This window comes from Ruegeria sp. BG11 (assembly GCF_056538565.1).
In genome coordinates this window covers 446,478-561,820 of record NZ_JBQFTH010000001.1, presented here as the reverse complement: position 1 = coordinate 561,820, position 115,343 = coordinate 446,478, and the positions used below count along the sequence as shown (strand labels likewise).

Genomic DNA, 115,343 nt, shown 5'->3' with positions numbered 1-115,343 from the left:
ATCGCCCGCAAGCGCTGGATGTTCCGGTGATGGTCGCACGGGATGCTCCGATTTCCACGCTAGACCCGCGGACCGTCGGCACATTCCGTCCGCCGGAACTGCCCGAGGTTCAGGTGGCCGAACTGCACACGGTTGAACGCCCGGCCTTGCCGCAGGTGGTCGAGCAACTGGATACGACGTTGAAGATTGTCGCCGTGAACCCTGCGTGGATGCGCGTCACGGCCGCCGATGGCAGCGTGATCTTCGAAGGAACACTCGGCACGGTAGAACAGGGAAGCGTGTTCGAAGTGCCGCTGACCGAAGAACCTCCGCTGTTGCGGGCAGGGGCGTCGGGTTCGGTGTTCTTTTCGATGAATGGTGAACATTTCGGACCGGTTGGTGCGCCGGGTACCGTGGCGAAAGGCGTTGTCCTGTCCAAGGACGCGGTGGCTGAGACCTATGCCGTCGCCGATCTTGAGGCTGAACAGAACAGCGCCCTCAAGCAATTGGTGGCCGAGCTTCAGACGCAAGCAGCGGACGAGCCTACCGACTAGTCTTGCCATTGCTCAACTGCGGTTGCCGAACTATCTATGAGGCAACCTAGGCAGATGCGGACCTCTCTTCATGTCGCTCAACCACGTACGTCCTTGGCGCGATATCTACCGCCGCAAATCCCGCCAGATCATGGTCGGCAACGTGCCGGTCGGAGGCGACGCTCCGATCGCTGTTCAGACCATGACCAACACCCTGACCACCGACGTGGCAGCAACGGTCGCGCAGGTTCAGGCGGCGGCTGAGGCCGGGGCCGATATCGTGCGAGTCTCTGTCCCGGATGAGGACTCGGCCAAGGCGCTGAAAGAGATCGTGCGCGAAAGCCCGGTTCCGATCGTGGCCGACATTCACTTTCACTTTCGCCGTGGCATCGAAGCGGCCGAGGCCGGCGCGGCCTGTCTGCGGATCAATCCGGGCAATATCGGCAACGAACAACGTGTGAAAGAGGTCATCAAGGCCGCAAGGGACCATAACTGCTCGATTCGGATCGGAGTGAATGCAGGCTCACTAGAGCGGCACCTGCTTGAGAAATACGGCGAGCCCTGTCCCGACGCGATGGTCGAAAGCGGGTTGGAACATATCCGCATTCTGCAGGACAATGATTTCCACGAATTCAAGATCAGCGTGAAAGCCAGCGACGTCTTCCTATCGGCGGCGGCCTACCAAGGCATTGCCGAGGCCACCGATGCCCCCATTCACCTTGGCATCACCGAGGCCGGAGGGTTGGTAAGTGGCACCATCAAATCCGCCATAGGGCTGGGCAACCTGTTGTGGATGGGGATTGGAGATACGATCCGTGTCAGCCTGTCCGCCGACCCGGTCGAAGAGGTTAAGGTTGGTTTTGAAATCCTGAAATCCCTGGGCCTGCGCCACCGCGGGGTGAATATCATCTCATGCCCCTCCTGCGCGCGTCAGGGCTTTGACGTGATTAAGACCGTCGAGGCGCTGGAGCACCGCCTGGAACACATCAAAACGCCGATGTCCCTGTCGATCATCGGTTGCGTCGTCAACGGCCCGGGCGAGGCTCTGATGACCGATGTCGGCTTCACTGGCGGCGGAGCAGGGTCGGGCATGGTCTATCTGGCGGGCAAGGCTAGCCATAAGATGTCGAACGATCAGATGATCGATCATATCGTGGAAGAGGTCGAGAAAAAGGCCTCTGAACTGGATGCGGCGGAGTAGCGTCAGCAGAATACAAACGTGACGCGCTGAGTTCGATTGGGCCACTTTGTGGACAAAGCAAATGATTTAAAGGGTTACCCCGGAAAATCCGAAAATGCGGGCAAATGCGCTGGGCTAAGCGATTTACATTCTTGCAATTTCGCCTCTTGCCTGCTCCTCACCAACGATTGCCACGCTTGCGCGTCCAGCGGGCCAGCCCCAAAGGGTTTCACCCTTAATGAACACGGTTTGCCCTGCAGCCACGTTTGTGTTGATTTGAGAAGTGCCTGATACCGATGGTGCCGTGGCAACGATTGTGTATTGCCCTGGGGAAACGTTCTGCGTGATCACCGATCCATTCGCTAGGTTTCCAACAGAATTCCCGTTCAATGTGAGTGGCAGCCTGAGCGCACTACCTGCCGCACTACTCGGTCGGAAAAAGACGATCAGACCTTGACCCGCTTGCGGTTGCGGAATTGTTCGTCCGGGCGCGCCTGCAGCAGTATTCGTGGACGGCGGTGTAGTTCCGCAAGCCGATACCAGCAACACCGAGGCAAGCGTCGTTAGTACGTTTCTGCGTTGCATTGTGTTACCTTTTACACGCCCAATTTGAAAGACTGCTAAGCATTGCGAACCTGCTGAGACTATTAATTCACGAGTCTGTTCGAAACGTCCAGCGAAATGTATCTTTAATATTGAATGTATGAAGGCCTCGGGAACAATGCGCTCACTACCGAAACAGATGTACTGTCGGACACGAACAGGGCGCACCGTTCTGACGCAACATGACGTTTTGTGTGCTTTGGCCTCAAAGCAGACTATTGCGGCACTAATACTCTGAGATCTTATATGCTTCCTGAGACGGCGCGCCCGTGCGTATGGGGCGGCAGGGCCGCCCCAAAGACTTACCCTTGTTCAGCTCGCACGCCGTCTGCGATCTGCTGCATCTGATCCGCTGGTAGGAAGCCGCGCAGCATTTCGGTGCCTAGAACGAAAGAGGGCGTGCCGGTGATCTGCATGCGTTGTGCCAGCTCTCGGGTGCGGGTGATCTCTTCTGTGACCTGATTGCTGTCCATCGCAGCGATGATGGCGTCGCTGTCCAGGCCAAGCCCGTCCGAGATGCGGCGCAGGGTCACTTCGCTTGGTTCTCCGCTGAATTCCATCAGGGCGTCGTGGACCTGTTTATAGGCGTCATCCCCGGCGACATGTTTGGTTGCCACGGCGAAGCGTGAGGACAGAACCGAGGCATCGCCCAGGATCGGGAACTCTTTGATCACAAGACGGATATTGCCGTCCTCGGCCAAAAGGCTGGCCACCTCGGGCACGGCACGGCGGCAATAGCCGCAGCGGTAGTCCATGAACTCGACCAGGGTGATGTCGCCATCCGGGTTGCCGCCCACCCAGCTATAGCCGTCATTGAACAGCTCATCCGCGTTCGAGGCGACCAGATCGCGGTCGGCCTGCTCCTGGGTCGCTGCGTTGCGCTCCTCCAGAATGGTGATCGCTTCGATGATCACTTCGGGATTCTCCAGTAGATACTCGCGCACTTGCGCTCCGAACTCAGCCTTTTCGGCATCGCTGAGCGCGTTCAGGTCCAGCGCCAGCGCCGAAGTCGATATCAGGGAAAGCCCCAAAAGGGCGGGGGCTGCATGTTTCAGGATCATTTGCGTTTCCTTTTCGCTTTCTCTGCGCGTTTTGAGGCAATCAACACATCTTGTGCCCTTTGCCAACCCGGTGAGCCTTCGGGAAGTTGCCTGATGGCCCGTCTTGCGTGAATGCCTGCATCGGCCAGTCGGCCCTGCAAGGCGTATCGTTCTGCGGTGACGGTCGAGGCCATACCGTTATTGCCAACCTTGGAATAGGCCACACCCAGATCCCGCATCAGCCGCGCGTTGCGGTAGTCGCGGGCGCGGGCTTTCTCAAGCGCTTCCAACGCCGTGTCGGTCTGGCCCTGTAGCAGCAGCGCCCGTCCGTATCCGGCAAGGATCAACGCATCGTGAGGTGCCATTTCAACCGCTTGGGAATATGCATTAACAGCCTCGGATAATTGCCTGTTTTCCAGAAGGATTTGCCCTTTCAGTTCATAGTAGAAGGGATCTTCGGGTCGAATTTTCAAGGCTTCATCTATCGCTGCGCGCGCACGGGCCAGATCGCGATTCTGGTGATGGGCCGACGCCTCGCGCATCATTCTGATGTCGTAAGCCGTTTCCTCTTTCGCGCGGCGCATTGTCCAACTCGGAGAGCGCAGAAAGGCCGAGAGCTTGCCCTTCACCCGTGCAAACCAATAGTCGGCGGTTTCATTGGGTTGGGTCTGATCGCCAAACTCGTCCAGAAACGCCTCAGCCGCGCGCAAGCGGTCCCGGCTGGTGGGGTGCGAGCGCATATAGGGGTCTTGATTGGCCGTGCTCAGCAACTCCTGACCTGCGAATTTGCGGTGGATCGCGACCATCCCCTTGGGTGAGATTCCGGCCCACCGCAGATAGCTGGCCGCGCTGCGATCGGCCGAGGCTTCCTCGGCCCGCGTGTGCCCCAGAAAGCCGCGAATGGCCGCGCCTTGCGTGCCAGCTGCAATCCCGGCAGCGGCTTCCCCTCCGCCCGCGGCGGCTGCGATCAGAGCAAGCGCCGTGCCTAGGCTCGCTTTGCGCTGCGCGTCTTGCAGGTTTTGGTGACGGCGGGCCAGATGACCGTTGGCGATATGGGCGGCCTCGTGGGCGATGACGGCTTGCAGCATTTCGGGGCTGTCGACCGACAGGATCAGGCCGTAGTTCAGGTAGATCGCGTTGTAGTCGATCACGAAGGCGTTGAAGGTGTTGTCGTTGACCACCAGAATACGCACCTGATTGGTGCTTAGCCCGGCGGCGCGCAGCACCGGAAAGGCCAGTTCGCGCAGTCCGAACTCGATATCAGGGTCGCGGATCAGGCTTTGGGCGTGGCTCTGCGCTGCCGCCGTCAGCCAGAGGACAGCCGCAAGTATCAGGGCCGGGATTGACGCCAGCCGGGATACGCGTTCAAAAGCCATGGCTGCAACATGGGAGATGGGCATGAGAAACTCAACCCGGTCCGGGGTCGATCCGTTTATTGTGATGGACGTGATGGAGGCCGCGCGCAAAGCCGAAGAGGCCGGACGCCAGATCATTCATATGGAGGTCGGCCAGCCCGGAACCGGCGCCCCGAAGGGCGCGACTGCGGCATTGGCCAAAGCAATGGAAAAAGGCCCCTTGGGCTATACCGTTGCGCTTGGCCTGCCCGCCTTGCGCCAGCGGATCGCGCAGATGTATGGCGAGTGGTACAATGTCGATCTGAACCCCGAACGGGTGGTGGTAACGCCGGGGTCTTCCGGCGGGTTCTTGCTGGCCTTTACCGCGCTGTTCGACAGCGGGGATCGCGTGGGGATCGGCGCGCCGGGCTATCCGTCCTACCGTCAGATCCTCAAGGCGCTTGGATTGGTGCCCGTCGACCTGCCGACCTTGCCCGAGAATCGGCTGCAACCGGTGCCTTCGGATTTTGCCGGGCTTGATCTTCAGGGCCTGATGGTCGCGTCCCCCGCCAATCCGACCGGCACTATGTTGGATCACGCGTCGATGGGCGCGTTGATCGACGCCGCGCAGCGGCAGGGTGCCTCGTTCATCAGTGATGAGATCTACCACGGGCTGGAATATGAGGCCAAAGCCGTCACTGCGCTGGAGCTGACGGATGAGTGCTATGTGATCAACTCGTTCTCGAAGTATTTCTCGATGACCGGTTGGCGGGTCGGTTGGATGGTCGTGCCCGAGGATCAGGTTCGCGTGGTTGAACGGATTGCCCAGAACATGTTTATCTGCGCGCCCCATGCCAGCCAGGTGGCCGCCTTGGCCGCGATGGATTGCGACGAGGAGCTGCAGGCCAATCTCGATGTTTACCGCCGCAACCGCGAGCTGATGCTCGAAGGGCTGCCCAAGGCCGGTTTCACGAATATTGCGCCACCTGATGGGGCGTTCTACGTCTATGCCGATGTCTCTGACCTTACAGATGACAGCCGCGTCTTTGCCGCCGAGATTCTGGAGAAGGCCGGCGTCGCCGTCACGCCCGGTTTGGATTTCGATCCCGAGCGCGGACATACGACCCTGCGATTCTCCTACGCAAGGGCCACTGCCGATATTCAGGACGGGTTAGAGCGTCTGCGCAGCTTCATGGCCGAACGCGGCGCGTTGCAGCCGGTGTAAAGCGTTCACAAGAGGGGGCGGATGCGCTAGGGTCACGCTCAAACGATCTCGGGAAAACTTGAGGCCATGAGCAGGATTTTCTTTTGCATCGCGCTGATCTGGGCGCTGTCCGGTGCCGCATTGGCGCAGGACTTCACTGCGTTGGCGCGCGTGCAGCCGGACCAAAGCCGCATCATCGATTCTGGTCGCACGGCGGTTCAGGTCGATCTTGGCGTCAGTCAGGGTGTGCCTTACCGCATCTTCACGCTGCGCGATCCCTACCGCATGGTCCTCGACTTTCAAGAGGTCGACTGGACCGGCCTCAACGCCGACGACTTCCTACAAACCGACCGGATCAGTGGCGTGCAGTTCGGGGCCTATGTCCCCGGCTGGTCCCGTATGGTGCTGGAACTGGGCGCCCCTATGGCGGTGGACGCGGCCGAGTTGCGTTTGGATGAGGCCTCGGGCGCGGCGCTGTTGACCCTTCAATTGGTCGGTACCGATTTTGACACGTTCAACGCGTCCGCTGGCGTGCCGCAGAACCACGGCTGGGATCTTCCAGAACCCGCCGTCACCACGTCCGAGGTCCCGCGCAATGTGGCGCAGGTCATGCGGGTGATGCTGGACCCCGGCCATGGCGGTATCGACCCGGGCGCCGAATTCGGTGGCATTGACGAGAAAACCATGATGCTGACCTTCGCGCGTGAACTACGTGAATTACTATTAAGGTCAGGTGGTTACGAAGTGGTGCTGACGCGGGTAGAGGATCAGTTCGTCTCGCTAGAGCGTCGTATCGCTTTGGCACACAGGGCGGGTGCAGATGTGTTCATCTCGCTGCATGCCGATTCCCTCTCTGACGGGCAGGCCCGCGGCGCGGCGGTCTATACCTTGTCCGAGAATGCCTCGGACGTGGCCAGCGTCAAACTGGCCGAGCGCCACGATCGGGGCGATCTTTTGTCTGGGGTCGATCTGAACGGGGCAGATGATCAGGTCACCGATGTGCTTCTGGATATGGCGCGGCAGGAGACCAAACCCCGCACAACATCGCTTGCAGGCGCGATTGCCAATGGGATGGCGCAACAGGGCGGGCCGATGAATCGCAAACCGCTGCGCACGGCCTCATTTTCGGTGCTGAAGGCGGCGGATATTCCGTCTGTTCTCGTCGAGCTTGGGTTTCTTTCCAGCCCCAGAGACCTGAAAAACATCAAAAATCCCGAATGGCGCGCCAAAATGGCGCTGGGGATTTATCAGGGGCTCGAGGACTGGCGGCAGCAAGATGTGATCAGACGGTCCTTGATTGGACAGTGACCTGACGACGCAAAACGGCTAGAATGCGCTTGTGGTTTTGACCCTCGGGCTTGGCATCCCTATATAGGCGGCAGCGCGAAAAAAAGGCAGTGACGTGATCCGGTTCATTCTATCGATTTTCGGGGCAGTTTTCAGCCTCGTGACTTTGGGTATCTTCATGGTTGCGCTGGTGATCGGCGCGGTCTTCTGGATGTATGGCCGCGACCTGCCCAGCCATGAGTCGCTTGCCCAATATAAGCCGCCCACGATTAGCCGGATTTATTCTGGTGAGGGTCAGTTGATCGACGAATTCGCTCAGGAACGTCGACTGTTCACCCCGTCCGAGGAAATCCCCGACCTGGTGAAACAGGCCTTCATTTCTGCGGAAGACAAGAATTTCTACACCCATCAAGGCTATGACCCGCGCGGCATCATCGCTGCCGGTGTTGAAGCTGTGCGCACCAAGGGAGAGACCGTGCGAGGGGCCTCAACCATCACACAGCAGGTGATGAAGAACTTCCTGTTGTCAGGCGACCGCCGGGCCGAGCGTAAGATCAAGGAAATCATCCTCGCCACTCGGCTTGAGGATACGCTCGACAAGGAACAGATCCTCGAGCTTTACATGAACGAGATCTTTCTGGGTCAGAACTCCTATGGTGTGACCGCCGCGGCGCAGACCTATTTCAACAAGACCCTGCAGGAACTGGCCCCGCATGAGGCCGCGATGCTGGCCGCGATGCCCAAGGCACCGTCGGACTATCACCCGGTCCGTCAAAAGGAACGCCTGCTGGCCCGCCGCAACTATGTTCTGCGCGAGATGAAGCAGAACGGTTACATTGATCAGGCGACCTATGAAACCGAGGTAGAGATGCCTTTGCGTTCGGTCCAAAACGGGGATTTCGAAAGCTTCCGCACTGCCTTGCCGCCGCGCGATTACTTCACCGATGAAATCCGCCGTCAGCTGAGCGAAGACTTTGGTGAGGGTGAGTTCTTTACGGGCGGCTTCACCGTACGCGCTTCGGTCGACGAGGAAATGCAGGTCGAAGCGGCCCGCGCGCTACGTGAGGCGTTGCAGAAATACGACCTGTCCCGCGGCAGATGGCGTGGCACGGGAGAGGTGATCGCCGAAGAACAGCTGGCGGATGAAGCCCAGTGGCGCGATGCGCTGGCGCAGATGGAGATTCCCCGTGACGTTGTACTGCCGACCCAATGGTATCCCGCCGTTGTGCTGGACGTGGCCGAGCAACAATTGACGGTGGGCATCGAGGATGGCCCCTCCGACGGCACTATTCCTCGCTCTGACATCAAGTGGATGCAGGGCAACTTCTTCGATAATTTCAAACGCGGCGATGTGATCCTAGTCATGGCCGGGGAAGAGGGCCAATGGTCCGCCCGTCAGGTGCCCGAAGTGCAGGGTGGCTTTGTCGCGATGGACGTGAACTCGGGCCGCGTTCTGGCGATGCAGGGTGGGTTCTCGTATCAAGATACCGTGTTCAACCGCGCCACGCAGGCGCAGCGTCAGCCAGGGTCCTCGTTCAAGCCGTTCGTTTACGCGGCTGCGCTGGACAGTGGCTATAGCCCCGCAACAATCGTTGTGGACGCTCCGATTGAGGTGAATACTCCTCAGGGCCTGTGGCGCCCTAAAAACTCGTCGAACAAATTCTACGGCCCGACGCCACTGCGCACCGGGATCGAACAGTCTCGGAACCTGATGACCATCCGTCTGGCCCAAGAGGTCACAATGCCGGTGGTCGCAGGCTATGCGGAACGGTTCGGCGTCTATGACCGGATGGGTGCGTTTCTAGCCAACTCGCTCGGGTCCGAAGAAACCACGCTGTATAAAATGGTTGCGGCTTACGCGATGTTCGCAAATGGGGGTGAGCGGGTCGAGCCTACTCTGGTCGACCGGATTCAGGACCGCTTTGGTAAGACGATCTATCGCCATGACGATCGCCAGTGCCTCGATTGCAACTCGACCTGGCTGGAGCCAAACGAGTCGCCGACCATTGAGACCAACCGCTCTCAGGTCATGGATGCGATAACCGCGTATCAGCTGACTTCGATGATGAAGGGTGTTGTGGATCGCGGGACGGCGTCGCGCTATGTCAACCTGCCGGTGCCGACGGCAGGCAAGACCGGAACCACCAACGAATCCAAGGATGCGTGGTTCATTGGCTTCACCTCGAACATCGTTGCCGGTTGCTATATCGGCTATGACCGTCCGCGTCCGATGGGCCGGGGGGCTTATGGCGGCACCATGTGCGGGCCGGTCTTCCAGAGCTTCATGGAAAAAGCCGTTGAGAAATACGGCGGTGGTCCGTTCGAAGTGCCCGAGGGCGGTCACTTCATCAAGATCGACCGTTTCAGTGGCGCGCGCCTGCCTGATGACGCATCCGGCGAATATGTCGTGGCCGAGTTCTTCCGGGATGGTGTGGATGGGTTTATCGACCGCGTTTATGACGGCGGCTTTGCCATCGGATCGGACCTTCCGCTGTTCGAAGAGGCGCAACGCGCAGGCGTTCAGGTCCAGACCTCGACAGGTAGCACCGTCACTGTTGGCCCCAAAGCCTCGCAAGGGGATTTGAGTACCGGCGGCCTTTACTGATCGCTTTGCAAAATCTCTAACGGCCAGACGTGTAATCCCGTCTGGCCCGTCTTGTGGTGGCCTTCTGCTCTTGCTATCACGCAGTCCTGTTTGACCAAGTTGGGGCAAGACCATGCGCGCCGAAACCCAGAATATCGTGGCGGAAATCGAAAAGTCGCTGGAGCTGCTGGCACAGCGCATGGACTATGAAACCGCGCCCCATCGGCTTGAGGAATTCAATGCGCGGGTCGAGGATCCGAACCTGTGGGACAGCCCCGAGAACGCGCAGAAACTGATGCGCGAAAGGCAGATGCTGGTCGATGCGATCGAGACCTACGAGTCCATCAAAACCGATCTCAGTGACAATATCGAGCTGATCGAGCTGGGCGAGATGGAAGAGGATGAAGAGGTTGTTCAGGACGCCGAAGCCTCGATCAAGTCTCTGAAGGACAAAGCCGCCAAGAAAGAGCTGGAGGCTCTGCTCGATGGCGAGGCTGACAGCAACGATACCTTCCTCGAGATCAACTCGGGCGCGGGCGGGACCGAGAGCTGCGACTGGGCCTCGATGCTGGCGCGGATGTATGTGCGTTGGGCGGAGAAGAAGGGCTATACGGTCGAGCTGCAATCCGAGACCGCGGGCGAGGAAGCCGGGATCAAGTCGGCGGCCTACAAGATTTCCGGTCACAATGCCTATGGTTGGCTGAAATCGGAAAGCGGCGTGCATCGTCTGGTACGAATCTCGCCTTATGACTCGGCGGCCAAGCGGCATACATCGTTCAGTTCGGTCTGGGTCTACCCCGTAGTCGATGACAATATCGAGATTGAGGTGAACCCGGCCGATATTCGGATTGATACCTACCGGTCCTCGGGTGCGGGCGGTCAGCACGTGAACACCACGGACTCGGCGGTGCGGATCACGCACATCCCGACCGGAATTGTTGTGACCTCTTCCGAGAAGTCGCAGCACCAGAACCGTGATATCGCCATGAAGGCGCTGAAATCGCGACTCTACCAGCAAGAGCTGGACCGTCGGAACGCCGATATCAACGCGGCGCATGAAGCCAAAGGGGATGCGGGTTGGGGCAATCAGATCCGGTCTTACGTCTTGCAGCCTTATCAGATGGTGAAGGACCTGCGGACCAATCATGAGACTTCGGACACTAAAGGTGTGTTGGATGGGGATCTGGATGGGTTCATGGCGGCGACACTGGCGTTGAACGTGGCGGGTAAAAGCCGGTCCGAGGCGCAGGGCGACTAAGTCTGGGCAGGGGGCGCTGCCCCCGCCGCGGCAAGCCGCGACTCCCCCGGGATATTTTTAGCCAGATGAAGGGGATCCGGGTGGTGCTTGGCCATTCGGGAAAAGATGTATTTAAACAATGGGTTTTATTGGTCGGGGTGCGCGGCTAGGCTGGATCTGAATTCAATGGATCGAGGCGATTGAAACCCGGATGGATGTCACTCAGCTTTCCGCAAAGGCGCTGGTCGATCAGCTGTCATCTGGTGCTGATTCATCGGTCGAGGTGATGGCTGCGACGCTGGAGCGGATCGAGGCCGTGAATGGAACGGTAAATGCGATTGTGGCGCTGCGCGATGCGGATGACCTCATGGCCGAGGCGGCGGCATTGGATGCGGGTCCCAAGCGGGGGCCACTGCACGGATTGCCGATCGCAGTGAAGGATCTGGTCAATGTTGCCGGGATAGTGTCGTCGCAGGGATCACCGCTGTTTCGCGATTTTGTGCCCGAACAGGACGATCTGATTGCAGCGCGGATGCGCGCGGCGGGGGCGATTTTGATTGGTAAGACCAACACGCCCGAGTTTGGGCTTGGCTCGCACACGTTCAACCCGGTCTATGGCGCGACTCGGAACCCCTATGACGGCGCGCGTACCTGTGGCGGGTCGTCTGGCGGCGCGGCGGTTGCGTTGGCGACTGGGATGGTCGCGTTGGCCGATGGCTCGGATATGATGGGAAGCCTTCGAAATCCGGCCGCGTGGAACAACGTTTACGGATTTCGCCCAAGTTGGGGGCGGGTACCTTCGGAGCCCGTTGGAGATGGGTTTCTGCATCAGTTGTCGACTTTGGGGCCGATGGCGCGTAGGCCTGAGGATTTGGGGCTATTGCTCGACGTGATCTCGGGCGCTGATCCCCGGTCCCCTTTGGTCTCGGATGCCGGGCACGTGGGTCCCGTTCAAGCCGCTGATCTGCGCGGGGCGCGGATCGGCTGGTTGGGAGATTGGGGCGGCGCATTTCCGTTTGAGGACGGCATTCTGGACCTTTGCCGCGATGCTCTAAGGGTTTTCGAAGACCAAGGCGCAGTGGTCGAAGATGTGTCTCCGCCCTTCGATGCGGAAAAGATGTGGGACAGTTGGGTTACTCTGCGGTCCTGGGCGGTGGCAGCGGGACTGCAGCCGTTGCAGGGCAAATCAGAGGCCTTGAAGGACAGCGCGCAGTGGGAGTTGCAGCGTGGCCTGATGCTATCCGCGATGGAGGTGTATGAGGCCAGCGTTACTCGGTCGGAGTGGTTCCGGCGGGCGGCTGAGCTGTTTCAGGACTACGATGCTCTGGTTTTGCCGGCCGCACAGCTCTGGCCGTTCGAAATCGAGACGCAGTATCCGCGCGAGATCAAAGGACGGGTGATGGATACCTATCATCGCTGGATGCAGGTAACGGTGCCGGTCAGCTTGATTGGCTTGCCCTGTCTTGCTGCGCCTGCCGGGTTCGGAGCGGAAGGCCTGCCAATGGGCTTTCAGCTATTTGGGCTCAAAGGGTCGGATGCGCGGCTGCTGTCCATAGGGGCGGCGTATCACGAGGCAACGAGATGGCCGCAGCAAAGGCCCGCGATGAGATAGGGCGAGATGGAGAGGAGAAACAGATGGAAAGACCTTTCGGAGCGCCTCAGATGCGCCCTGTTGACAGTGGGATGCTGAAACAGGCGATGCGGCGGGCGTGGGTTGACCTCCGCAGGGCGCCGCTGTTCGGCTTGATATTCGCGGGGTTTTATGTGCTGGCGGGCTGGGCGATCGCCTGGGTGACACTCCAGTCGGGAACAAGCTATTGGCTGGTCCTCGCCGCGATCGGGTTCCCTCTGATCGGACCGTTTGCCGCGGTCGGACTCTATGAGGTGTCGCGTCGTCTGGAGGCCAGGGAGAAACTTGATTTTAAAGCAATATTCGGGGTCGTGCTGCAACAGAGCCGTCGCCAGTTACCCTCAATCTGCGCGATCATCGTGGTGATGTTTCTGTTCTGGTTCTTTCTGGGCCACATGATCTTTGCCCTGTTCATGGGGTTGTCGACGCTGACGAACGTATCTTCGTCACTTGAGGTATATCTGACGTCGAACGGGTTGATGATGCTCGCCGTTGGGTCTGCTGTCGGAGCGATCTTTGCCACGATCCTCTACATGATCACCGTGCTGTCCATCCCGATGCTGTTGGACCGCGAGCTGGATTTTGTGACGGCAATGATCGAAAGTTTCTCCTACGTAAGGGACAACTTTCCGGTCATGATCGGGTGGGGCATTTTCATCGCCGTGCTGACGTTTGTCGCGATGGTGCCGTGGTTCTTGGGACTGCTTTTGGTGCTGCCGCTTTTAGGTCATGCAAGCTGGCACCTGTATCGCCTGATCTGCGAGGATGACCCGAGCTAGCGTCGTTCGTCGGGCCTGTGGGCCCTTATCAGCTTGCGTGCGGCGCCAAGCGCATCTGTTGCATCCTGCCCCAGCCAGGTCAGGGTTACAGGGCGCGCGTCGTCTTTGTCCGGGCGCGTGTAGCTTGTGCCTTGCCAGAGGGTATCTTTCTTGCTGACCACATAGACCCGGCTATTCTGGCCATCACGACCGGAAATCAGCATGTAGACAAAATCGCCGGAACAGCTCGCTATACCGCGCACCTCTCGTGCCATGGATGGGCTGCCGGGCATGACGCTGCGCGGTGTAAAGCCGCGGATCAACGTGCACTGCGGCAGCCGTTTGGCGTGCAAAACGATGGACGTTCGGGTGTCCGTCGCCGCATAAAACCCCGGGGGAAAGGTGCAGTCGTGGGTGGCTTGAGCGCCCGAGCCGAGGAATTGCGTCAGAGTGGCGTTCACATGATGCGTATTGGCATCCGGAATGTCGTCAAGCGGGGTCAGAACGATGCGGGCATCCACATCAAAGAAGCGACACATCCGGTCCAGAACATCCGCGCGCGGAAAGCTCTCGCCCGCAAGGTATCTGTTGAATTGAGTACGGTTGATGCCCAGTTCGCGGCACAATGCAGAAATCGAAGGGTAGTTTCGCGCCAAGCGCCTGAGGTTTGCGCCGAACATGGCGCGAAGTTCGTCCGGGCTGCGCGTATCCTCTGGCATCGGTTCCCCCTGCATCGGCGGTTTCAGTCGTGAAAACAGCGGTGCAGATCGGCAGACCGGATGTGTGACCGAAATCGTAAAGATGACCCCAAAGCAACGTTTCCCCACGCCGCGTTGCACCTGAGATGCTAATCCGACGTTGGGTAAAGGCAATAGGTATTTGTCTGCTGGGGGTGATCTTTACAGTTTATTTGCAGGCTTTTTTGCACGAAGTATCAAATAGATACTTGCCGTAAAAGCGAAAGGTCCCGGCGATGCCCTGCCGGGACCTTGCAATTGTTAGTCGCCGCGCAACAGGGCAGCAACGCCAGTTCTGGCGATTTCGACCAGCCCCAGAGGGCGCATCAGGTCAGCAAATGCGTCGATTTTGTCGGGGGCACCCGTGATCTCGAAAATGAACGAGTTCAACGTGCTGTCGACCACATTGGCGCGGAAGATATCGGCCAGACGCAGCGCCTCGACCCGTTTGTCACCTTCGCCAACGACCTTAATGATCGCCAGTTCCCGCTCAACCGAGGGGCCTTCGACCGTCAGGTCATGGACCTCGTGAACCGGTACGATGCGGCCCAGCTGTGTCTTGATCTGTTCGATCACCTGCGGGGTCCCGGTGGTCACGATGGTGATGCGGCTGAGGTGTCCAGTATGGTCGACCTCGGCCACAGTCAGGCTTTCGATATTGTAGCCACGGCCCGAAAACAGGCCGATAACGCGGGCTAGAACGCCCGGTTCGTTCTCGACCAGAACAGCAATCGTATGGCGCTCCTGCACGTCCGAAAAGGTCGGGCGTAGGTTATAAGCCGAATGGCGGGTAGAACCTTTTTTGATATGTAGGGCAGACATTTACGTCCCTTTCATCATCTTGCGAAAACCGGGCGTCGGGCGCCCGGTCAATTCCGACGAATGTTGTTAAACCAGAACCGAACCTTTGGAATCGATCACGCCCTGCGTTTCGGCCTCGCCCAGCAGCATCTCGTTATGGGCTTTGCCCGACGGGATCATGGGGAAGCAGTTCTCGTGCTTTTCAACAAGGCAGTCAAAGATCACCGGACCGTCGTAGTTGATCATCTCCATGATCGCGTCGTCCAGATCGGCGGGGTCGGAGCACAGGATGCCCTTGGCCCCGAAGGCTTCAGCGAGTTTGACGAAATCGGGCAGGGCCTCGGACCAGGAATGCGAGTAGCGCTCACCATGCAGCAGCTCCTGCCACTGGCGGACCATGCCGAGGCGTTCGTTGTTCAGGATGAACTGTTTGACCGGCAGGCGGTACTGCACGGCGGTACCCATTTCCTGCATGTTCATCAGCCACGAGGCCTCACCCGCGACGTTGATCACCAGCGCGTCGGGATGCGCCATCTGCACACCGATCGAAGCCGGAGTGCCATAGCCCATCGTGCCCAGACCGCCTGATGTCATCCAGCGGTTGGGGTCCTCGAACCCAAGGTATTGCGCGGCCCACATCTGGTGCTGACCAACTTCGGTCGTGATGTAGCGATCGTGGTTTTTCGTCAGCTCTTCAAGGCGTTGCAGCGCGTATTGCGGTTTGATGGTCTTCTCGCTGTTGGTGTAGGCGAGGCAGTTGACCTTGCGCCAGTCGGCAATCTGCTCCTGCCACTTGGCGACCGAGGCCGCATCGGTCTTGCGACCGCGCGATTTCCAGACCTTCAGGATATCTTCCAGCACATGCGCAACGTCGCCGACGATCGGGATGTCGACGCGGATCACCTTGTTGATCGACGAAGGATCGATGTCGATATGCGCCTTTTTCGAGTTCGGCGAGAACGCGTCGATACGGCCGGTAATCCGGTCGTCGAACCGCGCGCCGATGTTGATCATCAGGTCGCAATCATGCATCGCCAGGTTGGCCTCATAGAGACCATGCATCCCCAGCATGCCCAACCAGTTCTCACCCGAGGCCGGGTAAGCGCCAAGGCCCATCAGGGTCGAAGTGATCGGGAAACCAGTCGCATCCACCAGCTCACGCAGCAATTGACTGGCTGCGGGGCCCGAGTTGATGACGCCGCCGCCGGTGTAGAAAACGGGTTTCTTGGCGGTCTCTATCGCAGCGACCAGTTCGGTGATCTCTTCCAGATCGCCCTTCAGAACAGGCTGATAGCGAGAGGTCGAGGTTTTAGGGCCGGTATAGTCACCCGATGCAAACTGCACGTCCTTGGGGATGTCGATCAGCACCGGACCCGGACGGCCCGAGGTGGCGACATGGAACGCCTCGTGCATGGTTTCGGCCAGAGAATCCGTGTCCTTCACCAGCCAGTTATGCTTGGTGCAAGGGCGGGTAATGCCAACGGTGTCGGCCTCTTGGAACGCGTCCGAGCCGATCATGAAGGTCGGGACCTGACCGGTCAGAACAATGATCGGGATCGAGTCCATCAGCGCATCCGTCAAACCGGTGACCGCGTTGGTCGCGCCGGGGCCGGATGTCACCAGCGCAACGCCGGGTTTGCCCGTCGAGCGGGCATAGCCTTCGGCCGCGTGGACCGCGCCTTGCTCATGCCGCACCAGGACGTGGCGAATGTCGTTTTGCAGAAAGATCTCGTCATAGATCGGTAGGACGGCGCCACCGGGATATCCGAATACTGTGTCCACGCCCTGATCCTTGAGGGCCTGAACCACCATCTTTGCGCCGGTCATCTCACGTGTCATCTGCTTTGCTCCGTTCGCGACATGTGTCTTGCGTTTGCCAAAAAAAAGCCCCCGAGTTTTTCGGAGGCGCATGGGTTCGATTGTGGTTTTCCGTTACCGGCCCATACGCGTGTTTCCTACGATTACGACTAGCGTGTTCATCGCCAGAGGCTCCTTATCAGCTTGCAGGGGACATTATGTTCGGCACGACGGAGCGTCAACAGTCAATCGTATGAATTTCATGACCGGATTGATGAATTTTGCGACATTTTGTTGCGCAAAATGCCGCATGTCGGGAATTTCCGGTAAAACAGAAGGGGTCGCGTGGTGTTTTGACGGATTTCTGAGTTGTCTAAATCCGCCAACGCGATGTCTGAAATGAACCAGAAGCGCGTCATGTGCTGCGGCAGGCTACCCTGTATGAGGGGCAAATAGGGAGGTCGGCCTTGCTGCAGGAACTCGTGGATTTGGGGCGCTATCCGATTGATCGTCCGGACTCGACCGCGTACCGCCAGTTGATCGGTGATCTGCGCCGGGAACTTGAGCATGACGGCTGCGCGGTTTTGCCGGGCTTTGTGCACGAGGCCGGTTTGGGGCAGTTGCTGGTAGAGGCAGATGCCGTCGCGCCCAAGGCTCATCGGTCTTTCAACCGTACGAATGTTTATTTCACCAAGGATGACCCAAGTTATGGGATCGGGCATCCGGTGCGTCGGTTCTATGATAGGTCGAATGCGTTTGTGCCCGCGGACAATTTCCCTAGGTCAGGTCCTCTGCGGCGCATCTACGAGTTCAACGGCTTTCTGCCCTTCATTCGCGATGCGCTGGATGAGCCTGAGGATCGGTTCTTTCGCTATGATGATCCGCTGGCGGATGTCATCATCAACGTCGTGGAAGAGGGGCAGGGGTTTCCCTGGCATTTCGACACCAACAACTACACGGTGACTCTGGCCATTCAGAATGCCGAGACAGGCGGCGCGTTTGAATATGCCCCGGATCTGCGCAGTTCTGATGACGAGAATTTTTCGGCGGTAAGGGCTGTTCTGGACGGCAATATGCAGGCCGTTCACCGGATCGACTTGCAGCCTGGTGATCTGCAAATTTTTAAGGGTCGCTATGCCCTGCACCGAGTTGCGCCGGTTGAAGGCGCGCGCAAGCGCTACGTTGGCATCTTCTCGTTTGTGGACACCGAAGGCATGTGTGGCGGGGTTGAGAGGACACAACAACTCTATGGTAGGGTTCTGCCGCATCACTACGCGCGAGAGGGCCGCCGGGCCGATGAATTGTTGGACTGAATTGCCGACACAGGTAGGCTAGGGCCCATTCAGAGAGGGCTTTGGCATGGCACGAGTATTGCAACTCACTCCGTTTGTTTTGTGCTCGTCGTTGCAGAACCAGATTGATTTCTATTGTGAGCGCTTGGGATTCAGCTGCGGGTTTCGACAGGACAATTATGCTTTTCTTTCGCGCGGACCGGTGGCTATTCGGCTGCTGGAATGCCCGCCGCGAGACGATGGAAAGCTGCTGGGGGAAGAGCAGTCTTTCTATATCGACGTCGAGGGGATTGATGCGCTTTATCACAGCCTCAAACCGGGGTTGAATGATCTGCCCGACGGGCGCGTGCGCCCTCCGTTTGATCAGCCGTATCAGCAACGCGAGTTTCACGTCATTGACGAGGATGGGACGTTGATCTTTTTCGGTGAGGATATCAGGCCGCGCGGGTAACCCTCCCGCCCACCGTCAACGCGCCTGCGGCGCGCCTCCTCTGGTTGGGCCGGGCAGCGCGTGCCGCGCTGCGGGTGGCTCAGAAGCCGACGCCGGTGCCCTGCAAAACACCGTGTTCCAGCGCATAGCGGGTCAGGCCGGCTGTAGAGGAGATGCCCAGTTTGCGTTTGATATTCTTGCGGTGGGTTTCGACCGTCCGGACAGAGATATCGAGTGCCAGGGCGACTTCTTTGTTGGATTTGCCCTGCGCAAGTTCCAGAAGGATGGTCTGTTCGCGCCCGGTAAGGGCTTCGCGGGCGCTGTCGCCTTTGGGTTTCAAAGACCCGCTGGCGCCGGTGCATAGATATTGCTTGCCCTTCATCACGGCATCAATTGCCTGTTTGATCTCATCCGTGGGGACGTCTTTCAGCACATAGCCTTTGGCCCCGTGGCTGAGAGCGGTCGAGATGTATTCGGGGCTGTCATGCATCGACAGGACCAAAATGCGGGTCTCGGGCAGGCGTTCGAGGATCAGTTCGGTCGCGCTCAAGCCGCCGAGGCCGGGCATGTTGAGGTCCATTAGGATCACGTCAGGGGTCAACTCGGCCGCATGATCAACCGCGGCCTGACCGCTGCCCAGAGTGCCGACGACCTCGATCTCATCATAGCTTTCGAGGATTGACTGGATGCCCTCGGCCACCATGGGGTGATCGTCGACGATGAGGACTCGGATGGTCATGTTCCGGCCTTTCGGTTCGGTGTTGCGTCTTCCTGCGGCGGCAGCAGGTGGCTGAGGGGCAGGCTGACTTCGATCACCGTACCCCCGTGCGGGCCGCGTGATGACAGAATACGCAGCGTGCCGTCAAGCTGTTCGATCCGTTCCTGCATGTTGCGCAACCCGATGCCGGTGCCGCTCTGATCTGGTTCAGAGCGCAGCCCGCGCCCGTCATCAGTGATCCGCATGGTCGCGCCTTTCTTGTGCCCGCGCAGATCGATTGTAACATGCGAGGCGTCTGCGTGGCGCTCAATATTGGTCAAAGCTTCTTGAGCGATGCGGTAGAGGGCGATCTTGCTGTCCTGATCCAGCCGGTTGCGGAAGACAACGGTCGAAAACTCGGTTTCGATCCCGGTGCGTTCGCGGAAGTCATCTGTCAGCGCCTTGAGGGCAGGGCCGAGGCCCAGATCATCCAACACACCAGGGCGCAGGTCGCGGCTGATGCGGCGCACTTCGGTGATTGCCGTGCCAAGGTGATCAATGCCCTTGTCCAATGGGGCCTGCGCGCCGGCGTCGTCGCCTCGGGACAAGCGCCTTCGCGCATTGTCTAGCGCATAGCGGACACCGACAAGAATCTGGCTGATCCCGTCATGCAGCTCGCGCGCGACGCGGCCGCGTTCTTCTTCTTGGGCGTCGAAGACCCGCTGGGTTAGCTCTTTCAGCTTGGCATCTGCAAGCCGACGCTCGCGTATGTTCAGCAACATGCCCGAGGCGAAGACAATCAGAACCGAGGCCACAACGATGGCGCCAATATACATGAAGGTGCGCTGGACCCGGTCTTCGACCTCGGCGCGGGCATTGGCAACGGTGGCCAATATGTCGTCGATGAAGACACCGGTGCCCACGGCCCAACGCCAATCCTGCAGGCCCACGACATAGGCGATCATCTGCGCCTCTTCCCCGGTCGAAGGCTTTTCCCACATGAAACTGTGCCAGCCTGCACCTTGGCGTGCGAGACGGATGAACTCATCCACAACCGGAGTACCGTCACTGTCGGTAAGTCCGTCCCAATTGCGGTTGATGAACTGGGTCTGGCGGGGGCTGACCAGGTTCGTACCGTCATAGTCATAGACAAAGAAGAACCCGTCCTGCCCGTAGATCATCGCTGAAAGGATCTGGGTGACCAGCGTTTTGGCGACATCATCGTCTGGTTCAGCGCGCCCGTAGATATAGGCAAACCCGTTGCGCGCCTGTGTGACATAGTTCTTCAGTTCTTCCTTCTTGGCCTCGATCAGGCGTAGCTCCAGCGCCTGTATCTCGCGCTCGGATGTCGCACGGGCCTGATAGGCAACCAGAAAGGCAATGGCCGCGACGGCAACGACCAGAGGGATGGCCGCAACCAAAGACAGTTTCTGCGCATAGGTCAGCGAAACCAGATGTCGGAGTCTTTGCATGGTCGAATCGATACGCAAGCGGCGGCGAAAATGCAAAAAGATTGAGCGTTTCTGGGGGTAAATGCCCACGGGAACGTGGGATGGCTGGCTTTTTTGCCGATTTTATCTGCGAAAAACGGGCAGAATTTCGGGTTTCTACGCAGTAGTAGGTATTCCCTTTCATATCGCTGCCTCTAGGCTCCGATCCATTGAAAGCGACAGGCCCGGACACCTCCGGGTGATGACTTATGAAGGGGAGGAACACTCATATGGATCGTCGTTCATTTCTGAAGAAATCTGCTCTGGGCGGCTCGGCTGCTGCGGCAACCGCTCTGGCGGCACCGGCTTATGCTCAGGGTCAGCGGACCCTGACCATGGTGACCTCGTGGGGTCGTGGTCTGGCTGGCGTGTTCGACAGCGCGCAGCGCTGCGCCGATAGCATCAACGCGATGTCCGATGGCAGCCTGAACGTAGAAATCAAAGCTGCAGGCGAGCTGGTTGGCGCGTTCGAAGTGTTCGACGCCGTTTCGTCCGGTCAGGCCGACATGTACCACGCGGCAGACTACTACTTTGTGGGTCAGCACCCAGGCTACGCCTTCTTCACCGCTGTTCCGTTCGGCATGACCGCGCAGGAACTGGTGAACTGGTACTACCACGACGGTGGTATGGAGCTGCATGACGAGCTGGGCTCGATCTTCGGTCTGAAATCCTTCCTGGCGGGTAACACCGGTGCGCAGGCAGGCGGCTGGTACTCGAAAGAGATCAACGGCCCCGAGGATTTCCAGGGTCTGAAGTTCCGCATGCCGGGTCTGGGTGGCCAGGCGCTGGGTAAACTGGGTGCATCGGTTCAGAACATTCCGGGTTCCGAAGTGTATCAGGCGCTGTCTTCGGGTGCGATTGACGGCACCGAGTGGATCGGCCCCTGGGCGGACGAAAAAGCGGGCTTCCAGGAAATCACCAAGACCTACTACACTGCGGGCTTCCACGAGCCGGGCGCAGGTCTGTCGCTGGCGACCAACCGCGACGTGTTCGACGAACTGACACCGGCCCAGCAGAAGATCATCGAGATCGCAGCTGCCGAAGCGCACCAGTGGAACCTGGCGCAATTCCTGGCGAACAACGGTGCAGCCCTGCAGCGTCTGCAGTCGGGTGGCGTGAAGGTCATGGAATTCCCAGACAGCGTTTGGGATGCGTTCGGTCAGGCTTCGCAAGAGGTTCTGGACGAGAACATGGGCGACGAGCTGTTCAAAAAGATCCACGACAGCGCAATGGCGTCGATGGCATCGTCCTCGGGCTGGCTGAACCTGTCGTCGGGTGCTTACACCGCTCAGCGCGACCGCGTTCGCGGCTAATCCCAAGCGAACTGACCAAACGGTTTCCCCGCAATCGCGGGGGAGCCTTTCTTGTTGCATATGCGCGGACCCATCATGCCGCTATAATTTGAAGTGCAACTGATGTGACCCGGGGACAACATGCAGGACGATAACGGTATCTCGTTTTTCGGCGCCCTGTGGAATGGACTGATCTGGTTCATTCAGAACATTGCCGAAGCCTTCTATAATTTTGGATATGCGATCACGCATCCGCAGCTGTGGCTGGATTGGTCCGACAAAGAATCCATCATGCGCTTTGTCTACTACGGAGGCTCGGTCGAGTTCTTCTTCGTGGTTTTCACGCTGTTTCTGGTGCTGACGGCCATCGGCCTCTACTACCGAAACGTGATGTGGGGCATGGTGCGCGGGCTCGAGGCCTTCGCCAACACGACCGGGCGGTTCTTTGCCTGGGCGGGTTTGCTGATGGTGATCCAGCAGATCGTTATCGTGTTTATGCAGCGTGTCTTTGCCCGGCCTGATATGTCTTTTGGTCTGGGTATCCCCTTCAATCAGGACATCAGCTGGTTTGCCGAAGAGCTGAAGCTCTATAACGCGATGGTCGTTTGCCTGTGCTGCACCTACACCTTCGTGCAGGGTGGGCATGTGCGGGTCGACCTGATCTATGCCGGTATCAGCCACCGCGCCAAGCGGGTGGTCGATATGTGCGGAGCGGTGTTGTTCATGATGCCGATGGCCGTGCTGACCTGGATGTATGGCTGGTACTTCATGTGGCGGCACCTGATTGTACCGAAACCCTCTGCCAGTGACACACTGGACAGGCTGGTGGCCAAGTCGCGCGCCCTGCGCTGGAACGTGGAAACCATCGGCTTCAGCCCGAACGGTTTCAACGCGTATTTCCTGTTCAAAATCCTGCTCGTGATCTTTGCGGGCATGGTGTTCCTGCACGCGGTTGCCTTCCTATGGCGGTCGTATCTGGAATACGTGGAAGGGCCAGAAAGCGCCGGAAAATACCTCGACAAGGATAGCCTTGGTGAGGGTGAAGAAGCCTACGAAGGCGCACATTAAGGACGGAGACCAAGAAAATGCTATTCGGACTTGATGGCGTCGAGATAGGCCTCATTATCGTATTCTTTTGCCTTTTCGGAGGCATTCTTTCAGGCTTCCCGGTGGCCTTCGCCATCGGTGGGGCAGGTGTGATCTCCTTCGGGATCATCGCCGCGCTGGACAGCGCTGGATTGCTGATACACCAGGCGATTGACACTGGCTCACAAGCTTACCGAGACCTAGTGAATTCGGGGGTCAAACCCGATACGGTCTCGGTTTTCCGATACCCGGACTTACCAAGGATAGGCGAGCCGGTTTTCCCCTCGGGTTGGGAAACCGCGTTGGACCGGAACGTATCCTTCATCGTCAACCGCATGAACGAACGGGTTCTGGCTGGTCAGTCGATTGAGACCCTTCTGGCCGTGTTGATGTTCGTCCTGATGGGCATCACGCTGGAGCGTTCCAAGATCGCCAATGACCTGCTGACAACGATGGCACGTGTCTTTGGCCCGCTGCCCGGTGGTCTGGCCGTGTCGATTGTTGTTGTGGGTGCGTTTCTGGCGGCCTCGACCGGGATCGTTGGTGCGACCGTGGTTACCATGGGCCTTCTGGCGCTGCCGACCATGTTGCGAAACAACTACTCGCCCGAGTTGGCGACAGGTGTGATCGCGGCCTCGGGGACACTTGGGCAAATTATCCCTCCCTCAATCGTGATTGTTCTTCTGGGTACGCTGGCGGGTGACCTGTATTCGACGGCACAGGAAGAGCGTGCGGTTGAGGCGGGCTGTACCGATGCGCTGACCTTTTTGGGGGAGCCTGCGGTGGTCTCGGTTGGAACATTGTTCCAAGCGGCTTTGTTGCCGGGGATCATGCTGGCGCTGCTCTATGCGCTCTATGCCTTTGGTTATGCGCTGCTGAACCCGGACAAGGCTCCGGCGGTTGAGCTGTCGGGTGGATCTGGTGAGACGATCACCCGCTCTGAGGGTCTGACCTGGCTGCTGGGTGCGCCGGTTGCGATCATCGTCGGTGCGGTGCTTCTGGGCAGCGCAGGTGTGATCGGCAGCCAGAACATCTCGGTCTCGGCCTTCTCGGATGTGGGGCAGGGTGCGTCTTTGCGCACGAATGTTTCGGCTGAGTGTCAGGCCTCGATGATCGAGCTGCATGGCCAATCCGCCTGGGATCAGGCCGTGGCCGAGCAAGAGGCAATCGACGCCGCCGGTGGCGTTGCCAGCGCTGAACGTCTGAGCGAGGAGGAACTCGCCGCCGCCCGTGACGCCAAGATCGCCAATGCGGCTCCTATCGGAACCGGTGTTTCGATTGTGGTGGTGCTGTTGGCGCTGACCTTGGTTCTGGGTCGTGGCATCGCGCCGTCGCGCTCGCCGCAACCTCTGATCGTTGGGGCGATTGGCCTGTTGTTGATGCTGTTGGTGGATATTCTCTTCATCCAGCCGACAACCTCATCCGGGGCGACATTCGTTTTGCTGGCAATCCCCTTCGCCATCGCGATCTACGGTTGTAAAGAGGCCGCCGCACGCTGTGCCACCAACGATCTGATCCGAGTGGTGTTCCCACCGCTGGTCCTGATCATCGCGGTGCTGGGGTCGATCCTTGGCGGTGTCACCAACCCGACGCCTGCTGCGGCACTGGGTGCCGGTGGTGCGATCATGTTGGCTGCTTACCGAAAGCTGCAGGATCAGGGCCGGTCCGGTAGTGTGATCATCTGGTCGACCTTTGCAGTCATCATCTGTCTGCTGATGGGCGTGAATTTCGATCTGCGTATCAATCAGGGCAATGTCCCGGTTGAGACCTGGATCGCGTTTATCATGGCCTATGCGACATACCTGTACGCGCTGTTCGGTCTGTTGTTCGGCTGCTGGGTCCTGTTCTCAAGCGGCGTTCTGACGCCGGTGGTGCGCGAGACGGCGAAGGTGACCTCGATGGTGTTTACCATCCTGATCGGGTCGCAGCTGCTGAACCTTGTAGTGATCTCCTTCGGCGGTGAGCACTATATCCAGCAGTTCCTACGCAGCTTTGACAACGAGTTCACGGTCTTCCTGATCGTGATGCTGGTCCTGTTCATTCTGGGCTTTGTGCTGGACTTCCTCGAGATTATCTACATCGTGATCCCCATTGTTGGGCCGGTGATCTATGGCGGGTCGTTCGATCCGAAATGGGTGACTATCATGGTGGCGGTGAATCTGCAGACCTCGTTCCTGACACCACCCTTCGGGTTCGCCTTGTTCTACCTGCGAGGGGTCGCCCCGAAAGAGGTGACGACAGGCCATATTTATCGTGGCGTCGTACCGTTCGTGATCATTCAGGTCGTTGGTATTGCGATTCTATGGTTCTTCCCGACCATTGTGACCATCGTGCCGGATCTGATCCCGAACTGATCACTGAGTTTAGTCCAAATGAAAAAGGGGGCCTGCAGGGCCCCCTTTTGCTTTCTTGCTTGAGGTTTAAGGCGAAGAGCTTGCGCGGACTTTGCGAGTGTTATTTTCGACCGGATGAACGGGATCAGGCGAACTGGATGAGGTCCCAACGATTTCCGAAAGGGTCCTGCCATACCGCGACTGTGCCATAGGGTTCAACACGGGGCTCTTCTTCGAAATGGACACCGTTTGCCCCCATTGCTGCGTGATCGCGTTGGAAGTCATCGGTTTCCAGAAAGAACCCAACACGACCTCCGGTTTGGTTGCCGATAGCGGCCTCTTGTTCGGCCCCGTCGGCTTTGGCCAGCAGTAGGGAGGCCTCGCCCAAACCCGGCGGCGTGACGAGGACCCAGCGTTTTCCGCCTCCCAGATCAATATCTTTGGAAAGAGTGAAGTCCAGCGTTGCAGTGTAGAAATTGATCCCAGCGTCGTAATCAGGCACCACAAGGGTGACAGCGTGCAGGCTCTGTTTCATGAAAGGATCAGCCTTTGGTGGGGTGGCGGTCGGGCAGTTGGATGTTTGCCACCTGCTCGGCTATTGGAGCCGAGGCGAGAGGATGGTGCGAGGCATCTGCGAAAGCTTCGGGGTTGGAGATTTTCTCCCAGTGCCCCTGAACATAGGCCTCTAGCCCCGAAAACTTGGCTTTATAGCCCATTTTGGGACTGCCCGGGACCCAGTAGCCTAAGTAGATATAGGGCAAGCCGGCCTCACGCGCGATCTCGATATGGTCGAGGATCATGTAGGTGCCCAAGGAGTTCTGCGGCTGGTTTGGATCGTAGAAGGAATAAACCATGCTAAGGCCGTCATCCAGAACATCGGTCAGGCTGACGGCGATCAGGTTTCCGGTCTCGGGGTCGGAATATTCCACTACGCGGCTGCGGATCGGGGTTTCCTCGATCATTGCGGCGAACTCGAAAACGTCCATATCGGCCATGCCGCCATCGGCGTGGCGGGTATCGAGGTAGCGCCGGAACAGCTCGTACTGATCGTCGGTGGCCCAGGGCGAGGTCGCGCGGCGCTCTAGGTATCCGTTGCGTTTGGCCGCGCGTTTCTGGCTTTTGGTCCGGCGGAAGGCCGACACGTCGATCCGGGCGGAAAGGCACGCAGCGCAATCAGTGCAGGATGGGCGATAGAGGACGTTCTGCGACCGGCGAAACCCTTGTTGGGACAGCGAATTGTTCAACTGATCCGCGCCTGCGCCTTGCAGAGCGGTAAAGAGTTTGCGCTCCATCCTGCCCTCAAGGTAAGGGCAGGGCTGGGGGGCCGTCACATAGAATTGTGGCGCAATTGGCAGCGTGTGTCGCATGAAGGTCCCATGTAGCCTCGGACCGGATGATAGCAACGGATTTTCAAGCCGCCAAGTGATTCAAGTGTGTTGCGTTCAGGCCCGCTGGTTGATCATCTACCTCGCGGAACCAGTCTGCATCATACCCCTTGTCCCCTACAACTTGGCCTGTGGCAAGCTGCCCAGAAAAGCCAACGCACCTTTGGCGTCACTCATCTGCCCGGCTGACAGGAAGAACGTCAGCGGTCTTCCCCGGCCGTCACAAACCGTGTGCAACTTGCTGTTCAGGCCGCCTTTGGTTCGACCGATGGCCCTCGGGCGAGTCCCCCTTTTGAGAGGCTTGCCGCCGTTCGGTGCGCTTTCAGGTGGGTGCTGTCGATCATGATGGTTTCACCGTCCGGTGCCGGTTGTGCCAGTTCCCGGAAGATACGAGCGAAGACACCAAGTCGGGACCACCTGACAAACCGATTGTAAGTGTCTTGTGCGGCCCATACTCAGCCGGAGCATCTCGCCAGCGCAGGCCATTGCGAATGACGTGGATAATGCCACTGAGAACCTTACGGTCGTCGGAACGCGCCATCCCGCGCGGTTTGGGGAACAGGTGCTGGATGCGTTTCAGGTGCTGCAGGTCGAGCCAGAACAAGTGCGACATAGACAATCCTCCTGCCGCCCTTGAATCACGACGGTGTTGCCGATGGAATCGGCCAATGCAATGGCCGCTCAGAACGGCGAACCGGTCATCCGACGAAAAGCCTCAGATGACCGAGTCGAGCCCATAGCGGAAGTGTTCTGCTAACAGCCTAACAGGTTTGCGCTCTGCGGATATGCTGAGGGAGACAATGCAGATCATGCAAGCTAGTATCAAACGAAACAGGAGTTATCACTTGAAACGTCGCCTGGCTGCTGTGCTTGTTCTTGATATCGTCGGTTCAGCCGAGCTTACCGCCGCCGACGAAGAAGGCATGCATGCACGAATTATGTCTTTGCAGGACAGTATCATCGCTCCCCAAGTGTCGGCACGGGAGGGGCGTGTAGTCAAGTATCTTGGCGACGGTGCGTTGGCTGAGTTTCCGTCGGTAGTGAATGCGGTTCAGGCTGCGACCGACATATTGCTGCTGAACAGGGCGCACGAAGAGACGTTGCCTGAAGGGCAGCGAATTCACCTACGAGCAGGAGTGAATCTTGGTGATGTTATCGTGCAAGATGGTGACGTTCACGGAGAGGGCGTCAATATCGCCGCGCGACTGGAAGGGCTGGCGGACCCAAATGGCTTATGCATTTCGGCGCTGGCTTATGAAGGACTGGGGCCGAAGCGAGCACATGAGTTTGCCGATAGTGGTCCATACAAGGTTAAGAATATCGACAAGCCTATTCGGGTGTATCGGTGGCGGATGGGACACGATAGCAGTGTTGATTTGCGTATAGTGGAAGTTAAGCCAACCATAGCGATCGCTCCATTCAGACATGGCTCCATCCGTAGTGAAATTGAAGAGCTGTCCAGCGGTTTGGGCGAAGATATAGCAATAGCGATCGGCACCGTTGCGCAGCTTACGGTGGTTGACGAGAGCCGCAGTCTCGAGCCTCCAAGATATAGGTTGAGTGGCAGTATCCGCTCCGCAGGAGAACGTGTGCGGGTGCAATGTATGCTCGTCGATCAGTTTTCAGGCGTGCAGGTCTGGGCGCAGCGCTACAATCGGTCTGGCAGAGATTTGTTTGAACTGCAAGATGACCTTGCGCAGAAGATTGTCATCGATGTGCATACGACACTAGGCGCTGGCAGCTATACGAACCGTTGGCAACAGGGCACTCACAACTTTGAAGCTTGGCGCCTGAGCGCAAGAGCCTTTACGGAGTTCCAAAAATACTCTCCGGATGCGATGGAAAAATGTATTGGCATCTGGACGGAAGCACTGAAACGCGATCCCGATTTCCCGACACCTCGCATCGCGAGATCCTATTGCAGAGCGCGCATTGCACTCTGGTCGCCTGAACGCGCTGAGCACCTCCTATCCGCGGCCGAAGAGGATTTCACTATCGCGCTTGCAACCTCGGAAGAGGATGATAGCAGACCATATTCGTTGCTTCGGGCGATCCGTATAGCTAGGAACGATCACGACGGAGCCGTCGCGGCAGCTACCGAAGGACTGGCGCGTGAGCCGTCAAATCCGGCAACGCGAGCGACGGTGGCCTATGCACTTTTTATGGCGGATCGCAGTGAGGAAGCCCTGACCGAGATCCGAAAGGCAACATCTGAGATCGCGAATTACCCAGGTTGGTTTTCAATGATTAAGATACTCAGCTTGCTGTTTACTGGCGAAGTCACTAGCGCTCGCGAAGAAGCAGAAGCCATCGTGGCGCGCCAACCGGACTTCTATGCGGGCCGTCCCCTTCTGGCTGTTTGTCATGTGGAAAGCGGCGCTATTGAAGCGGCAAAATCCGTAGCTAGCATCGCTAAGGCACGGGACAGCAAGTTCTCGGTTGACACACTAGTGTCATCTTTCGGTTTGAAGAGTGCGCAAAACAGGGAGCGACTGCGCTCGGCACTTGTTAAGGCTGGGTTTTAGACGCTCAATCAAAATTTCCGATTAGCTGCCTCGAGCACAATGTCGTTTCATTGTGGCCCACGACCTCCGCTCAAAGAGATAGCCCCGCCTTATGCAAACCGGTAGCCAGCAGCTCGAAATCTTCCGGTCGACGCCACATGCCTTCAAAGCCTCGAGCAAGCATGGAAATGTTTTCTTCGACCAATTCAATTCCTCGGCTTCCAAACTCATCTCTACGTTCCGAAACAAAGTCCTTCAAGGCTGCCCCAGCCTCAGCTTGTCGTCCAAGGTGTGCATAAGAAGCCGCCACGAAAGCTGCGGCTAAGGAGTTGAGGCGAGCCTCGCCAATTAGCAAGCCAAGCGCAGCCTCGAAGTTTCCAAAAAAGAATTCCACTTGTCCCATTATCCAATCTATGGCCGGCGGATGTAGCGGGTCCAATCGCATCGCTTCTGATACGACCTCAAGCGCCTTTTCGTGCCTACCCAACATAAGAAATGCATAGCCACACCATGCCATGGACTCCGCTTCGTTTTCGATCAGCGCTAGCGTTCTCTCAAACTGTGCGTCAGCTTCATCCCAGAGCTTGGCGCAAAGATAGGCAAACCCAAGCTGGTCCTGGATGTAGGGGTCCCGGTTATCCAGCGCCGCGCCCTTCCGTGCAATGTTTAATGCGTGGTCAGGAGCATCTGAGTCAGCCAATCCCAACCAAAGGTCGATTACATAGGTGTCCGAGAGGTACATATAGGATCGCGCAATAGACGGATCGAGTGCGACTGCCCGTTCCAGCAAAGCGCGAGCTTTTGCCGTATCTCTCGCATTTAAACCGTCGCGAAGAGCCTTGCTTCTCAGCATCAAGTCATAGGCCTTCATCTCGTTCGCTGGTTTCTGCGCCGAGCGTTCGACAAAATCGTGTTGCACTCGCCCGGGAAGTACCGCCACGATGCTGCGGGTGACTTCGTCCTGAACGGATAAGATGTCTTCCAATTCGCGGTCGTAGCGTTCCGACCACAACTGCGCACCAGTGTCGGCATCGGCGAGCTGTACGGATATCCTTACCCGGCTTCCAGCTTTTCGGACACTGCCTTCAACGAGATAGTCAGCACCTAGAGCTGTGGCTATATCAGCCGGATCCATGTCTTGTGCTCTGAACCGGAACGACGCGTTCCTCGAAACAACCTGAAGGGTACGAAAGCGCGACAAGCCAGTGATAATGTCTTCCGCGATGCCGTCGCTGAAAAAAGTTTGCTCCGGGTCGTTGCTCATGTTGTGTAGCGGCAGAACTGCGATGGCGGCTTTATTGACGGCTGCCGGTTTCGGCAGTTCAGCGTTTTCTTGTTTTTCTCCCGCGATGCGCCAAGCGCGCAACGGCTCAGAAACGTTTTTTACGGAATGCGTGCCTGTGTCCTCCCAGGCAACCGGAATTCGGTTACCGACAACGCGATAAACAGCGTCGGACACGAGCACACCTCCCGGGTCCGCAAGCTGCTCCAATCGCGACGCCAGGTTAACGCCAGAACCGAAGACATCGCCATCCTGCATGATGATGTCACCGAGATTTATGCCGATGCGGAATTGTATCGAGTCGGGTTCTTCCGGGGAGGTCTGTTGCCATTCAACCGCACAGGAAACTGCATCTGCGGCAACGCTGAAATAGGCCAGAAGGCCATCACCCATTAATTTGACGACACGCCCGCGGTGACGTTTTATGAGAGGTGCAATTGTCTCATCTATTCTAGCAGACAAGGCGGAAAGTGTGCCTGACTCGTCTTGCTCCATCCGCCTCGTGTAGCCGACCATGTCAGCCGCTAGAATTGCTGCAAGTTGGCGCTCCACATTATTCCTCCTGTCTTCTGCATATCGGTCGTAGAGCAACAAAACCATGCGAAACTGACAAACCGGCATCGCAAAAGTGCAATAGCGACCGAAGTGTCCGCGCAGCGGTCGCTCGCGACATTTCGGCGAATGACCGCACCGAACCCACATTGACCGATGCTGCTCGATGCCCCGACAACAGCAACGCGCAGAAAGCGGCCCTTTCTGTCATTTGCATACCTAAGTCTTATTGATCATAGACCTCGCTAAACAAACGTCAGACAATCTTGACACGGCCACACGACACGCCGCAACTTATGTGATCTGGAGATACAATTGGAACGTAAGCTCGCGGCAATAGTGGCAGCCGATATTGTGGGTTTTTCACTCATGATGGGCGAAGACGAAGCGGAAACTGTCAACACGGTCAGAAAGCTGCGTGCGGAGACTCTTGACCCTATTCTTGTGGAATATGGCGGTGCTATCCTTAAATCCATGGGCGACGGATGGCTGATGGAATTTCCCAGCGTTGCGAGTGCAGTAAATGCAGCGATGCAGATCCAGGATCGTGTTTCAAAGCATCTGTCAATCGCACTGCGTATTGGGGTGAATATCGGCGACGTCACTAAAACAAACGAGGACTTTTACGGCGACGGGGTCAATATCGCTGCGAGGCTGGAAGGACTTGCACCTAAAGGGTCTATCCTGATTTCTGATGCGGTCTACGCAAGTCTGGACGGAACGCTATCTCCCTCGTTTGAGGATTTCGGTCTGTGCGATCTCAAGAATATATCACGAGAGGTTCGGGTCTGGATCCGCAATATGACCGAGGACGCGAACTTAAGGGCCGTCGGAAACGTACGGCGTACGTCTTCAGCATCTCCGTTCCTCGCCGTTGCACCTATAAAGACGAACCAATCCGACACTCAAATCAATGAGATTGCGAATTCACTGACGGCAGACCTTGCCACTTTCTTCGGTGGCCTTGCATGGCTGTCCACTAGCATCAACGAAGACCCTCCAATCGGCGCGTACATACTTCAAACCAACCTTCGCGCTCAGGGTCAGCGGATCAGACTAGAGATTCGACTGACGGACCGACAAGGCATGACGATTTGGAGCGACAAATCCGATGGCAACCTCGAGGACTCCTTCGACTGGCAGGACCGGATGTTGGAGCACATTTCTGGTACAGCTGCCGACCTGATACTCGAAGCGGAAACACTAGCACTCGCGTCATTGCCTGACGACGAATTGCTTCCTGAACAGTGCCTTTTAATGGGCATGATGGCCTGGAAGACATTCTCGAACGAGTCATTTGAAAAGGCCGCCGGATTTCAAGCGCGCGCTATTGCAGCGAAACCTGAGATGGGCGATGCTTACGCAGAGGCGATAATTGTGACTTGCGCGTCTTATTCGATGGGCCCTAGCGCTGTCATGAAGGAATACATGCGCAAGATACCTGACTGGGTCGAAGCCGCAAGACCGCTTGCTTCCGGTCATGCTATGTTGACCTTGGCAATTGGGATCGCTGATTACCTGTCAGATCGCCGTATTGCGCCGTTGAACCAGACGGTTTCCTTGGTCCTTCGTTTGGCACCTTTCGATGCGAGGCTTCTAAGCTTTTGCGGATGGGCACATCTATGGTCGGGAGACGCGCAAACAGCTTTGGATTGCTTCGAAAAGAGTATTCGCTATGGAAAGCTGGGACCGTTTATTGTCGCGTCACACGGAGGCGCTGCAACAGCTTTGGTGCAGTTGGAACGACCCAAGTCAGCAATCGAGCACTGCGATACAGCCCTGAACTTGGCGGACAGTTACCCGACGCTCTATTCAACAAAAGCCGCTTCGCTTGCAATGCTGGGTAAGACTGAAGAGGCAGAAGAGATTATGTCAGCTTATTTGAGGCTCATTCCGGATCGTACATTGAAGGGTTGGAGGGCAACCAACGATTATGGAAAATCCGAAGGTGGCGAAAAGTGTTTTGAGGCTTTGCTCAAAGCGGGCCTGCCCGAGGAATGACACTGTGGACCCTGTCTCCCAAACGGTAGCAAAGTCCGATCCGTCCGCATCTCTGAATTTGCAAAGTTCAGTTTCAAAAGTCTGCTTAGGGCTGAGACCAGTCCCCACCTGCCATTGAGCCTATGGCAACTTTGTCCGCAGAATGGTCATTCGTCGCAACTCTGTTCAATGTCTGCTTCGCGGACTTTTCTGTCGTTCGCTTACCAGAAGCCAAAGCCCGCTTTACGCACCTTGCAACAGCAGCAAAAAATACCTCGCCCGGAAAAAGGTCCGCTTAGTCCGCACAGTGGTTATTCGTTGAAAATTACTCAATGTCTCGTGTCCAGACTAAAACGCCTTTCGCTTTGGCACTGAATTCTTCAAAAATTAAAAAAACGAATGCCTAGAGATGAACTGAATAGATCGACCACTTCTCGGAAAATCCCTTGAGTTCATGCTCTCCTTCATCCGTCAATGTGTGCCCTGAGCCAGCAACCAAATCACGCACAGTTCTGGAGACGAGTAACTGATCTGCTTCAGCCAGTGCTGATACGCGGGCGGCCAGATGGACAGCCACACCTGCAATTTCGTTGCCGCGAAGTTCACATTCTCCTGTATGCAAGCCACAGCGGACTGAAAGCCCTAAACCACGAGCTATGGTAACGATTTTCTTGCCGCACGATATGCCCCTTCCAGGACCGTCAAAGGTTGCCAGCAGTCCGTCGCCGGTTCCTTTTACCAGTCGCCCTTGATGCTCAGTGATGGCTTGTGAGCACAGTTGATCATGTTGGTTGAGCAGGTCTTTCCAAGCGGCATCACCAAATTGATGGGCCAGATCCGTAGATCCAACAATGTCGGTAAACAAAATAGTCGCCAAAACTCGTTCACTCGGAGGCCGGGGCTTCTCACCGGTGACAAAAGCCTGAATTTCTTCAATCGTCGCTTCGGAGTCTCCAACCCAAGGAAAATGATCGTCACCGGGCAACTCCTTGAACTGGGCACCTGAAATCCGATCAGCAATCCAACGCCCTTCTTCTACATTCGCGTCTCGATCACCCGTGCGGTGTAACACGAGAGTTGGCACGTGGACGGCGGGGAGAACGTTGGTCAAATCTATCTCGGTATTCATCTTGAGCAGAGTCACAGCCGCACCGGGACTGGCGCTTCTCCTGAGGTAAGCGCATGTCCGTCGCATAAAAGCCTCATCATTGGCCTTGCTGGGCGCATAGTGTGCCAAGTCCATCAAGTTTCCCCACTCTCGTTTAACGAACTCACAGTCCTTTTGGCGGTCTTCCGGAGTGGGTGCCCAAGGATAGTCCGCGCTCCATATGCGCTTGCCGAATGCGCCAAACATAACAAGCGAAGATGTTCGATGAGGGTGTGATGCGGCAAAGAAAGCTGCCAAGTTGCCACCTTCGGAAAACCCAATCAGCGCCGCGCGCGAAGAATTGGCTGCATCCATTACCGCTAGAAGATCATCTGCGCGCTCTTCAAGAGTAGGCAGTTGATCGTTTGAAACCCTGTCTGAAAGACCAGTTCCTCGCTTGTCAAAAATGATCAATCTCGCAAAGGAAGCAATTCGGGATAGGAAACGGCTGAGTTCCGGGTATTCCCAACACAGTTCCACATGTGAAACCCAACCCGGCACATAGACCACATCGAAGTCACCTTCACCGACCACTTGGTAAGCGATGTGAGTGTCCCCGCTCTTTGCATATTTGGTTTCTACTGGGTTCATCTCAGACAAGCGCCCTGCAGTTCGAAAAGGTTGATCCAACATATATACAGAAATTTCGTCCGAGAAATTGTGTTTCTTGGCAGTAAATCTGGGGAATAAACTAGCTCGCCAAAACTTCCGCATTGGGCTCGAAGCGGACGTGCTCGCGCCGTGCCCATCTCAACTCAAGTACGAATACTTTCGCTCCAAGTTCTGGCTCCGCCAAAAGGAATAGCCTGAAGTCCAGAGACTGCTCGACGTCGCGAACGGCTGTGGTTCCTTTCGTGGCGAAGTGTCGTGCCGAGAGGAAAACATGTTTAGAACGAAAGCCTTTTCGTGCAAGCATTGCAATCAAATGATCGCTTGAAATCAGGCTAAGGAAAAATGAACGGCGCTCAATCACTCGTAAAAACCCTGTTGAACAATGGGGTGGATACTGTCTTCGCAAATCCCGGCACCTCGGAAATGCACTTTGTCGCTGCCTTGGATGAACACCAGGAGATGAATTGCATTCTTTGCCTGTTCGAAGGAGGAACGACGGGTGCGGCGGATGGGTATTTTCGAATGAAACGTGATGTTGCGGGCACGCTGCTGCATCTTGCGCCTGGCTTTGGCAACGCATTTGCCAATCTGCACAACGCCAGGAAAGCAGGGTCCGGGATCGTGAACATCGTGGGTGATCACGCAACGCATCACCTCCGGCACGAAAGCCCTTTGAAGGGAGACATCCTCGGTATCAGCCAAGCGGTCAGCCATTGGACGCGAGTATCATTCAATGCCTCCGATGTAGCTACGGATGGAGCGGCAGGGGTTCAAGCAGCCCGCGCGCAAAACGGCCAGATCGCGACCCTTGTCCTGCCTGCCAACACAGCTTGGAACGAAGCGAACGCAGCGGCAAACCGTTTGGACAACCGAGAAAGCCTCCATCGACCGTCAATAGGCGAGATAGAGGCCGCGGCAGCCCGTCTTGTGACGCCGAACGCCGCGCTGATGATTGGCAGATCAGCCCTGTTTGGACCGCAGCGTGAACTAGCTGGACAAATTGCCGCCGCGACGGGCTGCCGGTTATTGGCCGATACTCTGATACCGCGCATTTCCAAAGGCGCAGGAACAGCGAAGCTAGACCAACTGGCCTATCCGATATCGCCCAAGATCGCTCAGCTTGAAGCAACGTCTTCGATCACTCTGCTTGGCACAGACAGGCCAGTCGCCTTTTTTGCCTATCCCGGGAAACCAAGCGTACCCGAACCTCCGTATTGCCCCATTACCGAATTGTGTACGCCCACAGATGATATCGAGTGGACGCTGCAAGCGCTCGCAGACGCGGTCGGGGTCACAAGCAAAACGGTGGCAAAAACCCATCCGCTCGATCTGCCGGACATTCCCAGCGGGCAGTTGACCCTCAAAAAAGTTGGTTTGGCGTTGGCAGCACTGATCCCGGAAAACGCGATCATCTGTAATGAGTCCGTCACGTCCGGGTTTCATGTCATACCACCGACAGCTACCGCCCACCCGCATGACCTACTCGCAGGCACCGGCGGCGCGATTGGGCTGTGTTTGCCTTGCGCAACGGGTGCGGCCATCGCGTGCCCGGACCGACAAGTTATTGCCCTGACTGGGGATGGTTCGGCCATGTACACGCTACAATCTCTGTGGAGTATGGCGCGGGAAAATCTCGACGTGACCGTTATTGTGTTTGCAAACCGCGGCTATCAAATTCTGCGCGATGAACTCACAAATGTCGGTGTGGCGAGCTATGGTCAGAATGCTCAAGCTATGTTTGACGTGGAGAACCCGATACTGGACTGGGTATCTCTGGCGCAAGGCCACGGTGTTCCTGGGACACGCGCAGATGACATGGACAGCTTTGCGAAGGCGCTCTCTGCCGGTCTCTCCAGCGACGGGCCATCTCTGATCGAAGTTGTGTGTCCCACGCCAGCATGAGTATTGTAACACGGAACCTGAAGAGCAGATGAGACTAGGGGTTCAAACTGCGGATCGGTATAAGTTGATGCTGTGAAAAGACTTTGCGGTGGTTCAAACGACGGTGCAATTGCCGCTTTGTTCGCATGGCAGCCGTTCTTCAGATCGGCTCGAATGACCGCTCCTAGCCCAAAATGACATCACCGCAATCGGGCTTGCTGAGCACAAAACGATTGCGTTTAATTGTAGGGCCACAGAGCGTGCGGGTCCCGGGGAGAGCTTCAGAATGCCGACCACATTGCGAATTTTCATTCCTACGGCGATCCGGGCTGTCATGGAGCACCTCACGCCGCGCGTGGAAGCAGCGACAGGCGTGCGGCTAATACAGGAGGTTGAACTTAACCCACTGATACCGGAGCGACTCAGAGCGGGCGAGCGCTATGACATCGGTCTGACCAATCCACCTTACGCGAAGGCCTTGATCGATGATGGCTTTGCAGACGGAGGCAGCCACCGTGCATTCGGGCGAGTCTCACTCGCGGTTGCGCGCAAAGGCAGGACACATGCCCAAATGATAGCGGACTCACATGGTATCGAAGTGCTTCTCCGCAGCGCGAAAAGCATAGCCTATGCAGGCGCTGGCACGAGCGGACGCACCTATCTGGATGTGATGGAGCGCATGGGACTAACTGACTCCGTCTTGCCGCAAAGCCATGCGATGTCTGGGGGCGTGCCTGCGGCATCGGTTGCGACCGGCGAATACGAACTCGCGATTGCCCCTCTCACAACAGTGATTGCCACATCTGGAGTCGTTCCGGTAGCGGTGTTCCCGGAGCATCTTGGGACACAAATCGACATGTCAATATTTCGGAACGCCGTATCCCCAAACATAGCTTCAGAAGTGATCGAATTCCTAACCGATCACGATATCGACGATAAACTCGCCGTTGCGGGAATTGCGCGTTTTGAATTGATCTGATCGCAATTTGAACTTTCGGCAAAATCGCGTACAGATAGGAAAGGCCCGTTAGTCCGGTTTGTCCGCAGAGTGGTCATTTAGAAGACTTGCCATGAGAATGTCGGCTCTGAGCCCAAAGCAGACGTCCGACTTTGGACTGAAGTAATTTAGTTGTACCATAGATTGCGTCAGCAAGTGGGAGGAAGCTGTGCGTCTAAGACTATTACCCGCATTAAGTTTTGTATTTGCATCGATTTGCTGCGTCGCAGCTTCAGCTGGTTCATCCGCAGAGAGAAAGTTCTATTATCCAAACACAGAGCCGCTCGGCGAAGCGGAGATGCGAGTTATCTCGCTAGGAACTGGAACACCCAATTTTCGACACTCCCAAGCGTCAGCGTCGTGGTTGGTTGAGCTTGGCAATGGCGACAAGTTCCTATTCGACGTCGGAACCGGTTCGTTAGCTAATTTGGCCGCATTGGAAATCCCATACACTTATCTCGACAAGGTGTTCATTAGCCACCTGCACGTAGATCATATTGGAGACCTCGATGCACTTTTTGTGGGTGGCTGGGTGTCAAACCGAACCGTTCCACTGCAGGTTTGGGGACCAAGTGGCTTAAAGCCAGAATACGGGACCGCAGCGGCCATGGATGGCCTCCTGAAAATGTTGGCCTGGGACGTGGCTGGCCGGCGCGGGAATATGCCCTCGGCAGGTGGACACCTTTCGGTGACAGAGTTCGACTATTCTCAGACACAAGTAGTGTATGAAAGCGACGGTGTCGTCATTCGATCTTGGCCCGCGATTCACGGCATAGATGGTTCAGTGTCCTACAGCTTGGAGTGGAAAGGACTAAAATTCGTCTACTCGGGTGACACCAACCCGAACAAGTGGTTCGTGGAGAACGCTAAAGAAGCGGATCTTGTCATTCACGAATGCTACTTAACGATCCAACAATTTATCGATATCAAAAACTACGACCCTGAACGCGCCAGGCTAGTGGCAACGGTGGTTCACACGCCACCAGACGCGTGCGGAAAACTATTCGCGATGATCGAGCCGCGCCACGCGATTGCATACCATACATTTGCCGATTTCGACATTGCTCCCGACACAATTGCAGCAATCCGAAATACTTATGACGGCCCGCTCACTTTGGCTCAGGACATGCTTGTTTGGAATGTTTCGGAAGATACCGTAAGTGTTCGGGAGATCGTCGGATCAGACAGCCCATTGCCTGTTGACCCCCCAACACCTGCTGGCCCACCTGACCCGAGCGAAAGAACAGAGTTGTCAGATTGGCTTAATGCAGGTCGCCTAGATCTTAGCGGAGACTAGCCTGCAATTTGCTATAGTGAATTTAGCGGCTGCTTTGTCCGCAACGCGGTCATAGCCGTGTTTTCTACCAGTGTCTGCTCTTGGATCAAAGCAGCCGTTTACGCTCCGACCTGTTAATAGGTCCAGAGCCTAGACATGCGCACATGAGCTCGGCCAAATAAGGCTTTGCATTTAAGAAATTGCGTTAGCAACCTATAGCACGAGGATTTGGTTTTCTTCCCCGCCATGCGCCTCTGGTCATCAAAAATCCAACTGCTTTTTGCCTCAATGTGTTTTAACCTCGGGACACGATGTTTTTCGCACCCAATGGGATGGAAACCGGACAAAAAGGACAACCCATGCGCTTGCTACCTGCACTTATTGCAACGGCTCTTTTCGCAACTGGAGCGGTTGCTCAAACAATTGACAGAATCTCAAAAAACAACGAAATCCGATTTGGTTTTCGAACAGATGCTGCTCCATTATCTTACGTTAACGACCAAGGTCGGCCGTTTGGCTTGTCACCGTTGATTTGCGACCAAGTGGCGCAAAATCTTGCGAAGAAACTGGAATTGCAGGATCTAAACGTCCAGTTCATTCCCGTGGACGCCAAGGATCGTTTCGAGAAAGTCGCCTCCGGCGAGGTGGATATGCTTTGTGGGGCCGCGACCATAACACTTTCCCGTCGCGAAGTCGTAGATTTCTCAATTCCAATTTATGTCGATGGCACGTCCATATTATTACCAATTGAGGCCGAGGGCACAATGAGCGCGCTGGTGGGGAAGAAGGTTGGCATGAGAGGCAGCACAACGACAGAGGCATCCGTTCTCAATTCCTTTGAAGCGGCAGGTATAGAAGCAAATATGGTGCGGTTCGCTTCACACCCTGATGGTATCAAGGCGTTACGAGACGGCGAAATCGATGCCTATTTTGCAGATCAGTCGATTTTGTTGGTCAACTACATTGCTGCCGGACTAAAGGGTAAATTTAAGTTGTCCCAAGAAATACTGACGATAGAAAAGCAAGGGTTAGCAATACCGAAAGGAGACTATGACTTTCGATTGCTTGTGGACCGCATTTTGTCAGAAATGTATGCTCAAGGCAAAATGGAGGAGATCTTTCGCATTGCTTTGCCAGGGATCGAGCCCAGCGAAGCATTGAAAGCTCTCTACGTTATCGCCCCTACCAATCCTTGAGACGTATTGCATCAAACAGTTTTGTTGCGTGTCTATTGCCCTGAGCGATTGAGACCTGTTGGCTCGGATAGCGGTCGTTCAGGAGACTTCCACCAAGCGTCGCATCGACGCCGGAGCGCAAAGTCGTTCTTTTGCATAGAGGGCGTAAGACTTCCCCTTTCGAAACTGTCATTTGGTTCGCTGACTTCCCGGTTGAATCAATGTTTTCATGCCAACATTGACCAGAAGCAAATGGAACATACACCGACCAAGTTTACATTTGTGGAAGCTTCTTATTCAGACGAGTTGCATCGGCGGTCGCTGTTAACCTTTTACGTCGTGTAGTGGGCTTCTTCGCAAGTTTGATCCATCTCAAAACGTTCCGCCTATACGATGGGGCGAGTTCTTTCCACTTCTCGTGGTCTAAAATGGCCGATAAATCCTCGGGCACGGAGAGCGCGTCAACATCGTCAAAAAAGTTCCAAAGTCCCGACTTGCGGCTTGCAGAAACCGCCGCTTCGCCGGCTGGATGCATGCGGCCCGCATTTCGTAGACGCTCAACGCGATCTTTGTAAGTCTTTGACCAAGCTTGTTGTTTGCGTGGCGCAATCAGTTGCGCTGTTCGGGCGTCGTCCACAACAAATCTACGACCGTCTATCCATCCGTGAGCAATGAGCGCGTCTAGAACCTCTTCTTGGCTTACGTACCTGTCGGTATACGCCGCCTTCCAAGTGACAAGTCGGACGCTTTTGCTCGCCGCATGGTTCTCCGCAAACCAAGACCACAATTGGTCTGAAGATGTGATTTCAAGCAGCTCCATAACTCTAAGGTAGGCACCACACTCCAAAAGTCACTGACCGGCATTTGGCTATTAGTGGTGCTTGAGAACCAATTGAAACTGCGGGGAGCGCACTACAACACCCACAATCCCGACGACCGTATAGTCCGCATAGCGGTCACTGATGCACTGCGCAGCGAACGTCTGCATCGAGCCCAAAGCAGAAATTGCTATTCGGAAACAAAGTCTGCCTTTCTGAACCCTAGATTTGACTTCAACTGATTGCCTCCCCAACTACTGCAGTTGCAATATATCCGGAACGCATAGCTTTCTTTGTTCCGGCATTTTGTCTGCACCATCCGATCGTTTCAGTCGTTTCGGACCGTCTTTAACCTTGATCTTCGGCTTTGCTAGTGGGCCCTTCAAGGTCACGGGCCAGGGACTCTTCGATAGAGGTTCGCCAATCTTACGGGGCTGCAGATTTAGGTCCAAAACCTTGCCCGCCACATCAACACCGCCAAAGACGACAACTTGGACATGGTCTGTCTCCAATGTGGTTTGTTTCGTCGAAATACTTCCATTTGAGATACTAATCGGCGCACGCAAACATACGATTGGAGCAACCTTTTGCTTCTCTTTGGTAAACACCCAAGGTAGCACCCCTAGCCCTGCCAGATCCAATAGTTGCGTCTCGATCGAGCCATCACGCATTGAAACAGTAGCATTACCGTTCATGCTGTTTGCAAAATGCTTCGGTGAATCGGTTCCGCCGGTCACCGAAAAATCTGCATAGATCGTACCGCTCGCACCCTTTTTGAAGTTCAGGTTGTGAAGAATATCATCCAGCTGCCAACCGCCCGCTTTGCCGGTCAACGTGAGTAGATGCGCGTCGTTCGAAAGATCCATCTGCCCGCTAACGTCGAAATGAGCACCTCCATATTCAAACTTCAAAGGTCCGGCCTTTAGCTCATTTTCGTTGAGCGTCAGTTCGCTCTGCAAACTGCTGATGCCCTGGGCTCCTTCGATGTGCCGAAGGTCAACGTCGACATCCATATCCATACCGGACAAGAGAATTGAGCGCCCGATAGGTTTAAGCGTTACATCTCTTAACGCACCTTGGCCGCCCTCGTCTTCTTGTTTAGTTTCTTTCTCTTCCGGCTCTGGGCCGCCTATTTTCCGCAATTGTACGGCAGCCTGAACGATAGTTCGGATCTGATCTATCTTAATCAGGTCACTCTCAATGGAACCCTGAAGCACCGGGTCGTTTGTTGCATCATCAAGATCGGCCATAATCTGCAAGATAGAGTCGGCGACCTCAACATTGGCACTCGCGTTCCAATCAGTGCCTTCGCTAACAAGGTTGATTTCAAGACGAGCCTGCCCGGTTTCCACACGTGCAAGCGATAGTGCCTCCAAAAGGTCCTCCCCGGATGGGACTGTGACATCAATTGCCAAATCCAGGTCCTCGAATTTGAGTACATTCTTAACAGTGCCATGCACCTCAAGGTTCCAGACCTCCGTATCGCTTGTCTTTCCATCCAAATTTGTCAGCGAAAGCTGATTGATGTCGCCGTTCAAATGGAAGTCACCGGAAAACCTGCCAAGCTGGTCGTCTGGTCCCAACAATTCTGGCGAGATCAAACTGCTTGCCGGTATATCCATCAGGCCTTCTGCTGATATGCCTTGCAACTGAAGCGCGTCATCGACCGAACCGTTCAAAATGATAAACGGATCGGCTGGGTTCCCAATTCTAAGGTTGATGTTTCCGACTTTTAAGGCGCCTTCTGGCGTTCTGGAAAGCTCGGAGAACTTAATCGGGGGCGGGCCTTCGCCGGACGTGTCCAACGTGAAACCGTTGGTCTTTATGACCATTTGTCGCTGCGGCACCTGCCCAGGCACGCTGTCGATAACCATGTCGACCGCGATAAGTTTAAGATCATAACGCGATGCAGCAGGGGCTGGTTCGGCATCTTCAGGGTACAACCGAATGCGGGTTGTCAACGATACGTCTTCCGGATTTCCCAGTTCCCCGATCTGCCCCGTCAACGAAAGGCTTTGCCCGCCATCTATTTCCGCCAATACAGATAGGTCATCAATCCGTGCTACGCCGTCGACTGATGTAAACGTTGCGCCAATACTCCCTGTGCCTTCCAAAACGCGGCTCAGCTTCAGGATATCGAGAAGCTGGCCAAGTTCGGCAATCTCTAAGGTCGTTGCCACTTGCAGACCGTTCTCTTGAGGGACTTCCTCGGCGACAATCGAAGTCTGTTCGAAGTTCACCGCCAACCGAAACGGGTCTTTCGTGGGGAATGTCGCGTTCAGATCAAACCTCTCTCCGTTCAGCGAACCGGCCCCGACTGCCGTCGCAACATCAGTTTCCGTATCACGCTTTAAGAGCAGCTCAGGAAGCTGCAGGTCCAACTCAAGTCCGTTTAAATTGTTCTTATAAAGAATGGCGATATCAGTCAGATCAATTTTGCGGTCCGTTAGAATTCCCGCCAACAGCGGTGTCGGGGATTTTGTAGGTTTCCCGACTTCAGTTTCCGTTTGGGAAATAGACTGCCAGTTTCCGATGCCATCTTTGTCCGTGATCAGGTTCAGGTGAACACCCGAGAGCGAAAGACCACTCAGTGACATTTTACTGTTCCAGAGGTCGCGTGCGGAAACTTCAAACTCAATCTCATCGATTGCCGCAAGGTTCACACCAGCATTCCGAGAACCGGGTAGTTCCAGCCCTGCCGCTGACACCTGCAATTGCCGACCAATACCCAGACGCACTTCATCTTCAATTCTAACCTCTTGGCCAAGTTTCTTAGAGATCAGATTTTCGACGAAAGTAGTTCTGACCGAGGAAAACAACGCAGAAGACAGGAAAAGCCAAGCTGCAAACACTGCGACAAACGCGACTGCGCAACAAATCAAAATACCTTTTGCAACGTATCGCACGTTCTTCTCCTAAAATTTCGATTCATCCAATGGGCAGCCTAGACCATTTAATCATTTAGTTAAGGGAATATATGTGGTCGGTAGATGATCCAAATTCCGAATGAACTTGACTATATTGCTGATATTCTAGCGTGTTTTGTCGAACCGCCAGGGTTAGGCCTCATAGCCAATAGATAACGAGTGCTGCGAGGGCGATTGCTGACAGGAAGACCTTTGGGCACCTGTCGTAGCGGGTTGCCACACGCCGCCAATCCTTCAACCTGCCGAACATGATCTCGATCCGGTTGCGCCGTTTGTAACGACGCTTGTCGTACTTAACCGGTTTCTTCCGCTACTTCCGGCCAGGGGTGCAGGCGAGCACCCCTTTGTCTTTCAACGCTTCCCGGAACCAATCGGCGTCATAGCCACGATCCCCGAGCGGCCAATCGACATCCGGCAGGCCGCTCAGCAGTGCCCGCGCACCAATGTAATTGCTGACCTGACCGGCGGTGATGAACAGGTTGAGCGGACGTCCCCGGCTGTCGCAGATGGCATGCAACTTGGTGTTCATGCCGCCCTTGGTGCGACCCCTCTCGGCAGCATCCTCCGGATGCACCTGCCGGGCAATGAATCAGGCGTCCACGCCCCCTTTTTTGACGCCCAAACTGCTTGCGGTACGGTGGGCCTTCAGGTTGGTGGCATCGACCATCACAGTATTCTCTTCACCGTGTTCGGCAGCCAGACCGGCCATCATCCGGGCGAAGATGCCTTGTTCGTGGCGGCATTCGAACCAGTGGCGTTTGCCACTCACCTCCACCGCTTCCAACGGTTATAGGGCGTTTCCGGGGCTTACGCGGCCCCACTGGGACCACGATTCCCTTCAACTGTGTGGGCCATACGCCGAAGGGGCATCGCGCCATCTCAACCCATTGCGATTAATGAAGATAATGCCGCTCAACACACGTCGATCATCAACGCGTGGTTTGCCCTGGGACTTGGGCAAGAAAGGCTCAAGACGCGCCACCTGCGCATCCGTCAGCCAGAAAAGATCAGACATGGTCACCGCTCGATTTTCGAACCGTGAATCACGCAGCAAAGCGGAAATCAATGGGTCCTGACCCTAACCGTACTGATGGCGCGCCGCCGTCCATCGGTATCCGTCACCGGCTGTTTCCAGATATCCCAGACCGGGAAGAGAGATGTGCGACCCGCCCATCATTATGCGATCCGCAGCAACCATATCCATAGTCTTGACGCGGGTTTCACGTGCCAAATCCTGATCAGTGTCAAAGCCAATGGTCACGGCGGGCATAGCGAGTTGCACCGCTGGAACATGAACAATGTCGGCCGCAATAAGCAGGACATCGCCGTCACTTTCGAGCATCAGGCCCGTATGGCCGACGGTGTGGCCGGGCAGCGCTATAGTCGAGAGCCCAGGAGCGATTGCGGTTTCTTCAGCGCCAAAAGGCTCAATCCGTTCGCCAAAACCATCGAGGGCGGAGCGTGCAAGGTCAAACGCAGCTTTGAAGGCATCAGGAGCCTGCGCCTGAATCTCCTCGCTGGTCCAGAAATCGATGTCAGCGCTCGCTACCCGGAGTGTCGCGTTCAAATAAGGATTACCAACTGGCGAAACCGTGCCGCCGATGTGATCGCCGTGCAGATGGGTGAAGACCACCGTGTCAATAGCGGCCGGATCAAAGCCGAGGGCGTTCATCACGGAGGGCAACTTGCCAAGGGTCGGTCCGAAGATTTCGCCGGTCCCCGCGTCGACCAATATTTTTCTATCACCAATTTCGACCAAAAACGCATTGACCGCGCTCGGATGCGCGTCGGTGGCTATGTGCGCATTGTCAAGCAAGGTCGCGAACTCTTCCGGTGTTACACCGGAGAGCATTTCAGGTCCGATCGAAATGAACCCATCGGACAGCACGTGCACCGTCGCCGAGCCCACCTGGTAGCGCCGCGCCGCTACGAGGCCCTCCGCTCCGAGGGGCGCGACGTTCCACCCCAATGCAGCGAGGCCCGAAGTGATGCCTGTTCCGGCCAAGAATACGCGTCTGTCCATGATCATTCTCCCAAATTTCTCGAGACTACCCCTCACTGTTGCTACCCTAGCAGTAATGGGGACGGCGTGACACTAAGGTTGAATGCGGCGCCCGTTGAAAATTCAGTGATCAGCCAATCGCCGCTCGGTCTAGGCGAGCTCTGCAAAGGAAATCCATTGATTGCCGCGCAATCGACAAAGGTCCGGTATCACTGGCTGCGCTGCAACGCCCAAATGTTCTGGCGAACGACCGCTTTGGGCCGTCCTGAAGATAGCGCTCTAGTCCTCAAACGAAGATGCTGCGCTTGCCTAAAGGTCTGCCTTAAATCCAGGCCGGACGTGTCGAATGCGCTTCAACCGACTTTCTTGGAGTACACGTGCGAATTCGTTGTTGAAAGGTCAGGTGATAATTCGAAACCTGCCTTTTCAAGCACCCGAGCGCTTGCCGGGTTTTCAATGCTGACACCTCCCAGCAGCCTCACCGGGCCGTCCTTTTCTGCCGCTGACACCAAACCTTGGACGAGTTCTGTTGCGACCCCCTGACCCCAAGTTGCTTCACCGAGCAAATAGCCAATATGAAGTTCTGGCGCTTGCGAGTCACTGGGATCGGACGCCAAAATCAACAGTCCGACTAATTCGGAGTTGCGCCTCCAGTTGACAAGAAAAACGTCGCTTTCCTCAGCGCGTTCGTCCACCCAAGAAGCAATGTCGTCATCTCCGCTCAGGTGCAGAGGTGATGGAAGATGCTCAAGCACACGGCGTGACAATATCGCGGACAAAGCAATCTCCAGCCCTCGGCGCGCCTCCCGGTCTTCCAATGTCGATTGCCAACTGTGAGCCGAAAGCCTTTCAGTGAGGAACGGATCCATGTGTCAGGTACCAGCATTTGAACTGAAGATGTCGTGAAGATACCGGATCACGGTGAAAAGTCGAATGTCCGTTTCGTCCGCAATTCGGACATAAAGCCTATTTTGCTGAATGCCCGGTCTCGGTGAAAGCAGACATCGCACAATATCACCTCGTTTTTCGACTTAAATGTCTGCTGCTGCCGGGTGCGGGTACTGTTGTGCGCTGAGTGGATGGCGGCAAAGTCCGCACCACGAACCGGTCTAATCGCTAATGCCGTCGGATGACGACTTTGAGCCCAAATTGGATCGGTTTATTTTCTTCCTACTTGGAAGTTAGCCATTTTCGTTTTGGGATGTCGTGACCGGCAGGCGATTTCGGACCAATTCCACGAACCACTCGACGCCCGGCACGATTGCATCGTCGTTAAAGTCGTATTCGGGGCTATGCAATGGGGCGCTATTTCCGTTTCCAATATTGACAAATGCACCCGGAGCTAACCTTAGCGCCTGTGCGAAATCCTCAGAAGCTCCCATGCGATGCGCTCTAGAGTTGGTTTTGCCAGGTCAAAATACTGCTTCTGCGGCTACTATTGCGTGCTGAGTTGCACGATCGTCATTAACTAGGGGGATAAACACCCGATCGTAGCGTATCTCGACAGAGCAACCATGAGCTTTGGCTGTACCTTCAGCGATACGGCGCATGGTTTCTTCGATCTGCAAACTAACGTCGTCACTGAAATGACGGCAATCGCCCTCTATTGTGGCCTCGCTGGCGATCGCATTCTTCACGTTGTCACCCTCTATCGACGTAACGGAGACTACAGCAAGTTCAGCTGGGTCAATCACCCGAGCCACGATAGTTTGCAGTTCGCTCACAATCGAACAAGCGCATAAGATTGCATCTTTACAATCGTGTGGACGAGAAGCATGTCCACCACTACCACGCACGACGATCCGCAATCCATCTTCCGCCCGCATGAAAGGCCCGGATCGCACTTCAAACGATCCCACCGGCAATCCGGGTTTGTTATGTAAACCGTAGATCTCGTCGAACGGGAAACGCGACCCGAGGCCGTAACGGATCATCGCGTTCATTCCCTGACCCCATTCTTCAGCGGGGTGAAACACAAATTTTACGGTACCGTCAAAACCGCCTTCACTGGCCAAGACCGCCGCCGCACCCAGCAGAATGGTAGTGTGCCCATCATGGCCGCATGCGTGCATGAGCCCTGGTTTAGCCGAGGAGTAGGACAGATTAGTGGTTTCCTGGATCTTCAAGCAGTCCATATCAGCGCGAAGCGCGATTGTGCGGCCGCCGGTTCCAAGGCGCAACGTTGCAACAACGCCCGTGTTGCCTACAGCCGTTTCAATCTCCTCGATGCCAATCTCACGTAGTCTTTGGGTAACAAAGCATACGCTGTCCTCTTCTTCGAAACCAAATTCAGGGTTTCGATGCAGGTGTTGTCGCCATTGACGCATTGTCTCGTCGAGTTCAGCGGAAACTGAGTAGTCGTTCATGTGATCTATCTTTCGTCACGTTCAGCGAAACAGCAATAGCTTTAAACCAAAGCCGTCTTTGTTCGCATTGTGGTCGTTCGCATGACTTTGGTGATTGTTCGCACCGAGCCTTGGGAAGGCATCATTATCCAAACAGCGCCTAGACCGTTTGCCCGGTGTAAAACACCTAGACATCATGTAGTTTGATCACTGTTGATGGAAGGAGGCACAAATGAAAGTTATTAAGCCAAATCAAAGAAAAGTCGCCAATGTTTACGACGACGCCGCCTTTTCACCTTACGATCCTACAGGATTGAATGAAACTGGCACCCATTTCATTCAATTGAATCCCGACTCAGAACGAGATGTTGGCTTTTACATCTACCGAATGGCACCCGGTTCCCGGTCGACACCCCATCGACACGGGGGAGCGGAAGAATTTCTTATCGTTGATGGCGAATTGATAGACAACGACGGAACCATCTACAGGCAAGGCGATGTCGTCTGGCTCGCAGCCGGGACGGAGCACTCGTCTTACACGGAAACCGGATGTTTGGTGGCCGTCTATGCAGAAGCTGCGGAAGAAGCGCCGGGCAATGACAATTAGGCCAAGTCAATTTTTGGCGAAAGCAGTTATCGCCGCCAAAAGAACGGGTTTTACTCAACAAAGATCGGCAGCTTGGTCTACTGTGCGGCCATGATATTCCTTTGGGATAGTGTATTGAGACCAAAACATCTACCGATGTCTACTCCTGCAGAGGCTTTTTGATATCGGGTCACAATTGCCACCGGATTTCCTGTTTCTGGCCGTTGCCCGACGCAATTTACGAATACTCTTCTTGTGTATGCGTCGTTTGTTGAATTCTATTTTACCAGTTTTCCAAGCATCTCGCATGAAAAATCCATAGTAGCCAGTCCATTCAAACGTAAGGTCTAGCGAGGCGGGTATCCGCTGTGGCCGAAAACTGGTAGGGTGGTTTCCCTTATTAGTTTTCTTTTCATCGCTTGAGCATAGTCTTCGTAACCATTCGCAATCATTGCAAATGCTGCACTCCCATGGATAACCTCACGCTCAAAATATCTTTGAAGCTCATTTTGAGTTAACCATTCACCCACGTCGCCTTTTTTTTCTGGCTTCGGATGCCCCACTACCAAAGCATTGACTGTTACGTTCGTAAAAATATTGAGCTCGTAAACGCGCTTAGGAGGTGGGCCTATGTTGTTTTTGCCATCTCCCGACACGTCCACGGTCTTTTGCCAGCAATCCTTTTTTCCTTCGAGAAGTTCGCCTGCAAACATTAGTGCAGTGCTAAGCGCCGTCTTTAGGCCTGCACGCTTCTTTCGATACGACCGAATTCGATCAATAGCGGCGTCGATCGCATTCTGACTGTCTAGTATCGTCCAAGGTTGAATCAAAAACTGATGATTTTGGGAACTCCATTCAAAGACAGCAAGGTGAACTGGGGTTTCAGGGTCCTTCAAAATAGTTGCCCGTACTTCGGTGTTGTTCAGTGCGTAGGAAAGACCATTCAATTGTTGCGCATATTCAACTTCGTCTACGGAGCCAGATACATCCAACGCAAGTACAAGCGCCAGTCGGCACGGTTCTGCTCGTACAAGCGCTGGCATCAGCAACGATGAATACAGTAGCAGGATGGTTAGTCTACGCATGCCCGATCTTCGCAGGTTTTTGTTCAATAGCTAGTGGTTTGCGTGGACCGGTTTTTTTGGTCTTTTTGAAGCCTCTGGGTTTTGACGAAAGTAACCTCGTTTTGACGTCGAACCGCAGGTTGTGTTTGTTGCTGTCTGTTTGTGGCCGGGAGACACTTGTTGAGTTGGTGGATAACACCCACGACCTTTCGCAACAGGAAAAAATCGTTCTACAATTAAGTTGATCTGAAAAAGGAAGGGCTATGAAGCTTCTAGTATTGCAGCACGCGACCGTCGAACATCCAGGTGTTTTTCGCAATTTCCTTAGAGAGGACGGTCACAGTTATGATGCGGTCGAACTGGATCAGAAGCAACAATTGCCTTCACTGGACGGATACGAAGGTCTGTGGGTGATGGGCGGTCCCATGGACGTTTGGCAGGAAGACGCTCATCCATGGCTGAAAGACGAAAAGGCTTTCATTCGCGAGGCCGTAGAAGTCAGAGGTCTGCCTTTTCTAGGCTTGTGTCTGGGGCATCAGTTATTGGCCGAAGCCTTGGGGGGAAGCGTGGGGCCATCTGAGACACCTGAGATCGGTGTTATGGACGTTCAGCTTACCGAGGAAGGAGCTTCTGGCGTCATACTGGATGGTTTGCCGGATCGCTTTCCATGTCTTCAATGGCATTCGGCAGAGGTTACGCAGATGCCTCCGGGGGCAACTTGCCTTGCAACTTCGCCAGGCTGCGCCGTTCAAGCTATGAAATGGGGGACGCGTGCCTATTCTGCGCAATTCCACATCGAAGTAGAAAAAGACACGGTTTCCAATTGGGCCGAAATCCCCGAGTACCGGTCAGCATTGGATGACGCTATGGGCGAGAACGCTACCGGACGTCTTGCTGCCGATGTTTCTAAGCATATGCCGGAGTTCAATGCTATGGCAGAACGACTCTACATCAATTGGATGCAAACGTCTGCGCAGGCTCAGTAATCAGTCAAAGTGTTGTGCTCGACCTGGCTCGAAACGAAGGAAGACGAGCGTTCTGTTTTGGCCAGCCTTGTCTTTGATAGATATAGCATACACACCTTTTTCATGCGCCCATTCCCTTAGGTCGTAGCTGTCGGGGTGGTTCACCTGCTCATCTGGCTTCAAAAGACTGCCATTTCTGCATTTCGTCAGCGTGGTCCACATTGCCGAAGCCTGATCTTCTGCGGAAGGGCTCCTATAGGCGTGGCTCCAGTAACAGGAAACTCCGGTTGTCGAAAAAGACGATAAATAGGTTGCGCAAACTGCGCCTTCGGGTGCCGTACCCGAAGCGGTAAAGCGGTTCAACGCGTCGACTGTCTCGCATTCACTTGCCAGCGCAAGAACGGGTAGTACGCCAAATACTCCGGCGCAGATTGCGCCGAGAGACCTTAGGTTTGGACTGGGCAAGCGCACTACGCTTCCGCTGCACGCATAAGCGACAAACGTGCAGTTTCTAGATGCTCTTTCATTTTGACAGCGGCGCGCTCGGGTTCACGTGAGCGCAATGCGTTGAGAACTTCACGGTGCTGCGCATTGTATTGTTGGATAATCTCTTCTTCGAGTGTGAGATGACGCATGCGGGTCCACTCGTCCAAGGATCGCACTGTATTAATCTGACTAATCAACCAAATTAGAAGGTTGTTTCTCGTCGACGCGGCCAACCTGCGGTGAAAAGCCGTGTCTGCCTCGGCAAATAAAACAGGGTCGGTCTGAGCCGCCTCCATTTGTGTGCAAAGCGCTTCCAGTGCCTCAAAGTCTTCTCGCCTACCGTGCAGAACGCTTAGGCGGCAGATATGTGGTTCCAAAGCAAAGCGGGCGTCGATCAGTTCCAATGGAGTAGCTTCTTCAACGGCCGGTGGAACAACATCCTGTTTTGCGGCCGTAACATAAGTGCCGCTCCCGGCGCGGGTTTCCAACAACCCTTCCTTCTCGAGTTGGTAGAGCGCGTCGCGCAGCGTGTTTCGCGCGACCCCTAGCTTTTCCGCCAATACTCTCGACGGCGGCAACCGCTCGAATCGCTGAAATTCTCCTTCTTCGATCGCACGTCTCAGCTCTGTTGCAACGTCGGAGAAACTTCGTCTTCCCATTTGTGATCCATTTTATAGTCCAATAATAAACCAATTTTGCAGTTTTTGGCCCAAAAGGCAATTATTGGTTCAAAAGTTGTTGATTTTGGCTTGCGGTGCGGCTCTTCTTCTTAGCGTGACCCAATGACGAGGAAACTCATGGCATTCCCTCAACATGCAGACTACGTGATCATCGGTGCAGGTATCCATGGCATATCTACGGCTTGGAAGCTGGCTGAAAGGTTGAAAGAACGTGGCGAAGAAATTGAGGGCCGCATTGTCGTTTTGGATAAAAGCGGTATCGCTGCAGGAGCTTCTGGGATTGCCTGCGGAGTAGTTCGCAACAACTATTTCCAGCCTGCAATGCGCAAGCTCATGGCCCATTCGGTTGATGTCTGGGAAAGTGATCCAGAAGGGCTATCGTACCACCCCGTCGGTTACATGCAAATTTCTTCCGAAAGCATGCGCGAAGACGTGGGGTCGATTTATGCACAGCAGCAGGCGATCGGTTATGAAAGCGTCTTCATTGAAGGTGAAAACGCCTGCACGTCGTACATGCGTGGCTATTTTGGGGACTGGCAAGCCCAAAAAATAACATCCGTATTGCACGAAAAGCGTGGTGGTTTTTCTAATCAAACCAAGACAATGTACGCGCTTGCGGAAAAGGTCGAAGCGCTTGGTGTCCGCATCATTACCGGGGTCGAGGTCGTCGGTTTCGAAGCCATGAACGGGTCTGGTGCGATTCAGGCCGTTGAAACGGACAAGGGCAAAATTTCATGTGAACGCGTCATCATCGGCGCTGGCCCCTGGGTCCGCAACTTCTGGTCAATGCTCGACTTGCCCGGCCAGATTACTGTTAAGGATCTGCAAGGTGAGGTGCACGAAGGCGTAGATATGTGGCGCTTTTGGCAACTTGAAGAAGGCGTGCTGAATATTGATCCGAACATCGGGCGGGCTGATGACGGTAGCCTTGCGCCAGTCATACATGTGGATACCGATGCGCCCCTGAAATCGACCGTCGATGGTTCCATCATCACAGAAGAGATGTGGGGCATCTATTACAAGCCCGATTGGCATTTTGGAGGTATCCAGGGAGGGGCGAGCCCCTACAAAGTGGAAACACCCGTAGACGAAGTGCAAATCGATCCTTACGGACCGTCTTCTCCGGAATTTGTTTCAAGCCATGAATTTGCTCATATGTGGGTGAGTGCACTCGCCCATTGTCAGGCGCGCTATGAAGGTATGATGCCAAAGTACCACAAGGAAGCATCGGGAGGGATCGGCTGTTTCACGGCGGACAGTTTCCCGGTTTTCGATCATTTCCGAGAAAACGTCACGGTGATTGCAGACAGTAACCACGGTTGGAAAATGCTGGGTGTTGGTCACCTGATTGCGGACGAAGTGCTTGGGGAACGACAGGAACTTCTGGAGCCGTTCCGATTTGATCGGTTCGCCAAGGGTGAACTGCACCCTGTGTCCAACAGCCCTTATCCGTGGAGTTAACAGAAATACCAAGTTCGCATTGAAGAGCGCCGTAAGAGTGCTCCGTCAAGCCAGCAAGGAGATAGAAAGTGGCCACCGATCTTGAAAGATTTGTAGACGCGCCGGGACGCGATGAGAAAATCAAGCAGGTACGGGAAATGATCAATGCCAAAGGCATTGAGTATCTCTACCTTCAATTCGTGTCGGTCACTGGAAAGATCATGGGTAAAGGTATCCCAGCTGATCACTGGGAAACCGTTGCCAACAAAGGATTCCAGCTTGTCTACGGGGCGACGGTAAACCTCTTCACGGATCGTGCTGGCAACTATCTTGGATATGGTCCGGAAGCAGCTGAACTTGTAGGCATTCCTGAACCGGAAACGTTTATGCAACTGCCCTGGGCTCCTACGATCGGGCGTTTCTATTGCACATTGTTCCGGAACCGAGAGGAAAAAGAAAATCCGGGTGGTTATCTTACTTCAGATTGCCGCGGAAACCTGCGTCGGTTGCATGAAGAATTCACCAAAAAACACGGAACAAAGTTGCGGATCGGCACTGAGCCCGAAATGATGTGGCTGAAGTTTGACGAAGACGGCAAACCACGCGACGGGTTTTCAAAACCATACTGCTATCACATCGACCAGTTCGAGAGTCTAAGACCTGTTTCCATGCAGGTGATCCGATATGCTCGCCAGATGGGCTTGGATATGATCCAAGGCGACCATGAGGATGCGCCGGGCCAGCTTGAACTGAACTGGATGTTCGACGACGTGTTGCGCAACGCCGACAGGTTGACGACATACCGCCAAATCTGCGCGCAGGTGGCGCGCGAGAACGGAATCTTTGCCTGCTTTATGACTAAACCTTTCATGGGTGTTTCAGCCAGTGGCTGTCATCACAACATGAGTCTTTGGAGAGGCGGCGAAGATGAGTTCGTTCGCACCGGCAACGATCCGGACGATTTGCCAGGGATGAAAGAAAACTACATGTACGTGAAGGGTGGTGAGAACACGTTCATGCCCGACACCGATGATCCTCAGATGCCCGGAAAGGAAGGGTTGAAGGCCATCGGTGGGGTTGTCACCCATCTCCAGGCTTTGACGGCCATTGGGTGTTCCACTGTGAACTCCTATCGGCGCTTGTGGGATACAGGTTTTTGGGCTCCTGTATTTGCAGACTGGGGTTTTCAGAACCGAACGACTGGCCTTCGCGTTTCGGCGCCGGGACGTTTTGAGTATCGCTCAGTCGACTCGATGGTGAACCCATACATTATGGGTTCAACTCTATTGGCGGCCATGGATGACGGGCTGGATAACAATCTCGATCCTGGTGAGCCTGAAGAACGCAATATCTATGAGGCGATGGCCGAAGGTAAAGAAGTGAAGAAGCTTCCGATGTCCCTTGGCGAGGCTTTGGATCATCTGGATGCAAACGAGGTGGTCAAGCGTGGCATGCCGGGCGAGATGTACCGCCTTTACGAAGAGTACAAACGCGATGAGTTTGCACGCTTCATGTCTACCGTCACCGAATGGGATAACGAAATGTATATGGAGTGCCTGCCTTAACCGGAGGCTTTTGGGCGAGTCTCGCACGACGCCAGCCCAACCATCAAACCAGCTAGTTGAAGAATTTGCAGGAGGAGCGCAGGTCAAATGTGCGGAATTGTTGGACTAATTCATCTCAAAGGAGCGTCGAATGTCGGCGGTGAGATGACGGCAATGCTTCAGTCGCTTAAGCATCGTGGACCGGATTCAACCGGCTATGCAGTCTATCGCGAAGACGCAGAAGACTATGTGATGCGGGTCAAGATTGCGGAAGCAGAGGACATGGATCGCGGTCGCGGCATCCATGACGTTCTGGAAGAGCGTCTGGCTCAGGTCGACGCGATCCTTGAAGAGCATGGCGCGAACGTAAAGCACAAGGAACGCGTACGTCCTTATGCGCTGCGCTATGTTTTGACCCACAACGGAAATACAGGGGAGATGGCGGAACACATCGAGGAGATCGATGATGTTGAGATCCTCTCGCTTGGAAACGGTTTGGAGCTGATCAAGGATCTCGGCGATGCATCCGTTGTCGCCGAGGCCTATGGCCTGAGTGATTTTCGGGGCACGCATGGTATCGGCCACACTCGGATGGCAACAGAGTCCGACGTCGATATCAAATCCGCGCATCCCTATTGGGCGTTCCCGTACAACGACGTCTCGGTCGTTCATAACGGGCAAATTACAAACTACTGGATTATGCGTCGCGAGATGGAACGGAAAGGGCACCGTTTTATGTCGAACTGCGACAGCGAGTTGCTGGCAGTCTACACGGCGCACAACCTTGCCAACGGCGTAACGCTGGAGGAAAGCCTGAGGCGTTCGATTGATGAGATCGATGGTGTTTTCACTTATCTTGTTTGCACCAAGGATCAATTGGGCATGGCCAAGGACACAATGGCTGCCAAACCGCTGGTCCTTTACGAGAGCGACGACCTAATCGCAATGGCCTCTGAAGAGGTCGCGATCCGCGCGATCCTGCCTCATGAAATCGACACTACCGATCCCTACGACGAGGAGGTTCGCGTATGGCAAGCGTAAGCGATGCAGACCTGAAGGGAATGACCCAAGAGGAACGGGTCAAAGCTTTGGGCATGACAACGGATCAGCTAACCGGGCGGTCCATGTATATCGAATTCGACCCGGATGCGACCGAACGGTTTGCCTATCCCTGGGCACCTGACGTTGATTTCAACAAACGGACTGAGCTTGATTGCGACGAGATGACCGCGACGGAGGTCAATGCAAATATCCGGTTGCTGATGGAAGAAGGTTACGGTTCCATTGTCATCAAGAACCCGCGCGGCATGCACAGCCTTGGTGTTGGGATCCTGAATAAACTCAACCTGATCGTCGAAGGTTCGACAGGGTATTTTGCGGTCGGCCTGATCGATGGGCCCAACGTGCGGATCAATGGACGCGTAGGCTGGTCCTGCGGCGAGAATATGATGTCCGGCACAGTGATTGTGGAAAAAAACGCTGGGTCCACATTTGGAGCAGCTATTCGTGGCGGTGATCTTGTGTGCCGAGGTTCTGTTGGATCACGTACTGGCATCGACATGAAGGGCGGGACGATCATCGTAGGCGGTGATACTGGTGCGCTTTCTGGTTTCATGATGCAGCGCGGCCGGATGGTTGTTTGCGGCAATGCCGGAAAGAACCTCGGTGACTCGATGTACGACGGCACGATCTACATCGGGGGCGATATTCAGTCCTTAGGCGTCGATGCGGTTGAGGCTGAACTGACCGACCTCGACAAGGCTTGGTTGACGAGAAAACTCACCCAGTACGGAATGATGCCAGACAACGGTGTCGATCACTTTACCAAAGTAGTCGCGGGCAAACAGCTCTGGAACTACGACAACCTCGAACCGAACGAGAAAAAGCTCATCCTCTAAGGGACGGCCTTGCTCGCCAAGGATGCCCGATAACCCTTTGAAAGGTATAAAACATGGCAGATGGAAACCCGCCAACCAAGAAAGTTCTCGATCGTGATGTGAACCGTATCGGAGACAGCTTCATTTTCCCGCCGCGGGTCATGGACGACATTCACATCAAGTCCGAACTTGGCCGTTACAGAATGCGAGGTTTCTCGCTGTTCAAAAAAATTCCGCACTGGGACGATCTGACTTTTCTTCCCGGCACACTGACGCGCTTTGTTATCGAAGGTTATCGCGAGAAATGCGAAACAAAAACGGTCATCGGACCGCGTGCGAAAAGGCCGTTGGAACTGGATATTCCGGTCTACATAACAGGCATGAGTTTTGGTGCCTTGTCGTATGAGGCGAAAACTGCTTTGGCGCGTGGGGCGACGATGGCGGGTACCGCCACCTGCTCGGGCGAGGGTGGTATGATCCCTGACGAACGTCGGTATTCGTCGAAATGGTTCTATCAATGTATTCAGTCGCGCTATGGGTTTAATCCTCATCATCTGGTGCTTGCAGACGGTTGCGAGTTCTTCATCGGACAGGGATGTAAGGTTGGTCTAGGTGGCCACCTTATGGGGCAGAAGGTGACTGACCAAGTTGCCGAAATGCGCTCGTTGCCCGCCGGTATCGACCAACGTTCGCCAGCTCGCCATCCAGATTGGTTAGGGCCGGACGACCTCGCGCTGAAAATCCAGGAAATACGCGAAGCGACAGACTGGCAAATTCCGATCCAACTGAAACTTGGCGCTGCCCGAGTCTATGACGACGTGCGAATGGCCGTAAAATGCGATCCGGACTCGATATACATTGACGGTATGGAAGGTGGCACCGGCGCGGGTCCACACCTTGCGACCGAAGATACCGGGGTTCCCGGTATGGCCGCAATCCGTCAGGCGCGCAAAGCGATTGACGATCTTGGAAAGCGGGGCGACATCACTTTGATTTACGCTGGCGGCATCCGCAACGGTGCGGATATCGCTAAGGCGATTGCTCTCGGCGCGGACGCAATCGCGATCGGGCATTCGGCGATGATGGCGCTCAATTGTAACAAGGACATCCCTGAGGCCAACTACCCCGAGGAAATCGGGGCGGAGCCAGGTTATTGCTATCACTGCCACACAGGCCGTTGCCCGGTTGGCGTAGCAACGCAAGATCCCCTTCTGCGCCAACGCCTTGACCCTGATGAAGCGGCAGAGCGTGTCTACAACTTCCTGCATACTCTGACGATTGAGGCGCAGCTGTTTGCCCGCGCTTGCGGAAAAACGCATCTGCATTCGCTTGAGCCTGAAGATTTGGCGGCACTGACCATGGAAGCTTCAGCTATGGCCGGAGTCCCATTGGCTGGCACAAGCCACACCGTCGGCGTCGAAGACTATCATCACCTTTAAGGAGACCTGAGCTATGGCCGGAACACAGTATCGAGGGTCTGAAATCAAGGACGTCAACCAGTTCATCAATGATGCGGATGGATTGGAATCAGAGCGTGAGAAAGAAATTGGGCAGCATATTGGCTACCGATATGATGTGAATCTTGTGCCGGATTACAGCCGGCTTACGCCTTTCCTCAAGGACTACATAGAATTCATGGGCTGGGACGACTTGAATTGGCTCGAAGACATTCACATGGGTTACGAGGAAGGTAAACCAGCGGTCTTTGACCGAAACATCAACGGATGGGTTCGAATACCAGACAGCATCGAGCTTCCCGACAATCAGCAGGACCGTGACATGATTGCGCGAGAGCTATTGTTGAAGTTTCAAATGTCCGACCGTCACCCGTTGGTCATGCTTAGAAAGGCTTACAAAAAGTTCTAATCCATGCCGCGCCAGCTAAATATCGCCTGCCTCCAAACCCGGCCCATGCCGACCATGGAGAGTGCTTTGGCCGAGGCTTTGCCGATGGCTGAAGCAGCAGTTCGAGCCGGTGCTCAAATGCTATTTTTGCCCGAGTATTGCGGCGGGTTAGCATCAGATGGCAAACGTTTGTGCCCACCATCTCAGCCGGAATCGAAACACCTTGTACTGAGCAAACTGCGAGAATTTGCGGCCGAGCGGAAAGTTTGGGTGAACATTGGATCCATCGCTGTAGACGGACCGGACGGGAAGATCATCAATCGTGGCTATATGCTCGATCCTTCGGGCGAAATTCTGGGGTACTATGACAAGATTCACCTGTTTGATGTGGATCTTGCTGAAGGCGCTACCTATCGAGAGAGCGACACCGTAGCGCCGGGGGATCGTGCCTGCATTTACGAGACCTCTTTGTGCAAAGTGGGTCACACGATTTGCTATGATCTCCGGTTTCCCGGGCTTTTCAGGGATCTTGCGCAGGGAGGCGCGGAAATACTGTGCTGCCCAGCGGCTTTCACCAAAATTACAGGAAAAGCGCACTGGCATGTTCTTAATCGAGCGCGCGCCATTGAAAACACGTCATTTGTTGTTGCCCCATGTGCTGTTGGTCCTGTTCCTGGTGGCGGGGCGAGCTATGGGCATTCCCTTGTAATCAGTCCGTGGGGAGAGGTTTTAGCTGACGGCGGCGACATTCCTGGCGTCATCCACGCCCAACTGGATCTCGACCTTGTTCAAGCCACGGCAGTGCGCGTTCCCAGCTTACTTCATGACAGGCCATATCGAATAGAAGACACAAACAAAAAGGACGTCGCATGAGTTCACTGGGTACCGTCCTAGGAGAAAGCTATTCCGCTTCGCCGCTGCGCCTTGCTTTTCTCAAGTGGCAGTGCCGAGTAAGGCAGATAGCGATGCGCGACAATCAAGGTCGCCCAGATGATGCGATTACACCGGCTCTTTTTTTGCCAAACCACGACGAACCGCTTGGGCACATCATCACCCTGCTGAACAAGGCTCCGGGCTATTCGGTCACGCCAGAAATGCTGCACATGGCGAAGAAGACGAATGATCCGGCTCAGCGTCGTGATCAGGCGGTACGGTTCTTTTCCGCGACTTATTACCAAAAAGCGGCGGAGTTTTCAGATATCCTAACAGCCACCTTTCCACCGGGGTCACAAGGGGCAGCCTCCATACGTGACGCGAACATGGTTCGCCTTCGTTTCGAGGCGTACATGCAGGTGTTTGATCTGTCTTGCAAAGTCTGGCGACTGGCATCAAACAACCCACTTTATCAGGCGACTATGGCGCACAACCGGTTGTTCAATCCGGCCTTGTCAGAAGACACAGAGGTTCTGGGCTTTGAGCCGGACTGGAACGCCAGTTCATCAGAACCAGAGGTGCGCTGATATGGTTCCGGGATACGTCATTGCACAGATACGCGTGACGGACGCTGAGACGTATCCCACCTATGTCGCAATGGTTCAGGCGATCGTAGAGAAGTTCGGCGGTGAATTTCTTGTGCGTGGAGGTCGCAACGAAAGTCATGAGGGTAGCCCACATGGCGATCGGCACGTCGTAATTCGGTTTCCAAGCTATCAGGCTGCAAAGGACTGGTACCATTCCGCGGACTACGCTGAGGCCAAAGCACTTCGAATGTCCGCTTCCAGCAGTGTTCAAACCATAGTCGAGGGGGTAGAATGACCAAACGTATCTGTATTATCGGAGCAGGTCCGTCTGGGCTTGCACAACTACGTGCATTTCAGTCAGCCGCCGAAAAAGGCGCGGAAATCCCAGAGATTGTCTGTTACGAAAAACAGGCAGATTGGGGTGGGCTCTGGCGATACACTTGGCGCACCGGACTGGATGAGCACAGCAACCCCTGCCATGGGTCAATGTACCGTTATCTTTGGTCGAATGGACCCAAGGAAGGGTTGGAGTTTGCGGATTACACCTTCGAAGAACACTTTGGAAAACCCATTGCGTCCTACCCACCGCGTGCTGTCCTGTTCGACTATATCGAAGGCCGGGTAAAAAAGGCGGATGTCCGAAAGTACATTAAATTCAACACCGTTGTGCGAGATGTGCGAACGGTTGAAGACGGGTTTGAAGTAACAGTTCGTGATGCCCTAAGTGATACTGAAGAGCGAAGGATCTTTGATCAGGTCGTGGTAGCATCAGGGCACTTTAGTTTCCCGAATGTACCGCATTATCCCGGTTTTGAGTCCTATAAAGGTCGCATCCTGCACGCACATGACTTTAGGGACGCTGTGGAGTTCGAGGACAAGGACATCCTAATCCTAGGAACATCCTATTCTGCTGAAGATATCGGCTCTCAGTGTTGGAAGTACGGATGCAAATCAGTAACGGTTGCACATCGGACAGCGCCCATGGGTTTCAATTGGCCGGAAAATTGGGCGGAAGTCCCGGCGCTGGAGCGAGTGGACGGAAAAACCGCGTACTTCATTGACGGAACCTCTCGTGAAGTAGATGCGATTATTCTATGCACTGGATACAAGCACCATTTCCCATTCCTTCCGGATGATTTGCGATTGAAGACGGCTAACCGACTGGCTGCAAACGACCTTTATAAAGGTGTCGTGTACACAGGAAATCCCGATCTCTTTTATTTGGGCATGCAAGACCAGTGGTACACATTCAACATGTTTGACGCGCAGGCTTGGTGGGTGCGGGACGTGATAATGGACCGTATAGCATTGCCTGATGCCGCAACAATGGAGGCGGATTGGCAGAAACGACAGGCCGATGAAGACGCTCTCAAAGATGACTATGCCTGCATCGCTTATCAGGGCGCTTACACTGGCGAGCTCATAAATGAGACCGACTACCCCTCATTCGACATCGAAGCAGCAAACCAGGCTTTCTACGAATGGAAAAAGCACAAGAAGCAAGGAATTATGGAATTCCGGGATCATGGCTACACCAGCCCAATGACCGGCACAAAGGCGCCCCCACACCATACGGTCTGGAAGGATGCGCTGGACGACAGTCTTGAGGACTACCTGAAGACTTGAAAAGGGCGAGTAAACCCTCGCCCTGACCGGGCGTAGCGGCATCGCCGAAACAACTGGGAGAATGAAAATGAAAAGACTGACTTTATTGGCCTCTGCAAGTGCGTTTGCAATATCGGGTGCTGCAGCGCATGCAGCCGACAGCGAAGATCCGATCGTAATCCCGATCCACAATTGGTCCAGCCAAATTGTGATGTCGAATGTCGTTGGTCAGATGTTCGAAGAAATGGGCCTGAACGTTGAGTACGTCACTACCGACAGTCAGGCTGTGTACGAGTCGGTCCGCCTGGGCGACGTCGCGTTAGAGCTTGAAGTCTGGGAAGGTGCATTCGGCGCTTCTTTCCGCGAGGCGCTTTCCAAAGGAGGGCTGCATGACGCCGGTGACCATGACGCCGTAACGCGCGAAGACTGGTGGTATCCAATGTGGACCAAGGACGCTTGCCCCGGATTACCGGATTGGGAAGCTTTGAACGACTGCGCTGCAGTGTTTGCGACTGCTGAGACAGGCGACAAAGGACGTTACCTTGATGGCCCGGTCGATTGGTTGAAACACGGGCAGGAGCGGGTCGAGGCGCTGGGTATGGACTTTGTCGTTGTGAACGCGGGTTCTGCTGCGGCACTCTGGGCCGAAATCGGTGCTGCAGAGGCTGAAAAGAAACCCGTTGTTGTGTTCAATTGGACACCAAACTTTGCCGAGGCTGTCTGGCCAGGTGAATTCGTTGAGTTTCCTGCTTGGGAAGACGGCTGTGACACCGATCCTGCAGTAGGCCCAAACCCGGACGCCCTCTATGACTGCGGTAATCCGGCCACCGGCTATCTTAAAAAGGCGGCTTGGGATGGTATGAAAGACAAGTGGCCAACAGCGTATTGCGTGCTGACAAAGATATCTTTCACCAACCCTCAGATCGCTGAAATGGCGAAGTTGGTGGATACTGATGAGCTGGAACCGGATGAGGCCGCGGTCGAATGGCTTGAAGCAAACCGCGACGTTGTTGATCCGTGGGTTCAGGAATGTTCGGGCTGATATTTAGCTAATTTGACAAACACACCTGTCCCGCGAGACCATGTGGGGTAGGTGACCGGACGACAGGGGAATGGCATGGCACCGGTAATTTCGGCCAGAAATGTTTGGAAGCTATTCGGGGCTCACCCAGAAAAGTACCTGCGATCTATGCCGGAGAGTCATGGTTTCGACGATATTCGTGCCGACGGGTATATTGCCGGTGTCAAAGATGTATCTGTAGATGTCGGCCAAGGTGAAATGCTTGTTATCATGGGGCTTTCCGGGTCTGGGAAGTCAACTCTGGTTCGTTGTTTCTCCAGGTTGCACGATATAACTGGCGGCACCATCGAGGTCGAGGGTCAGGACATTATGTCATTGGCGGAAAAAGACCTGATTGAATTGCGCCGGTCCAAAATGGGAATGGTGTTTCAGTCTTTTGGCCTGTTGCCGCATCGAACGGTTCTTGAGAACGTTGCGTTTCCATTGGAGATGCGAGGGCAAGACAAACACACGCGGCGCGAACGTGCGTTGGAAGTCGTGCGCTTGGTCGGCCTTGAAGGGCGCGAAGATTATTTTCCGCGCGAACTGTCGGGTGGGCAGCAACAGCGGGTTGGTATTGCTCGATCTCTGGCAATTGAGCCGGATATCTGGTTTTTGGATGAACCTTTTTCGGCACTCGATCCTCTGATCCGCCGGGAAATGCAGGACGAGTTTCTGCGTTTGCAGGAGATTCTGGGTAAGACGATCGTTTTCATAACCCACGATTTCGACGAAGCTCTTCGGTTGGCGGACCGGATCGCAATTATGAAAGACGGCGCGATCGAACAATGTGATACGCCGGACGCGATCGTTATGAACCCCGCAACCGAATATGTTCGGAAATTCACTGAGGATATCGACAAAGCGCGTGTTGTTCATGCCCGCGGCTTGTCGCGACCGATAAATGGTCATTCACTGGAAGGCGAACCAGTGGATTCGAAGGCCACAATTCAGGATCTGGCGCGACAATTGGTTAACGAAACCCGCGAAGAGATTCCGGTGGCGGACAATTCTGGAAAAGTTGTTGGCGTAATGCAGCGCTCAGAAGCACTCGATCTTTTGTTGGGGGCTGGTTGATGGCCGTCACGAACGCCTCCGAGGTCGGCGCAAGTGCCTACGATGGTGGTCGTCGAGATCCGGTTTTGTTGGCATTGATTGGTACTGCACTGGTTTTTATCATGGCGCATGCATTCGGCGTGCTGCCACCTTGGTTACAGCGGATTCCAGAGGCGATGATCCCGCCAACTGCAGAGGCACTGGACGCTGTTTTCGCCTTTGTTCAGAATGATTTGGGCCTTATCTATGTGACCAGATTCATAGCAGAGGGACCACTTGAGTTCCTTTTGGATGCAGCCGCAAACCTGCTTTATGGAAAACGCCGCTGGCCCATGCTGGGGCCGATCCCATGGACGGCAATTGCAGGTGCGGTGACGGTACTTGGCTACTACCTCGGCGGCTGGAGGCTTGCCGCTTTGGCGGGGGGAACGTTTGTCTGGACTGCGCTAATTGGCCAATGGGACATTGCAATGCAGACCATGTCTGTGTTGGTCGTCGCGGCTCCGATCGCATTTTTGCTTGGGCTTTTGTTGGGTATTGCTGCTTGGAAATACGGTTGGGTGGACACCGCGATCAAGCCGATCCTGAGCGTGCTTCAGACGCTTCCGTTTTTTACCTATCTGTTGCCAGCGGTGATCTTCTTTAAAGTTGGCCCAACCGCTGGGGCTGTTGCTACCATTATCTATGCTATCCCACCCATGATATTGATGACTACGCTTGGTCTAAAAAAGGTTAGTCCGGAAGTTGTTGAGGCGGGTAAGATGTCTGGCTGCACTCGATGGCAGATGTTGACGCGTGTTTATTTGCCTGCAGCACGCACCGAGATATTGGTCGGTGTGAATCAAGTTATCATGCTGTGTCTCGCAATGGTTGTACTGACGGCCTTTATTGGAATGCCGGGCCTCGGAGCAAAGTTGCTGGCCATGATGGGTAGCTTTAAACTCGGCCGTTCTTTTGAGATCGGTGTGACCATCGTTTTGTTCGCAATAATGCTCGATCGATTGTCAAAGGCGTGGGTTGTCAAACAACCGGAGCACTTTGAGAAAGGTACGCCCTGGTGGAAGCAACATGCTTATCTCTTGGTCGGCCTAGCCGTCTTTTCCGTGTTCTGTATCGTCGCGCAATTCGTTGATGTTTTTGCCGAAATCGGCCGACGTCAATCATTCTCTAAAGGAAAAGAGATTGACGCTTTAATTAAAGGTTTTTTGGCAATAGATGCCGTGAATGCCGTGACTGAATGGTTGCGCTGGTTCTTAAATGTCAAAGTTCTGATACCATTCCGAAACTCGCTTCTTTGGATTCCAACACCCGCGTTCATTTTGCTGATTACGGCGCTGGCGTATTGGCTTGGTGGCAAGCGGCCCGCTATTTATGGGTTCGTTTTCTTTACACTTGTCGCGCTTTCGGGCTGGTGGGACCGTTCCGTTATCACGCTCTATACGGTGATCTCTGCCGTCATAATTTCAATGTTGATCGGTATTCCCTTGGGTATATTTGCTGCGCGTTCCTCAAAGTGGTCAAACCGTATTTTGCTGGCTTGTGATACGGCGCAGACATTCCCCAGTTTCATATACCTTATCCCAGCTATTATGCTGTTCGGCGTTAATGACGTTGCGGTTGTGTTTGCGATAGTAATCTTCACTACTGTTCCGCTAACGCGATACACGATTGGAGGGTTGCGCACAGTTCCGCCAGAAATAACCGAAGCGGCTGATATGTCCGGCGCGACACGTCGGCAGAAGCTATGGACGGTTCAGTTGCCAATGGCCCTGCCGACTATGGCAGTAGGATTTAATCAGGCAATAATGTTCGCCTTCTTCATGGTGATCATTGCCGCCTTCATTGGGACCCAGGACCTAGGTCAGGAATTGCAGCGGACGCTGGCAGGCACTGAGCTTGGTAAGAACATCGTACTGGGGATGAACGTTGCGTTTATGGCACTGACATTTGATCTGGCTGTCATGGCGTGGGCCGAGAGGCGCAAAAAAGTACTGGGGCTCGGGTGATGATATGAACAAGCCAGAGTTTATCGAGCATCCTTGGGAAAGACGTGGGATTGTCTCACCGGGTCTCCCGATATTGCCACATGGTGTTGAGCGACATCCTGTTCCAGGAGGCGGATCACGAGCGGTTCCGGTCTTTCGCGGCGACGAGATTAGCATCGTCGACAAAGAAGGTCTCCAGCAAGGAGAACTGGTGTTTTTTGCACCCGACCGAACTTCGGATGCGGCGATGCTTGGGGCCATCGGCAAGGGACGGCCCATCTCAACGATTGAAACGCTGGCAAATGGTTCACGCTCCGGTGCAAATGTGCTCAAAGCGCTCGCAGCATCAGGGTTCAACATTGAAACTGGGGATGCGGTAAGTGTTTTTTCCGAAGGATCAAAGCCCGGGGATACGACAAGCTTTACCGCGGAATGCGATGGTTTATTGATCTGCGCAGCTCCGGGCAAGCCGATGAGCCCAGAGGCCCAGAACGCAACGACCGAACTTGTCTTGTACATCCGCCGAGCCGACCCAAAACAGGCCAAAGAAACGGTCGGACCACCCGATCCGCTGGCCGATCCCTTGCAGGACCTTAACATCCAACCAGGGCACGCGTCGGCCTACGAAGTCAAAAAAGGTGAGTACATCCAAATTTTGGACGTGAAGGGCAGGGAATGTTCTGACTTTCAGGCCTTTTCGTTGCGGGCGCTCGACAACGGCCTTGAGCGCGAGATAGACCCGACTACAACCCGTAGCTTAATGGGAAGCCTCTACCCCAACCCGGGAATTTTCTCGAAATACTGGTCCGTTGATCAGGAGCCGCTGGTTGAGATCGTACAGGACACCTGCGGACGTCACGACACGTTTGGTCTCGCTTGTACCGCTCGCTACTATGAGGATCTCGGCTACCCAGGGCATATCAATTGCTCGGAAAACATGAACGCGGATCTGGCCAGATTCAACATTCGGCCGCGCGGAGGCTGGCCAGCGATCAATTTCTTCTTCAACACGATGCTCGACGATACAAACGCGATAGGGATGGACGATCCCTGGTCGCGGCCCGGCGATTTTGTGTTGCTCAGAGCATTGTCTGATCTGGTTTGCGTAAGCACCGCGTGCCCATGCGATGTCGATCCGGCAAATGGATGGAACCCGACGGATATCCAGGTCCGCACATACAGAGCCACCGAGGATTTCAAGAGATCCGTTGGCTATAGAAAATCTGCGGAGGCGGATGTGGAAGAGACAAAGAAAACCGCGTTCCATGAGTGCTTTGCACGCCACACCGAAGACTTCGTAGAATATAATGGTTACTGGCTTGCAAACACGATCCCCAAGCTTGGAAGCATTGCAGAGTATTGGGCAGTGCGTGAAAAAGCAGCTGTCATGGATCTGTCGCCACTGCGGAAATACGAAGTGACGGGGCCAGACGCAGAAGAGCTGATGCAGGCCGGCGTTACGCGGAACGTCAAGAAAATTAGTGTCGGGCAGGTCAGTTACACCGCCATGTGTTACGAGCACGGCGGGATGATTGACGATGGAACGATCTATCGTTTGGGGGACAACAATTTCCGTTGGATAGGGGGCAACGACACAAGTGGGTTGTGGCTCAAGGAACAGGCCGCCAAGCGGGGTCTGAACGCCTGGGTGCGGCCATCAACAGATCAGCTTCACAACATTGCTGTGCAGGGGCGCCATTCCCGGGACATACTTACGAAAGTCTTTTGGACGCCGCCAACCCAACCATCCGTAGAGGAACTGCCCTGGTTCCGCATGACAATCGCACGCATTGGCGACTACTCCGGAACTGCGGTTGTGATTTCCAGAACCGGTTATTCAGGTGAGTTGGGCTACGAAATTTTCTGCCATCCAAAGGATGCGGTCGAGGTGTTCGACGCTGTCTGGGAAGCCGGTCGGGAATATGATCTCGCGCCGTTGGGCCTGGCTGCGCTGGACATGATGCGGATCGAAGCAGGACTCATTTTCGCAGGAAGCGAATTTGACGACACGACTGACCCGTTTGAAGCCGGTATCGGCTTTACAGTGCCACTGAAGTCAAAGGAAGATGACTTTATTGGTCGCGCTGCATTGGAAGAGCGCAAAGCGCATCCGCACCGAAAACTTGTCGGATTTGAGATCGAAGGAGGGACGGTGCCCTCGCCCGGCGATTGCGTTCGGATTGGCAAGGCGCAAGTCGGCGAAATCACCTCTGCCGTTAAGTCGCCGGTACTTGGAAAGGTGATCGCACTTGGCCGAGTTGCAACTGCACATTCCGAGATCGGAACCGAAATCCAAATCGGCCAGCTTGACGGCCAGCAAAAGCGATTGAAGGCTCGTGTTGTAACGTTCCCTCATTTCGACCCCGAAAAAGAGCGGGTTAAAGGTAACTACGGTTGAACCTGTTCACACAGGATGCTGTTCCGGGGCGTCCTTATTGGTGGGATGGTGTAGCGTGGCCCTCTCCTGAAGGCAGGCTACCAAAGAAAACGGATGTTCTTGTAATTGGTGCCGGATACACTGGATTGTCTGCGGCCATTGCGGCGCATGATGCAGGCGCTCGGGTTTTGGTCATAGACAGCGGTCAGCCAGGACAGGGTGCTTCGACCCGAAACGGAGGTATGCTAGGAGCCCACCCGCGTGTCGGCTGGGACACGTTGGCAAAACGCTATGGCCCGCTGGTCGCTGACGCTCTGTTCTCGGAGGCTTCAGATGCGCTGAGGTGGGTCAAAGACCTGTTAAATAAAGAGCAAATTAGTTGTGACTACGAAGAATGCGGGCGCATTCAATTGGCCTACACTTCGGGCCAGTTCGCGGCGCAACAAAGGTTGGCTAAGCAGGTTTCGGAAAAAGGCGGTGGGCCGTGTATGATTCTGAGCCGCGATGAGTTGCCGAGCAATATAGTGACGCCGCTCTATAAGGGAGCGATCCTGTTCCCAACACACGGCGCGTTACATCCTGCGAAGTATCTGCTCGGTTTGTTGAGTGCTGCATCCCGCCGGGGCGTTCCTGTCCTTTCGAATTGCCCGGCGGTAGATATTCAAAAGGCAGGAGCAACTTGGCGGGTTTCAACACCGCAAGGGAGCATCTCCGTCGACAAAATTATCCTCGCAACCAATGGCTATACAGGTTGGCAGTTCAAATGGTTCAACCGTCGTGTCTTTCCAGTGCCGAGTTTTGTCATAGCAACAGAAGCGTTGGCGCCTGAGATATTGCAGGCGCTAGCACCCGGTCGCCGCATGTTGGTAGAAACAAGAAGACACCACTGCTACTTCCGGGTGTCCCCTGACGGATCCCGTTTTTTGTTTGGTGGTCGCGCAGCTTTGGTGGATATCGACCTTTCTACAGCCGCGCGCCGCCTGCACAGAAAAATGGTGGAGATATGGCCAAAACTACGGGAGGTTCGATTATCCCATGTATGGACCGGTAACACGGGTTTTTCCTTTGGCCAGTTACCACATGTCGGCGAGCGAAACGGTATTCACTATGCTATGGGATACTCCGGCGGCGGAACTGTTTTGGCCCCATGGCTAGGTCGCAAGGCAGCGCTACGCACCGTAGGTGCGCTAGACGGTGAAACGGCATTTTCGCAAACGACTCTTTCTTCGCGTTGGTTCCATCGTGGTGGTCGGCCTCATTTCTTGCGTCCAGTTGATCTGTGGTACCGTCACTGGTTAGATCGAAGTGAGGACAGAAACGCAAACCGCTAGTTCGCCCACTTGGGTAAGACGGACATCCGTTGCGGGCTGGTATTGCCGCTGTCAGGCAAAAAAACCGGTTCTTCCACAAGTTCAATAGTTTCCCAGTGACGCAACCAGACGTTCAGCGCCGCCATCATATCTGTTCTTGCGACCAAGTGTCCAAGACAATGGTGTGCGCCCCCTCCAAAACCAAAATGCGGCTTTCGGCGGACGCGAACATCGAATTGGCCATTGTGACCAGTTTTCGGGTCAGTCGCAGAAGCATGTACTAAAATGTGTACGGTTTCACCCGAACGAATTGTGACATCACCAATAGTGACATCCTCCAAGGCTTCGCGGGTCGCCCAAGTCGTTGTAGGGCGCATTCTGATTACCTCGTCGACGGCATCTGAAACCGCTTGCGGGTTGTTCCGTAGCCAGGCCCACTGCTCCGGATGTAGCGAGAACAGATGTGCAGCGAATGCCAATTGCGCGCGGGTGGTATCCACTCCACCAAAGATGGAAATCACGGTCAGATCAACTATTGCCTGACGATCTCCGTATTCTTCTGACATTAGGCGAGATACAAAACTGCCGCGCGGCGGTGCATCGATTAGTCTAATTGCCAGTTCCGTTAACCGATCTACCGATGTGTTGACATCTGTTTGGTAGCGGACTGCTTCCGGACCCATCGCAAGCCCAAGACACGTTGCATCTGCCGCAAGTCGTTCAGACATATGCATCGGTAGTCCCAGAAGCGCCGTTATAGCCTGTCCTGCGAACGGCTCGGTGAAGCGATCGATTATTTCAAAGGGACCCGATCCCCGTAAGGATTCACACAGTGCTTCAGCGATTTTAGTGAATGTGGGTTCCAGTGCGAGGATGTGTTCCTTTGCAAGCGCATTCTGAGCGATTTTCCGTAACGCGGCATGGTCGTCACCCTCCAGCGAGATGACACTGCGTTTCCAGAACTCTGCAAAACTGCCTTCAAGACCAACCGTTTCTGGCCAAGCATGGCTGCCTTGACGGAACCTACGGTCTCGCAAAATCACACCGGCTTCTCGGTGCCGAAGAACTGCATAGCCGAACGGCGTCTGAGCGCACCAAGATGCTTCACGCGCGGCATGTACTTCCGAAGACCTTGTGGAAAACCCCGGCTTCTTGAGGTCAAGAAAGGGAAGAGTTCGATCCATTGGTACCCAATCAGAAAGGGCCGCACATTTCGTGCGGCCCTCCGTTTAGCTAGGTTGCGTTTATTCCTTTAATCTTTTGTAGGCATCATGTTCGTGCCTTTGCCCGCTCCACAAGGCAAACAAGCAAATTAGAACCGCAAGTACGAACCAGAGCATCGGTGTGGAACCTCCAGCACCCATAAAGATCGGACCGTTCATTTCGTCCACGTTTGCTAGGCTAAATCCCATTACTTCGTCTCCCTATTATAGACATTACTCGGCAGGGTTGGCCGAAGGTGTAATACCTTCGGGGTACGCCTGCATTGGCACTTTCGTTAGGTCGAGGCCCGCTATCTCGGCCTCCTCAGTTACGCGCAGCATTCCCAATTTGTTGAGCACCCAACTGATGACGTACCCGGGCACGAAACCCACAAGGAAAAAGACCACGGCGCCGACTATTTGGCCAAGCAGCGAAACGGTCGCTACGTCGTCTCCTTGAATTGCAGGCAGTCCTGCACCCCAGATGCCAAACATGATGAGACCGAACAGGCCAATGGTGCCGTGAACGGTGACCGCTCCGACAGCGTCGTCGATGCCCCGGTTCTCCAGCCAAGTATAGCAAGGCTTGAGCAGAGCACCGCCAGCAAAGCCCATCACAAACGCCAGGGACGGGTCATATACATCCAAGCCTGAGGCGGTGGCGATGATGCCTGCGAGGGCGCCTGACATCATGAAGAAGGGGTCCCTAGCGATGGCCCATGCACCAATGATCCCGCCTGACATGCCCATCAAAATGTTGAATGCTAACGAGCTCAGTGTCATTGGCGTGCCGTAGATGGTGGTGGCTTTATCAGCATACCAACTCCAGGCTTCACCTGGAACGATTACGCAGGCCATCAAGAACCCCCAGAAGCCAACGATGATCAGCATCAGGCCTGTAACTGTGAATGGCATGTTGTGACCGCCGATATGGTTGGCCGTTCCATCCTTATTGAATTTTCCAATTCTCGGACCGAGGTTGATGAGCACACCAAGAGCAAAGAAACCTGCCACTGCGTGAACCAACCCTGCCGCGCCAAAGTCGTGTACACCCCATTGGGTGACCAACCAACCGTCTGCGTGCCAGCCCCAAGCCGCAGCGACAACCCACGCGAAAGAGCCCAGAACGACTGCAAGGATTACAAATCCCACGACTTGGATCCGTTCGATAACCGCGCCCGAGAAGATCGATGCTGTGGTTGCCGCGAACAAAGCGAATGCGCCCCAGAACACACCGGTTGACTGATCGTCCAGGTTGGGGCCAGCACTATCGGACCATGGCCAAGCGAACGACGCGTATGTGGCGCCGGAGATCCCCATGGCACCTTCGGAGAAAGTGATCCCGGTTGGGAAGCCCCAGTAGACCCACCACCCGAAGAAGTAGAAGGTGGGCATCATGAACGCAAAGGCGAGAATGTTTTTTATTCCCGAAGCAAGCACGTTTTTTTGGCGCGATGCGCCCATCTCATATGCCAAAAACCCGGCATGGATGATGACCATCAATGGTATCGTGAGGTAATAGTAGGTTTCTGCAAACATCGTGTTCGTTACAGAAGTCGATGCTTCCAGTTCCGCGACCTTGGCCGCCAGTTCTGCTAGTTGCTCTTCCATGTTCCCAACCTTGCTTGGTTCCCGACCGTGCTTGTTCACCGCAGACAAGTTTCAATAGTCTGCGACAAAATGCTACACTAAACCAATTTGAAACCAGAAGTAAAAAAATTAATCCAAAACTAAACCAAATAAAAGCGGGCAGAATGACGCTTGGGAACCGGTGACTGTAAATTCTATGACTACTGTGGCTCCTTGTGGCGTTGTGAATTCAAGTCTTGCTAACCCGATTGGGTCCATCTCCAAGCTACGACGTTCCCGAATTTTGTGATTTTTCAATCCGCGCTAGCAGTCAATTTTTCGGCACAAATTGGACATACCCGATGCCGTTCCTTCAGGCTAAATTGACTTCATGTTTTGAGTGCAACGTTGTCATTTGGAAGAACTCAGATAAAGCGATTGCGCGAACTAAAACTGTATCTTTGGGTCAACGATGGAAGAAATACTTCTTCAAATCAGCGCGTTAGAAAGAAGGCGGCTGGAAGGTGAACAGATGTTTCAGAGCATCCGAAAGTCTTTGCTCTTGAAAAGCTAGACATCTCAGTTGTGTGTGCCTCACCGAAGCCCGGAGAAATTAACGAAAAATTCAGTACGCAACGGAGATTGGGGCTCTCACGATACCTGACGTAGAGGAGCAGGTCGCTGAATTATTGGTTCAAGTAACTGCAATGGTTTCTGATTGTATTGAAATCCTGCTGGGTTCTCGAGGGATTTCCAGCGCGAAAGGAGACAGTGAGTTTCGAGAAATGAAACCAAGAAGTGTTGAGCTTTTGATGGCGCTCATAAACGACAGCACATGTGAGGAAAACAAAAAACTATCGGCAAATTCGGCATACCAGAAAGTGAAGGAAGGCGAGATTGCGCTGGAACAAAACCGGCCACCTGCCTTAAGAATTTTGCCCATTGACTTGGCGATTCAGGAAGTTGAGGTCCTAGTCTACGAAAACGCGGGGCTTTTGAGAAAGAGAGTCTCTGTGGTTGTGGAAAACGGGATTCTTAAATTCGGAAGTCTGGAGGTATCCAGCGTGGAGAATGTTAGTGGGGGGGCTTTGTATCGGTTTTCACTTGAAATAGGTTCAAAAAGACTGCCGGGAGATTTTCTCACGCTCATTGAAGGCGCTTTCGAGCTTGTTGATATCTCAACAGTTGCAGCCCGATATGAACTAGGATTCGAACTCGATGGTACACGTTACCGCTTTGGAGTCTTAGACGTTCATTAGGTCTTGTCAGAAGAACTTTGCTTGAGCGGGGTAGGGTGGTTGCGTAGCTTTTACCCATGACCAGGCCTGCCTCCTTCAAGTACTTCAAAACCAGCCCCGAGGTCATCCGCCTTGCGATGATGCTGTACATCCGTTTCCCGCTGTCGCTTCGGAATGTCGAAGACATGTTGCACGAGAGAGGCATCGATGTGAGTCACGAAACTGTCCGATATTGGTGGAACAGGTTTGGCCCGGTGTTTGCTTCTGAGATCCGAAGAAAGCGTCTTTAGCAATTGAGTGCATACTGCAAATGGAAATGGCATGTGGACGAGGTTTTCGTGAAGGTGAATGGCAAGCGGCATTATCTTTGGCGGGCCGTTGATCACGAAGGCGAGGTACTGGAAGCCGTTGTTACCAAACGCCGAAACAAAGCTGCAGCACTGAAATTCCTCAAGAAATTAATGAAGCGACACGGTAAGGCGGAAGCCGTCGTCACGGATCGCTTCGCATCGTATCGGGCCGCTTTCAGAGAGCTTGGTGCTACCAAAAAACAGCAGACGGGCAGGTGGCTCAACAACCGCGTTGAGAATTCGCACCTGCCTTTCCGACGAAGAGAACGCGCGATGCAGCGTTTCAGGCGCATGCGAAGTTTACAGAAATTCGCTTCCTTCCACTCGTCCGTCTACAACCACTTCAATCAGGAAAGATCGCTAGCCAGCCGAGACACCTTCAAATTGACACGCAGCGCCGCTCTTAGCGAGTGGCGTCAACTTTGTTCCGGATAGGTACGCGGTTTTCGCAGCAAACCGAGACTGGTTCTGAATTTTTCTGACAGCACTTGGCAACTTCTTCAATTGTACTTTTTGCGTCCAATGTGCGCTTACATCATGTTGACTGGAAGATGGGTATTGTCCACTTCTAAAGCAGCCAGATAGAAAACCTATCTCAAGCTCTACTCAAACAACAAAGCGCCGCTTAGGTCAAAATGCTTCGGGAACATTGCCCGCAGGAATCGAAAAACGATTCTCATTGCTTCGTCGCGGTCAAATGAATCCGGGTGGAGTAGGTAATCGGTCCACATGCCTTCCAGCATTGCGAGTGTGCCGTGTGTAGCGTCCCTAGCAACTTGATTAGGGCGTTCGGTCCCGGCTTCTTTCGCAATTCGAGCGAAAGCGTTGAAAACTAGGTTCCGAAGCTTAGCGTCGCGGGTATCTGAAAACGCAGCGATTGCTGTTCTATTTCGGGCCTCGCCTCGAAACGCGTACCAAATGGAAACGTTTTTCTTATTGAGAATGGTTTCACTTAAGTCGCCCCGAACAATCATCTCAATATGTTCCTGTCCGGTTTGCCCGGTCGTTTCCAACAAGTCATAAATTCCGTTGTAGTATTGTTCGGAGGAGTAGCGGGCGGCTTCGTCAACCAAGTTGTCCTTGCCGCCGAAATGAAGATGAATCATGCCACGGGACAACTCGGCGCGTTGAATGATTTCACTAACGGAGGTTTCGGAAATCCCTTTTTCTGCGACCGAGTCGAGTACTGCCTCGATCAGGGAAAGGCGGTTTCGCTCGCGTATTTCTTGTCGTCTTCCAGTCATTGGATCAGGCGGCTCTGTTTGTTTTCAGTCTCTTGCGGTGCCTTCTAACGGCCAGTGTGAAATTGGCCATCCCCGGTTGCGAATTTATCAGTTGACACAACTAGTCCAAAAATTCCAGATTTAAATGGACGATTGTCCATTTTGTGATCGACATGGTCGCGCCACCAAAAAAGCAAAGTTCAGCAGGGAAGCATGGCCGGAGTACTACGAAGTGAAACGGGCAAGGGCCTCGCACTGAGCGCACCTGCGACGCTCTACGTCGGTCTGCTTGTCGCCGTGCCGCTTTGCATTCTCGTCGCATACAGTTTTTGGACCCAGAACTATGTCGAGATCGACCGGACCTTGACTTGGGCAAACTACCAAGAGGCGTTTACCGACCCATTGGTTCGACACCTAATGTTCCGTTCGGTCGCAATTGCAGGCGCGGTGACATTGGCGACGGTCGGCTTGGCCTATCCGATTGCCTACTTCATCGCGTTTCGGACGCAGAAAAAAACCCTCTGGCTATTGCTGATTACCATCCCGTTTTGGAGCAGCTACCTGCTGCGGGTGTTCAGCTGGAAATTGATCCTTGGCTTCAATGGGGTGATGAACTCAGCATTGATTTCGCTGGGGCTGATACAGGAGCCGCTTACATTCCTGCTCTACAATGAATTCGCTGTTGTCCTTACACTTGCACATGCCTGGGCGCCGTTTGCGATCCTGCCGATTTATGTGTCGCTGCAAAAGATCGACCGCAGCCTCTTGGAGGCCGCAACCGATTTAGGGTGCAGCAAGTTGGAACGGTTTGTGCGCGTAACTTTGCCCCTGACGGTGCCAGGGATCATCGCCGCTTGCTTGATCATTTTCATCCCCACGGTTGGCGACTATGTCACGCCAGCCTTGGTCGGCGGTTCGCAGGGAAAAATGGTGGCCAATTTGATCCAGGTTCAGTTTGGCGCGGCCAATAATTGGCCATTGGGTGCAACCCTGTCTCTGCTTGCCATGCTTTCGGTCGGTTGCGTCGCAATCCTGTTTGTGGTGGTCGTCACCGCACTGGGGCGGAGGATCAGATGACCAAGGCTATTCGTATCCCATGGTTGCTTGTTTACGCGATCGCCTATCTGGTGTTTTTGTACCTGCCAGTTCTGCTCTTGCCGCTGTTTTCATTTAATGACGGAACCATCGTGGCTTTCCCGCTAAAGGGGTTCACGTTGAAGTGGTACGCGCAGTTAGGTCAGCAAGACACGTTGCTGCAGGCGATGGTCAATTCGCTGATCGTCGGCAGTGTGACTGCCTTGATGGCGACGTCTCTGGGCCTGTTCGCCGCGCGCGCCTATGTCCGGTACCGTTTCAAAGGACGGGAATTCTCCGAAGGTCTGGTCATGCTCCCGCTGGTCGTGCCCGGTATCATTGTCGCCAGTTCGATGCTGGTACTGTTCATCAGCGTCGGGTTGAAACCTTCACTGACAACCGTGATTCTTGGGCATGTGTTCGTGGCTTTGCCCTTTTCCGTATCGATCATGAAATCGGCCTTTGACGACTTCGACCAGTCGTTGGAAGAGGCTGCCTTCGATCTCGGCGAAAGCGTTGTGGGAACCTTTCGGCGTGTCACTCTGCCTATTGTTGCGCCCGGCATCATCGCCAGCATGCTGGTGACATTCACCGTGTCGTTTGATGAATTTGTCCTGGCCTTTTTCCTATCCGGGAACAGCCCGACATTGCCGGTCTATATCTGGAGCCAGATCCGCTTCCCGGCAAAATTGCCCAACACGTTGGCCCTAGGATCGCTGCTTTTGCTGTCCTCGGTGCTGCTGTTGTTGATCGCCGAATATTTCCGCCGCCGTTCCATCCAATCGTCAGATTGAAGCCAAAGGAAACGAATAAGATGAGCGAACAGAACATCATCGAAATTCAGGGCGTCGAAAAACGCTTTGGTTCCTTTGTGGCTGTGTCCGATCTGAACCTGACCTTGAAAGAGGGTGAGTTCTTTTCGCTGCTTGGCCCTTCGGGCTGCGGCAAGACGACGGCTTTGCGCATCATCGCGGGTTTTCAAGATCACGAAGAAGGCGAGATCCGGATCGATGGTCGAACGATGGGAGAGGTGCCTGCCAACAAGCGTCCCACCAATATGGTGTTCCAAAGTTATGCGATCTTTCCGCACCTGAATGTCGGCGACAATGTTGGCTTCGGATTACGCAAGACCAAGCTTTCGCGGAAGGAAATTAAAGAACGCGTTGCCGAGGCGCTTGAGATGGTTGAACTGGGCGGCCTGCAGGACCGTAAGGCCAACGAGTTGTCGGGAGGTCAGCGGCAACGAGTAGCGCTCGCCCGCGCGCTCGTCATGCGACCCAAGGTTTTACTGCTAGATGAGCCTTTATCTGCGTTGGACAAAAATCTGCGCGAAGCGATGCAATTGGAAATGCGCCGTCTTCAGCAGAAGCTTGGAATAACTTTTGTAATGGTCACGCATGACCAATACGAGGCGATGACTATGTCCGACCGTATAGGCGTCATGTTTGCGGGGCAGCTCAAGCAGGTGGATAAGCCAGAGGTCCTGTATTCCCAGCCTTGCAACCGTGAAGTGGCCTCTTTCATCGGCGGAATGAACTTTCTGGATGCCGAGGTGACAGCTGAGAACTCTGAATCGCTGGAGGTTAATGTTCAAGGATTTGGGCAGATGACAATCGGGGTGAACCCCAACGTTCAGGTGCACGATAAGGAGCTTCTGGTCGGCGTTCGGCCCGAACAATTGGAGATCAGCGCAGAAAAACCGGAAGGCTACGACGCCTATGTTCAAGGCTTGGTAACGGACGTCGCCTTCTATGGTGAGAGCGTCCATTATTATGTGCGCATCGACGGATTGCCCGAAAGCATCGCCGTCGCAGTACCAAACTACTTTCACACGGTCGATCACACGCGCGGCGATACCGTCTGGCTTGGCGTTCAAAGCGCCTCGGTGATTGACTTGGGTAAACGTGAATCTTTGGGAGGAGACAAATGAATAAAACAGCATCACTTATGGCAGCAGTAGTTGCCACCTTTGCCGCCAGCCAAACTCTGGCGAACGCCGCTGATCTGACCGTTTTTGACTGGTCCGGATATGAGGATCAGGGCTTTTACGGCGACTATGTCGAAAAATACGGCGGCGCGCCTAGCTACACCTATTTTGGCAGCGTGGAAGAAGCGTTCACAAAGCTTCAGTCCGGTTTTGAAGCTGATTTGGCCCATCCCTGCACGGATGCCCTGAGAAAGTGGGTAGCGGCAGACATGATCAAGCCGATTGACACCAGCAAGCTGGAAAACTGGGACAAGCTGATGCCCAAGATCAAAGAGGTCGATGGCATCACCATTGATGGGCAGACCTACATGGTTCCGTTCGAATGGGGCAATACTGGTCTTATCTATCGAACAGATATGATTTCGGCAGATGACGTTTCGCTGCAATTGCTTGCCGATCCTGCATATCAGGGCAAAGTCGCCATTCCGGACGCCGCTTCCAGTGCCTTTGCAATGGCGGCATTGGCAACCGGCGCCTCCAGCTATACCGATATGAGTGACGAGGAATTCCAAAAAGCGGCGGACTACCTGCGCGCGATTCATCCGAACGTGCGCTTTTATTGGTCTGACGCCGGCCAACTGGATCAGGCAATTGCCAGCGGTGAGGTCACGCTGGGTTGGGGATGGAACCAATCGGAACTGAACCTGATCTGGAACGAAACGCCAGCGGTCATGATGCGTGATGTAGACAAAGGTATCGCGACTTGGGTCTGCGGCTATGTGCATCTGAAATCTGCCAAGCAGTCGGATGAGCAAGTCTATGACATGCTGAACGCGCTCAGCTCTGCGGCAAGCGGTAAATACATCATTGAAAGCTGGGGTTATGCCCACGCCAATGAAGACGCTTTTGCACAGGCAGACCCGGAGCTGATCGAAACCTACGGGTTTTCGGATGTGGACAGCTTCTTTGAAGGCAGCCTGTTCTTTGACGCTGTTAACCCCGAGCTGGAGGCCAAGATGTTGAAGGAATTCGAGCGCATTAAAGCTGGCTTCTAAGGGCACTCTTACAACACACCCGGGAATGGTGGGGAGGTAGAAATCCTTCCATTCCCACGAACCAATTTCCAATTTCCTTGGAGGAAGCGCGGCAATGTCAGGCGCTGACGAGTATTCTGTTCTCTTCGAACCGGTCAAGATCGGGCCAGTAACGGCTCGAAACCGGTTCTACCAGGTGCCCCACTGCAATGGTTTGGGTCATTTGCGACCTCAGGCCGAAGCTGCCATGCGGGCGATGAAAGCCGAGGGCGGTTGGGCAGTGGTGTCTACTCAGGAGGCCGAGATTCATCCGACTTCGGATTTGTCTCCTTATTCTGAAAACCGAATTTGGGACGATCAGGATATTCCCGCACTGCGTCTGATAACCAACTCAATTCATGAGAAGGGCTCGCTCGCGGCAATCCAATTGGCGCATAACGGGCACCATGCCCAAAACCACCTGACCCGCGCGCCTCTGCTGGCCCCATCAGAACTTGTCTTGCAGACTCCATACCCGAAACAGGCAAGGGCAATGGACAAGGCTGACATTCGAGAATTTCGCAAGTGGCATCGCGCGGCGGCTCGTCGTTCGCGCGAAGCCGGGTTCGACATTGTGTATGTCTATGCGGGGCATCACATGACATTGCCTCATCATTTTCTGCTGCCACAGTTCAATGATCGGACGGATGAATATGGAGGTTCGTTGGAGAACCGGGTGCGACTTACCCGCGAGCTTCTGGAAGAAACCAAGGAAGAGGTCGGAGATGATTGCGCCATTGCCCTTCGGTTCGCGGTTGATGAAATGCTCGGGTCAGAGGGGATGCAAGCGCAGGAAGAAGGCCGTGCAGTAGTCGAATTGCTGGCCGAGCTTCCAGACCTTTGGGATGTTAATGTGGCGGATTGGAGCAACGACTCTGCTACGACCCGGTTCGAGCCCCGCGACGGCTTTCAGACCTCATATATCGAGTTCGTGAAACAGGTGACTTCTAAGCCTGTTGTGGGCGTCGGGCGCCTTACGTCGCCGGACTTGATGGCGTCACTGGTCAGGAAGGGCATCCTTGATTTTATCGGCGCGGCGCGACCATCCATCGCCGATCCGTTTCTGCCCAACAAAATTAGGGAAGATCGCATCGAAGAAATACGTGAGTGTATCGGTTGCAATATCTGTGTTTCATCCGACTCTCTCGGCGTCCCAATACGCTGCACTCAAAACCCGACTATGGGTGAAGAGTGGCGGAGGAAATGGCATCCTGAGATCATTGAGCGTCGGGTAAACGAGGAAGCTGCGCTTGTTGTCGGCAGCGGACCAGCCGGACTTGAATGCGCCATGCAATTGGCGCGGCGGGGCTACGAGGTAACTCTGGCGGAAGCAAAGCAAGAGTTCGGCGGCCGTGTGATGCAGGAAGCTGCCCTGACCGGGCTATCCGCTTGGAAGCGCGTGACAGATCACAGAATCTACGACCTGCAACAACGCGGGAACGTTCAACTGTTCACCGACAGCCGTTTGTCAGCAAGTGAGGTCATCGAGTTGGGTATACCGAACGTCTTTGTTGCAACCGGCGCAAAATGGCGGCGAGACGGGCGCGGGAAATCTGCATTTCACGGTGTATCAATCGGTTTAGGTTCTCAGATTTTCACTCCGGATGACATTGTGGCCGGAGTCATGCCGCAGGACGGCCCGATTGTGGTCTACGATGATGATCAAGCCTATCTCGGTGGAGTCTTGGCTGATCATTTGGCTCAGGTTGGGCGAGAGGTTGTCTTTGTAACGCCGGCCTCAATAGTTTCGCCGTTTACCGAATTGACGTTGGAGCAGACTAAAGTGCAACGCAGTCTGTTGGAAAAAGGCGTTCGTCTGAACCTGTCCCAGACCTTGGCCGGTATCGCGCCCGGCCAGGCGACATTGCAGTGCGTCTACACGGGGCGAGAGAACTCCATTGAATGCAGCTCTGTGGTACTGGTGACGCAGCGAATGCGAGAAACCACTCTTTACGACGAGCTTTGCGGTTTGACGGCAAGTCCGCTGAAAACGTTGGAATTAATCGGAGATGCCGCAAACCCCGGCTTGATCGCGGATGCTGTATATTCGGGTCACATGGCTGCCCGGAATTTCGAACGTAACGCGGACGACATCGACCGTGAATTCTTCCGCCGGGAAGTCATTTCCCTTGAGTCTGCATGAGGTGCGCAATGCCAAAAGATGACCTGCAAGTAATGCGCGATTTGATGGACGCGCAACAGGAAGGGTTCGCCCTGCCTCGTCACTTCTATACGTCTCAAGCAGTATACGAGAACGATATCGGCGCGTTCTGGAACCGTAACTGGATCTGGGTCGGCCATGTTAGTCAGGTCGCAGAACCGGGGGACTTTTTCCTGTTCGACTATGGGCCCGAGTCCATCATCATCGTTCGGGATCGCGAAGGTGAGGTGCGCGCGCATCTGAACGTTTGCCGCCACCGGGGATCGCGGGTTTGCATTGAACGGAAAGGCAAGGCACGCAATTTCATCTGCCCCTATCATGCGTGGACTTTTGATCTGAACGGCAAGCTACGAAACGGGCGTTCAATGGGGTCGAATTTCGACCCGGGCCAATACGGATTGCTCCCGGTTCAGGTGAAGATATTCCAAGGTCTGATTTTTGTCTGCGCAGATGAAGACGCCCCGCCGCTAGATGCTGCGTTGGTGCAATTGGCCCCACTGTCAAAACCGTTCGAATTTGAAAACCTGAAGGTCGCTCATGAAGCCTCATACCCAGTTCCAGCAAATTGGAAACTGGCTTTGGAGAATTACCTGGAATGCTACCACTGCGCGCCGTCTCATCAGGACTATTCGCGCAGCCATTCGTTGAAAGACCCCGCTCAGGTTCTGGAGTTCAGCGGCGCACTTCATGAGCGGATGAAAGAAGCCGGAGTGCCCGTTGAGGAGCTGGACCTGACCGGAGATAACGCGCTCGCCCCGGGTGCAGATGTCTATTGGCGCCGCTACCCGCTGTTTCCCGGCTATTTGACCGGTAGTAAGGATGGCGCTTCGCTGGCGCCGCCTTTGGGCGAACTGAAAGGTCACGATGGCGGTGCCACCGATCTGGGGATCGGGACGCTGAACTACTTCCTTGTTTATGCAGATCACGTGGTTGGCTACCGGTTCGTCCCACGCGCGCTGCAGGAAACGGATATTCAGATCGTCTGGTATGTGCGCGGCGATGCTGAAGAAGGTCGGGACTATAACAAGGATGCCATTACATGGCTCTGGCATGTCACGTCGCTCGATGATGAGCGGATCATCCGTCACAACCAGGAGGGCGTGAACTCCCACCGCTTCGTGCCGGGACCGCTGTCCGAGATGGAATGGAGCATTCCGGGTTTCTATCGCAATTACTTCAGCATGATCTGACACGCTCAGAATTCGGAGAAATACTATGACAGAGTTAACGCAGCGCAGATCACGACGGCGCGGTGGTGGGCGTGAAGCACGTGCAGCAGTGCGGACCAGCAATGTCGCTTCCCAAGCAATCTGGCCGGGCATTTCGGGTGGACGATACAGGCCTCTTTCAGACGCGGACATGTCGCGTATTCATGAAGCCGCCCTTGGCATTCTGGAGCGTACGGGTGTCGGTGATCCAACGCAGGAAGTTCTTGATCTAGCGCTACCCAAAGGGGCAACGGTGAACGAGTATGGTAGGCTGTGCTTTCCTCGCGCGTTGATGGAAGACATTTTGGCTAAGGCGGCCAGCGAGTTTTATGTCCATGCACGCGGATCGCGGGCCGGTAAGGATGACATGCACTGCACCAAAGACAAGGTGTACTATGCGAACTCCGGCACCGCTGTGACAACGTTTGATGCGGAAACACGCAGTTACCGGCCGTCGACGCTCAAGGACATTTACGACTTTACCCGATTGGTTGACCGGCTCGACAACATCCACATGACAGGTGATACGGTTCTGGCAACGGATGTGCCGCAGGACTACGAGCATGACATGAGCATGCTCTACGCCATTCTGGCGGGTAGCGAAAAACCATCTTGCCTGACGTTCCGCACTCGAGAGCACATTCAGGACGCGATTCATCTGTTCGATCTGGCATCAGGCGGGGAGGGTAAATTCCTCGAGAAACCCTCAGTCATTTTTGGCGGTTGTCCCATAGTATCCCCGCTCCGGTTTGGGCGGGAAAACTTGGAGATCCTGATTGATACAGCGAAGATGGGGCTTGTCTGCGATTTAGCTGTTCCGCCACAGGCTGGGGCGACGTCGCCTGCGCCTCTGGCCGGGACTTTGGCGCAAGCCGTAGCCGAGACCCTATCTTGCGTCGCAATTGCCAACCTGATTAACCCGGGCACCCCCGTCGTCTTTGCAGCTTGGCCGTTTATTACTGACCTGCGAACTGGTTCATTTACGGGTGGCAGTGGTGAGCAAGCATTGATATCCGCGGCGGCTATCCAAATGGGCAATTTCTACAACCTGCCGACCAGCGTTGGTTGCGGCATGACGGATTCCAAGATTCCTGACGCACAATATGGTCTGGAAAAGGCGTTGACTTTCGCATTAGCGGCTCATGCTGGGGCCAACAGGCTCTGCGAATTTGGCGGTATGCTCGGCAGCCTGATGGGTTGCAGCTTTGAGTCCATGGTCATCGACAACGAGGCCGCGGGTATGATCTCACGAACCCTGCGTGGTATCGAGGTGAGCGACGACACTCTGTCGGTTGACGTCATCCACGAATGTGCAATTGATCCCGGTCATTTCCTCGGCAACACGCAGACCTTGCAATACATGGAGACTGAGTATGTCTATCCAACCCTGATGGATCGGGAGCTAACCGATACTTGGCAAAAAGCCGGTCGTCAGGATATGTTTGAACGGAGCCGGTCAGTCGTGAACGACATTCTATCCAATCACTATCCAAACTATTTTGGCAGCAAGGCGGATGCGGAGGTTCGGTCCAAGTTCCCGATCAAATTGCCACCAGAGGTGATGCGGGCAGGTTAAACGCAGCGCACTTAAGCGAAGGCATAGCAACCATGAAAATCGCGATGGCGCGCCGAGGCAGTTCCTAAGGTTTAAACGTACCCTGCTGCTTTAGGTCTTCGGTTGCCAGCTGGATACCTTTTTCAAGGACGTCGAACATCTGGTTCAACTCGCCTTCGGTAATGATCAGAGGTGGGGAAAACACGCACATGTTGATGATCGGCCGCAGAATCAGCCCGTTCTCCTGACAATGATGATCAATCAAAGCGCCGACAGATTTATCTAGGTCCAGTGCATTATCTGCTTTTGCGTCTGCAACACATTCGACGCAGCCAACGAGCCCCATGCCGCGCGCATCACCGACGAGCGGCAAATCTGCCAGAGCCTGGAGGCGCTCTTCGAAGAGCGGCGTGATTGCGCGGACATGTTCCAGAACGCCGTCGCGCTCCATGATTTCAATCGTCTTCAGGCCTGCCGCCGCGCTTACTGGATGGCCTGAGTAAGTGAAGCCGTTTGAAAACGTAGCGTTCTGCGCATTGTCTCCGCTTACATCTGCAATCAGCCGGTCAGAGATGATACAAGCCCCCATGGGTACGTACCCAGACGTCATGCCTTTGGCGCAGGTTATGATGTCGGGCTTAATCCCAAAGACGTCTTCTGAAGCAAACCAATGTCCAAGCCGCCCAAATCCGGTTACGACCTCGTCTGAAATATACAGGACATCGTATTTCCGGCAGATTTCAAGACAGCGCTGATGATACCCCTGCGGAGGCACAATGACGCCACCAGAGCACAGTATCGGTTCAGCGATGAAGGCAGCGACCTTGTCTGCTCCGGTTTGCAGTATCATGTTCTCCAGATCTGCAATTTTTTCGTCCAGAAAGTCATCGACCGTCTGATCGGGGCGACGTATATACGGATTCACGTTCGGCAAAAACCGCGTCAGGTCCGAGGCTTGGTCCAACCACCCTTTGTCGCGCTCTTTTCCGGATACCGAGGCCGCCAAATAGGTCGATCCGTGATATGCTTTCTGGCGCGAGATCACGATTTTCTTTTGAGGTTTTCCCAACAGGTTATTGCAAAATTGTACAAACCGCAGAGCGCTATCCACGGCCGTTGAACCACCGGTCGTGAAGAACACATGGTTCAAATCGCCCGGCGTTCTCTTGGCGATTTCATGTGCCAAACGGGCCGGAGTTGAGTTGGCGTTGTTGAAGGGCGAAAAATACGCCATCTGTTTCGCCTGCTGAGCCATCGCATCGGCAATCTCGTTGTTTCCATAGCCCAATTGAATGCACCACATGCCAGCAGGGCCGTCTATCAGGCGCTTTCCGTCCTCTGTGACGACATGAACGCCAAGGCCGCTTTCGGCAAAGGTTCGTTCATTTTGGCCAAGGTGTGACATCCCTTCCCAAGGGTGCAGGAAATGTTCGTTGTCCCATTCTCGTATGGACCGAAAGTCGGAGTTGAAAAGGGTCATGCAGCACCTTAATGTAATATAAATCACAAAATGAACAAGCATTCATTCAATGTCAATCCTTGAACTGTCTTAACGCTAAATGCGAGAAGACAAAGGCGACTACCCCAGTGAAGGAGAAATAAGATTAATCTCGAGCGTGATACACCAACCAATGCCCGAGACCTGGGTAAATTGCAGAACCGAAAGCTGCTGATCCAATCGGCTGCGGACGCCATTTATAGATACGGAATACGCGGAACAACTTCGGCAAGAATCCAAGAATTGTCGGGATTATCGCAAGGGATGGTCAACCTACACTTTGGTTCCAAGGAAAAGCTGCTGCTTGCAGTGGCTGAGGAATTGTCAGTCCGATACGCGGAGCAGTGGACGGCCATTGCAGTCAATCCAGAGTTAGACCCGGCAGACAAGCTAGTCTCTATTATAAAGGCAGATTTCGACCCACTGGTCCTAAATGCGCGGGACGTCGCGATCTGGTTTTCCTTTCGGGCTGAAGCGCTCTCGAACCCGAACATATTTCCTTTCATCGACTCGCGCGACAAAGGTTTCCGCGCGGTGATCCTGGAGTTGTTGGAACAAATAAAGGGTGAAGGCGAATACGAGGATGTAAGCGCCAAACTTGCAACAGACGCGTTGGTTGCTTTGTTGGAAGGGCTTTGGACCGACTACCATTTGCACTCAGATATCTTCAACCCCTCCGAGGCTTTGAAGATCTGCCTGTTTGTGCTGCAATCGATGTTTCCTAAACACTTTGGCACTCGGTCGATCCGCGGGAGTAGGTGACTGGGAACTAGCCACGGGCAATCACGAACCCGTCCGAGTCTTGTGGTTCAATCGGCGCAAGTCGTTGATCATTGCTTTGGCCAGAGAGACGCACATCAGTAGCAAAACGACGCTGAACGGCAATGCCCCGATGATCATCGAATTGGTCAATGCTTCCAATCCGCCGCCGCCAGCGATCAGCAGAGTTCCAATTACAAGAGTCAGAAGAACACCCCAAAGGATACGATGAAGAAGGCCGGTGTTTTCAGACCCGCCGGACATGATCGTGTTCATCACAAGGATGCCAGAGTCGGCGGACGTGACAAGGAATGTCATGGTTAAGAGCACACACATGACACTCACTACCGCGAGCAAGTTGCCCGATATCATTTCCCCCAATGTGACGAACAGGGTTGCCGTCGTTGAAGCTGCGAGGATTGATCCACTTGCATTCCCATTTAGTTCCAGATCGATGGCCGCTCCACCCAGAATGGCCATCCACGCGAAACAAACGAGGGACGGGGCAATGACCGCGCCAAATATGAACTCGCGTACGGTTCGCCCTCTGGAGATACGCGCTAGGAAAAGGCCGACAAAGGGCGAAAACGCGATCCACCATGCCCAATAAAATGTAGTCCATCCGGCCTGCCATCCGAACAACCTGCCTCGTGTGCCCGCGTCATAAGCTGCAGTCTTGGTCGCGTCAGAAAGATCGGCTGTATCGTTGCTCAAACCCTCAAGATAGGTTGCTTTTGTTCCCCAGGGATCAGTTGCACCCGCGAAGAGTTCGCCGACAAAGGGCGCAGCCTCAGCTGGCAATGCGGAGCCAAACTCGCCTTCGGAAATCGGTCGAAAAGCTTGGAAACTCAGCGGGACAAAGTTTTTGATATAGTCAACCAGTGCTGTGGCGTAGGTCGTCGCCGCAAAAGCGAATGAACCATAAACAATGAATACCGCCAGCAATACCAGTGAAAAGAGAAGATTAATATTTGACAAGTATTTGACACCACGCCCCACGCCAGAGACGGCTGAGAGTGTCGACATAATCATAACAACGATCAACGCCGTAATTAGGCCGGCGGTCGACGGGATCACTTTGGTTACTTCTTTTTCAACAAGCCAATTCGCACCGGTAATTAGAAACGCACCGTCCACCAATTGAGAAACGCCATAACCGATCGTTACCGCCACGCCGAGTATTGTCGCAACGACGCCGAGTACATCGACCACATGGCCTGCAACACCGTTTGAGTATTCTCCAAGCAATGGGGTCAGTGCGGTGCGGATTGTTAGCGGCATGCCTCTTGTAAACGCATAATAGGCAAGGCTAAGGCCGGTGACGACGTATATTGCCCAGGCGTGAAATCCGGTGTGCAAAAAGGTATAGCGGTAGGCTCCATCAATAGCGTCCTCGCTTTTGGGTGCGACTTCCCCGGAAATAGTCAATGGATTTGTTTCCCAAAGGCCGAGTGGTTCGGCGGTTGCATAGACCATTAGTCCCACGCCTAGACCCGCCCCAAACATCATCGAAAACCAAGAGAAGTTTGAAAATTCCGGTTTCTCATCTTCTAAACCCAGCCTCATCCGGCCGGTTGAAGGTATGAGCGCGATAAGGAAAAGGAAAAATACAAATAATCCAACGGAAAGGTTGTAGAATGTGTTGAACTCGGCCAGCACTCCTGACTTCCAGGATCGCAGTGTATCGTTCGCAGATAGTGGCCAAACCAGCGCCCAGAGAACGAGCAGAGAAACCGAAAGTTTGCTTACCAGCGCAATCGGCAGGCTATATCCTTTGTAAAAGCCAGTTCCCTGAGTTCTTATTTTGAGTTCTGTGAAAGGTTCTTCAAGCGCCATGTTTTCCCGGTCTTACATAAATTGACTGCTTTGCACGCCGCGGTGTCAGTCGCTGGGTTTCAGACTATTTCAGTTTCAGCCAGATTAGGAGTGTAGCAGCGGGATTGGTCTTGTCAGAAGAACTTTGCTCGAGCGGGGCAAGGTGGTTGAGTAGCTTTTTCCGATGACCAGATCTGCCTTTTTCAAATACTTTAAAATAGTCCCGAAATCATTCGGCTGGCTGTGATGCTGTACATCCGTTTCCCGCTCTCGCTTCGGAATGTCGAAGATCTGCTGCATGAGCGAGGCATCGATGTGAGCCACGAAACTGTCCGATATTGGTGGAACAGGTTTGGTCCAATGTTTGCAGCTGAGATCCGACGGAAGCGTGTTCAGCAACTGCGCGCCTTCTCCAAATGGAGGTGGCACGTTGACGAGGCTATCGTGAAGGTGAATGGCAAGCGGCATTATCTTTGGCGGGCTGTTAATCACGAAGGTGAGGTGCTGGACGCCGTTGTAACCAAACGCCGAAACAAAGCTGCAGCACTGAAATTCCTAAAGAAATTGATGAAGCGACACGGTGAGGCCGAAGAGATCGTCACAGATCGCTTCGCTTCCTACAAGGCAGCGCTCAGAGAAATCGGCGCGCTCGATAAACAACAGACGGGCAGGTGGCTCAACAACCGCGTCGAGAATTCGCACCTGCCGTTTCGTCGACGCGAACGCGCGATGCAGCGTTTCAAGCGCATGCGAAGTTTACAGAAATTCGCCTCCGTCCATTCCTCTGTCTACAACCACTTCAACCAGGAAAGATCGCTAGCCAGTCGAGACACCTTCAAGCCGACCCGCGCCGCCGCTCTTAGCGAGTGGCGTCAACTTTGTTCCGGATAGGTTCGCGGTTTCCGCGGCAAACTGAGACTGGTTCGAATTCGTCTGACAGCACCCTGGCGATTTTCACGCAAGGGGGATTGGACCGGATCACCAGACCGGGACAAATGACCCAACCAGACGCACAACGGAACCGGATGACCAATTGACCCGTGATCAAGTGATCATCCTGAAAATGGGAACCTTGAGGGAATCTCAGACGCAAAATTAGAGACAGCTATAGGTATATCAAAAAGCTATAAATATACGTCAAACCTCTGACATTGATTGACAATCCAGATAGCCAGCAAGGGCGGTGGGCGATTAGGCGCGCTGATTGATCATGACTGTACCAAGGAAGGCATCCGTCAGACCCTGGCAGCGCGCGCTGGTCAGCATCATGATGACAGATACGATCTGAACCACGAAGAACGCCATGCTGATGAAGTATCCAGCCGTATGGGCCACGGCCTTGCCCATATCCATACGTTCGCCGAACGCGTCGCGCAACTCGATCCCCATGAACCGCATGCCAAGCGTGGCAGACCCGTTCGAGATCGTGATGACCCGGTAGACAAAGCTGATCACGGCATAGATCAGCGGCAAGAAGAACAGCCCGGCCCCAAGTGTCAGGAAGACGGGGACGATGCACAAAAGTGAGATAAAGGCGATGTCGAACAACCATGCGACAAAGCGCTTGGTTGCGACGGATTGGTAGAACTCGGGTTGAGTATCGGGATCGGGCAGGTGGTTCATGGTCTGGTTTCCGAAAGGGTAGGTCGTGTTACCCTGTCCCGAATTGTCGGGACAGGGCAAGTCAATTCAGGTCGGTTCGCCTTTGGCGTCTTCTTCGTGGTTTTCACGGGCGCGTTCATCCATGAACTGGTCGAACTCGGCTTTGTCCTTGGCTTCGCGCAGGCGGCGCAGGAAGGCTTCGAAATCCTGCTGTTCACGCTCCAGACGGGCCAGGGTGTCGGCCTTGTAGGCGTCGAATGCGCTGTTGCCTGATGGCTTCATTGCACTCATGTGACTGTGCCAGGATTTGCGGCGGCTGCAGGACTTGCTGAACATGCGTTTGCTCCAGATCATATAGGCCAGAAGGGCGAGGCCCACGGGCCAGAAGAAGATGAACCCAAGAACCATGGCGGCGATCCAGGCGCCTTTGCCTTTGTCGTCCATCCAAGCCTCGGCACGATAGAGCCACCCCGGATTTGCGGGTGCGGCGGGTTCGGACAATGCGGTCATGTGGTCTCTCCTGGGGTTGATGTAAATTCCTTTCACATGATCTAGATGGGGAGCGCTTGCGGGGTTGCAAGGGGTCGATGTGAAAAAGATTTACATTTTCGGATTTGGTTGACGGCGCTGGCCTCGGAAAGCAGGGTGCGGGCATGATGACTGAGAACACAACCGCACCAGCACTCGCAGAGATAGTGAAGCTGGAAAAGCAGGTATGGTCTGCTCTGGTAACAGGCGACGCCCACGCTGACAGGGCGCTTCTGAGCGCTGATTTCCTGGGTGTCTACCCCTCGGGCTTTGCAAATCGGGACGACCATGTCGGGCAGTTCGCTGAGGCTCCGACGATGGCTGAATTCAAGTTGAGTGAAGAGCGCCTGCGGATTTTGACACCGGATATCGTCTTGTTGTCCTATCGGGCAGACTATGTGCGACCGGGCGCAGATGAGTGGGAGGCGATGCTCATATCCTCTCTTTGGGAGCGTCGGGCAGGCGCTTGGATCAACAGTTTCAGTCAGGACACTCCGGTCGAACAGGAATAATGCGTTTGCCGCATTGACCTTGCCGCCCAGCGGTGCGCAGGGTCCGGGTATGACTGAGATTTTGACCATCAACCGTCTGCCGCACGCGTTCGATCAATCCTTGGGCGATGAAACCCGCGCTTTGCTTGCCGATCTGACGACTGAGCAAGGCGATCTGATCGCCGGAACTGCAGGGTCCAGCCCGTATCTGAAGAGCCTGATCGAGCAAGAGAGAGAGTGGCTGCCGCAGGCCTTGCAACAGCCAGACCACGCTTTGGCAGAGGTGATGGCGGCTGCGCGTGCCCTGGCACCGGATCAGCTCAAGCCGGGTCTGAGGCTGGCCAAGCGGCGGATGGCTGTTCTGACCGCATTGGCCGATATCGCGGGCGCTTGGCCGCTGGAAAAGGTCACGGCAGCGCTGACCGATTTTGGCGCTCTGGCGTCTGATGTGGCCGCAAAGGCCGAGATTGCCGCTCTGATCCGCCGCAAGAAGCTGCCTGGAATGTCCGAGGATGATGTCGAAACCGCTGCCGGGATGGTCATTCTCGCGATGGGCAAGATGGGCGCGCATGAGCTGAACTACAGCTCAGATATCGACCTGATCGTTCTGTTCGATGAGACGCGCTTTGACCCGGATGATTTTTACGAAGCCCGCCACGGAATGGTCCGGGCCACGCGCAATTTCTGCGCCACGCTCAGCGACAAAACCGCCGACGGCTATGTGTTCCGCACCGATCTGCGCCTGCGGCCCGATCCGGCGGTGACCCCGGTCTGCATGGCGATGGAGGCGGCCGAACGGTACTATGAAAGCCTTGGTCGCACATGGGAGCGGGCCGCCTATATCAAAGCACGCGCCTGCGCGGGGGATCTAGCGGCCGGAGAGCGGTTTCTGGATACGCTGAAACCCTTTGTCTGGCGTCGGCATCTGGACTTTGCCGCCATTCAGGACGCCCATGACATGCGTCTGCGCATACGTGAAAACAAAGGCACGGGCGGCAGCCTCTCGATCCCCGGCCATGACATGAAACTGGGTCAGGGCGGCATTCGCGAGATCGAGTTTTTCACCCAGACTCGGCAGTTGATTGCAGGTGGGCGCGACCCCGATCTGCGCGTGCGCGGTACGGTGCCCGGGCTGGCGGCTCTTGCGCAAAAGGGTTGGGTGCCGAAAGAGGTTGCGGAAAAGCTGACCGATCACTATCGCGCGCATCGCGAGGTCGAACATCGCATTCAGATGATCCATGATGCCCAGACCCACAAGGTCCCTCAATCTGACGATGGGATCGAACGGGTCGCCTGTCTGATGGGTCTCAGTAGCGGCGATCTGACCAAGGATCTGACCCGTCGCCTGACCGAGGTGCATGAGCTGACCGAGGGCTTCTTTGCACCGGGCGCTGGGCCAGCGCCGACGCCCGCACTTGAGGTGACGTTCGACCAGAACATCCTCGCCCGCTGGTCCACATATCCGGCGCTAAGGTCACAGCGCGGGCGGCGAATCTTCGACCGGTTGAAGCCCGAGCTCCTCTCGCGCCTCGCCAAAACCGCGCAACCCGATGAAGCCCTGCTGGCGTTGGACGGGTTTCTGGCAGGCCTGCCAGCAGGTGTTCAGTTGTTCTCGCTTTTTGAGGCCAACCCACATCTGATCGACCTGTTGATCGACATCGTCGGCACCTCGCATGCGCTGGCGTCACACCTGTCGCGCAACGCTTCTGTTTTTGACGCGGTGATCGGAGGCAGTTTCTTCAGCGATTGGCCCGGTTTGGAGGTTTTGCAAGCCGAGTTGGTGGAGGCACTGGCGCAGGAAGCCGACTATGAAACGCAACTCGATCTGGCGCGACGCTGGTGCAAGGAATGGCATTTCCGCATTGGCGTTCACCACCTGCGAGGCCTGATCGACGGGGCGCAAGCGGGCCGACAATATGCCGAGCTTGCGCAAGCCGTGATCGCCGCGATCCTACCCTATGTGACAGACGCCTTCGCACGCAAACACGGCCCGGCACCGGGGCGCGGAGCGGCCATTCTGGGCATGGGGTCGCTGGGGGCAGGGCGGATCAACTCGCAATCTGACTTGGATATGATCGTGATCTACGATCCGCTCGATCAGGACATGTCCGACGGTCCCCGCCCGCTGGCCACGCGCACCTACTACGCACGGTTCACGCAGGCACTGATCACGGCGCTTTCGGCGCCGATGTCTCAGGGGCGGCTCTATGAGGTCGACATGCGCTTGCGCCCCTCTGGCAATCAGGGGCCGGTGGCCACCAGTTGGGCAAGTTTCACGCATTACCAGCAGGAAGAGGCCTGGGTGTGGGAACATCTCGCCCTGACACGCGCTCATGTCGTCGCCGGAGACGCGGGCTTGGCTCAGGACATCGAGACCTTCCGAACCGAGCTGTTGTCGCGCCCTCGGGAGGCAGACAAAGTTCTGCGCGAAGTGGCCGAAATGCGTACACGTCTGGCAGCGGCCAAAGCCCCGGCAGGCGTTTGGGATGCCAAAAACGGCCCGGGCCGGATGATGGATATCGAGTTGATGGCCGAGACCGGAGCGCTGATGGCAGGCCTCGCAAACCGGGATGTGAAGTCTGGCCTCGACGGGGCGGTCGCTGCCGGTTTGTTGGATGTCGCGCAGGCACAAACATTGAAGGACAGCTACGATTTATGCTGGTCGGTACAATGCGCGGCGCGGCTGCTTTCGGGCAAGGTGATCGAGGCGGATAAGATCGGCGAGGGCGGAGCGGCCTTCCTGTGCCGCGCCACCGGGTTCGAACAGGTCGAAGCGCTGCAATCGGCATTGCAGGACAGCTATTCCACCGCCGCCGAAATCATCGGCAGCGTTATCAAAGAGGATGAAGATGGCGCGCAGCACTGATCCGAACGACCCCAAGGGCCTGATCCGCGAGGCGTATAACATCGAAGGCATCGCCATGCCGGAATGCCGCAGCATCTTTCTGGACTGGGCGCTTAGCCTGCCCGATGGCGTAGATCAGAAACAGGCTCTGGCCGAGTTGCATGCGGCCTATTCCGCGCAGGAGCCCGATCATCCCATGACGCAGGTGATGACCGAAGGGCTGCAGGCCGCCCAAGCGCCTAAGCGGCGCGGGGGCTGGCGCTCTCGCCCGCGCTAGGGGGGTTTTCCTTCGGGCTGTTCGCGACTATGAGGCGGTCATGACCCAAGCCGATGACCGCCCCCGTATCCGTCTGAAACCCAAAGCCAATGCGCGCGGGCTGCGCCATGGTTTCCCATGGGTCTATGCCAATGACATCGTCACCGACCGGCGCACGCGCAAAATCCCCGCCGGGGCGCTGGCCGTACTTGAGGATGAAAAGCGCGCGCCGATCGCTCTGGTCGCGGTCAACCCTGAGTCGAAGATCATGTGTCGCGTTCTGGATCGCGATATAGAGACCGATCTCAATGCGGACTGGTTCGAGTCCCGCCTGCGCCGCGCGCTTGAGATGCGCGAACGCCTGTTCGAAGCGCCATACTACCGTCTGATCCACGCCGAAGCCGATGGGTTTCCTGGTGTGATCATTGACCGTTTCGGCGATGCCTGCGTGATCCAGCCCAACGCCGCTTGGGCCGAAGCACATCTGGAGGTGCTGACCGACGCGCTGGTCAAGGCGACCGGCGTGACAACCGTTTTGAAAAACGCCTCGGGCCGGACCCGCGGGTTGGAGGGGTTGGACGACGTGAACCAAACCCTGTGCGGAACCGCGCCCGACGCGCCTCTGCCTGTGCCCATGAACGGCGCGACCTACATGGCTGACCTGACAGGCGGTCAGAAAACCGGCCTGTTCTACGATCAACGTCCCAACCACGCTTTTGCGGCGCGTTTGGTGCATCCCGATGCTCAGGTTCTGGACGTGTTCAGCCATGTGGGCGGCTTCAGCCTTGCCATGTTGGCCGGTGGGGCGGCACAGGCGCTATCCATCGATGGCTCTGCCGCCGCGTTGGACCTGGCCACCAAAGGGGCCGAAGCAAGCGGATGTGCTGACCGGTTCCAGACCCGCCAAGGCGACGCTTTCGATGTGCTGACGCAACTGGGCGAAGAGCGCGCGCAGTTCGATGTCGTCATCTGCGACCCGCCCGCCTTTGCGCCTTCGAAACAAGCCCTCGACGCTGGCCTGCGCGCCTATGAGCGCATCGCCCGCGTCGCCGCCCCACTGGTCAAATCCGGTGGCTATTTGGGCCTCTGCTCCTGCTCTCATGCCGCAGATCTGGGCCGCTTCCGCGACGCTTCGTCCCGCGGGATAGGACGGGCCGGGCGGCAGGCGCAACTGATCCACACCGGCTTTGCCGGACCCGATCATCCGCAACTGCCGCAATTGGCCGAAAGCGGTTACCTCAAAGCCGTATTCTACCGTCTGTGAAGGCGGTTCTGGATACCTGCGTCATCTACCCGACGGTGATGCGAGAGATGCTGCTGGGCGCGGCCAAACTGGGCCATTTCACCCCCATCTGGTCCGCGCGTATCCTCGAAGAATGGGCCCGCGCCGCCCGCAAACTGGGCCCCGAAGGCGAAGCACAGGCCCGCGCCGAGATCGCTCTGGCCCAAGCGCACTGGCCCAAAGCCGAACGCAAGGTAGCAATGGGTATCGAACAACGTCTCTGGCTGCCCGACAAGGCCGATATCCACGTTCTGGCCACGGCCATCGAGGCCTCTGCGGATGTCATCGTCACCGTCAACGCCAAGGACTTCCCCAGAAACATCCTGTCCGAAGAGGGCCTTGAGCGCCGTGACCCAGACAATCTGCTCCACAGCTTCTGGCAAACCGACCCTACGGGCATGACGAACGCGGCCAAGGCGGTCCTGTCCGAAGCCAACCGCCTATCGGGCGATCAATGGACCCTACGCGCGCTCATGAAAAAAGCCCGCCTGCCGCGCCTGGGCAAAGCCCTGACCACCTAAACGGGATCCCCCTTCATCTGGCTAAAAATATCCCGGAGAGCGCGAGAGGCTGGCCTCTCGCTGTACACCCTCAGCCACGCGCCCAACGCTGCTCCAAAGCCTCCAAAGCCGCAATCCGCTCATCCGTCTTTGGATGGCTCATCAGCCACGCAGGCACAATTCCGGCACGCTGCTGCGTCAGGTCTTCCAACTTGTGGAACAGAGATTTCTGCGGCGCGATCCCAATCCCGGCCTTGGTCAGCAAGGCGGCGGCATATTCGTCGGCCTCATACTCATCCTGCCGAGACAAACGCGACGCCAGCAACGACGTCAACGCATTCGCAATCATGGCCCCGATGAAGGGAATGAACCGGTTCAACACCATGATCAACGCGGTCCGCATTGCGTTCTGGCCTGAGAAATCAATCATCCGCCGCTTCGCATGCCCCAAGGCCACATGGCCCAGCTCATGCGCAATCACGCTCGCCATCTCCTCGGCCGAGACCTCACCGTTGCGAAACTTGCGATAAAACCCGCGCGTGATGAATATCCGCCCGTCCGGAGCCGCCAAGCCGTTCACCGGATCAATCTCGTAGATATAGACCGGCACCCGCGCGATATTCAAAGCAGCGGCCAACCGGTCTGTCATCCGTTTGAGGGCAGGGTCAGCCAGTTCGGTCGACTTTTGATCCAACTCACGATGGGTACGCCAGATGGAAATCCGGTACATCACAAGGCCATAGGCAATCGCCAGAAGGATCGGAGTTAAGCGAAGCATGACATAGATATGGGCGGCTCACCCAGTCTAGGCAAGCCGCAATTGCAGTTAAGTCCTAGGTCAAAACATGCCCGGAATGCTGAACCTACCGACCCGGCAAAGGAAGCTGCAAGTTCGAATGGAATTCAGATAGCGACGATTTCGTCAAAGTGGCACCTTTTGAAGCCTCGAAAAAGGCATGTTCTGCCTCTTTCTCAGCGACCAATGCATCAACTCTCAAATCCCTGACATCCGCGCGCAGGTCGTCACGTGCCTCTTCATAGGTTTCTGCGTCACGCAGTTCATCCTCAAGCGCGCTCAGGTCGTCTTCGTAATTGGGGTCTGAAGGATCAAGCGCGGCGATGTCGTCGGCGATGTCGTCGCTGCTACGGCCGTCATAGCTTTCGTTCAGGTCACGCAGCTCGCGCCGCGCTTCATACAGATCTCCGCGCAGGTCATAGTAGGTTTCCGCAGCGGCCTGATAGGTCGCGATCTTGCCGACATTGCTGTTGGGAGACGCGTTGCGAAACGCCGGAGCCGCCGCTTTCGACGCGTTCAAATTGCGCAATTTGTCCGAGCCATACGGGTCGGTAATCGCAGCCACAAGCGGATCGCGGTAGTAGCGATACCGATCCTTCTTTTGATGCGAATAGGTGTCATATACATCCCGCTTTTCATCCCACAGTTCGTAGGTCGCATCGTCTTTGGTGTATCTGTAACGATCAGGATCGTAGGGCACGGGCTGGATTGTTACTCCATCCTTGTAGCGATGCCGCGGCTGCGGCAGATCCAGGTAACCGTGGAACTGAGACAATGTGCCTTTGGTCACTGTCCGGCCTTTGGATGCGTCAAAGAACGCGGTCTCTGCGTCTTGCAGGGCGTCGCGGGTTTCGTGGCGCAAGTCCCTAACATCTGCGCGCAGGTCGTCACGCGCTTCTTCATAGGTTTCGGCGTCACGCAGTTCGTCCTCAAGCGCGTTCAGGTCGTCCTCGTAATTGGGGTCCGAGGGATCAAGCGCGGCGATGTCGTCGGCGATGTCGTCGCTGCTACGGCCGTCATAGCTTTCGTTCAGGTCACGCAGCTCGCGCCGCGCTTCATACAGATCTCCGCGCAGGTCATAGTAGGTTTCCGCAGCGGCCTGATAGGTCGCGATCTTGCCGACATTGCTGTTGGGAGACGCGTTGCGAAACGCCGGAGCCGCCGCTTTCGACGCGTTCAAATTGCGCAATTTGTCCGAGCCATACGGGTCGGTAATCGCAGCCACAAGCGGATCGCGGTAGTAGCGATACCGATCCTTCTTTTGATGCGAATAGGTGTCATAAACATCCCGCTTTTCATCCCACAGTTCGTAGGTCGCATCGTCTTTGGTGTATCTGTAACGATCAGGATCGTAGGGCACGGGCTGGATTGTTACTCCATCCTTGTAGCGATGCCGCGGCTGCGGCAGATCCAGGTAACCGTGGAACTGAGACAATGTGCCTTTGGTCACTGTCCGGCCTTTGGATGCGTCAAAGAACGCGGTCTCTGCGTCTTGCAGGGCGTCGCGGGTTTCGTGGCGCAAGTCCCTAACATCTGCGCGCAGGTCGTCACGCGCTTCTTCATAGGTTTCGGCGTCACGCAGTTCGTCCTCAAGCGCGTTCAGGTCGTCCTCGTAATTGGGGTCCGAGGGATCAAGCGCGGCAATGTCGTCCGCAATGTCGTCGCTGCTGCGGCCGTCGTAGCTTTCGTTTAGATCCCGCAACTCGCGCCGGGCGTCATAGAGATCTCCGCGCAGGTCATAGTAGGTTTCCGCAGCGGCCTGATAAGTCGCGATCTTGCCGACATTGCTGTTGGGAGACGCGTTGCGAAACGCCGGAGCCGCCGCTTTCGATGCGTTCAGGTTGCGCAACTTGTCCGAGCCATAGGGGTCGGTAATCGCAGCCACAAGCGGATCGCGGTATCTACGCTTGTCAGGGTTTTGTTCGTCGTATCGCTTGGTGCGATAGTCCGAGCGGGCAACCGGTCGCGGGGAGTATTCGACCGGAGCAATGGACGCTTTGCGGTAGGCTTTGTTTACACGTTTTCCGCTGGCCTTGGGTTTCACGCGTGAGCGTTTGCCGAACAGTTCTTCCACATCGCGTTTGAACTCTCGCCCAACGTTCGCCAGGGTTGTTTTCTGAACTTTTCCGCTTCGCGACTTATTGTTGGAAGGTTTTTGGGACTTCGCTTTCTGTTTGTTGCCGGTTCCGAATACGTTGCGAGAGCGTTGAGTTGTGGACTTGGCTTTTTGCTTTTTGCCATTTCCAAATAGGTTGCCAGAGCGTTGGGTTTTGGACTTCGCTTTCTGCTTGTTGCTACTTCCGAATAGGTTGCGAGAACTCTGGGTTTTGGATTTGGCTTTTCCATGATCCTTACCGGCATTTTTTGCGCCGTTGCTTTTGCCAGATTTTCCCTTTTCGCCGCTCTTGCCCCCGTCTTTTCCTCCCTTACCGGAATTACCCTTGCCACCTCCGTTGCCCCTTCCGTTCCCTTTGCCTTTGCCGTTGCCTTTATCGTTTTTTGCGTAAGCCGCATCCGGCGCAAAGGCAAAAGTCGCAACGGCACCGGACGCCAGCACCAATGCAGAAATGGTCAAAAAAGATGTCAGGTAATTGCGAAGTTTAGATTTGGTCATCTCAGCCCCCCAGCGTCGATCCATCTGGGTTATACCACGAATCTCAAAAATGTGGGGAGTATCGCGTCGATTGTTTCCTCTGAAGCTATTTCGAGGGCAAAATCTACGACTTTGTCTTGTTTTTAGCAGCGTTGATCTACTTCAACGCGCAGCGATGTCTAGCGAGTCAACTCTCGCATGCCTTGTTCCAACCCAGCCAGCGTCATTGGCACCATGCGGTCCTCGAAAATCTCTTGGATCATGCCGATGGAGTGGGTGTAGCCCCAGTATTTCTCGGGCACCGGGTTGATCCACAGGTTTGACGTCCATTGCTCGCGTGCGCGTTGCAGCCAGACTTGGCCCGCCTCTTGGTTCCAGTGCTCGTTGGCGCCGCCAGGATAGGCGATCTCGTAGGGGCTCATCGAGGCGTCGCCCACGAAGATGCATTTGTAGTCGCCGCCATAGGTGCGCAGCACCTCGTGGGTTGGGATCTGTTGGTCCCAACGGCGGCGATTGTCGCGCCAGACGCCTTCATAGAGACAATTGTGGAAGTAGTAGTATTCCAAATGCTTGAACTCGGTCCGCGCGGCCGAGAACAGCTCTTCAACCACCTTGATATGCGGGTCCATGGAACCGCCGACGTCGAGAAAAAGCAGGACCTTGACCGCGTTATGACGCTCGGGGCGGGTTTTGACGTCGAGATAGCCATGTTCGGCAGTTGCGCGGATTGTGCCGTCCAGGTCCAGCTCCTCTGCCGCGCCCTCGCGCGCCCAGCGGCGCAGGCGCTTCAAGGCGACCTTGATGTTGCGCGTTCCCAGTTCAACAGTGTCGTCCAAGTTCTTGAATTCGCGCTTGTCCCAGACTTTCACCGCGCGCTGGTGGCGGCTTTCCTTCTGGCCGATCCGCACGCCTTCGGGGTTGTAGCCATAGGCCCCGAACGGAGAGGTCCCTGCCGTGCCGATCCACTTGTTCCCCCCTTGGTGACGGCCCTGCTGCTCTTTCAGGCGTTCGCGCAAGGCGTCCATCAGCTTGTCAAAGCCGCCAAGGGCTTCGATCTCGGCCTTTTCCTCGTCCGAGAGGTGTTTTTCGGCCATCTTGGCCAGCCAGTCCGCGGGGATGTCGACCGCCTCTAGCACCTGATCGAAACTGATCTCACCCAGCCCCTCAAAACTGGCGGCAAAAGCGCGGTCGAACTTGTCGATATTGCGCTCATCCTTCACCATCGAGACGCGGGCGAGGTAGTAGAACGCCTCGACATCATAGGTGGCCAGGCCCTTTTTCATCCCCTCCAGAAAGGTCAGATACTCCCGCAGAGAGACCGGGATGCCTGCTTTTCTAAGGTTTTCGAAAAAGGGCAGGAACATGGGCTACACCAAGAACCGCACAAGGATCAGCGACAGGATCAGGCCCAAAAGCGCAAAGGCTATGCCGTAACCGGCCGCATACTGCGCCATGTCGGCCCGGTTGCCGTTGCGCTTGCGCGCGGCCATTACGCCCAGGATCGCACCCAAAACAGCCATTCCCACTACTACGAGCATTCGTCTGTCATCCGCCTGTATTGTTTCTTGACGTTCCAGCGTCGCCCTCTGCCAGAGACCGGGCCACCAGATCCGAGCCAAACCCGTATCGCGCCCATCCGATACTGTCCAGCCTGACGGCACGTGCCTGCTGCTCCTGTCCGGCTTGTTTCAGAGCCTCGGATTTCAACAGCAGCAACGTCGCCAGAAGTGAGGCGTTCTCGGCTCGTGTTATCACGTCAATTGCGGAGTTCAGATCGGGCAGGATTTCGGGCCCTCTGTCCTGCGCCAGTGCAAAAGAGGCGGTTTGGGCCGTGACATGCGCGCGGTGAACCTCGGTTCCGGGGGTGGCGTTCAGGAATTGCAGCGCGATTTGGTAGTTCTGCAAGGCGGCGGCGGGATCGCGAAACTGGATCATGCGGCCCATCAGGTAGTGTGGATAGGCGCGGCGGTGGTCGGTCCAGCCCTGTCGCCGTCCGATCTCGGCCGCTCGTTTTGCCGCGCGCAGTTGTCGGGGGGAACCGGGGCCGGGGCCGAGGGCTTTATTGATCGCGTCGACCCATTCGCGCGGGGTTTCAGTCAATGGCTGCACCGGCAGCCGGTCGCCGCGTGGGTTGAGGCGGCTGAGCAGGCCGGGGATAACGGCCTCGACCTGTTCACGGGTCATCCCCGAGCGCAGTTCAGGAGAATAAGCCATCCGCAGGATCAGCATGTCGAACCCGGTCAAAACGGTGTGAATATTGTCGTCGTTGAACACGGAATCTGGCAAATGATACAGGTCGTTGAGCGGCCCCAGCGCCTGCGCCAGTTCCTCATGCAAGCAATCGCGGATTTCTTGCGGGCTAACATCTGCAGGGATGAAAATGCCCAGACGCTCGCGCCGTTGCAACTCGGTCCAGCTGCTCTTGGGCTTGCGGCGGTCGCGGCGGTATTCCTCGAGGCTCGATGAATTGGGGACCACGAAGCAGGCAGCATTGGGCAGGATGCGTTGGATGTCGCGCTGGGTGACGGCCTCAATGGTGATGTTGGCCTGACCTTCGGGAATTTGCCGGATGTCGATCCTGGCCTCGCGTCGAATGCGGGTAAGCAGGCTGGTCAGGTCGCGCTGCATGCTGGCCGTAGGGGTGCCGGTCAGGCGCACAGTGACGGGCGTTTCGAACCGGGTGAAAACCGGCAGCTCCACACCACTTTCCAGCGCAAAATGCAGGTCCAGGAAATCGGCAGCTATGTTCGTATTGGATCGCGCAGGGGGCGTTGGCCGCGACGCCGAGAACGACTTTGTGGGGGGCAGGGATTGCTCAACGACCTTGACGTTGTCCGGCAATTCGATCCGTTCGACCGTTGTACAGGCTGACAGCGCCAACACTGCAACGAAGGCGACAAACCGCTTCATGCGCGATTGTACTTTATGAACGGCGTCAGGGCGCCAATCCGATCATAGAGCTGGCGCGCGGTGTGATTGAACTCCTGCGTTAGCCAATAGACTGACGGAGCACCCTGACGATCGGCCTCATCATAGACTGCCTGTACCAAGGCGCGCCCGACTCCGGTTCCACGCGCCTCAGGGCGGGCGAACAGGTCTTGGAGATAGCAGACATTTTCCACCTTCCACCCATGGCGGTGAAACAGGAAATGTGTCAATCCGACTAGCTTGCCGTCCTGTTCGGCAACAAAGCCCGAGAAATCCTGCGGGTCATTGCCCAGCAGACGTTCGAATGTCGTCTCGTAGATCGCGTCGGGCAGGGTGGTTTCATAGAACGCAAGATAATCACGCCACATTTCAGCCCATTGGGCCTTGTCCTCAGCGGTCAGTGGGCGGATTTTGAGGTCTTTGGCCAAGCGATACGTCCTGCTTATTTGGTTTCTAGGATGCTGACACCCGGACCGCCAAGAAGCAAGCCGCGCTCACATCCTGTTCAACGTCGACTGCGTGCCATGAAGGCCAATCGCTCAAACAAATGCACGTCCTGTTCATTTTTCAGCAGCGCGCCGTGCAGTTTGGGCAGCGCATTGGCCCCGTCGCGTTTGAGGTCTTCGGCGCTCAGATCCTCGGCCAGCAGCAGTTTCAGCCAGTCCAGAACCTCGGAGGTTGAGGGTTTCTTTTTCAGGCCCTGAGTGTCGCGAATTTCGTAGAATTGCGTGAGCGCGGTGGTCAGCAGCGCGTCCTTGATACCAGGATGATGGACTTCGACAATGCGGCGCATCGTGGCTTCATCCGGGAAGCGGATATAGTGAAAAAAACAACGGCGCAGGAAGGCGTCGGGCAGCTCTTTTTCGTTGTTTGAAGTGATGATCACGATCGGGCGGTTCTTTGCCTTGATCGTCTCGCCAGTCTCGTAGACGTGGAACTCCATTTTGTCGAGTTCCTGCAGAAGGTCATTGGGAAACTCGATATCCGCCTTGTCGATCTCATCAATCAGCAGAACGACCTTTTCGTCGGCCTCAAACGCCTGCCAGAGCTTGCCCTTGCGGATGTAGTTCGAGACGTCATGCACACGCTCTTCGCCCAGCTGGCTGTCCCGCAACCGGCTGACGGCGTCGTATTCGTAAAGGCCCTGCTGCGCGCGCGTGGTGGATTTCACATTCCACTCGATCATGCGCAAACCCAACGCGCCGGCGACCTGTTTTGCCAATTCGGTCTTGCCAGTGCCGGGTTCCCCTTTGACCAGCAAGGGGCGCTCCAGCGTGACGGCGGCGTTCACGGCGATGGTCAGATCATCGGTGGCGACATATTCGGCTGTGCCTTGAAAACGTGCGGTCATCGGGTCCTCTTGCTGTTTCCGGCGAAACTGTGGTGTCCGGGTTACAGAGCGATGGGGAATTTGACAAGCCGGGCCGCTGCGTCGGTGAATCAAATTTACCAGCGAGTCCAACCGCTTTTGCATGATTCGCAGGCAGGTGTCTTTCTCGAGGGTTGAACAATGCCCTGAAATTGCCTGTCGATTTTCACAGAAAAACAAGGATTTGTTGTTTTAAGTCTCATATTTAGATGAAGGCTCGCGACGGGGCGTTCGTTCTACGTTTGTGTAGTGACATTCCAGTGCCCGTCGGCTAAACGCTGCGCAGAAGGGAGAGCCAAATGTCTGGTGAAGCAACCGTGACCGACGTTACAGGCCATACCGAGGGAGCAAATATGAAGCAGGAAGTTTTTCTGCCGGAGGACTACCGTCCGGCCGAAGATGAGCCTTTCATGAATGATCTGCAGCTTGAGTATTTTCGCCGCAAGCTGCTGGACTGGAAGACAGAACTACTCGCAGGCAGCCGCGACACGATCGAAGGGCTGCAGGACAACACCCGCAACATTCCGGACGTCGCCGACCGCGCCAGTGAGGAAACCGACCGCGCGCTGGAACTGCGCACACGGGATCGTCAGCGCAAACTGGTGGCGAAGATCGACTCGGCCCTGCGCCGGATCGACGAAGGCGAATACGGGTATTGCGAAAAAACAGGCGACCCAATCTCGCTGAAGCGTTTGGATGCGCGCCCGATCGCGACCATGACGCTCGAGGCCCAGGAACGGCATGAACGTCGCGAAAAGGTCCATCGCGACGATTGATCGTCTTGATAAAGTGAATAATTCAAACGCCGGGGCCTGTCGCTCCGGCGTTTTTGCGTTAAGGCAAGGCCATGAAGATCAATGGTTTGAAGTTTTGCGTGGTTGGCGGCGGCATTGGCGGCCTTGCGGCTGCGTTGGCCCTGCGCCAGCGCGGGGCGCAGGTGATCGTGTTAGAGCGGGCCCCAGCGCTGACCGAGGTTGGAGCAGGCCTTCAGATCAGCGCCAACGGGATGTGCGTTCTGCGCGCCTTAGGGGTTGCGGGGGATCAGCCCAAGGCCGCACAATTTTCGCACGGAACTGTTTTGCGCGACTATCGCAAGGGCCGGGTGATCAGTCGTATCCCAGCCCCGGTGGCCGGCCCGACATTTTACTATCACCGCGCCGATTTGCTGGAGGTGTTGCGACTGGCTTCCGAAGAGGCAGGTGTCGACATACGCCTTGGTGCGCGAGTGCAGACGGTTCGCAAACACCCGTCCGAGGCCGAGATTGTGTTGGATAACGGTGAGCGCCTTCGCGCCGAATGTGTCATTGCCGCAGATGGCGGGCGCAGCGCTCTCCGCCCGATCCTGAACGGCCCCGAGGCCCCGGCCTTCACCCACCAGATCGCCTGGCGTGCGACGGTGCCATGGGAGGACAGGGTAGAGAGGCCGCAAGCCTCACTGACTATTGGGCCGGGGCGCCATGTGGTCACCTATCCGCTGCGCGATCAACGCCTGATGAACGTTGTCGCAATTGAAGAACGCTCGGACTGGCAGCAGGAAGGCTGGCGCGTAGAGGGCGATCCCAATGACCTGCGCGCCCGGTTTGCCGATTTTGGAGGGCCGGTTAGGGATATTCTGACAAAGGTCGAAGAAACGCATCTGTGGGCGCTGTTCCTGCGTCCGGTGGCCGAGAGATGGCAGAACGGACGCTTGGTCCTGTTGGGCGATGCCGCCCATCCGACGTTGCCCTTCATGGCGCAAGGGGCCTGTCTGGCTCTTGAGGATGCCTGGGTTCTGGCACGCTCTTTCGACAGCCAATCGGGTGTGAGACAGGCTCTCGCAGCCTACGAAGCCGCGCGCCAGCGTCGCGCGCAACATGTGGTCGCTGCGGCATCTGCTAACGCGCGCAACTTCCATCTGCGGGGTCCTATGCGTCTGGCCGCGCAAGCGGTTCTGGCAGCAATAGGTCCGCGCCTGACGCGGAAATATGACTGGATCTACAACTACGACCCGACCGTCTGATCTCAGATGTCCAGATCGACCCAAACCGGCACGTGGTCCGAGGGTTTTTCGTGCCCGCGCACCTCTTTGTCGATTTGACAGTCTTGCATCAGATCCGCGGCCTGAGGGGTCAGTAGAAAATGGTCGATGCGAATGCCGTCATCCTTGTTCCATGCTCCGGCCTGATAGTCCCAGAAGGAATAGTGGCCCGCACCTTGCACGCGGGCACGGAACGCTTCGGTGAACCCAAGGTTCAGGATCATGCGGAACGCAGCCCGGCTTTCGGGGCGGAACAAGGCGTCCTCGCGCCATTCATCGGGGCGTTTTGCATCTTCTGCTTGGGGAATGATGTTGTAGTCGCCCGCCATTAACGCAGGCTCTTCGCTGGCCAACAGGGCACGGGCGCGATCGTACAGACGCTCCATCCACGCCAGTTTGTAGTCGTATTTTGGCCCGGGCGTTGGGTTTCCGTTCGGTAGATAAAGGCCACAGACCCGCAGCGCCTGCTTGCCGACAACAGTTGCTTCGATCCAACGCGCTTGTTCATCTTCATCGTCACCGGGCAAACCGCGCGTCACATCCTCCAAAGTTAGCTTCGAGAGGATTGCGACTCCGTTGAAGCTCTTCTGACCATGTGTTTCGACATTGTACCCGCGTTCTTCGAAGATTTCTCGGGGGAAGTTCTCGTCGACGGACTTGATTTCCTGCAATAGAACCACGTCCGGCTGGGCTTCATCCAACCAACGTGGCAAGGCTTCGGCCCGCGCTTTTATGCCATTGATGTTGAACGTGGCGATTTTCATGCGCGATCCTCCAAAGCTGTTGGCAACCTATCGCCCAGAATGATCCCATCGGCAAGGTGGTGGATGGGGTTGCGAGGCTCTGTTTCGCGCTCCGAGGTATTCTTGGCCAGATGAAGAAACGGATCCTTAACCAATTTTGTTGTAGCAATGAGATGCGGTACAGGCGGAGGCGCCGATGACCGCGCCAAGTGAAGCTCTCCGGCTTTCAGGTCGGAGAGTGGAACCCTGCTTCATCTGGCTGAAAATACCTTGGGGGTGTGGGGGCAAAGCCCCCACGTGGTTTACATGGAAAACGACGTGCCGCATCCGCAGGAGGACGTGGCGTTGGGGTTTTCGATCACGAACCGCGCGCCGATAAGTTCCTGGGTAAAATCAATGACTGCATTTTCCAAAAAGGGCAGGGAGATCGAGTCTACAATCACCTTTTGGCCTTTGCCTTCCAGCACAAGGTCGTCCTCTTTCGGTTCGTCCAGCGCGATTTCGTATTGAAAACCGGAACATCCGCCGCCTTCAACGGCGACTCGAAGGGCCTGACCCTGATTGGCAGCACCGATTTCAGCAAGGCGCTCAAACGCTCGTTCTGTGACTGTCGGAGGCAGATTCATGCCGGACTCCAAAGGTTTATTTCCCAACCAACGTACAATATATGAAACCTATCGACAGGCGACAAGGACCAGACTTTTGAACAGAGCGGGTTTTGCCTCGGATCCAGGCCGCGCACGGGGGCGGTTGGTGCCTGAGGAGAAAAGCAGTTTCCGGTCATGCTTCCAGCGAGATCGGGATCGCATCATTCATGCCAGCGCGTTCCGGCGGCTTAAACACAAGACGCAAGTTTTTGTCGAACATGAAGGCGATAGCTACCGCACCCGCTTAACGCATTCGATCGAGGTGGCTCAGGTTGCGCGGACAATTGCGGGGGCTTTGGACCTGAACCCGGAACTAACCGAGGCCATCGCGCTTGCGCATGACTTGGGTCACACGCCTTTTGGTCATACGGGTGAGGACGCGCTGCACGCGTTGATGGCGCCCTATGGTGGTTTTGACCACAACGCGCAGGCCATCCGCATCGTCACCAAGCTGGAGCGCCACTATGCCGAGTTCGACGGCTGCAATCTGACTTGGGAATGTCTGGAAGGGATCGCAAAGCACAACGGGCCGGTGACCGGAGAGCTGCCTTGGGCTCTGGCCGAATGCAATGGCGGATTTGATCTTGAATTACACACGCATGCCAGTGCCGAGGCGCAGGTGGCGGCCCTGTCGGACGATATTGCCTATAACAACCACGATCTGTTGGATGGGCTTCGAGCCAACTTGTTCTCTGACGATGAGATCCAGCAACTCCCGATTGTAGGAGAGTGCTATGCGGCAGTTGACCGGGCCTATCCTGGGCTTGATCCGTATCGCCGCCGGCATGAGGCGTTGCGACGGGTTTTTGGTGTCATGGTCTCGGATGTGATTGATACATCGCGAGAGCTTATTGCCGGATCGGGGGCGCAGTCGGTTGAGGATATCAGGCACTATGGCGCTCCGGTCATTCAGTTTTCTGCCGGGCTTTGGGTGCAACTCAAGGAGATACGCGCTTTTCTGTTTGCGCGGATGTATCGCGCGCCCAGTGTAATGGAAGTGCGGGGAAAAGTGGCTCGCGTCGTCGAAGATCTGTTCCCGATCTACCTGAATGATCCCAAGCAGATGCCGACCCGCTGGCATGACGATATCGAAGCGGTGCTGGATGAGACCGCGCTGGCGCGGATCGTGTCAGACTACATTGCGGGCATGACTGATCGGTTTGCGCTGCAGGATCATAAGCGCCTTACTGGCCAGTAACTATTCGATCCCGATATAGGCCAGCGCCCAGACCTGCTGACCGGCTTGTTCCTGCGCCAGATCAGTGTCGTCGATTGGGGGGAAGACGATCATGGTTGGGCCGTAGCCGCCGATGCCCATTGGGCTACCATCCGCATGGGTCGCGACAATAGGGCTGTGGGCCTCAATACTGCTCCAAGGAATTTCGGCCTGATACCCGTCCAGTGCCATGGGTTTGGCGGTTTTTCCCTCAGCTCCGGCCATTGACATCACCGCCGACAGAAGAGGGCCAGAGAACGTGATCTCACGTTTGTTGCCTTCGGGGCCGTAGGGGATCGTGATTTCGGTCTGATCAAGCGCATCCAGCATCGTGGCGTCGAAACCGGCAGCTCCGTTATGCGTGACCTCCAGATACCCAAGCAGACCGCCGTCATTCTCGCCGCGCGCTGGCAGGTTGGTCTCAGAGACCGCGCCGCCCAATGTCAGCAGAACGTGCCCTTTGGGCGCGGGCATCTCGGCCCATAAGGGAGTCGCTAGGGCAAGGACAAGGGGCAGGACTAGGCGCATGGGTCGTCTCCGGTTTTGCAATACTGCCCAAATTAGCTGTGTTCGTGGACAATCCAAGCCCAAACCGATGCCTTCCATTGACCTTGACGCTTTGCGTGGTAAACCGCCGGGCAAGCAAAAGGACATCCGAAATGAACCTGTTTTCCGAGATCCGCGACCTTGTACTGGACGCGTTGGCGCAGATGCAGTCCGAAGGCGCTCTGCCCGAAGGGTTGAGCTTTGACAACGTGGCGGTCGAGCCGCCGCGCGATGCCGCGCATGGCGATATGGCGACCAATGCGGCGATGGTGTTGGCAAAGCCCGCGAAGATGAAGCCGCGCGACATTGCGGACGCTTTGGCGGCCAAGCTGGCCGCCGATGACCGGATCACCAGCGCCGAGGTTGCGGGGCCGGGGTTCCTGAACCTGCGTCTGGCGGCAACGGTTTGGCAGGGTGTTCTTGCGCGCGTGTTGGAGATGGGCACTGACTATGGCCGCTCGACCATGGGGCAGGGGCAGAAGGTCAACGTGGAATATGTCTCGGCCAACCCGACCGGTCCGCTGCATGTGGGTCATACGCGCGGTGCGGTTTTCGGGGACGCTCTGGCGAGCTTGCTGGCCTATTCCGGCCATGACGTGACGCGCGAATACTACATCAACGACGGTGGCGCGCAGGTGGATGTGCTGGCGCGGTCCGCCTACGAACGCTACCGCGAAGCCAATGGTCTGAGCCCCGAGATTGCCGAAGGTCTCTATCCCGGTGACTACCTGATCCCGATCGGTGAGGCGCTGAAAGAGAAATACGGCGACAGCCTGATCGACAAGCCCGAGAGCGAATGGCTGGAAGATCTGCGCAATTTCGCCACCGACGCGATGATGGACCTAATCCGCGCCGACCTGAAGGCGCTGGGCGTCGAGATGGACGTGTTCTTCTCGGAGAAATCCCTCTATGGCACGGGCCGGATTGAAGCCGCTCTGCAGTCGCTGACCGACAAGGGCCTAATCTATGAGGGTGTGTTGGAGCCACCTAAGGGCAAAAAGCCCGAGGATTGGGAGCCGCGCGAGCAGACCCTGTTCAAATCGACCGAACATGGCGATGACGTCGACCGCCCGGTCAAGAAATCGGATGGTGCATGGACCTATTTCGCCCCGGATATCGCCTATCACTATGACAAGGTCAGCCGTGGTTTTGATGCGCTGATCGACGTGTTTGGTGCGGATCATGGTGGCTATGTCAAACGGATGAAGGCCGCCGTTTCGGCGCTGTCCGATGGCAAGGTGCCGCTGGATATCAAGCTGACGCAGTTGGTGAAGCTGTGGAAGAATGGCGAGCCGTTCAAGATGTCCAAGCGGGCGGGGAACTTCGTCACCTTGCGCGACGTTGTCGATCAGGTCGGGCCGGATGTGACCCGTTTCGTGATGCTGACGCGCAAGAACGACGCGCCTCTGGATTTCGATTTCGACAAGGTGCTGGAACAAAGCCGCGAGAACCCCGTGTTCTACGTGCAATACGCCCATGCCCGCGTCATGAGCGTGCTGCGCCGCGCTGCCGAGGCGGGGATTGCTGCCGACGATGCGACCCTCGTGGGCGCGGATCTGGGCAAGATTGACCATACCTCAGAGCTGGCTGTGGCCAAGAAACTGGCCGAATGGCCACGCTTGGTTGAGATCGCGGCCCGCACCAACGAGCCACACCGCGTCGCCTTCTATCTGTATGAATTGGCAGGGGATTTTCACGCTCTGTGGAATAAGGGCAACGAAGAAACTCAGTTGCGTTTCATCCAGGATGGCGATGTTGCCACAAGCCAGTCGAAAATCGCCTTGGCTCGTGCCGTTTCTGTTGTGATTTCAGCAGGCTTGGGTATTCTTGGCGTTACTCCGGCGCAGGAGATGCGGTAACCAATACCGCCCGAACCGCCGGTCTGAGGCAGACAAGAAATGACCCGCGCGCCTTAATTTCAGGCGCAATCGGGCGGTGAGGCGGACATGACGAGTTACGATTACTCGGGGCATCAAAGCCCCGGGCAGATGCATTACCCGAATCAATCCCACGCCGATGATGGGTATGACTACCCAGACGAAATGGCCGACCATACAGCGCCGCGCAGCGGTTTTGGCGTTGGCAAGGCGATGAATGTGCTTGGGGCGGTTGCGTCTTTGGCGCTGGTCGTCGGGATCGGAATCTGGAGCTACAAGCTGGTGATGCGCGATGTCAGCGGCGTACCGGTTGTGCGCGCCGCCGAAGGTCCGATGCGCATTCAGCCCGAAAATCCGGGCGGGCGCCCCGCAGATCATCAGGGTCTGGCCGTGAATGCGGTTGCTGCGGAAGGCTCGGCAGCCGCCCCTGCGGATCGTCTGATCCTGGCTCCTCGTCCGGTCTCGCTGACAGATGAGGACCTGCCCGCCGGTGAATTGAAGCCGACCAAAGCTGTTCATGTCGTCGAAGAGCCTATCTCGAACGAAGAGGCCGCGGCGCTGCGGCAGAACGCAGTGGACGCACTGGTAGCCGAACTCGCGGGCGAGGCGGCTCGTGCCAATGATGAACAAACCGAGGATGGCGTGCAGCTGGCGTCTCTGGTGACGCCCGAGGAAGAGCCTGCGATTGACCCGGCGGATTTCGCCGCAGCCCTGCCAGACCCGGCCATTGCCGAGCTTCCGGGCGTGCGCCGCTCATTGCGCCCACAGACCCGCCCGGCCCGCCGCGCGGTGGTCACCGATACGTCTGAGGCAGCAATCAACGCGGCCGTCAAATCCGCCGTTGGGTTGGATGTAGACCCTGACACGCTGAGCAAAGGCACTCGTCTGGCGCAGCTTGGCGCTTTTGAGAGCGCGGATGTCGCCAAATCCGAATGGGCGCGTCTAAACGGTCAGTTCGGTGAGTATATGGATGGAAAACAGCGCGTTATCCAGAAAACCTCAAGCGGTGGCCGCACCTTCTACCGGTTGCGTGTGCTTGGCTTTGATGACCTGAGCGACTCGCGCCAGTTCTGTGCGGCGTTGGTGGCCCAGGGGGCCGACTGTATCCCGGTGGCCGTCAGGTGACGTTCGGAGCCGCGATTTCTGACGCAGAAGCGCTGCGGCTAACCGATGACGAAAGGGCCCTGTTCCGTGAGATGAATCCGTTTGGGTTCATCCTGTTCGCCCGCAATATCGAAAGCGCCGATCAGGTTCGCGCGCTGTGCGATGATTTTCGCGAGGCTGTAGGGCGGAATTGTCCCATAACGATTGATCAGGAGGGAGGCCGCGTTCAACGTCTGCGCGCCCCTCTGGCGCGCGAATGGATGCCGCCGCTCGATCATGCTGAACGGGCCGGAGAACAGGCCGAACGCGCCATGTACTTGCGCTATCGCCTGATTGCGCATGAGCTGTTTGAGTTGGGGATCGACAGCAACTGCGCCCCGATGGTGGATGTCGCGCGCCCGGAAACCCATGCCTTTTTGCGCAACCGGTGCTACGGCAGTGATGCAGAAAGCATCGCTCAATTGGGGCGCGCCGTGGCACAGGGGCATCTGGATGGCGGAGTTTTGCCCGTAGTCAAGCACATGCCCGGTCACGGTCGGGCCACGCTGGACACACATTTCGACCTGCCGCGCGTCGACCTGCCGCTCGAAGAGCTGACACAAACCGATTTCGCCCCGTTCAAGGCTCTGAACGACCTGCCAATGGCGATGACCGCTCATTTGGTGTTCGAGCAGATCGATCCGACTCCGGCCACGATCTCGGCCCCGATGATGAAGGTCATCCGCGAGGTGATCGGCTTTGGTGGGCTGGTCATGACCGATGACATCACCATGAAGGCGCTCAGCGGGTCTGTGCCCGAGCGCGCTGGACAGGCCTTGCAGGCAGGCTGTGATGTCGTGTTGCACTGCAACGGCAGCTTTGCCGAGCGTCGGGATGTGCTTCAGGCCGCAGGCCAGATGACTGAGGCGGCGCAGGCCCGCGCAGATCGGGCCTTGGCCATGCGCAAAAAGCCCGCCGAACTTGACATCGAGGCCACTGAGGCTGAACTATCTGCCCTAATGGGCGGGCAGGTATATGAACGATAATCTTTTCAGCGAAGATCCGGTTTCGGTCGCCGACCGGCTGGCAGCCGAAGCGCTGATCGTTGACGTTGACGGGTTTGAGGGCCCGTTGGACGTGCTGCTGACCCTATCGCGAACGCAAAAGGTCGACCTGCGGAAAATCTCGGTTCTGGCGCTGGCGCAGCAATATCTGGCTTTTGTCGAAAAAGCGCGCGCGCTGCGGATCGAACTCGCCGCCGACTATCTGGTTATGGCAGCCTGGCTGGCCTTTCTCAAATCCCGCCTCCTGCTGCCGCCTGACCCGGATGATGAGGGGCCATCGGGCGAGGAACTCGCGGCCCACCTGGCGTTTCAGCTTGAGCGACTGCAGGCCATGCGTGACGCGGCCGCTCGGCTCATGGCGCGGGACCAGCTCGGGCGTGATTTCTTCAAGCGCGGGCAAGCCGAGGACGTCACCCGTATTCGCACCGTGACCTATTCCGCCACGCTGTTGGACCTGATGCAGGGCTATGCGCGTATCCGCACCCGCGATGAATTCCGCCCCTTTGTGATGGACCGCGACTCGGTGTTCACGATGGAGCAGGCGCTGGAGCGAATGCGCCCGCTGATCGGGTTTGCCGGTGCCTGGACCGATATGGAGACCTATTTGCCCGACGGATGGGACGGTGATCCGGTGCGGCGACGCTCGGCTACGGCGGCGACTTTTGCGGCCTCGCTGGAGCTGGTGAAGGAAGGACATATGGAGATCAAGCAAAGCGACACCTTTGCCCCGATCCATCTGCGCAAGAGGACCGAGACCCGTGACTGACGCCCCCGAAGAAACCGGCACCCTGTTCGAAGCGCCCCCTTTGGCCGAGCAGGAGCGGATGGTCGAGGCGGTGCTGTTTGCCAGCGCCACGCCGGTGACAAATGCCGATCTTGAGGCGCGGATGCCGCATGGTAGCAATGCGGCGCAAGCCGTTGAGTTGCTTCAGAAACGTTACGAGGGCCGCGGTATACGCGTGGTCAAGGTTGGTGAGGCTTGGGCAATCCGAACCGCCCCGGATCTGGGCTTTCTGATGCAGAAGGAAACGGTTGAAACCCGTAAGCTGAGCCGTGCGGCGATCGAAACGCTGGCCATCGTGGCCTATCACCAGCCCTGCACGCGGGCTGAGATCGAAGAGATTCGCGGTGTCTCCGTCTCGCGCGGGACGATCGACCAACTGCTGGAAATGGAGTGGATAAGGCTGGGCCGTCGCCGTATGACGCCGGGCCGCCCGGTGACCTTTGTCGTCACACCCGAGTTTCTGGATCATTTCGGGTTGGAGAACGCCCGTGACCTGCCGGGCCTCAAGGAATTGCGCGCCGCTGGCTTGTTGGAAAATCGCCCACCGCCGGGTGCAATCCCGCTGGGTGAAGGGCGCGAGGACGAAGTTGACGAAAATCAGACCGAACTCTTCGAAGAAGAGTGATCAGACAGCCCTTTTGTCGCCGCATAGATACCCTATGTTTAGGTGCAGGAAACGGAGTTGAGCAATGAATGCAAATCGGATCATCGACATGATCGTCCGCCAGGTCACGCGCCGACTTGTCAACAAAGGGATCGTAAAGGGGTTTGATGTGGCCAGCCGTATGGGCGGTTCGTCGGATGCGGACAATAGCCAATCAAAAGGGCAACCTGGGCCGGGCCAGTCGCAGAACATCAAACAGGCCAAGCAGATGACCCGTCAGATGCGCCGGTTCATGCGGTTTTAGGTAGCCGACTTGAAGTGTTTGGACAGTTTCAACCCCTGTCCCTGATAGTTCGAGGCAATGCCCGCGCCATATAGCTGCGTGGGCATTTCGGACATTTTCTCATAGACCAAGCGCCCGACGACCTGACCGTGTTCCAGAACGAATGGGGCCTCGTGGCAGCGGACCTCAAGCACACCGCGCGATCCGGCACCACCTGCGGCCGCATGCCCAAAGCCGGGGTCGAAGAAGCCCGCATAGTGAACACGGAACTCACCGACCATGGCCAGATAGGGGGCCATTTCAGCCGCGTACATTGGTGGTATATGCACCGCCTCGCGACTGACGAGGATATAGAACGCGCCGGGGTCGAGGATGATGCAGCCATCACTCGTGCGCACCTCTTCCCAATAGTCTTGTGGGTCGTATGCGCCGATCCGGTCTAGATCAATCACGCCGGTATGCGGCTTTGCGCGATAGCCGACCAAATCAGTATCAGGCAATTGCAGGTCGACCGAAAAGCCCAATCCGTCCTGAATGACGGCAGGTCCATCGACCAGCGGGGATTCGGTGTGTAGAGCGGTCAATTCGGCGTCGGTCAGAACGGCTTGACCCTGACGGAAGCGAATCTGGTTCAGCCGCATGCCGGGCCGTACAAGAACTGAGAAGGACCGTGGACAGATCTCAGCATAGAGTGGACCGGTATAGCCTGCAGGCACCCGGTCGAACTCGGTGCCGCCATCGGTGATAGTGCGGGTTAGTAGGTCCAGCCGCCCGGTTGAGCTTTTGGCATTCGCCACCGCGCTGGTCTCGGCTGGCAGGGCGAGTGATTCCATCAACGGCACGAGATAGACGCAGCCTTTCTCGAGCACGGCCCCGTCGGTGATGTCGATCTGGTGCATCTCAAACTCGGCCAGACGGTCGGCGACCGATCGCCCTTCACCCGCAAGGAACGAGGCTCGGACGCGGTAAGCCACTGTTCCCAAACGCAGATCAAGGCTGGCGGGTTGCACCTGCGCCGGGATCACATCCGGGCTGGCACTGATCTCACCGCGTGTGATCATCGCTTCGATCTGCTGGTTTGGGCATACAC

Annotated in this window: 99 protein-coding genes and 3 pseudogenes (2 of these 102 cut by a window edge); 62 read left to right on the top strand and 40 right to left on the bottom strand. The window is 55.8% G+C overall.

Translation table 11 applies throughout. From position 1 onward, the window contains the following. Together ACR0JF_RS02770 and ispG are read left to right on the top strand one after the other, a co-directional pair. Nucleotides 1-533, top strand: partial view of a helix-turn-helix domain-containing protein gene (locus tag ACR0JF_RS02770; RefSeq protein WP_170660135.1) — the final stretch only. 664 nt of this gene lie to the left of the window's left edge; only the last 533 of its 1,197 coding nucleotides appear in the window; its start codon lies off the left edge, out of view; it ends in the stop codon at nt 531-533. Between the two features lie 70 nt (nt 534-603). Next, nucleotides 604-1,713 carry a flavodoxin-dependent (E)-4-hydroxy-3-methylbut-2-enyl-diphosphate synthase gene (gene ispG / locus ACR0JF_RS02765; RefSeq protein ID WP_170660134.1) on the top strand — a complete coding sequence of 370 codons (1,110 nt, stop codon included), beginning with the start codon at nt 604-606 and terminating at the stop codon, nt 1,711-1,713. A 123-nt stretch (nt 1,714-1,836) separates the two neighbouring features. Here the strand turns inward: ispG and ACR0JF_RS02760 are convergent, their stop codons facing one another. From ACR0JF_RS02760 to ACR0JF_RS02750, 3 genes are all read right to left on the bottom strand, one after another. Next, entirely contained in the window at nt 1,837-2,277 is a 441-nt protein-coding gene (locus ACR0JF_RS02760; RefSeq protein WP_170660133.1) for a DUF2846 domain-containing protein, read from the bottom strand. Nucleotides 2,278-2,597: 320 nt separating this feature from the next. Then, nucleotides 2,598-3,356, bottom strand: a complete 759-nt coding sequence (locus ACR0JF_RS02755) for a DsbA family protein (RefSeq protein WP_170660132.1) — start codon at nt 3,354-3,356, stop codon at nt 2,598-2,600. Then, entirely contained in the window at nt 3,353-4,735 is a 1,383-nt protein-coding gene (locus ACR0JF_RS02750; RefSeq protein ID WP_480668880.1) for a M48 family metalloprotease, read from the bottom strand. The genes ACR0JF_RS02755 and ACR0JF_RS02750 overlap by 4 nt, the downstream gene beginning before the upstream one ends. On the opposite strand from ACR0JF_RS02750, the gene ACR0JF_RS02745 reads away from it, so the two are divergent. From ACR0JF_RS02745 to ACR0JF_RS02720, 6 genes are all read left to right on the top strand, one after another. After that, nucleotides 4,734-5,894 (top strand): pyridoxal phosphate-dependent aminotransferase, encoded by a 1,161-nt coding sequence (locus tag ACR0JF_RS02745; protein ID WP_480668879.1) that lies wholly within the window; start codon nt 4,734-4,736, stop codon nt 5,892-5,894. The genes ACR0JF_RS02750 and ACR0JF_RS02745 overlap by 2 nt on opposite strands. Before the next feature lie 66 nt (nt 5,895-5,960). Then, nucleotides 5,961-7,181 carry an N-acetylmuramoyl-L-alanine amidase gene (locus ACR0JF_RS02740; RefSeq protein ID WP_480668878.1) on the top strand — a complete coding sequence of 407 codons (1,221 nt, stop codon included), beginning with the start codon at nt 5,961-5,963 and terminating at the stop codon, nt 7,179-7,181. A gap of 94 nt (nt 7,182-7,275) precedes the next feature. Beyond that, nucleotides 7,276-9,765, top strand: a complete 2,490-nt coding sequence (locus tag ACR0JF_RS02735; protein WP_170660128.1) for a PBP1A family penicillin-binding protein — start codon at nt 7,276-7,278, stop codon at nt 9,763-9,765. A 112-nt stretch (nt 9,766-9,877) separates the two neighbouring features. Next, nucleotides 9,878-11,002, top strand: coding sequence for a peptide chain release factor 2 (prfB, locus tag ACR0JF_RS02730; RefSeq protein ID WP_170373982.1), 1,125 nt, complete (start codon nt 9,878-9,880; stop codon nt 11,000-11,002). Nucleotides 11,003-11,192: 190 nt separating this feature from the next. Continuing rightward, entirely contained in the window at nt 11,193-12,593 is a 1,401-nt protein-coding gene (locus ACR0JF_RS02725; RefSeq protein WP_170660127.1) for an amidase, read from the top strand. Between the two features lie 23 nt (nt 12,594-12,616). After that, complete coding sequence (locus ACR0JF_RS02720; RefSeq protein WP_170660126.1) at nt 12,617-13,390, top strand: DUF2189 domain-containing protein; 774 nt, start codon at nt 12,617-12,619, stop codon at nt 13,388-13,390. On the opposite strand, the gene ACR0JF_RS02715 is transcribed toward ACR0JF_RS02720, so the two are convergent. The 3 genes from ACR0JF_RS02715 to ACR0JF_RS02705 all read right to left on the bottom strand — a co-directional run bounded on the left by ACR0JF_RS02715 (nt 13,387) and on the right by ACR0JF_RS02705 (nt 16,746). After that, nucleotides 13,387-14,088, bottom strand: coding sequence for a helix-turn-helix domain-containing protein (locus ACR0JF_RS02715; RefSeq protein WP_170660125.1), 702 nt, complete (start codon nt 14,086-14,088; stop codon nt 13,387-13,389). The two genes, ACR0JF_RS02720 and ACR0JF_RS02715, sit on opposite strands and share 4 nt — an antisense overlap. Nucleotides 14,089-14,367: 279 nt before the next feature. Continuing rightward, nucleotides 14,368-14,928 (bottom strand): acetolactate synthase small subunit, encoded by a 561-nt coding sequence (ilvN, locus tag ACR0JF_RS02710; protein WP_170373979.1) that lies wholly within the window; start codon nt 14,926-14,928, stop codon nt 14,368-14,370. A 66-nt stretch (nt 14,929-14,994) separates the two neighbouring features. Beyond that, nucleotides 14,995-16,746: an acetolactate synthase 3 large subunit gene (locus ACR0JF_RS02705; protein WP_170553227.1), complete on the bottom strand. Its 1,752-nt coding sequence runs from the start codon at nt 16,744-16,746 to the stop codon at nt 14,995-14,997. Nucleotides 16,747-17,171: 425 nt separating this feature from the next. On the opposite strand from ACR0JF_RS02705, the gene ACR0JF_RS02700 reads away from it, so the two are divergent. Further along, nucleotides 17,172-18,017, top strand: a complete 846-nt coding sequence (locus tag ACR0JF_RS02700; protein ID WP_170660124.1) for a HalD/BesD family halogenase — start codon at nt 17,172-17,174, stop codon at nt 18,015-18,017. A 46-nt stretch (nt 18,018-18,063) separates the two neighbouring features. Beyond that, complete coding sequence (locus ACR0JF_RS02695) at nt 18,064-18,447, top strand: bleomycin resistance protein (protein WP_170660123.1); 384 nt, start codon at nt 18,064-18,066, stop codon at nt 18,445-18,447. A gap of 79 nt (nt 18,448-18,526) precedes the next feature. Here ACR0JF_RS02695 and ACR0JF_RS02690 read toward each other — a convergent pair whose 3' ends face one another. Together ACR0JF_RS02690 and ACR0JF_RS02685 are read right to left on the bottom strand one after the other, a co-directional pair. Next, nucleotides 18,527-19,165 carry a response regulator transcription factor gene (locus tag ACR0JF_RS02690; protein ID WP_170660122.1) on the bottom strand — a complete coding sequence of 213 codons (639 nt, stop codon included), beginning with the start codon at nt 19,163-19,165 and terminating at the stop codon, nt 18,527-18,529. Continuing rightward, a complete protein-coding gene (locus ACR0JF_RS02685; RefSeq protein ID WP_170466340.1) occupies nt 19,162-20,595 on the bottom strand; it encodes a cache domain-containing protein in 1,434 nt (477 codons plus the stop codon). Before ACR0JF_RS02685 ends, ACR0JF_RS02690 begins: the two co-directional genes overlap by 4 nt. A 248-nt stretch (nt 20,596-20,843) precedes the next feature. On the opposite strand from ACR0JF_RS02685, the gene ACR0JF_RS02680 reads away from it, so the two are divergent. The 3 genes from ACR0JF_RS02680 (at nt 20,844) to ACR0JF_RS02670 (ending at nt 25,345) form a co-directional block, all read left to right on the top strand. Beyond that, nucleotides 20,844-21,926, top strand: coding sequence for a TRAP transporter substrate-binding protein (locus ACR0JF_RS02680; RefSeq protein ID WP_170373973.1), 1,083 nt, complete (start codon nt 20,844-20,846; stop codon nt 21,924-21,926). A 120-nt stretch (nt 21,927-22,046) separates the two neighbouring features. Next, nucleotides 22,047-22,973: a TRAP transporter small permease subunit gene (locus ACR0JF_RS02675; RefSeq protein WP_170466343.1), complete on the top strand. Its 927-nt coding sequence runs from the start codon at nt 22,047-22,049 to the stop codon at nt 22,971-22,973. A 17-nt stretch (nt 22,974-22,990) separates the two neighbouring features. Continuing rightward, nucleotides 22,991-25,345, top strand: a complete 2,355-nt coding sequence (locus ACR0JF_RS02670; protein ID WP_170639624.1) for a TRAP transporter large permease subunit — start codon at nt 22,991-22,993, stop codon at nt 25,343-25,345. 124 nt (nt 25,346-25,469) lie between these two features. On the opposite strand, the gene ACR0JF_RS02665 is transcribed toward ACR0JF_RS02670, so the two are convergent. From ACR0JF_RS02665 to ACR0JF_RS02655, 3 genes and pseudogenes are all read right to left on the bottom strand, one after another. Beyond that, nucleotides 25,470-25,859, bottom strand: a complete 390-nt coding sequence (locus ACR0JF_RS02665) for a VOC family protein (RefSeq protein ID WP_170660121.1) — start codon at nt 25,857-25,859, stop codon at nt 25,470-25,472. A gap of 7 nt (nt 25,860-25,866) precedes the next feature. Then, on the bottom strand, nt 25,867-26,691 hold the full coding sequence (locus tag ACR0JF_RS02660; RefSeq protein ID WP_170660120.1) for an arginyltransferase: 825 nt from the start codon (nt 26,689-26,691) through the stop codon (nt 25,867-25,869). 100 nt (nt 26,692-26,791) lie between these two features. Further along, nucleotides 26,792-27,322: pseudogene (locus ACR0JF_RS02655) on the bottom strand (IS5 family transposase); the annotation flags it as partial. Nucleotides 27,323-27,509: 187 nt separating this feature from the next. On the opposite strand from ACR0JF_RS02655, the gene ACR0JF_RS02650 reads away from it, so the two are divergent. Beyond that, nucleotides 27,510-29,234 (top strand): adenylate/guanylate cyclase domain-containing protein, encoded by a 1,725-nt coding sequence (locus tag ACR0JF_RS02650; RefSeq protein ID WP_170660119.1) that lies wholly within the window; start codon nt 27,510-27,512, stop codon nt 29,232-29,234. A 70-nt stretch (nt 29,235-29,304) separates the two neighbouring features. Here ACR0JF_RS02650 and ACR0JF_RS02645 read toward each other — a convergent pair whose 3' ends face one another. Then, nucleotides 29,305-31,047, bottom strand: a complete 1,743-nt coding sequence (locus tag ACR0JF_RS02645; protein ID WP_170660296.1) for an adenylate/guanylate cyclase domain-containing protein — start codon at nt 31,045-31,047, stop codon at nt 29,305-29,307. Nucleotides 31,048-31,362: 315 nt separating this feature from the next. On the opposite strand from ACR0JF_RS02645, the gene ACR0JF_RS02640 reads away from it, so the two are divergent. Next, nucleotides 31,363-33,048, top strand: coding sequence for an adenylate/guanylate cyclase domain-containing protein (locus ACR0JF_RS02640; RefSeq protein ID WP_170660118.1), 1,686 nt, complete (start codon nt 31,363-31,365; stop codon nt 33,046-33,048). A 382-nt stretch (nt 33,049-33,430) separates the two neighbouring features. Here ACR0JF_RS02640 and ACR0JF_RS02635 read toward each other — a convergent pair whose 3' ends face one another. Beyond that, complete coding sequence (locus ACR0JF_RS02635; RefSeq protein ID WP_170660117.1) at nt 33,431-34,765, bottom strand: adenylate/guanylate cyclase domain-containing protein; 1,335 nt, start codon at nt 34,763-34,765, stop codon at nt 33,431-33,433. Nucleotides 34,766-35,128: 363 nt separating this feature from the next. On the opposite strand from ACR0JF_RS02635, the gene ACR0JF_RS02630 reads away from it, so the two are divergent. The 4 genes from ACR0JF_RS02630 to ACR0JF_RS02615 all read left to right on the top strand — a co-directional run bounded on the left by ACR0JF_RS02630 (nt 35,129) and on the right by ACR0JF_RS02615 (nt 40,136). Further along, a complete protein-coding gene (locus ACR0JF_RS02630) occupies nt 35,129-36,688 on the top strand; it encodes an acetolactate synthase large subunit (protein ID WP_170660116.1) in 1,560 nt (519 codons plus the stop codon). A 265-nt stretch (nt 36,689-36,953) separates the two neighbouring features. Beyond that, complete coding sequence (locus ACR0JF_RS02625) at nt 36,954-37,646, top strand: substrate-binding domain-containing protein (protein ID WP_170660115.1); 693 nt, start codon at nt 36,954-36,956, stop codon at nt 37,644-37,646. Nucleotides 37,647-37,833: 187 nt separating this feature from the next. Continuing rightward, nucleotides 37,834-38,961, top strand: a complete 1,128-nt coding sequence (gene gntH / locus ACR0JF_RS02620) for a guanitoxin biosynthesis MBL fold metallo-hydrolase GntH (RefSeq protein ID WP_170660114.1) — start codon at nt 37,834-37,836, stop codon at nt 38,959-38,961. A 338-nt stretch (nt 38,962-39,299) separates the two neighbouring features. After that, entirely contained in the window at nt 39,300-40,136 is an 837-nt protein-coding gene (locus ACR0JF_RS02615) for an amino acid ABC transporter substrate-binding protein (protein WP_170635353.1), read from the top strand. 253 nt (nt 40,137-40,389) lie between these two features. Here ACR0JF_RS02615 and ACR0JF_RS02610 read toward each other — a convergent pair whose 3' ends face one another. The 6 genes and pseudogenes from ACR0JF_RS02610 to ACR0JF_RS02585 form a co-directional block, all read right to left on the bottom strand. Then, nucleotides 40,390-40,935 carry a YdeI/OmpD-associated family protein gene (locus tag ACR0JF_RS02610; RefSeq protein ID WP_170660112.1) on the bottom strand — a complete coding sequence of 182 codons (546 nt, stop codon included), beginning with the start codon at nt 40,933-40,935 and terminating at the stop codon, nt 40,390-40,392. Nucleotides 40,936-41,187: 252 nt separating this feature from the next. Next, nucleotides 41,188-43,839 carry an AsmA family protein gene (locus tag ACR0JF_RS02605; protein WP_480668877.1) on the bottom strand — a complete coding sequence of 884 codons (2,652 nt, stop codon included), beginning with the start codon at nt 43,837-43,839 and terminating at the stop codon, nt 41,188-41,190. 160 nt (nt 43,840-43,999) lie between these two features. Then, nucleotides 44,000-44,875, bottom strand: a pseudogene (locus ACR0JF_RS02600) (IS5 family transposase). 63 nt (nt 44,876-44,938) lie between these two features. Then, nucleotides 44,939-45,883: an MBL fold metallo-hydrolase gene (locus ACR0JF_RS02595; RefSeq protein ID WP_170660110.1), complete on the bottom strand. Its 945-nt coding sequence runs from the start codon at nt 45,881-45,883 to the stop codon at nt 44,939-44,941. A gap of 332 nt (nt 45,884-46,215) precedes the next feature. Then, nucleotides 46,216-46,731 carry a GNAT family N-acetyltransferase gene (locus ACR0JF_RS02590; protein WP_170660109.1) on the bottom strand — a complete coding sequence of 172 codons (516 nt, stop codon included), beginning with the start codon at nt 46,729-46,731 and terminating at the stop codon, nt 46,216-46,218. A gap of 543 nt (nt 46,732-47,274) precedes the next feature. Next, on the bottom strand, nt 47,275-48,228 hold the full coding sequence (locus ACR0JF_RS02585) for an amidohydrolase (protein WP_480668876.1): 954 nt from the start codon (nt 48,226-48,228) through the stop codon (nt 47,275-47,277). A 211-nt stretch (nt 48,229-48,439) separates the two neighbouring features. On the opposite strand from ACR0JF_RS02585, the gene ACR0JF_RS02580 reads away from it, so the two are divergent. Continuing rightward, on the top strand, nt 48,440-48,814 hold the full coding sequence (locus ACR0JF_RS02580) for a cupin domain-containing protein (RefSeq protein ID WP_170660108.1): 375 nt from the start codon (nt 48,440-48,442) through the stop codon (nt 48,812-48,814). A 326-nt stretch (nt 48,815-49,140) separates the two neighbouring features. On the opposite strand, the gene ACR0JF_RS02575 is transcribed toward ACR0JF_RS02580, so the two are convergent. After that, complete coding sequence (locus ACR0JF_RS02575; protein WP_170660107.1) at nt 49,141-49,878, bottom strand: DUF1194 domain-containing protein; 738 nt, start codon at nt 49,876-49,878, stop codon at nt 49,141-49,143. 242 nt (nt 49,879-50,120) lie between these two features. Between ACR0JF_RS02575 and ACR0JF_RS02570 the strand changes: the two genes are divergently transcribed. Then, the gene (locus ACR0JF_RS02570) at nt 50,121-50,843 is read left to right on the top strand and encodes a type 1 glutamine amidotransferase (protein ID WP_170660106.1); all 723 of its coding nucleotides are present in this window, start codon (nt 50,121-50,123) and stop codon (nt 50,841-50,843) included. A gap of 449 nt (nt 50,844-51,292) precedes the next feature. On the opposite strand, the gene ACR0JF_RS02565 is transcribed toward ACR0JF_RS02570, so the two are convergent. Further along, nucleotides 51,293-51,967 carry an FCD domain-containing protein gene (locus ACR0JF_RS02565; RefSeq protein WP_170375230.1) on the bottom strand — a complete coding sequence of 225 codons (675 nt, stop codon included), beginning with the start codon at nt 51,965-51,967 and terminating at the stop codon, nt 51,293-51,295. Between the two features lie 138 nt (nt 51,968-52,105). Between ACR0JF_RS02565 and ACR0JF_RS02560 the strand changes: the two genes are divergently transcribed. From ACR0JF_RS02560 to ACR0JF_RS02490, 15 genes are all read left to right on the top strand, one after another. After that, nucleotides 52,106-53,449 (top strand): NAD(P)/FAD-dependent oxidoreductase, encoded by a 1,344-nt coding sequence (locus tag ACR0JF_RS02560; protein WP_170375232.1) that lies wholly within the window; start codon nt 52,106-52,108, stop codon nt 53,447-53,449. A 68-nt stretch (nt 53,450-53,517) separates the two neighbouring features. After that, on the top strand, nt 53,518-54,993 hold the full coding sequence (locus tag ACR0JF_RS02555; protein ID WP_170660105.1) for a glutamine synthetase family protein: 1,476 nt from the start codon (nt 53,518-53,520) through the stop codon (nt 54,991-54,993). 153 nt (nt 54,994-55,146) lie between these two features. Then, entirely contained in the window at nt 55,147-56,013 is an 867-nt protein-coding gene (locus ACR0JF_RS02550) for a class II glutamine amidotransferase domain-containing protein (protein ID WP_480668875.1), read from the top strand. Further along, entirely contained in the window at nt 56,001-56,870 is an 870-nt protein-coding gene (locus tag ACR0JF_RS02545; protein ID WP_170660103.1) for a GltB/FmdC/FwdC-like GXGXG domain-containing protein, read from the top strand. Before ACR0JF_RS02550 ends, ACR0JF_RS02545 begins: the two co-directional genes overlap by 13 nt. Before the next feature lie 53 nt (nt 56,871-56,923). Next, nucleotides 56,924-58,288 carry an FMN-binding glutamate synthase family protein gene (locus ACR0JF_RS02540; RefSeq protein WP_170555555.1) on the top strand — a complete coding sequence of 455 codons (1,365 nt, stop codon included), beginning with the start codon at nt 56,924-56,926 and terminating at the stop codon, nt 58,286-58,288. Between the two features lie 13 nt (nt 58,289-58,301). Beyond that, on the top strand, nt 58,302-58,715 hold the full coding sequence (locus tag ACR0JF_RS02535; protein WP_170375242.1) for a hypothetical protein: 414 nt from the start codon (nt 58,302-58,304) through the stop codon (nt 58,713-58,715). Between the two features lie 3 nt (nt 58,716-58,718). Beyond that, complete coding sequence (locus ACR0JF_RS02530; protein WP_170660102.1) at nt 58,719-59,567, top strand: carbon-nitrogen hydrolase family protein; 849 nt, start codon at nt 58,719-58,721, stop codon at nt 59,565-59,567. Nucleotides 59,568-59,659: 92 nt separating this feature from the next. After that, complete coding sequence (locus ACR0JF_RS02525) at nt 59,660-60,154, top strand: hypothetical protein (RefSeq protein ID WP_480668874.1); 495 nt, start codon at nt 59,660-59,662, stop codon at nt 60,152-60,154. A gap of 1 nt (nt 60,155) precedes the next feature. Further along, nucleotides 60,156-60,449, top strand: coding sequence for a DUF1330 domain-containing protein (locus tag ACR0JF_RS02520; protein WP_170375248.1), 294 nt, complete (start codon nt 60,156-60,158; stop codon nt 60,447-60,449). Further along, nucleotides 60,446-61,780, top strand: a complete 1,335-nt coding sequence (locus tag ACR0JF_RS02515; protein WP_170660100.1) for a flavin-containing monooxygenase — start codon at nt 60,446-60,448, stop codon at nt 61,778-61,780. Before ACR0JF_RS02520 ends, ACR0JF_RS02515 begins: the two co-directional genes overlap by 4 nt. 67 nt (nt 61,781-61,847) lie before the next feature. Beyond that, complete coding sequence (locus tag ACR0JF_RS02510; RefSeq protein WP_170660099.1) at nt 61,848-62,801, top strand: ABC transporter substrate-binding protein; 954 nt, start codon at nt 61,848-61,850, stop codon at nt 62,799-62,801. 75 nt (nt 62,802-62,876) lie between these two features. Beyond that, complete coding sequence (locus ACR0JF_RS02505) at nt 62,877-63,896, top strand: betaine/proline/choline family ABC transporter ATP-binding protein (protein ID WP_170660098.1); 1,020 nt, start codon at nt 62,877-62,879, stop codon at nt 63,894-63,896. Next, nucleotides 63,896-65,881: an ABC transporter permease subunit gene (locus ACR0JF_RS02500; protein WP_170660097.1), complete on the top strand. Its 1,986-nt coding sequence runs from the start codon at nt 63,896-63,898 to the stop codon at nt 65,879-65,881. The genes ACR0JF_RS02505 and ACR0JF_RS02500 overlap by 1 nt, the downstream gene beginning before the upstream one ends. A 4-nt stretch (nt 65,882-65,885) precedes the next feature. Further along, nucleotides 65,886-68,258, top strand: a complete 2,373-nt coding sequence (locus ACR0JF_RS02495; protein ID WP_170660096.1) for a trimethylamine N-oxide demethylase — start codon at nt 65,886-65,888, stop codon at nt 68,256-68,258. Next, nucleotides 68,255-69,568 (top strand): NAD(P)/FAD-dependent oxidoreductase, encoded by a 1,314-nt coding sequence (locus tag ACR0JF_RS02490; protein WP_170660095.1) that lies wholly within the window; start codon nt 68,255-68,257, stop codon nt 69,566-69,568. Before ACR0JF_RS02495 ends, ACR0JF_RS02490 begins: the two co-directional genes overlap by 4 nt. On the opposite strand, the gene ACR0JF_RS02485 is transcribed toward ACR0JF_RS02490, so the two are convergent. Continuing rightward, nucleotides 69,565-70,731 (bottom strand): cytochrome P450, encoded by a 1,167-nt coding sequence (locus tag ACR0JF_RS02485; RefSeq protein WP_170660094.1) that lies wholly within the window; start codon nt 70,729-70,731, stop codon nt 69,565-69,567. The genes ACR0JF_RS02490 and ACR0JF_RS02485 overlap by 4 nt on opposite strands. A gap of 252 nt (nt 70,732-70,983) precedes the next feature. Next, nucleotides 70,984-72,360, bottom strand: a complete 1,377-nt coding sequence (locus ACR0JF_RS02480; RefSeq protein WP_170660295.1) for an ammonium transporter family protein — start codon at nt 72,358-72,360, stop codon at nt 70,984-70,986. 647 nt (nt 72,361-73,007) lie between these two features. Between ACR0JF_RS02480 and ACR0JF_RS02475 the strand changes: the two genes are divergently transcribed. Next, on the top strand, nt 73,008-73,577 hold the full coding sequence (locus ACR0JF_RS02475) for a hypothetical protein (RefSeq protein ID WP_480668873.1): 570 nt from the start codon (nt 73,008-73,010) through the stop codon (nt 73,575-73,577). A gap of 56 nt (nt 73,578-73,633) precedes the next feature. Then, nucleotides 73,634-74,341: pseudogene (locus ACR0JF_RS02470) on the top strand (IS6 family transposase). Between the two features lie 167 nt (nt 74,342-74,508). On the opposite strand, the gene ACR0JF_RS02465 reads toward ACR0JF_RS02470, so the two are convergent. Continuing rightward, nucleotides 74,509-75,150, bottom strand: coding sequence for a TetR family transcriptional regulator C-terminal domain-containing protein (locus tag ACR0JF_RS02465; RefSeq protein WP_170660092.1), 642 nt, complete (start codon nt 75,148-75,150; stop codon nt 74,509-74,511). A 192-nt stretch (nt 75,151-75,342) separates the two neighbouring features. On the opposite strand from ACR0JF_RS02465, the gene ACR0JF_RS02460 reads away from it, so the two are divergent. The 7 genes from ACR0JF_RS02460 to ACR0JF_RS02430 all read left to right on the top strand — a co-directional run bounded on the left by ACR0JF_RS02460 (nt 75,343) and on the right by ACR0JF_RS02430 (nt 84,148). Then, nucleotides 75,343-76,206 carry an ABC transporter permease gene (locus ACR0JF_RS02460; protein WP_170660091.1) on the top strand — a complete coding sequence of 288 codons (864 nt, stop codon included), beginning with the start codon at nt 75,343-75,345 and terminating at the stop codon, nt 76,204-76,206. Further along, entirely contained in the window at nt 76,203-76,997 is a 795-nt protein-coding gene (locus ACR0JF_RS02455) for an ABC transporter permease (RefSeq protein WP_170660090.1), read from the top strand. The genes ACR0JF_RS02460 and ACR0JF_RS02455 overlap by 4 nt, the downstream gene beginning before the upstream one ends. Before the next feature lie 20 nt (nt 76,998-77,017). Next, nucleotides 77,018-78,133 carry an ABC transporter ATP-binding protein gene (locus tag ACR0JF_RS02450; protein WP_170660089.1) on the top strand — a complete coding sequence of 372 codons (1,116 nt, stop codon included), beginning with the start codon at nt 77,018-77,020 and terminating at the stop codon, nt 78,131-78,133. Beyond that, nucleotides 78,130-79,185, top strand: a complete 1,056-nt coding sequence (locus ACR0JF_RS02445; protein WP_170565520.1) for an ABC transporter substrate-binding protein — start codon at nt 78,130-78,132, stop codon at nt 79,183-79,185. The genes ACR0JF_RS02450 and ACR0JF_RS02445 overlap by 4 nt, the downstream gene beginning before the upstream one ends. A 94-nt stretch (nt 79,186-79,279) precedes the next feature. After that, a complete protein-coding gene (locus ACR0JF_RS02440) occupies nt 79,280-81,346 on the top strand; it encodes an oxidoreductase (RefSeq protein ID WP_170660088.1) in 2,067 nt (688 codons plus the stop codon). A gap of 8 nt (nt 81,347-81,354) precedes the next feature. Continuing rightward, nucleotides 81,355-82,554: an aromatic ring-hydroxylating dioxygenase subunit alpha gene (locus tag ACR0JF_RS02435; protein WP_170660087.1), complete on the top strand. Its 1,200-nt coding sequence runs from the start codon at nt 81,355-81,357 to the stop codon at nt 82,552-82,554. A 25-nt stretch (nt 82,555-82,579) separates the two neighbouring features. After that, nucleotides 82,580-84,148, top strand: a complete 1,569-nt coding sequence (locus tag ACR0JF_RS02430; protein WP_170660086.1) for a trimethylamine methyltransferase family protein — start codon at nt 82,580-82,582, stop codon at nt 84,146-84,148. Between the two features lie 64 nt (nt 84,149-84,212). Here the strand turns inward: ACR0JF_RS02430 and ACR0JF_RS02425 are convergent, their stop codons facing one another. Further along, the gene (locus tag ACR0JF_RS02425) at nt 84,213-85,607 is read right to left on the bottom strand and encodes an aminotransferase (RefSeq protein ID WP_170660085.1); all 1,395 of its coding nucleotides are present in this window, start codon (nt 85,605-85,607) and stop codon (nt 84,213-84,215) included. A 171-nt stretch (nt 85,608-85,778) separates the two neighbouring features. On the opposite strand from ACR0JF_RS02425, the gene ACR0JF_RS02420 reads away from it, so the two are divergent. Continuing rightward, nucleotides 85,779-86,387, top strand: a complete 609-nt coding sequence (locus tag ACR0JF_RS02420; protein ID WP_170565504.1) for a TetR/AcrR family transcriptional regulator — start codon at nt 85,779-85,781, stop codon at nt 86,385-86,387. Between the two features lie 21 nt (nt 86,388-86,408). Here the strand turns inward: ACR0JF_RS02420 and ACR0JF_RS02415 are convergent, their stop codons facing one another. Both ACR0JF_RS02415 and ACR0JF_RS02410 read right to left on the bottom strand, forming a co-directional pair. Then, complete coding sequence (locus ACR0JF_RS02415) at nt 86,409-88,220, bottom strand: BCCT family transporter (protein WP_170642945.1); 1,812 nt, start codon at nt 88,218-88,220, stop codon at nt 86,409-86,411. An 84-nt stretch (nt 88,221-88,304) separates the two neighbouring features. After that, complete coding sequence (locus ACR0JF_RS02410) at nt 88,305-88,523, bottom strand: hypothetical protein (protein WP_480668902.1); 219 nt, start codon at nt 88,521-88,523, stop codon at nt 88,305-88,307. Between ACR0JF_RS02410 and ACR0JF_RS02405 the strand changes: the two genes are divergently transcribed. Beyond that, the gene (locus ACR0JF_RS02405; RefSeq protein WP_480668872.1) at nt 88,446-89,090 is read left to right on the top strand and encodes an IS6 family transposase; all 645 of its coding nucleotides are present in this window, start codon (nt 88,446-88,448) and stop codon (nt 89,088-89,090) included. The genes ACR0JF_RS02410 and ACR0JF_RS02405 overlap by 78 nt on opposite strands. Nucleotides 89,091-89,390: 300 nt before the next feature. Here ACR0JF_RS02405 and ACR0JF_RS02400 read toward each other — a convergent pair whose 3' ends face one another. Both ACR0JF_RS02400 and ACR0JF_RS02395 read right to left on the bottom strand, forming a co-directional pair. Further along, on the bottom strand, nt 89,391-89,822 hold the full coding sequence (locus ACR0JF_RS02400) for an RDD family protein (RefSeq protein WP_170482976.1): 432 nt from the start codon (nt 89,820-89,822) through the stop codon (nt 89,391-89,393). Nucleotides 89,823-89,888: 66 nt separating this feature from the next. Further along, nucleotides 89,889-90,311 (bottom strand): DUF2852 domain-containing protein, encoded by a 423-nt coding sequence (locus ACR0JF_RS02395; protein WP_170660084.1) that lies wholly within the window; start codon nt 90,309-90,311, stop codon nt 89,889-89,891. Between the two features lie 143 nt (nt 90,312-90,454). Between ACR0JF_RS02395 and ACR0JF_RS02390 the strand changes: the two genes are divergently transcribed. From ACR0JF_RS02390 to ACR0JF_RS02370, 5 genes are read left to right on the top strand one after another with little or no spacing between them, the layout of a single operon-like run. Next, nucleotides 90,455-90,841, top strand: a complete 387-nt coding sequence (locus tag ACR0JF_RS02390) for a DUF4440 domain-containing protein (protein ID WP_480668871.1) — start codon at nt 90,455-90,457, stop codon at nt 90,839-90,841. Nucleotides 90,842-90,890: 49 nt separating this feature from the next. Continuing rightward, nucleotides 90,891-93,686 carry a bifunctional [glutamate--ammonia ligase]-adenylyl-L-tyrosine phosphorylase/[glutamate--ammonia-ligase] adenylyltransferase gene (glnE, locus tag ACR0JF_RS02385; protein WP_170660082.1) on the top strand — a complete coding sequence of 932 codons (2,796 nt, stop codon included), beginning with the start codon at nt 90,891-90,893 and terminating at the stop codon, nt 93,684-93,686. Then, complete coding sequence (locus ACR0JF_RS02380; protein ID WP_170660081.1) at nt 93,670-93,942, top strand: hypothetical protein; 273 nt, start codon at nt 93,670-93,672, stop codon at nt 93,940-93,942. The genes glnE and ACR0JF_RS02380 overlap by 17 nt, the downstream gene beginning before the upstream one ends. 40 nt (nt 93,943-93,982) lie before the next feature. Then, on the top strand, nt 93,983-95,185 hold the full coding sequence (locus tag ACR0JF_RS02375; RefSeq protein ID WP_170660080.1) for an RSP_2647 family RNA methyltransferase: 1,203 nt from the start codon (nt 93,983-93,985) through the stop codon (nt 95,183-95,185). Then, nucleotides 95,182-95,724 (top strand): RSP_2648 family PIN domain-containing protein, encoded by a 543-nt coding sequence (locus ACR0JF_RS02370; protein WP_170373963.1) that lies wholly within the window; start codon nt 95,182-95,184, stop codon nt 95,722-95,724. Before ACR0JF_RS02375 ends, ACR0JF_RS02370 begins: the two co-directional genes overlap by 4 nt. A 70-nt stretch (nt 95,725-95,794) precedes the next feature. Here ACR0JF_RS02370 and ACR0JF_RS02365 read toward each other — a convergent pair whose 3' ends face one another. Then, complete coding sequence (locus ACR0JF_RS02365; RefSeq protein WP_170373962.1) at nt 95,795-96,481, bottom strand: M48 family metallopeptidase; 687 nt, start codon at nt 96,479-96,481, stop codon at nt 95,795-95,797. Between the two features lie 85 nt (nt 96,482-96,566). Beyond that, nucleotides 96,567-98,573 carry a hypothetical protein gene (locus tag ACR0JF_RS02360; RefSeq protein WP_480668870.1) on the bottom strand — a complete coding sequence of 669 codons (2,007 nt, stop codon included), beginning with the start codon at nt 98,571-98,573 and terminating at the stop codon, nt 96,567-96,569. A 270-nt stretch (nt 98,574-98,843) separates the two neighbouring features. Between ACR0JF_RS02360 and ACR0JF_RS02355 the strand changes: the two genes are divergently transcribed. Beyond that, nucleotides 98,844-99,239 (top strand): hypothetical protein, encoded by a 396-nt coding sequence (locus ACR0JF_RS02355; RefSeq protein WP_170659767.1) that lies wholly within the window; start codon nt 98,844-98,846, stop codon nt 99,237-99,239. A 32-nt stretch (nt 99,240-99,271) separates the two neighbouring features. On the opposite strand, the gene ACR0JF_RS02350 is transcribed toward ACR0JF_RS02355, so the two are convergent. The 5 genes from ACR0JF_RS02350 to ACR0JF_RS02330 form a co-directional block, all read right to left on the bottom strand. Further along, on the bottom strand, nt 99,272-100,456 hold the full coding sequence (locus ACR0JF_RS02350) for a vWA domain-containing protein (RefSeq protein ID WP_170659766.1): 1,185 nt from the start codon (nt 100,454-100,456) through the stop codon (nt 99,272-99,274). Nucleotides 100,457-100,459: 3 nt separating this feature from the next. After that, nucleotides 100,460-100,630: a hypothetical protein gene (locus tag ACR0JF_RS02345; protein ID WP_170373958.1), complete on the bottom strand. Its 171-nt coding sequence runs from the start codon at nt 100,628-100,630 to the stop codon at nt 100,460-100,462. A gap of 7 nt (nt 100,631-100,637) precedes the next feature. Continuing rightward, the gene (locus tag ACR0JF_RS02340) at nt 100,638-102,002 is read right to left on the bottom strand and encodes a DUF2927 domain-containing protein (RefSeq protein ID WP_170659765.1); all 1,365 of its coding nucleotides are present in this window, start codon (nt 102,000-102,002) and stop codon (nt 100,638-100,640) included. Beyond that, entirely contained in the window at nt 101,999-102,448 is a 450-nt protein-coding gene (locus ACR0JF_RS02335) for an N-acetyltransferase family protein (protein ID WP_480668869.1), read from the bottom strand. Before ACR0JF_RS02335 ends, ACR0JF_RS02340 begins: the two co-directional genes overlap by 4 nt. A 77-nt stretch (nt 102,449-102,525) precedes the next feature. Continuing rightward, entirely contained in the window at nt 102,526-103,371 is an 846-nt protein-coding gene (locus ACR0JF_RS02330; protein WP_170466382.1) for an AAA family ATPase, read from the bottom strand. A gap of 371 nt (nt 103,372-103,742) precedes the next feature. Between ACR0JF_RS02330 and dksA the strand changes: the two genes are divergently transcribed. After that, nucleotides 103,743-104,165 (top strand): RNA polymerase-binding protein DksA, encoded by a 423-nt coding sequence (dksA, locus tag ACR0JF_RS02325; RefSeq protein ID WP_170374347.1) that lies wholly within the window; start codon nt 103,743-103,745, stop codon nt 104,163-104,165. 71 nt (nt 104,166-104,236) lie between these two features. Continuing rightward, on the top strand, nt 104,237-105,388 hold the full coding sequence (locus ACR0JF_RS02320; RefSeq protein WP_170659764.1) for an FAD-dependent monooxygenase: 1,152 nt from the start codon (nt 104,237-104,239) through the stop codon (nt 105,386-105,388). A 2-nt stretch (nt 105,389-105,390) separates the two neighbouring features. Here the strand turns inward: ACR0JF_RS02320 and xth are convergent, their stop codons facing one another. Together xth and ACR0JF_RS02310 are read right to left on the bottom strand one after the other, a co-directional pair. Further along, nucleotides 105,391-106,170 (bottom strand): exodeoxyribonuclease III, encoded by a 780-nt coding sequence (gene xth / locus ACR0JF_RS02315; protein ID WP_170659763.1) that lies wholly within the window; start codon nt 106,168-106,170, stop codon nt 105,391-105,393. Nucleotides 106,171-106,451: 281 nt separating this feature from the next. Then, nucleotides 106,452-106,775: a HesB/IscA family protein gene (locus ACR0JF_RS02310; RefSeq protein ID WP_170373953.1), complete on the bottom strand. Its 324-nt coding sequence runs from the start codon at nt 106,773-106,775 to the stop codon at nt 106,452-106,454. Nucleotides 106,776-106,851: 76 nt separating this feature from the next. Between ACR0JF_RS02310 and ACR0JF_RS02305 the strand changes: the two genes are divergently transcribed. Next, entirely contained in the window at nt 106,852-107,994 is a 1,143-nt protein-coding gene (locus ACR0JF_RS02305) for a deoxyguanosinetriphosphate triphosphohydrolase (protein ID WP_170659762.1), read from the top strand. Here the strand turns inward: ACR0JF_RS02305 and ACR0JF_RS02300 are convergent, their stop codons facing one another. Continuing rightward, nucleotides 107,995-108,540 (bottom strand): molybdopterin-binding protein, encoded by a 546-nt coding sequence (locus ACR0JF_RS02300; RefSeq protein ID WP_170659761.1) that lies wholly within the window; start codon nt 108,538-108,540, stop codon nt 107,995-107,997. Nucleotides 108,541-108,671: 131 nt separating this feature from the next. Here ACR0JF_RS02300 and argS point away from each other — a divergent pair, with 131 nt between their 5' ends. From argS to ACR0JF_RS02270, 6 genes are all read left to right on the top strand, one after another. After that, nucleotides 108,672-110,417, top strand: coding sequence for an arginine--tRNA ligase (argS, locus tag ACR0JF_RS02295; protein ID WP_170659760.1), 1,746 nt, complete (start codon nt 108,672-108,674; stop codon nt 110,415-110,417). An 87-nt stretch (nt 110,418-110,504) separates the two neighbouring features. Continuing rightward, nucleotides 110,505-111,560, top strand: coding sequence for an SPOR domain-containing protein (locus ACR0JF_RS02290; RefSeq protein WP_170659759.1), 1,056 nt, complete (start codon nt 110,505-110,507; stop codon nt 111,558-111,560). After that, nucleotides 111,557-112,564 (top strand): beta-N-acetylhexosaminidase, encoded by a 1,008-nt coding sequence (nagZ, locus tag ACR0JF_RS02285; protein ID WP_170659758.1) that lies wholly within the window; start codon nt 111,557-111,559, stop codon nt 112,562-112,564. The genes ACR0JF_RS02290 and nagZ overlap by 4 nt, the downstream gene beginning before the upstream one ends. Continuing rightward, complete coding sequence (locus ACR0JF_RS02280; protein WP_170483405.1) at nt 112,554-113,348, top strand: segregation and condensation protein A; 795 nt, start codon at nt 112,554-112,556, stop codon at nt 113,346-113,348. Before nagZ ends, ACR0JF_RS02280 begins: the two co-directional genes overlap by 11 nt. Beyond that, nucleotides 113,341-113,991, top strand: a complete 651-nt coding sequence (gene scpB / locus ACR0JF_RS02275) for an SMC-Scp complex subunit ScpB (protein ID WP_170659757.1) — start codon at nt 113,341-113,343, stop codon at nt 113,989-113,991. Before ACR0JF_RS02280 ends, scpB begins: the two co-directional genes overlap by 8 nt. A 64-nt stretch (nt 113,992-114,055) precedes the next feature. Continuing rightward, nucleotides 114,056-114,274, top strand: coding sequence for a hypothetical protein (locus ACR0JF_RS02270; RefSeq protein WP_170659756.1), 219 nt, complete (start codon nt 114,056-114,058; stop codon nt 114,272-114,274). Here ACR0JF_RS02270 and ACR0JF_RS02265 read toward each other — a convergent pair. Then, nucleotides 114,271-115,343, bottom strand: the 3' portion of a protein-coding gene (locus ACR0JF_RS02265; protein WP_170659755.1) for a 2'-deoxycytidine 5'-triphosphate deaminase. It continues 7 nt past the right edge of the window; only the last 1,073 of its 1,080 coding nucleotides appear in the window; the start codon falls outside the window, past its right edge — the gene reads right to left on this strand; its stop codon occupies nt 114,271-114,273. The genes ACR0JF_RS02270 and ACR0JF_RS02265 overlap by 4 nt on opposite strands.

Coding starts and splice junctions, on each gene's coding strand:
- ispG (WP_170660134.1), top strand. CDS start 604: ATGTCGCTCAACCACGTACGTCCTTGGCGCGATATCTACCGCCGCAAA.
- ACR0JF_RS02760 (WP_170660133.1), bottom strand. CDS start 2,277: ATGCAACGCAGAAACGTACTAACGACGCTTGCCTCGGTGTTGCTGGTA.
- ACR0JF_RS02755 (WP_170660132.1), bottom strand. CDS start 3,356: ATGATCCTGAAACATGCAGCCCCCGCCCTTTTGGGGCTTTCCCTGATA.
- ACR0JF_RS02745 (WP_480668879.1), top strand. CDS start 4,734: ATGAGAAACTCAACCCGGTCCGGGGTCGATCCGTTTATTGTGATGGAC.
- ACR0JF_RS02750 (WP_480668880.1), bottom strand. CDS start 4,735: ATGCCCATCTCCCATGTTGCAGCCATGGCTTTTGAACGCGTATCCCGG.
- ACR0JF_RS02740 (WP_480668878.1), top strand. CDS start 5,961: ATGAGCAGGATTTTCTTTTGCATCGCGCTGATCTGGGCGCTGTCCGGT.
- prfB (WP_170373982.1), top strand. CDS start 9,878: ATGCGCGCCGAAACCCAGAATATCGTGGCGGAAATCGAAAAGTCGCTG.
- ACR0JF_RS02725 (WP_170660127.1), top strand. CDS start 11,193: ATGGATGTCACTCAGCTTTCCGCAAAGGCGCTGGTCGATCAGCTGTCA.
- ACR0JF_RS02720 (WP_170660126.1), top strand. CDS start 12,617: ATGGAAAGACCTTTCGGAGCGCCTCAGATGCGCCCTGTTGACAGTGGG.
- ACR0JF_RS02715 (WP_170660125.1), bottom strand. CDS start 14,088: ATGCCAGAGGATACGCGCAGCCCGGACGAACTTCGCGCCATGTTCGGC.
- ilvN (WP_170373979.1), bottom strand. CDS start 14,928: ATGTCTGCCCTACATATCAAAAAAGGTTCTACCCGCCATTCGGCTTAT.
- ACR0JF_RS02705 (WP_170553227.1), bottom strand. CDS start 16,746: ATGACACGTGAGATGACCGGCGCAAAGATGGTGGTTCAGGCCCTCAAG.
- ACR0JF_RS02695 (WP_170660123.1), top strand. CDS start 18,064: ATGGCACGAGTATTGCAACTCACTCCGTTTGTTTTGTGCTCGTCGTTG.
- ACR0JF_RS02690 (WP_170660122.1), bottom strand. CDS start 19,165: ATGACCATCCGAGTCCTCATCGTCGACGATCACCCCATGGTGGCCGAG.
- ACR0JF_RS02685 (WP_170466340.1), bottom strand. CDS start 20,595: ATGCAAAGACTCCGACATCTGGTTTCGCTGACCTATGCGCAGAAACTG.
- ACR0JF_RS02680 (WP_170373973.1), top strand. CDS start 20,844: ATGGATCGTCGTTCATTTCTGAAGAAATCTGCTCTGGGCGGCTCGGCT.
- ACR0JF_RS02675 (WP_170466343.1), top strand. CDS start 22,047: ATGCAGGACGATAACGGTATCTCGTTTTTCGGCGCCCTGTGGAATGGA.
- ACR0JF_RS02670 (WP_170639624.1), top strand. CDS start 22,991: ATGCTATTCGGACTTGATGGCGTCGAGATAGGCCTCATTATCGTATTC.
- ACR0JF_RS02665 (WP_170660121.1), bottom strand. CDS start 25,859: ATGAAACAGAGCCTGCACGCTGTCACCCTTGTGGTGCCTGATTACGAC.
- ACR0JF_RS02660 (WP_170660120.1), bottom strand. CDS start 26,691: ATGCGACACACGCTGCCAATTGCGCCACAATTCTATGTGACGGCCCCC.
- ACR0JF_RS02650 (WP_170660119.1), top strand. CDS start 27,510: ATGCAGATCATGCAAGCTAGTATCAAACGAAACAGGAGTTATCACTTG.
- ACR0JF_RS02635 (WP_170660117.1), bottom strand. CDS start 34,765: ATGAACCCAGTAGAAACCAAATATGCAAAGAGCGGGGACACTCACATC.
- ACR0JF_RS02630 (WP_170660116.1), top strand. CDS start 35,129: ATGAACGGCGCTCAATCACTCGTAAAAACCCTGTTGAACAATGGGGTG.
- ACR0JF_RS02625 (WP_170660115.1), top strand. CDS start 36,954: ATGCCGACCACATTGCGAATTTTCATTCCTACGGCGATCCGGGCTGTC.
- ACR0JF_RS02615 (WP_170635353.1), top strand. CDS start 39,300: ATGCGCTTGCTACCTGCACTTATTGCAACGGCTCTTTTCGCAACTGGA.
- ACR0JF_RS02610 (WP_170660112.1), bottom strand. CDS start 40,935: ATGGAGCTGCTTGAAATCACATCTTCAGACCAATTGTGGTCTTGGTTT.
- ACR0JF_RS02595 (WP_170660110.1), bottom strand. CDS start 45,883: ATGGACAGACGCGTATTCTTGGCCGGAACAGGCATCACTTCGGGCCTC.
- ACR0JF_RS02590 (WP_170660109.1), bottom strand. CDS start 46,731: ATGGATCCGTTCCTCACTGAAAGGCTTTCGGCTCACAGTTGGCAATCG.
- ACR0JF_RS02585 (WP_480668876.1), bottom strand. CDS start 48,228: ATGAACGACTACTCAGTTTCCGCTGAACTCGACGAGACAATGCGTCAA.
- ACR0JF_RS02580 (WP_170660108.1), top strand. CDS start 48,440: ATGAAAGTTATTAAGCCAAATCAAAGAAAAGTCGCCAATGTTTACGAC.
- ACR0JF_RS02575 (WP_170660107.1), bottom strand. CDS start 49,878: ATGCGTAGACTAACCATCCTGCTACTGTATTCATCGTTGCTGATGCCA.
- ACR0JF_RS02570 (WP_170660106.1), top strand. CDS start 50,121: ATGAAGCTTCTAGTATTGCAGCACGCGACCGTCGAACATCCAGGTGTT.
- ACR0JF_RS02565 (WP_170375230.1), bottom strand. CDS start 51,967: ATGGGAAGACGAAGTTTCTCCGACGTTGCAACAGAGCTGAGACGTGCG.
- ACR0JF_RS02560 (WP_170375232.1), top strand. CDS start 52,106: ATGGCATTCCCTCAACATGCAGACTACGTGATCATCGGTGCAGGTATC.
- ACR0JF_RS02550 (WP_480668875.1), top strand. CDS start 55,147: ATGCTTCAGTCGCTTAAGCATCGTGGACCGGATTCAACCGGCTATGCA.
- ACR0JF_RS02545 (WP_170660103.1), top strand. CDS start 56,001: ATGGCAAGCGTAAGCGATGCAGACCTGAAGGGAATGACCCAAGAGGAA.
- ACR0JF_RS02540 (WP_170555555.1), top strand. CDS start 56,924: ATGGCAGATGGAAACCCGCCAACCAAGAAAGTTCTCGATCGTGATGTG.
- ACR0JF_RS02535 (WP_170375242.1), top strand. CDS start 58,302: ATGGCCGGAACACAGTATCGAGGGTCTGAAATCAAGGACGTCAACCAG.
- ACR0JF_RS02530 (WP_170660102.1), top strand. CDS start 58,719: ATGCCGCGCCAGCTAAATATCGCCTGCCTCCAAACCCGGCCCATGCCG.
- ACR0JF_RS02525 (WP_480668874.1), top strand. CDS start 59,660: ATGCGCGACAATCAAGGTCGCCCAGATGATGCGATTACACCGGCTCTT.
- ACR0JF_RS02520 (WP_170375248.1), top strand. CDS start 60,156: ATGGTTCCGGGATACGTCATTGCACAGATACGCGTGACGGACGCTGAG.
- ACR0JF_RS02515 (WP_170660100.1), top strand. CDS start 60,446: ATGACCAAACGTATCTGTATTATCGGAGCAGGTCCGTCTGGGCTTGCA.
- ACR0JF_RS02510 (WP_170660099.1), top strand. CDS start 61,848: ATGAAAAGACTGACTTTATTGGCCTCTGCAAGTGCGTTTGCAATATCG.
- ACR0JF_RS02505 (WP_170660098.1), top strand. CDS start 62,877: ATGGCACCGGTAATTTCGGCCAGAAATGTTTGGAAGCTATTCGGGGCT.
- ACR0JF_RS02500 (WP_170660097.1), top strand. CDS start 63,896: ATGGCCGTCACGAACGCCTCCGAGGTCGGCGCAAGTGCCTACGATGGT.
- ACR0JF_RS02495 (WP_170660096.1), top strand. CDS start 65,886: ATGAACAAGCCAGAGTTTATCGAGCATCCTTGGGAAAGACGTGGGATT.
- ACR0JF_RS02485 (WP_170660094.1), bottom strand. CDS start 70,731: ATGGATCGAACTCTTCCCTTTCTTGACCTCAAGAAGCCGGGGTTTTCC.
- ACR0JF_RS02480 (WP_170660295.1), bottom strand. CDS start 72,360: ATGGAAGAGCAACTAGCAGAACTGGCGGCCAAGGTCGCGGAACTGGAA.
- ACR0JF_RS02465 (WP_170660092.1), bottom strand. CDS start 75,150: ATGACTGGAAGACGACAAGAAATACGCGAGCGAAACCGCCTTTCCCTG.
- ACR0JF_RS02460 (WP_170660091.1), top strand. CDS start 75,343: ATGGCCGGAGTACTACGAAGTGAAACGGGCAAGGGCCTCGCACTGAGC.
- ACR0JF_RS02455 (WP_170660090.1), top strand. CDS start 76,203: ATGACCAAGGCTATTCGTATCCCATGGTTGCTTGTTTACGCGATCGCC.
- ACR0JF_RS02450 (WP_170660089.1), top strand. CDS start 77,018: ATGAGCGAACAGAACATCATCGAAATTCAGGGCGTCGAAAAACGCTTT.
- ACR0JF_RS02445 (WP_170565520.1), top strand. CDS start 78,130: ATGAATAAAACAGCATCACTTATGGCAGCAGTAGTTGCCACCTTTGCC.
- ACR0JF_RS02440 (WP_170660088.1), top strand. CDS start 79,280: ATGTCAGGCGCTGACGAGTATTCTGTTCTCTTCGAACCGGTCAAGATC.
- ACR0JF_RS02435 (WP_170660087.1), top strand. CDS start 81,355: ATGCCAAAAGATGACCTGCAAGTAATGCGCGATTTGATGGACGCGCAA.
- ACR0JF_RS02430 (WP_170660086.1), top strand. CDS start 82,580: ATGACAGAGTTAACGCAGCGCAGATCACGACGGCGCGGTGGTGGGCGT.
- ACR0JF_RS02425 (WP_170660085.1), bottom strand. CDS start 85,607: ATGACCCTTTTCAACTCCGACTTTCGGTCCATACGAGAATGGGACAAC.
- ACR0JF_RS02415 (WP_170642945.1), bottom strand. CDS start 88,220: ATGGCGCTTGAAGAACCTTTCACAGAACTCAAAATAAGAACTCAGGGA.
- ACR0JF_RS02405 (WP_480668872.1), top strand. CDS start 88,446: ATGCTGTACATCCGTTTCCCGCTCTCGCTTCGGAATGTCGAAGATCTG.
- ACR0JF_RS02400 (WP_170482976.1), bottom strand. CDS start 89,822: ATGAACCACCTGCCCGATCCCGATACTCAACCCGAGTTCTACCAATCC.
- ACR0JF_RS02395 (WP_170660084.1), bottom strand. CDS start 90,311: ATGACCGCATTGTCCGAACCCGCCGCACCCGCAAATCCGGGGTGGCTC.
- ACR0JF_RS02390 (WP_480668871.1), top strand. CDS start 90,455: ATGATGACTGAGAACACAACCGCACCAGCACTCGCAGAGATAGTGAAG.
- glnE (WP_170660082.1), top strand. CDS start 90,891: ATGACTGAGATTTTGACCATCAACCGTCTGCCGCACGCGTTCGATCAA.
- ACR0JF_RS02380 (WP_170660081.1), top strand. CDS start 93,670: ATGGCGCGCAGCACTGATCCGAACGACCCCAAGGGCCTGATCCGCGAG.
- ACR0JF_RS02375 (WP_170660080.1), top strand. CDS start 93,983: ATGACCCAAGCCGATGACCGCCCCCGTATCCGTCTGAAACCCAAAGCC.
- ACR0JF_RS02365 (WP_170373962.1), bottom strand. CDS start 96,481: ATGCTTCGCTTAACTCCGATCCTTCTGGCGATTGCCTATGGCCTTGTG.
- ACR0JF_RS02355 (WP_170659767.1), top strand. CDS start 98,844: ATGATCCTTACCGGCATTTTTTGCGCCGTTGCTTTTGCCAGATTTTCC.
- ACR0JF_RS02350 (WP_170659766.1), bottom strand. CDS start 100,456: ATGTTCCTGCCCTTTTTCGAAAACCTTAGAAAAGCAGGCATCCCGGTC.
- ACR0JF_RS02345 (WP_170373958.1), bottom strand. CDS start 100,630: ATGCTCGTAGTAGTGGGAATGGCTGTTTTGGGTGCGATCCTGGGCGTA.
- ACR0JF_RS02340 (WP_170659765.1), bottom strand. CDS start 102,002: ATGAAGCGGTTTGTCGCCTTCGTTGCAGTGTTGGCGCTGTCAGCCTGT.
- ACR0JF_RS02330 (WP_170466382.1), bottom strand. CDS start 103,371: ATGACCGCACGTTTTCAAGGCACAGCCGAATATGTCGCCACCGATGAT.
- dksA (WP_170374347.1), top strand. CDS start 103,743: ATGAAGCAGGAAGTTTTTCTGCCGGAGGACTACCGTCCGGCCGAAGAT.
- ACR0JF_RS02320 (WP_170659764.1), top strand. CDS start 104,237: ATGAAGATCAATGGTTTGAAGTTTTGCGTGGTTGGCGGCGGCATTGGC.
- xth (WP_170659763.1), bottom strand. CDS start 106,170: ATGAAAATCGCCACGTTCAACATCAATGGCATAAAAGCGCGGGCCGAA.
- ACR0JF_RS02310 (WP_170373953.1), bottom strand. CDS start 106,775: ATGAATCTGCCTCCGACAGTCACAGAACGAGCGTTTGAGCGCCTTGCT.
- ACR0JF_RS02300 (WP_170659761.1), bottom strand. CDS start 108,540: ATGCGCCTAGTCCTGCCCCTTGTCCTTGCCCTAGCGACTCCCTTATGG.
- argS (WP_170659760.1), top strand. CDS start 108,672: ATGAACCTGTTTTCCGAGATCCGCGACCTTGTACTGGACGCGTTGGCG.
- ACR0JF_RS02290 (WP_170659759.1), top strand. CDS start 110,505: ATGACGAGTTACGATTACTCGGGGCATCAAAGCCCCGGGCAGATGCAT.
- ACR0JF_RS02280 (WP_170483405.1), top strand. CDS start 112,554: ATGAACGATAATCTTTTCAGCGAAGATCCGGTTTCGGTCGCCGACCGG.
- ACR0JF_RS02270 (WP_170659756.1), top strand. CDS start 114,056: ATGAATGCAAATCGGATCATCGACATGATCGTCCGCCAGGTCACGCGC.